Origin of the sequence: Rhodohalobacter sp. (genome assembly GCF_034521535.1) — a bacterium.
GTDB lineage: Bacteria > Bacteroidota > Rhodothermia > Balneolales > Balneolaceae > Rhodohalobacter.
Window position 1 is genome coordinate 865072 of record NZ_JAXHMF010000006.1, and the last position, 115343, is coordinate 980414.

Genomic DNA, 115343 nt, shown 5'->3' on the forward strand with positions numbered 1-115343 from the left:
GCCATCCACATCGGTCCCATATGTTTGAAATCGATCGTCATCGTTTTCATCATAAGTAACCAACAAGTTGTCATTGATACCCTGTGGAACATTACCACCGCCAACGCCACCTGAAATAGAGAGGTCCGTTGAGTAGTATTCCGTGAATCCACTGCCTGTACCCTGGCCGCCCGATTTGTACTGAATCTCAAAAACAGACTCAATATTGTTTTCGTTTAACGGCCCCCAGATATCCAAGTAGTTGGGAACAAGGTCATACTCCTGAGAATTGACAACCCGGCGCAATGCTGCCTCTGCCTGCCCACTGTTACCGTTTGTCAGATGAACCAAGCCAAGGAGAGTAGCGGCTGCACCGCTGGTAGCACGTCCAACATCAGCACCTGAATAAGAAGCAGGCAACAGATTTTCAGCAGTTCCCAGATCTGTAATGATCTGGTCGTATATCACCTCTGCCGATACTTGGTTAATCTCCACATTTGGAGAAGTTACCTCTTCCAGCTGAATCGGAATATTTCCAAAGGTTACAGCCAGATTGTAATAAACAAGTGATCTGATGAAGAGTGCTTCACCTTTTATGCGATCGGCCAAAGATGGATTGTCAAAATCAACATTATCAATTCTGCTGAGAATTGTGTTGACGCTTGCAATCACTTTGTAACCGCCGGCCCAGGTATTTTCCAACTCTGTGGATCCGGGCAACTCATCAAAACGAGTAATTCGCTGTAGCGATTCAGCCAGACCGGTTGCTCCACCACCATTAAAGGTGTTATCTGATCTCATCTCGTGCAGCAACATCAGGTTTCGTCCATAAAGGTCGTTACCGGCAAGACCGGCATATGCACCGTTAATAGCCACTCGAAAATCAGTATCCGATTGATAGAAATTCTCAACATTACGTTCCGATTGCGGAGCGAGAATGGTAAAATCATCTCCGCACGAAACTACCAGAATCAATGCCGGCAGAACCAGCAATAGTGTTTTTAATCTATTCATTTTATTCACCATAGTTTCTTTTTGTAATTAAAAGGAGATGTCGATACCAAACTGAAAGGCTCTAGACAGTGGATAAGCTCCATAGTCTTCGCCCGGTGTCAAACCACTTCCGGGTTGCAGATTCACTTCAGGGTTAAATCCGATATAATCAGTCGATATCGCAACATTTGTCACAGAACCGTAGAGTCTGACGCTCTGTGCAAAGTCGGATATGAGCGACTGAGGAAGATTATAGCCTAAAGTGATGTTCTTCAGTTTGATGTATGAACCGTCCTCAACCTGGTAAGACGAAGGCCGGTTATTGTTACCGCCTGAGGCTCTTTCAGCTTTTGGATGTAACCCATTTCCGGGATCTTGCTGAGATCTCCATCGATCGTTTAACACCGCGTAGCTTCCAAAATTGGCCTCACCGTTTTTGAGGTGACGAGCAGTAAGATTGAGCACTTCTCTGCCCTCCACACCTTGCAAAAAGAAACTGAAGTCAAAGTTTTTCCAGTTAAAGCGATTGGTCAATCCCCACGTATAATCAGGATGATAGCTGCCAAGGATTGTGCGGTCATCGGCATCAATAAAACCATCGCCATTTACATCCCTGAATTGAAAGTCTCCCGGTGTGGGATTTCCTTCAAGGTCAACAGGTGCATTGTCAATCTCAGATTGAGTTTGGAAAATACCCACAACTTCGTATCCATAGTAGCTACCGATGGCATCACCTTCCCTGGTGATGTGTCGAACTCCGGCAGCTCCGGGTACGAGAATAGGATCTCCTTCATTCCCTAGTTTTTTAACCTCATTTGTGTTCGTAGAGAAGTTAAAATCTGTTGACCACTGGAAATTACCAACCAAATTTCTTGAAGTAATCTGAACTTCAAATCCTTTGTTTTCAACTTCACCGATATTGGTCAATGCTCGCGTGAAACCTGTAACAGCGGGAATATTCACTTCAAGCAAGAGATCTTCCGTGTTACTGACGTAATAGTCGAACGAACCGTAAATCCGATCGGCCATCAGAGCGTAGTCGAGTCCTACATTAAACTGCTTTGTGGTCTCCCATGTAAGTTCTGAGTTACCCAGAGTTGACGGGATAGTACCGGAGACGGTTTGATCACTTAATACATAATTCGCAGGCCCGAGCAATCCGATTGAACCATAGTTTGGAATGAGGAAGTTACCCGTAACTCCGTAACTAACTCTTGGCTTTATTTCGCTAAACAGATCCTGATCGGCCAAAAATGGTTCACGAGTCATTCTCCAGCCTACAGAAGCAGAAGGGAAGACACCGGTTTGATTATTTGCGCCAAACCGTGACGACCTGTCTGAACGTATGGTACCTGTAAAAAGATATCGATCCTTAAACACATAGTTTACACGAGCCAGGTAAGATACAAGCGACCACTCTTCGATAAATTGCGAGCCATTTGTAACCTGGCCTCCATTTACCGTCTGAATCTGATCATCAGGAAAGTTCTGAGCTTCTACAGAGTTTCTTTCATCACGCTGTTTTTGAACCGTGTAACCGGCAACGGCATCTAAACGGTGATCTTCCCCAAAAGCTGTCTGGTAGGTGATTGTATTTTCCCACAACCAGTTAAAACTTTGAGCTGATGAAGATTGTCCGAATGGTCTTGGATCTCCGCCCCTATAATAGAGTTGTGTTCCCTGGTAGAATGACCGCTGATAGTTATCGAGGTCATATCCAACCATCGATTTGAATTGTAAATTATCCAGAATTTCATATCTCGCATTCAGATTACCATAAATTCTGTTATTTGCAATTCGTTCGTCAATATAATCTCGAACGGCAAGCGGATGGTTGGTTGTAGTCATCGCCCCGCCAAGTTCATTGTGACTACCTTCAAGCTGTCTGTACGTACCGTCTTCATTGTATGGACTTACAACCGGAGATTGTGTCATTGCGGAATAGATTATTCCCGGAGGCGTACCAAAGTAAGGCGCACCGGCTGGTTTTCTATCATGCTCAGTAAAGGCTCCGTTCATGGAAAGGCCAACCTGCATTTTTTCAGACAAATCCGCATTCAAACTAGCATTTAACGAGTATCGATTAAAGGCGGAGCCCTCAACAATACCTGTTTGATCCATATAGCCACCACCTAAGAAGTAAGTAACACTCGATGAACCACCACTGACAGACATATCATAATTCTGCAGTACAGATTGATCAAGTACCAGATCAAGCCAGTCCGTATCTGTACCGTCCCAGTTTACATATGCTTCCGGAATCAGGTGATTCCCTGTAGCGCCGGATGCCTCACGGCCTGCATTTGTTTCTGGGTTATACTGAGGATTATAAAATGGACTGGAAGGATTTGTAGGATCCTGCTCCCTCAGATATGTGTTATTTCTGGCATCCATTGTGTAGTCAATTACCTCTTCAGCATTCATCAGTTCCGGAACATTGAACGGAGTTTGAACACCCATATAGGAACTGAATCTCACCTGTGGCGGTGTATCCTTTCTACCCTGTTTCGTTGTAATCAATACAACACCATTCGAACCTCTTGACCCATAAATAGCTGCTGATGAAGCATCTTTCAGTACTTCAATAGATTCTATATCATTTGGGTTAAGTGTTGACAGTGGATTAGCTCTTGGAGGCTGAAAAGATGATCGCTGTGAACCGATAGATCCCTGCTGGTTATAGTTTTGAGAAAGAGGAACTCCATCAATCACATAAAGGGGATCGTTACCTGCAGAAATGGAACCCGTACCACGGATAACAACCTGAGGAGCAGCTCCGGGCTCACCCGTCGATTCTGCCACATTTACTCCGGCAAGACGACCCTGAAGAGCACTTTCAAAACTGGAAACGGGATTATTCTGAATGGTTTCAGCGTTAATTGAAGAAACAGAACCTGTAACCTCTGTTCTCTGCTGAACACCATAACCTACAACAACTACATCATCGAGCATGGCTACATCAGATGTCATTTCAATAAAGAATTCTGTTTCATCCTCAATGGGAACTTCTTGTCTCACGTATCCCACGTAGGAAAATGCCAAAACTTCACCTCCATCCGGAACGGTTAATGTAAAGCGTCCCTCTGCATCAGTAGTTGTACCGGTCTGAGTTCCGACAACAAAAACCGTAACGCCAAATAGTGGCTCACCGGTTTCGGCATCAACAACCTGGCCTTCTACATCCACCATCAACTCCTCTTCTTCAATCTCTTCAACTACTCTTTCGCGAAGAATGATTTGTCGACTTGAAGTTATGACGGCTTCATACCCTGTATCTTTCAAAATATATTCAAGGGTTTCACCAACACCGATCCTGCTATTTTCCAAAGTCACAAGATCATCATCACTAAATACTCCCGAGTCGAATGCTATTTCCAGATCTGCTTTTTCTGCTACCTGAAAAAGCGCTTCCACAATCGGGATATTTTTAAAGTCTACTGCGATTGGTGATTTCAACACCTGCAGCTGATTACTGTAATCCTTAACGGAAAAGTAAACCAACTGTGGTAACTCCGTTTCCGGAGACTGTACTTGGGTAGATGCCTTTAGTGGCACTAAAGATGATAACATCACCATTAATGCCAGTATAGGCAATCCTTTTAACAACGTAACGGTCTTCATACGCGTGGGTTTTTGGTTTGTGTTATGGTTTTAACGTTTTGTAAAAAATCATTTAATAGATGATCACACGATCTTCATCCACTTCAAATTCAATATCCATGGCCATTTTTATCACATCCATGACTTCTTTTACGGATCTGGTTTTCAGATCAGCAGAAAATTCTTTTTCAAGTAAGGTTTCGTCCGATCCGGTGTAGATAATTTCTATATCGTAGATTCGTTCAATATGCCGGAAAACCTTATGTAATGGATCTTTCTTAAACACAAGTCGTCCGTCCATCCAGGCAAAATAGCTGTCGAGATCTTCTGTCCATACCAAATTCAACTTGTTCTCAGCTACCAGAATGGATCCCTTATAACCTTCGTTTACAATCAATTTCTGGGAGGGATCTGATTCCTGACTTACCTCTACAGTTCCTTCTCTCACAACAACTTCGATAACATCTTCGTCACTATATGATCGCACATCAAACGATGTTCCTACCACTTCAATCAATCCTGACCGGGTTTGAATACGAAATGGACGATTTTTGTCTGATTCAATATCAAAGAATGCCTGACCATGCAGCTCAACTTCTCGCGAGCTTTGACTGAACGTTTCCGGCATAATCAATTTACTTGCCGCATTCAGAGTCACCCTTGAACCATCTCCAAGCTCAACCCTTGCACGCTCAGCAGCACTTGTTTGAATCTCGTTAAATACAGACTGGTGAACCTTTTGCTGCTGTCCGGGTGCATACTGAAGCGTTAAATAACCGGATGCAACGGCCACTAAAACAAGAGCTGCTACTTTCATCAGGTTTGAGAAAAATTGTTGTCGTTTTCTGAGACGCTTAAACTTTAATACACGTGCATTTTTCTCTTTCACATCCGATTGAGAAATATGATCTGAAATTCTCTCCCAATCCTCTTCAAGGTTCAATTCCTCAATAAGAGCGTTTTGTAACCTCTCTTCAGAAGCTTTCCAGATCTGACTCACCGAATGAAGCACACGGCGGTTTTCACTGTTTTCCGCAAGCCACTCTTCTAATTTTTTTGAGTCGGAATCGTCCACAATACCATCAAGATATCGGACAATTACCGGCCATATTTCTTCTTTATCTGACATATTTTTACTTATTTGTTACAGATTAGACAGAGAATAATCTCCGTACCCCCATTCAGAATAATTATTTTTTTAACTGCTACAGATCCAGCCGTTCTCTCAAGAATTGCAACGACTTACCCATCTGGTTTTCCACAGTTTTTCGTGTTATACCCATTACCTCAGCAATCTCTTTGTAGGATAGTCCGTGCTTACGGTAGAGAATAAAGATCGTTTTTCGCCTTTCGGGCAGTTCCTCAACCATTTTCCAAATTTTTTGGGTGAGCTCTTCGGTATTAAAATCATCCAGAGCTCTCTCCTGCAACATATCTCTCTGCTCTTTTAAGCTCTCTTTCAACCTGATCTTCTGCTTATTTTTTTCAAGATGGTTCAGTGATTGATTGCGAACCGCCTGATATAAATAGGCTTTTAAAGAGTGTTTGATATCAAACTCCTCCCTGTTGTCCCAAATCTTAATAAAGACTTCCTGAACAACATCCCGCGACAGATCCAGCGACTTTAAATAACTGTTCGAAAAAACACACAACCTGCTGTAATGGAGATGAAACAATTTTTCAAAAGCACACTGATCCCCTGAACGTATTTGTTCCACAAGTTTATGATGAGTTTTATCAACATCATCCATTAGAGTGTGCTCCGGTTTTTTTAATAGCAGATAGGAATCTTCTTTGAAAGTACAACAATCACAATGAGCATTAAAAGAGAAATGATATATCTAAACCAAAAGTGCATTACATAACACACTATCACCTTGAACCATCAACTGTTTATAGATAGATTATTTACATCTGAAATACAAGACCTTATTAACCGTAATATTTATTCAAGAGAGTTTATAGCGGGTAAAACCTTCAATCGAATCATATTCAGCAAGCCCGAGCTGATCATAAAGCCTGGCTGTTTTCATCGTTCGTTCGTCTGCAATCATCCAGAACTCTCGGCTCTCGGCTCCGGGATATTTAGGCTGGTCTTTTTGAGATGCGTGTTTAAAAATGGCCCGCCGTTTTTTCAATCTTTCATCCGGGCTTAAGGGGACCGCCATGTCAATATCACTGATATCCCAATCTTGCCACACACCTTTATAGAGCCAAACAAAACAGTCTTGCATCCACTCTTCATCTTTGAAATTTCCAAGGGCAGTTCGAATCGCATCCCAGCAAATTCTGTGAGTACCGTGTGGATCTGACAAATCACCGGCTGCATAAATCTGATGCGGCTTCACCTTCTCCATAACATCCTGGATTTTACTGATATCTTTTTCCGAAAGATGATCCTTTTTAGCCCGCCCTGTTTCGTAGAAAGGTAGATTTAGAAAGTTAATATTCTCTTCCGGCAGACCTGAATACCGGCAAGCGGCCCGCGCTTCAGCCTGCCGTATCTTCGTTTTAATTTCCAACATTACCTCAGAATCTGTATCACCGGGAATTTTCTCCTCAACAGATTTCTTTAAATTTTCAAACAGTTTCTGCTCATTTTTGTTTGAACTGTACTGCGAGATAAAATCAGCATACCGAAGTGCTTCATTGTCATACACCGAGATATTACCCGAGGTTTGATAGGCAATGTGCACTTCATGACCGTGGTCGACCAAACGCATCAATGTGCCGCCCATCGAAATCACGTCATCATCGGGATGCGGTGAAAAAATCAACACTCTTTTCGGAAATGGTTCAGCCCGTTCCGGCCGATTCGAATCATCCGCTTTGGGTTTTCCACCCGGCCAACCGGTAATGGTGTGCTGAACCTGATTAAAAACGCGAATATTCACATTGTAGGCGGGACCGTAATCGGTCACAACATCACTCATTCCATGCTGATTATAATCCTCGTCCGTGAGTTTCAGAATAGGCTTTCCGATTTGTAAACTCAGCCATGTGACAGCTTTTCGAATTCGGCGATCGTCCCACTTGCATGGTCCAACCAACCAAGGAGTTTTCCGTCTGGTCAATTCAGAGGCAGCCGCTTCATCCAGTATTATTTTTGTGTTTTCGTGATTCTGAAGAAAAGTGGCCGGAACCTGCGCCGATATTTCACCTTCTACAGATCTTTGAATGATGGACGCTTTTGATTCACCCCAAGCCATCAGGTAGATTTTCTTTGCCTTCAGGATAGTGCCCACACCCATTGTGATGGCTCTTCGAGGCACGTGTTCTTCGCCAAAAAATGAAGCGGCAGCATCTGCCCTTGTAAGCTCATCAAGTGTTACAAGCCGGGTTCGTGTTTTTTCGAGTGATCCCGGTTCATTAAATCCAATATGTCCGGTCCGGCCGATTCCCAAAATCTGTACGTCTAGTCCACCAACCTGCTCAATTTTCTGCTCGTACTCTTTACAATACTGATAGACATCTTCCCGCTCCAAAGTGCCGTCAGGAATGTGTACGTTCTCCTTTTTGATATCGATATGATCAAAAAGATACTCATTCATAAATCTTACGTAGCTCTGCAGCTCTTCCGGCCGGATTGGATAATATTCATCCAGATTGAATGTAACCACGCGCTCAAAACTCAAATCCTCTTCCTTGTGCAACCGAACCAGCTCGCCATAAACCTGAATAGGTGTGGAACCGGTGGCCAAACCAAGTACCGTATTTTGTCCGATTTGATTTCGGGCACGAATTAAACCGGCGATCTCTTTCGCAACAACATGCGAGGCCTCTCTTGCATCAGAAAAGATGTTCGTATCAATCTTTTCAAATATTTTCTGGCCCAGGTGATCGGTTAATTCCATAATTAATGGTACTTATAGTTTAATAGATACTTATCAGATAAAGAATTCTTTCGGATGACAGCTTGCCCCTTTTGATCAGAATTTAGCCGGATGTAAGCCATTACTATAGCTTACACCCAGAAAACCTTTCTTCTTTTTGATCTCCAGAGACTGCAACTCCGATTAAGCTGCAGTTACCAATGGATTAATTCTGGATATCGCGGGACATATCTTCCAGTGTACGCCCTTTCGTTTCAACTATAAAACGCTTCACAAAGAAGAACGCGATGACACCGAATCCTGCATATATACCGTATGATAATCCGAGACCAATAGACGCCAGCAGTACGGGGAAAGTCATTGTAATTGTGAAGTTTGACAACCAGTGAATCAAACCACAGACTGCGAGAGCAGCACCCCGGAACTGATTAGGAAACATTTCACCCAGCATAACCCACATAATCGGGCCCCAAGTGAAAGCAAAAAACGCAATATATCCATTGGCTGAAAGCAGGGCGTACAAACCCATATTCCCCTCAAGCTGCAGTGAACCTCCGTCGGCTACAGCCGCCGTGCCAAATATTAATGCCAGTATTCCCAGCATCACTGCCTGTCCCAGCGCACCGATCATTAAAAGCGGCTTCCGCCCTACTTTATCAACCAGGGCAATGGCCACAAATGTAAAGAGCACGTTTACGGATCCACTGATTACATTCTGAAGAAGTGCATTCTCTTCCGTAAAACCGGCTGCCTGCCAGAGTGTTGCGCCGTAGTAAAAAACCACGTTAATGCCTGTAAACTGCTGCAGTGTTGTTAAACCCAACCCTACCCAAATGATCGGCTGAATTTTCCCGGTATGCTTGGAAATAATATCTGAAAGCTTTGGCTTTCGATTTTTCTCAAGGGTTGACTGAATATCCTTAATCTTTTCATTTGCGGTATCTTCGTAAGAAAGACTGTTTAAAACCGCTTTAGCTTTTTCCAGTTTTCCTGCCGCAACCAAATATCTTGGGGATTCAGGAATAAATAGAAGTCCTAAAAAGAAAAATCCGGCAGGTATCATTTCAACCCAGAACATCCATTGCCAGGCGTCAAAACCACCCCAGAAAGGTTCCGTGGCACCGCCGGCACTTCCCGCAATATTGTAGTTACTGATAAAAGCGATAAACAGACCGATTACAATCATCAGCTGCATTAAAGTGGTTAAAGCACCCCGAACCTTAGGTGGAGCAATTTCACTAATGTAAGCCGGCACCAATACGCTGGCAGCCCCCACAGCAAACCCTCCTAATATTCTGGCCATAACAAATATTAAAGACGAACCGGCTGCACCGGAGCCATATGCGCTAATAATAAATGCAACGGCAGTAATCAGTAAAATGGGTTTTCGACCAAATTTGTCAGCCAGGTTTCCACCAAAAAAAGCTCCAAGTGCACATCCCAGCAACATCGAGGCGACATTGAAGCCCGTCCCGACAGCATCGGAATTAAATGCCTCCTGTAACGCCCCCACCGTACCGTTGATCACACCGCTATCAAATCCAAAAAGAAACCCTCCGATAGCCGCAATAGTTGACAGGAAGATCACTCTTCCCATATTGTCAGTTCTTACTTTATTCGTATCGCTTTTATTTTCCATACCTTAATTATGTTTTAAATATAGCCGTCGATTAAAGATCCAATACATAGAGCGAATAAATCATAGTGAAGACAGATTAAAAAATTGTAGCCCCCACTCCAATCTTAAATTCGATGGAATCTATAAAAATTTTATCGAAATCAAATTTTCTATTTTTAATCTCTTCTTAAAATCTAATCTGATATCTCATTTTATATCTGTCCAAAACAATTTCCCCATTCTACAGGAGAGCTGATCAACATGAACAAACTCTTATCAGGGGAAAGCTGTTTGCTATTTTTTTAGCATGAAGATGTCTCGACTACGTACCGACAAAAGCCTCGGAACTTTGCTACCAATGACAGATTGGAAGCAAAAACATTTTAAAGGCTTCGAAATCCCCTCTCGAGAGGGGACAGAATCACAAAACAGCGCGAAGCGTTGGTTTTGTGATTCAGGGGTGTGTTCGAATAAGGGCGTGAAAGGTAAAACCAGTTCTTCACCAGATCAACGTATGCAACACACCCCTCGCTAAACTCACCCGGCTTCGCCGTTTCGTTTACGCTTTTCCCCTCTCAAGAGGGGATTATACAGACTGTCACCGGTAGCGACTAATTTTGCCCAAAAAGCGGGGCAACACTATTTCAGAAGTGACAGAATAAATCTCCCCTTGAGGGGAGTACGGCTTTAGCCGGGAGGGGTGTTTGATGCGCAATTAGAAGCTTTTCCTAATCTGTCACCGATAGCAGAATGCAGGTAGTTGGTTTCAAATCGTTGGCAAAACCCATTCAGATTCAATCAATAATAATGATTCATCCCACTTTTCAAAATGTTTGGTACAGCTGTGCCCTCATTTAAATAAATAATCTTTCATTCAATTTCTTATTGCAAAGAGAGGTGAAAGCTCCCTATATTTAGAATCTATCAACGACACGAAATGCCCGAGTGGCGGAATTGGTAGACGCGTGCGCTTCAGGTGCGTATGTCCTCACGGACGTGAAGGTTCAAGTCCTTTCTCGGGTACAAATATAAGCCTGTCAGCTTTGCTGGCGGGCTTTTTTTTTCTGTAAACTTCTTTTCAATTTATAAATCCGAGCGTTGTTGTTGCGAAGCAGTGCTTCGCGGTTCAAGTCCTCTCTCGGGTACAAATATAAGCCTGTCAAGCTTTGCATGCAGGCTTTTTTCTGTAAACTTGCTATTCGGCTTTTATCTGACTTGTTGTTGAAAGCAGTAGCTGAAACAGGTTACGAGTCACTCTCTCGGGTACACTTAAAAATATAAAGCCATGCAAATTAATAACTTGCATGGCTTTTTTGTTTTAAGTGAAACATTAGTGAAACAAATAGTGGGTAATTAACCCAAATGTTGCACGCTTTAAAGCAGATACAGAGTGCGCTCCCGTCAATAAAAGGTCAAGTCAAAAGCTGTAAATATCCTTATTCCGTGATCTGCCTCCGAATTTCTATCCGGTTTAGCCCACTAATCGTTTATGATGCAGTGAAGTCCCATTGGCCTCAACCTTTTACCGGATATCGGATACTTCTCGCTGGTTTTTTGCCAAATAGATTTTTTATGATCTTCGAACCAATATCCTTAGTCGGATGATGATCCAGATCAGGTATTTGTTCAGAAATTTTTTGATTTAAATTCCACAGAAGTGCACTTTCGCTGTTTTGTAAAATAATTTTCCCACCCGACTCATATACATTTTTCGCGCCTGCAATCCCATCCACCCCGCCGCCTGACAAGAAAATAGTAAGTATTTTATTTCCATAAGCCTGTGTAGCAGACCGAAGTGTCACATCAATAGAGGGCCGGTTTTTATTCTCCCTTGGTCCTTTATGTATTCCAAGCACTTTACGATAGCCGTCACTTTTTATAATCGTGTGATATCCTCCCGGTGCCAGATATATTTGACCCGGTATAAGCGGACTATCATTTTGCGCCTCTCTAACGTTCATTTCTGTGATTCTATCCAGTTCTGAAGCAAATTTCCTCGAATAAATTTTAGGCATATGCTGTACGATTACAACCGGTGTGGGAAGTCCCGTTGGCAATTCAGAAACAAGTTGAAACAGCTCTTTCACTCCTCCGGTACATCCCGCGATGACTACTAACTCAACACTCGATGAAAGTTTTTGAGGCTTTTGATCCAAGACCTTTTCAACATCCGGAATGGTTAAATCTGATGATTGGATAACTGATAGCAAGTTCGTATTCAACTCTCCAATCACCCGGATAAGCGGAACGACTCTTTTACGGAAATGGCGTTTAGAAAGGGTAATCCCGCTGTTCCTATCCGGTTTTGTAATAAATTCTACTGCACCCAATTTTAGAGCTTTCAATGTTATAGATGCCCCTTTTTTACTCAATGGAGCCATAATAACGACAGGCAGACCCGGCCGGTTTTTCCGAATCGACTCTACCAGTTGTATCTCATCCTTCGTGTCAGCGTCTAACCCCAAAAAAAGCACATCCGGCTGAATCCGATCTATTTCATTCTCAATTTCCTGCACACTTTTTAAATCCAGAGAGACCGTAGATTGCACCTCATCCATCTCCTTGAAAATAGATACCAGGATTTGACGAATTAGCACGTGTGAATCGACCACGAGTACTTTAAATGATTTTTTAATCTCTCCGGACATCATCACTTTATTTTAAGTTTTCGAGATAATGTTGAAAAGAGTTGCTTTCTCCGGCATAACCGTCTATCTAAAATGATATTCAGTTTAAAACCAAGTTCTCTCGATAAATGAGCAACAGAGCATGTCAAACTTTCTCAACAATTCTTATTAAATGTAACGTATCAAGGATTGGAGCTAGTACATTAATCAGAGCTAATATCTTGTTGTAATATTTTCTTAGAACTCTTTGTAATCCGGGTTAAACTTTTTCTTCTATTACACTGTAGATCCTCAATTCAACCTGATGAGTTTTGCCGTCTTTCACCATTTTAATCTTGGTCACCTTACCGTTTGACGTAATCTTTTCTCCATCCATTTTTCCGGCTAATTTGCCGGTCTCAACACCATCCGGATTTTCAACTTTTATGATATACCCGGTTCCATTCTCATCAGGTTTGTAACGGATTGTATATTCTTTCCAGGATTTCGAAATAGCCGGACTGAGAATGATGTAATCTCCTTCTACCTTGAACCCTAAAACAGACTCCAGCATCACACGATACATCCATCCGCCGGAACCTGTATACCAGGTCCAGCCTCCCATGCCGGTCAATGGCGGTTCACCGTAAACATCGGCGGCGACTACATACGGTTCAACTCTATACTGTAGACATTTATCTAATGTTGATGCGTGATTAATCGGGTTCACCATGTTCAGGTAGTTCACTGCTTTTTCTCCCTTGCCGAGTTCCGCCATGGCCTTGATCAGCCAAAGTGCACCGTGCGTATACTGCCCGCCATTTTCTCGAACTCCCGGAATATACCCTTTGATGTAGCCCGGATTTTTTTCGGTTTTATCGAACGGCGGATTGAGCAATCGAATAATACCGTCTGACTCAGAAATAAGATGTTTTTCTGCCGACTGCAGTGCCTTATGGGCACGCTCATCCGTTGCCACACCGGAGATCACAGCCCATGCCTGAGAGATCGCGTCAATTTTACACTCTTCATTCTGTATCGAACCGAGCGGAGTTCCATCATCATAAAACGCCCGCAAATACCACTCTCCATCCCAGCCTTCCCTGTTCAGTCGCAACTCCAGATCCGATGCCGTTTTCTTATATCTATCAACCCGGTCAGCATCCCCCATTTTTTCACAAATTGGAATAAAGCGCTGCAGAGTATCATAGATGAAGAAACCCAGCCAGACACTCTCACCTCTTCCCTCTTCGCCCACACGGTTCATCCCGTCATTCCAGTCACCCGCACCTATTAGCGGAAGTCCGTGCTGACCGAACTGAAGCGAAATATCAATTGCTCTGCAGCAGTGTTCGTAGAGAGAACCGGTTTTCTCGGTAACCTGTGGAGTGAGATATACTTCATGCTCATCATCTTCCAGTGAACGGGCATTGATGTAGGAAACCTCTTCATTCAGAATATCTGCATCACCGGTTACCCGTAAATAGTGATCCGTTACGTAAGGCAGCCAGAGTCGGTCGTCCGTGATTTTTGATCGAATTCCTCTTCCTGTTGGCGGATGCCACCAGTGCAGTACATCCCCCTCTTCAAACTGTTTCGAAGCATGAAGCAAAATCTGTTTTCTGGTCAGATCCGGATCTACGTAAAGCAGTGCCATGGAATCCTGTAGCTGATCCCGAAATCCAAAGGCTCCTCCGGCTTGATAGTAGGCTGTCCTTCCCCACATTCGGCTGGATAAATTTTGATAGGTCAGCCATCCGTTTACCATCAGATCTATCGACTTGTCCGGTGTTTCAACCTGTACTTTTCCATTTTTCTCTGACCAGTAATTCTTTACATCATTGAGAGCTGACTCTGCCTCTTCACTGTCTCTGTATTTTAACAGGATTTCCTTCGCATCTTTTTCACTTTTAGCTTCACCGTCAATAAAATAGACAACTCTTTTTTCACCTTTCTGTATTTCCAGATTGAGCTGAAGAGCTGCACATGGGTCTGAGCCAATGTTAATCTGATTTTCGAGGTTTTGAGATTTACAAATAGATAAAGGATTGCTTAAAGATCGGTTCCGACCAATAAAATTCTCTCTTTCTGTAGTGTAAAAGACCTCCTGTTCATTTTCGGACATGTAAACTCCTGAAAACGCAACCCTGCCGGCAAACTCATTATTGTAGAAGTTTTTGGAGATCAGCGTGTTCATTTCATCCACAAAATTGGAGATAATATATCTCGATGAGCTATTCCGGCTCACTCCCAATACCCGGTCTGAATATCTGAAAAGTGAAAGAGAACGTACGCTGTTATCCAAATTCTCAATCACCAGACGGCTGATTTTTACAGATTCATTCAGCGGTACATAGTGGGTCAACTCCTGACTCAGTCCTGCGCTTATGTGATAAAATGTAGTGGTTCCGAATCCATGAGCAACCTCGTAGTTTCCATTTCCCGGAACAGGGCCCGGCGCCGGAGACCAAAATATTCTGTTTTCATTATCGCGGATATAAAATGCTTCTGAGTGCGGATCTAAAACCGGATCGTTGGACCAGGTGGTCATTTTATTTTCACGGCTGTTTTCACTCCAGGTATAGCCTGCACCGCTTTCGGTTATCAAAGAGCCGAAATCCGGGTTTGAAAGCACATTCACCCAGGGAGCCGGCGGAAAAACGTGGCGATTGGTTTCCGGATCAATTTTTATCTGAATCCGATACTCTTTTCCATCTTTACTGAACCCTCCAAACCCGTTGAAATAGAGTAAATTTTCTTCGCTTTGAACAGGCACCGAATCATCATCAAACTCCACAGATACAGGTTCAAAATCTTCTTCAGTATCAAGACTCAACCAGGATTTTGTCTCCATTCCTTTCTGAATCAGATCCTCTTTTGCAGGAAGTTTACGTCTGAACTGCGCATGCGCTACGCTGTTAACCAAAGCCAGATCCTCCGGTGGCATTTTATCCGTTCGGTGTAGAAAAATCCCCCCAAATTTATTCATGAATCCTCTCTCAGATGATGATTCAATCAGCTGAATAATGGCTTCATGAACTTCATCAGCGTAACTCGGAGCGTGATCATTCAGGATCAGAAGCTCTGTCTGCAACCCTTTTAATCTCCAGAAAGCGTGTGCCTTCAACATTTTCTTCAGATGTTTAATCTGATCTGTCTGATCCATCTTAAATATTACCAATGGCAGATCGCCGGAAATTCCATAAACCCAAAGATCCTGCTGTTTCTTTCTGTTTTCAGTCAGCATTGATGGATCTCCCCGGTATTTCAAATTGGAGTAGATCACGTACGAAGCCAGCTCCTGGAAATAGTGCGCTTCTTTTGAATTGATTTCTACATGATTCAGCTCAACGGAACTGTATACATCGGCCAGGTCGAAGGCTCTGAATACAGCTAATGAATTGTCGTACATATCAGCCATCTGAACGGCTTCCTGTTCCGATTTGGCATAACCCAGTCCGAAAGAAAAAATAACTTTCTCACCCGGCCCTAGCTTTATTTTTTTCCGGAGGCTCATAATCGGATCCGATACATTCCCAAGCGAATACTCCAATCTTGATTCCCTGTCCATCGCTTTGGGATGATTGAGTGTTCTTCCTCTCCCGATAAATTTAGATCGCTCCGTTTCGAACTGAAGCGGTTCGGTTAAATTTTCTTTCTCTTCTCCGGCAAATGTGTGCACCATCCACATGGGGGACTCTTTATCACTCCGGGGCCGTCGTTTTGCCAGCAGCGCGTGATGTTCAGCCAGGTAGTCTGTTTGAATAAACAGCTTGGAAAATGCCGGGTGCGAGTTGTGATCCTTTCTCTGATTCAGCACAACCTCTGCGTAACTCGTCACCTCAAGCTCTCTCTCTTTATCAGAATAGTTGGTCAGCGTGATTTTCCGGAGTTCGATTGGATAGTCGGGTGACACACAAACCTCAGTTGTTGTCTCAATCCACTCATCGACTCTGGAAGTAACCACTTTTCCGTTGTGAAACCAGCTGTCATACCGGTCCGGCTTACGTTTTACAGGCTGATGACCTGCAGACCAGAATTCATCGGTTTTTAAATCCTTGATGTACACAAAAACTCCCAGCGGATCGGTCGTCGGATCAGGATTCCAGCCATTAAGCGTAACTCCGTTATACTGGGCATTGCCTGTACCGGAGTGAGTCAGCAAACTTGAAAAACTGCCGTTCGACAGCAGACGCAATCTTGGCGGACTGATGTCCAGTTCCCCCATACCCGCATGCTCTACAATATTTTGAATGGTTTCCTGCTCTCCCGGTTCCAGTTCCACCTCAATCGGATGAGGTTCTTTAATCGGCACGCCTCTCGGTACCCGCTCTTGCAGGATTAATTCACAACCCTGAATTCTTGGATCAGCATGGAAATAATCCTGAATCACATTGTCATTCAAAAAATTCTCCAACGCAATAAGTCCCATTCCGTGATGGTGAACCATGTACGATTTTACCACCTTGAATGATTCCCCGCTGTTTAGTCTGGAGGGTGTAAAGTCAATAGCATCAAAAAATCCATGCAGCCCTGATCCACCCTTTTTCTCTATTCGCTTCAGGTTTTTTATGGATGAGGCGGGATCTACGGAAAGTGACAATAGTGATGCATACGGAGCTACAACATACTCCTCAGCAAGTCCGCGCTTTAGTCCCAAACCGGGTGCTCCGAATGCCCGGTACTGGTAGTGCATATTCAGATTTAAATTGTAGTAGGCACTTTCTGAAAATCCCCATGGCTTACTATTTTCTTTTACCATACTCCTGTTGCCACTTCACAACATTTTCGTAGGTATGATCCATCAAAGTTTCAGGGATACTCTTCATGAATAAAAGCGGCATCAAATATTCAAACATGGTACCTCCCCAGGAGAGCAGTATTTCATTCCGGTTCAAACTTGTAAGCCTTCTGCTCAATCTGAACCAATGCTCCACCGGAATATCACCTTTGGCGATGGCAATGTACGATGCAATTCTGGCTTCGCTTGCCAACAGATCGTATGTGCTTTTATCAAGCTGAGACCGATCTACATTAAACCCGATGCTAAAAAGCCCTCGCTTCTTCAGATATAGAAATGTAAAGTTCATCTCTTCGATCAATTTTTCACAAATCGAAATAATTTGATCTGTCTGACTTTTCCACTGTTTCAACAGAAGCACACACTGTGAATTTTCACTTTTATCCTTCATCATATCATCCAGCATTTCAGGAGAGTATTCAGACAGATCCATCGATGAATCTTCGCACAAACATTTCCATTCAGCGATCGATTTTTCCAGCTGGCGAAGCGGACTTTCCACCCAATAGCGCAAATCCTGCATGTATTGGTCATCGTAGTGACTGCCTAATGGCAACAAGTCAACTGCGCTCAAGTGGGTGGCATCTTCTTTAATTTCCCGGAGCAATTCTAACCCTGATTTTTTACTTCGGTCCACTTTATCCAGAATGGTTGCTGTAATTGATTGAATATCCCGAAAGCAGGGATTGCTACCGGGGCAATCATCTTCAAGCTCTAAAAAAATATTCTGAACCGCTCTGACGGTATCTTTTAAACCCTCCCAAAATTCAGAATTCAAGGGTTGTTTTTTCGAAGCAGCTTTAATTCCCTCTTTCGCCGTAATCAGGCCTGCAGCCAAATTTCCCGAGTCAACGGTAGAAATATATCTGGGATTTAATACATGCCCCATTGTGGTTTGATACCAGTTAAAGAAATGCCCTTTATATCGCTCCAATCTTTCAAGTGAAAGAAGCGTGTTTTCCATTCTATCCAGCAGCTCACTATACGTGATGTATCCCCTGTTATAGGCTACAAGATTTGCAACCAAAGCCAGGCCAATGTTGGTCGGTGATGTTCTGTCGGCCGGGGGCAACGGGGGATCAACCTGATAATTATCCGGCGGCAGCCACGACTGCTGTTCCGTAACCCACCGTTCAAAAAAGAACCAGGTTCGCCTGCTGTATTCTCTAAGCAATAAATAATCTGACTCATCAGCTTCGGCTTTTTTAGACTTGACAGGTTGACTTATATACCAAACGTATAACGGGGCACCGGTCCAAAACACAAAAAAAGGAACCATTGTCCACAAATAACCGGGATTTATAAAAAGCGCGCCGGCTATTATAGATACACCCAGTACAGTGGGTATGATCATCATTCTCAAATAGGCCGGTAAAGAATTCGGACTGCTCGATTCTGTTTGAGAGGCCGTAGTCCACTCCAGTAAATTTCTCCTTGAGAAATTTAGACGATAAAGCGTGCGGAAGATTGCATCCAGTTGTACTACAGCCTGATGGGGCAAAATTATAACCACAAACAGTGCCTGAACGGTGTTGATCCTCAGGTTGGCGCGTACTTTTTCCAGGTAGAGACGCCATCGTACCCTTGCCGGCCGGTTGATAATATCGGTTGACAAACTTACATATATCGGAAATGCCAGAATTCCGAATGCGAAAAGTGTCCAGAGCCATGCAGAGCCCGGAAGAAAAAACCAGCCTGATATAAAAAAGAGCGTCAGGAAAAATGGATTCAACGATCTACGGAGATTGTCAAAAATCTTCCACTTCGAAAGAATGTTGATCCGGTTTTTCTCCTCTCCCTGTTGTGTAGGTACATTTTTAAAAAGCCAGGAAGCAATTTGCCAGTCTCCGCGTGTCCAGCGATGATTTCTATTGCTGTAGCTCGCGTACGTCAGCGGATAATCATCGTACAATTCAATGTCCGATGCGAGCCCCGTTCTTAAGTAAGTGCTTTCGATCAGATCATGCGATAGAATCCGGTTTTCCGGAAAACAACCACTCATTACTTCATGAAATGCCGTGACGTCATAAATTCCCTTACCCGTAAAAACCGCTTCCCCCGTCAAATCCTGATAAATATCGGATACCGCTGTCGAGTAGGGATCAAGCCCGACATTTCCCGAAAATATCTTTGAAAACCACGTTTTTCGAGCTGATGCCGGCGGAATGGATATTCTGGGCTGAATGATGGCATAACCGGAAGTAATCCTCTTCTTCTCCTGATTGTAAAAGGCACGGTTCAGAGGATGAGCAATCGTTCTGATCAGGTTGATGGCACTGTCGGGCGGCAGTTTTGTATCCGAATCCAGCGTAATTATATAGTTCACTTTATCACGCTGAAGCGACTCCATCAAATTTCCTGCAATAAATGAATACGTCGTTTTCGCATTGGGATCAGACAAAAGCATGTTGAACTCTTCCAGCTTTCCCCGTTTTCGCTCCCAACCCATCCAAACTCCTTCAGATTCATTCCAGATTCGATCTCTGTGCAGTACGAAAAACTTATCACCGTAAGCTGAAGAATATTTTTCATTCAACTCAGAAATGGCTTGTTTGGCAGCATCCAGGATTTCCTGATCGACCGGTTCTGTTTCATTCAATGAATCATGAAAATCCGAAAGAAGCGCAAACTGTAATCCCGGATGCGGATTTGCCAGAGATCTGATTTCAAGCCGATTGATTTGGTCTCTCACATCTTCGACCGATGAAAACATAGTTGGAACCACAACCAATGTTCTGAACGCGTCAGGAATGCTGTCCCTGAAATCCATTTTATTTAATTTTCTGGGCGGGAGTAGAAATGCAAAAAAGCGGTTGACGGCAGATACAGACAGATCGAGTGCCGGGAATAGTGAAACCAGTAAAACCGATATCGCAACAAATGGTGATTCACTGATTGCGTCCGTAACCAACCACAAGATCACCATCAGAACAATTGTGTGGAAAATAATTGTGGCAATATACCAAAATGGCTTTTTTTCAAACCACTTCTGAAATCTCTCCCGGAACGGCATTCGATATCCCAAATCTGATGCAAAATTCCTGTAGCCTTTACCCACCAGGTAATAACCGATATGCTCTTTTACTGCAGACCGGTTGTAGAGTGAATCCAAATCACCTTCACCCTGCTCATTTAATCGGCCCTGATCTTCTGCTAAAATGAGCACCTTTTCAGCCACATCCGTTTCAGAATTCCCTGAATGGCGGCTTATTCGTTCAACAACCCTCCGGTAGTGATCCCGCGTTTCAAAATCCATATTTGAGTAGGCACCATACGGATCAAGTCGCAGAATCTGATCCACAATGGAACACTCTTCTACAAAGTCTGACCAATTTGTTTCTGAAGATTCACGAAGCGTAATAACCGCATTTTGAATACTGACCTGCAGCCGGGACTGGCGCTGTGCATCAATGCGCATCGCATCATCAATTGATAGATCCAGCTTTTTAAATCTGTAATTAAACCAGCGTTTTTGTTCTTCCTGTAACAGTCCGGCCTGCAATAACTGGTTATAGAGTTCAATCAGAGCAAGAACGTTCTCATCTGTATTCCTATATTTTTCAATCCAATCAGATAGTGAACTAATCAGTTTACCGGGTTCATTAATATCATTTTCATTTTTTTTGCTAATCAGTTCATTTACTTCCTTCCAAATCTCTTTTCGGTCTATAATCCTGGAGGCTTTTTCAGAAAGATTCTGAATGAGTAACAATCGAATCATAATTGGGATGGCCCAAATCTCACCCAATTTGAGCGTTTCAAACTGCTGATAGTGCTGTATATAATGGATCAAAACCTCTTCATCTACAAGATTGTCTGAATGTAAGAGATAGTTCATGATAAGCTCATAAACCCTGGGCAACCCTTCATATTCCCCGTTTGCAAGCGCTGGAATATTTCTTTGAAATTCGCGGGGAAAATCCTCACTCACCTGGACAATCTGTTCCTGAATGATGTAAAAATTGTCGATCAGCCACTCAGCTGCAGGAGAAAGATCTTTATTTTGCTTGGCCATGCCCGACAATATCCGATAGGCATTAACCAATATCTTTTTTGAATTTTCAAGAATGGGCTTAACCGGACGTATTTTTTTTGAGGAATCAGAAACGGAATGCAACTCTGCCAGATTTGTCGCACTCTCTTTTAAATAGTTAATATTGTAAGATATCTTGGATTCCTGATCCATTTCACTCTCTATGGTCATGTTTCAGAATTGAGTTTCTCTCATATCAATATCCGCTTCTTATCTCACAGACGGATAAGGAATTCTTGAATCTGTTTGAAAGTATTTCTCATTCCTAACGTAGGAATTGCCCCAATTCCCATTCTCATTCAACCCAGTCGTTCTCTGTCTCCAGCGGACGATACTTATTCCAGATCTGCTGAATTGCTTTTGGCATTTGTCCGCGAATATCATCCATCTCTCCGGGTGTAGTTCTATCGTATAACAATTCTATTACAACCCGGAATGCTTCATCTGCAGAGATAGGGTTGGCATTACCAAGATCTTTTTTGATTCTGGACATAAACTCCTCGGCATTCAGTTTATCAGGTTTCCCTGACGGCTTATATCCTTCAAAAAAGATGCCTCGTATTAAAACCGGAAGCTGCGCAGAGAGTTGAAAAACCTCTTCTATGGTTGTACGATCTCTTAGTGTATGCAGCACCGCTCTTAGGCAACCGTAAGACCAATCAGTCCGGTCCGGGAAACCTGCTCGATCACCAATTTCCAACAGCCACTCATTTGCCTCTTTGCTGTGTTTATCAAAATTTACTTGAATGCTCATTTTATTCTCCTTTGATTCATTTTTTATGTGGTACCTCTTTATATAAAGTGAGCAGATTATCTTACAATCTACACTGTAAAAGACACTCTCCTTTGTAGTACAGATGTGAATCTCTTTGTACTATTATATAGTAAGACTGAATTAGGAACACCCCTACAGTACAGAGCAAAAACGGATTGAAGGGATACAACCCAACAAAATCCCTGTACAACTGACATATCATTCGTTTTTGGGACGAGGAAGTGGTTGATGATATCGACAATGTAATTCAGGCAAACGAAATCACCGTCCTCAACTAGCAAGAAAAGCTCAGTCTCTAAAATCCACTCTTGAGAAGGGAAATGCGTAGGCGAGTGAGCGAAGCTAGTCGAGTCAAGCGAGGGGTAGACATGCTCGCAAAGAAGTGCAAGTGTTTAAGGCTGAATAAAATAATTATTCTTGGAATACACTTTTTTTCAAGCCATTACCCAAACATCAAGTAAAACCACAGAAGAGAATATCAGGATAGTTTATTGGCCAATCACCACTCAAACACTCCAAAATTATCATCTTGCAGCATCTCGTTAACTTCATCTAGGTCAAAATATTCCGGATCGTACTGCCCTCCAATCCACTCTTTATACATTTCATGCTCCGGATGAGAGGGATTATTCAACGCTTTTTTAAACTCCTGAAATCCCCAGATGCCGCCGACGTCCTCGGGCGGACAGTTCATGGCTCCGTCTGTACAAACAGGAAGTGGTTCCTCACAGTTTTCAATTATTTCTTCGAGAGTGATAATGTGCTCCCAGCCATCACCGAAATCGTATTCGTAGCGAATCTTATCACTCTTCTCCTCCAAAAGCCTGTCGATAGTATATCCGGTGTAATCGATACCTGCAGAATCCAGGAAGTCGTCGTCTATTGGAGGTTCCAGGAAAACTCTTCCCTTAATAAACTGGTGTAGATGAGAATTAGTCCAGCCCATGGCCGTCTGGATTACTTTATGGAGATCACTTAGCAGGATATCGGCGGGAATGATCAATTTCCGCCAGATTTTGGGTTTTGAGCCTGCAAGTTCGAGTTTAATTTGGTAAGCGGATTTCTTCATGTTTTGCACACTATTTTTAGAGTTTATAAGAGAATTATCTTTAGTCTTTCAAAGATGCGTTTTTGCCTTATACAATCTACTGATTGGAGGTAGTAGTTCACAGAATAAACGTAAAACACACTTATCACAAATCCGAACATAACTAATCTGTACGCAGGTAAACAGTTATTGAGTCTTGAAACTAAAATGAACTATAGAATTCCCACTGCTAACACTCTTCCTCTCAAACAGTTCTTGTTTAAAATATCGCACATTAAACAAACTCCAATAACCTGACAGGAGGCTATGGAGATAATACTACACGCAGTTAACTGCAATTCTTACATAGCATTACCACCTAAGTATTTATACTACTATTGAGTTCTTTGAGCTATTGAGAGTAAACGGATTAAGGGCACAATTTAATCTGCTACTACGGTGCAGGTTGAATCTATCAGAAAATTGTCCGCTGATAAATCAAGGTATCTTCAACAAAAGGAGTGCCTGATTGTGCCCCGGTCTGAATTTGTGGTTAATGTTGAGCAAACGAGAGGTTCAAAATCAGCCGGAGAGAAAAAAGAGAGAGGTTCGGTTAAGAAACTCGAAGTCAACAGTTAGGGGTGTCTTGAATCCATCAAGGCTGAGAATATACCCTTTGAACTTGAAATCCGATCATACGGGACGTAAGGAAATTGTTGACTTCGATCCAATTAAGAGAGGAAGTAGCCCCGTAATCAGAAATCTGATTACGGGGCTTTTTTTTGAATTATTATATATGGGGTATAACTATGGAGTTTAAATCAATTTTTGATGCTACAAAACCATTTTAGATGCTTAGATGCTCTGAATTTAAGTTCGATTCAGCTCCAAAGGAGTGCCGGTCAGTAACATCGTGCAGCGCGCGATGATAACAAGTCAAAAGGTTCAAAAGCCCCAACGCGGGCGTAAGCTTAACAGTTTAATCCCAAACATATCGTTCATCAAAATCAACTCCGTAGTTTTTTAAGAACTTCCTATACTCATCCTTAAATGTTATCTTTTGATGGTGTTCGTGCTGATTCTTTATGTATTCAATTACAGTGTCTACATGTTTTGGGGATACTGAGAAAATCCCATAACCATCCTGCCAATAGAAATTAGAATAGGGTTTACCCATTGTTTTGATCCATTTTGATGATCCCTGCTTGATTTGTTGAACCAAAGCCATCTGGGCGACTTTTCTAGAAAGAAGGCATAAAAGATGAATGTGATTTTTGTGTCCTCCTACCTGAACGGGATTACATTCTAACTCTTTACAAATCCCCCCAACATAATTGTAAAGATCATTTTCAATCAGGTCGTCAATCAGATTTTTTCTGTGCTTTGTGCTGAAAATTATATGCGTATAAACCTTGGAAAGTGATTGAGGCATAAGCAACGTTTTGACGGATTTACGCCCTTACAGGGCTTTCTTTTTTGGTCGGCGCTTTGGCATAGTGCTCTGCACTATGTTATTGACTTTGCCCCTTTAGGGCAAGCAAGTCCATTGATGTAAATAAATCAACCATTTGTTGTACACAAACAAACCAAGAACTAGCAGTTTTGGTACTATTTCCAATACCCACACTTGCTATTACGCCAAAAATGATATTCGAATTAAATGAAACTCCCTCTTTACCAATAATGATTGCCATTGAAAGCCCCACAATCAAGCCAACGGATATGTACCAATAAATTAGTGTACCGGTTAATCCAGTCATTATTACCTTCCCAATACGTTTATTATGTGGATGATCCAGCCGGTTTTGTGCCATTTTTTTCGCTTTCGCGATTATCGGGTCTGCACCCTAAACCGACCGGTCATCCAAATCTACTTTCACGCCTTTTGATCTTCCAGAACAAATGTAATTTTCGCATTCACCCTGAATTTGACCACTTTATTATTCTCTACAATTCCCTTGATGTTTTCACAATAAACACTTCGGATATTATGAACTGTTTTTGATGCTTCTTTTACCGCATTTGTTACAGCTCCCTCCATTGTACTTCCTTCGGCAATCACTTCAATTACTTTTGCTAAAGACATGACTCCTCCTTTTTAATCTTCTCTTGTTTATTATTTCAAATCCCTTGTTAAAGATCTCAATTTCTTCTGCTTTTGATTGTCCCTCATCTGTAAGGCACTTGTAAAGTAATCACTGCTATAAGTGTCAGCAATTCTCAAACTTGAACAGATCAGTGATGGTAATTTACGCTGTCAAGGTTTTCCTACACCCGGCTCGGTTTTTCCATGAGTCCATCTCCATCATTCTGCCGATACAGCATCTGCGAAGTAATGATTAACATTATAAACAGAGATAAAACTCTCTGTAAAATATTTGATCAACTTTAGTCCGGAGAGATTATGAAATCATATGAAAAGAGAATCAGGATTGTCCTGGACGTTCCCAAAGCGACTACTGCATACCATAAACTGATGGAGCAGTGGGAAAATGAAGGGGGAGCAATCACGGTAAAACACGACAGTGAACCAATACCTGAGGCAAAGCTTCCATTCCGTGAAGGTGAAGCATTCCAGGTTGTACGAGGAACCATCGATTTTGTTGAAGATGAGGTTTATTACTTAGTGGATGTAATGAAAGTAGATATCGAATAATACATTTAACGTGAATTTCATATTCAATCAAAAGATAGGTGTACATCATGAAGCTGATGATTGTTTACGGTTCCACTGAGGGACAAACTCGCAGAATTAGTGAGTTTCTCCGGGATGAATCTGAAATAGCCGGACATGTTCCCACTCTGTTTGACGCGATGGTTACTCCGCCTGCACCTGATCCTTCTGAATTTGATGCTGTATTGATAGCCGCATCACTGCACGGTGGGAAATATCAAGTAACTGTAAAAGATTTTGTTCAGAAATATCATGGCAACCTCAATCAAATGAATTCATGTTTTCTTTCCGTGAGTCTTACGGCTGCTACCGATGAGCCTGAGTCGTGGAAAGAGCTCAAACAACATACCGAAGATTTTCTACTGGAAACCGGATGGAAACCCAAATTTATTGAACAAATTGCCGGGGCACTCCTCTACACTCAGTACGACTATTTCAAACGTTTTATCATGCGTATGATCAGTCGCCGGTCCGGTGGCGATACCGATACAACCCAGGATCATGAATATACTGACTGGGATCAGGTTCGTGGTGTAATTCGCAAAATTGAAAAACTGCCGTAAGCTTTTTACTGAAAATCTACAGGCTGATTCAAAGAAATATTACACACGTTTTTACCTAACCCTTACGTCAAAAAAGTTTGGCGTTTTTTATACTGCAGTAGAGTTTATTGACATACTGAAGGGAATTAAGAGCACAGAGTAATTCTTATGCTACGGCAGGGAGTCATTTAGTCCGGAAAAATCATCCGCCGGCTCTTTTTAAGTCTATCAAACGATTAGAAAAGTGTGCTCCGGTTAACTAATTTTCAAGCTGTGATAATTAATAATCCAGACAACTAAAAAATTGTCGGGGTCTTGACGGGAGTGTCTTGATTCGTTCGAGACTGAGATTATATCCTTAAAACTTGAAGCAGTTAATGCTGACGAAAGGAGATTGAGACTCCGATCATTTTCAATCAAACAGAAAACCCCGTTGTGATTCAATTCACAACGGGGTTTTTTATTTACTGCCCGATTTAGAAATCAATTTACTTTAATGGATTTTGGTTTAACGGTTTCCGTTTTCGGAACCACCAGCTTCAAAACTCCATCCTTAAATGTGGCCTGAATCTCCTCATCTTTAATGGAATCGGTTAGAGTAAAAGACCGGTAAAAACTTCCGCGATATCGCTCCTGGCGAATGTAATCTTTCTTCTCCTCTTTCGATTCGGTTTTTCTTTCACCCGTAACCGTAAGTCGTCCATCCTGGTAATTTACTTTGATATCTTTTTTATCCATTCCGGGAATATCCATTTTTATGAGATACTCATTATCGTCTTCCGAAATGTCAACGCTTGGCGACCACATTCTCAAATCAGATCCGCCATTCTCTTTTTTCCAGGAAAATGGAACAAGATCATCAAAAAAATGATCCATCTCTTTCCTGAGCATATCTATGGCTCTCGGTTCTTCTCGCTTAATCATTTTCATTTGAACACCTCTCACTATTTTATTTCAGTATTTAACACATGGAAATAATCATCCATACATAATAGTATGTTTAATTTCTTAACGAACGTTAGCGGAGGGTATGAATAGTGGTGTAAGAAATTATTGAGAAGGAGGATATGGGAATTTCTTACAACCTGAACTCGAATCTTATTTATTTCTCAAAGTTCATCAAGAGTCCCCCTCTGCCCCCCAGTGTCACTTCACTACATTTTTCAATGAGGGGATTAAGGATGAATTATCCATAGCATTAAATCTCAGTGAAGTAGGTGTACTGATTGCATTAAGTTAATACGTTCATTTTTTGAAATGAGTGCAAACAGGATCCCAATAGTAACTCATTTTTATTTAAAAAAAGCGAAAGAACCCTCCGGCCTTGATTGGTGAAGGGGTGGCATAGTTTGCATCAAAGCGCGGGAGACATCACAATATCGGCTCCCTCGGGAGCAATCGATGTTGTGTAACCGCGCGGGCAAACCGTGCCCGGAAGCAATCACAGTCGGGAGTTTTTGGTGACTTTTGGCGGTCCAAAAGTCACAAGGAATACATCTTTAATGATTATAATATTATATAGATTAATTTGGAAGACTAAGGAGGAGAACTAAATTCATTGATTTTTAGATTCGAACTGAGTTTTACACGCTTCAGGTTGCATTAAATCAAGCTTAGTTTCTCATAGTTTGTGTTCACTTTCCACCCATTTTACCGCATGGAAAATCATTTCTGTTGAATTTTTAAAGTCCATCTTCTCTTTAATTCTCGAGCGGTATGTCTCTACGGTTTTGGAGGCGAGGTGAAGCTGCTCGGCAATCTCGCTGCTGCTTTTACCTTTCCCCATCAACTCAAACACTTCCAGTTCACGGTCACTCAGTATATCGATAGATGAAACCGAACCCTCTTTTTTTCCATGCATCGCATTCATCAGTAATTTCTCATTCAGTGAGTCACTCACATAAATTCCACCTTTGAGAACTTTCCGCACTGCTTTTATCAATGTTTCACTCGATTCAAACTTCATAATATATCCCTTAGCCCCGGCCCGCAGTGCCCGTTCACCATATAGTGATTCTTCATGTCGCGATACAACCAATATTTTCATATCGGAATCCTGAAAAATAATATTTTTGACCAGTTCTATACCGTTCATCCCCGGCAGTGAAACATCAACCAGTAACAGATCAGGTTTATCATTTTCCAGAATTTTTAATACATCTTCAGCTTTTTCACACTGATGAATCACTTCTAAATCCGGTTCCATCTCGAGCGTATTAGCCAGGCCTTTCCGCATCATTGGGTGATCGTCTACGATTAATATTCTCTTCTTGAATGAATTACTCATAACTTCCTCTCTGTTATTCGAAATGTTGCATATTATTTGGAATGACGCAACGAATCTGCGTCAACTCATCCGTTGTTCTGGTGATTTCAAATACACCACCCATCACCCGGGCACGGTATTTCATGATTTCAATTCCCGAACCTTCCCTGGTTTTTACGTCATCCGAAAATCCAATTCCATCATCTACAACGGAAAGCGCTGTATGGTGTTCATTATTCGAAAGTCTCACTTTTACGCTGCCCGGTTTTCCATGCCTGATGGCGTTATTAATAGCTTCCTGTGCAATTCTATAAAGATGTAAGGCCAGATTGTGGTCATAAACTTCAGCATCTTCAAAATCGTAAAATTCACAGGATACACCGGTTAATTTTTTTGTTCGCTCACACAGTTCCTGAAGTGCAACACTCAACCCTTTTTTTTCAATATCTACCTGAACCAGTCCACGAGCCAGTGTTCTTGCAAATTCATCCGCTTCCCGAATCATCATTGCAATTTCTTCCACATCTTCAGCAGCTTTCGAGCCGTCCATTTTCAATTTTTTTGCCAGATTTTCAGCGAGCATTCGGGTTCCGGTCAGCATTTGTCCCAACCCATCATGCATGTCTCTTCCAATTTTGCGTCTCTCTTCCTGTCCCGATTCAATAATCCGCCGTTCAAGATTTCTGCGTGCAGTTAAATTTCGAATAATACCGGTATATATTTCCTTATCTCTCCAGGCAACTCTGCTTACCGTAATTTCGATCGGCAAGAGCTCACCCTTATTATTTATTCCCCGCATCTCTTTGCTTTGTCCCGTCATATTTTTATCGAAAGACAGATCTAAACCGAGTAGTTTACTTTCAAAATCTTCATTGAATTGCGGTTGCAATAGAAAATTAAGAGGACGTCCCTCAAGATCTGTTTTTTCGAGTCCAAACAGACGTCTTACAGACCTATTGGAACTCAAAATCTTACCGTTTTTGTCGAATGTAATTATTGCATCGGTTGAGCATTCAAAAACATTTTGAGAAAGAGCCTTTACTTCTTTTAGCTTTTCTTCTGTTTGGATTAGCCTTTCGATCTCGACAACTGAAATAACACAAACCGGAAAATCCTTATCATTCTCTACCATCTTCGCGCGCACATCCAGCCAAACCTTCTCTCCGTCATTTTTTATGCCGTGCCATTTGCCCCGAACAGATTCACCCCGAATGCAAGCTTTTACTACATTTTTAAACGGAGTAATATCCTCATCTCCATACAAATCCCGAACGTATTTCCCTATGAGCTGATTACATTTGAAGTCAAATATTTTATCCGCAGCTGAGTTTGAATAGCTGATACGGCCTTTTAAGTCCGTGATGATCACCCCATGCTGTATGCATTCAATGATTTTTTTACTTTCCGTTATAGTTGGGAATGACATGTAAATTACTCCATTATCTAGAGCGCTACTCAGTTTATATGCTAAAATTAACCGCTTGATCTCCACTCAATATTGAGTGATCGCATCTCTTATTCTATTATCATAGTCAAAATATTTACAAGATGAATCATTAAAACCCCTGCATCCAGGTAAGGGATAACCTTACAAAACATTTCTTTGGATCAATTTTATACGTATCTGTCCACAGGCAACCTTATGTGTATCAACATCAAGGGTATATCGCAATTATTTTTTATCTGTCATTGCACTCCAAGTTATTTTCTATAGGGTTATTCTACGTGACTTTCGTATGCAGATATTTCCGGCATCTTTAAGTCATTCCATCAGCAAAATTCCTTTAAAAAATAATTTCACTACAAATCAAGATATTTTACCCGATTTTAACCATTCAGGAGATACAAGACTACAACGTAGACGACATATAAAATCAACAGGAACGCTCCCTCTTTGCGATCTATAATTTTTTCTGTAATGAAAATAGGTAAACAGAATAGCGCAACCACTCCCATCACCGGAAGATCAAAATAGAAAAGTGAACTGCTGATGTTGAGTCCGTCCGGCAGCATAAATGCCGTAAATCCGAGAACTCCAAGCAGGTTGAAAACATTACTCCCCACCACATTTCCAACGGCAATATCCCTCTCACCCCGAAATGCCGCAATTACAGAAGTGAACACCTCCGGCAGTGACGTTCCGGCTGCGACAATGGTTAATCCAATAATCAACTCACTGACTCCCAATATCCGGGCAGCAGTAATTGCGCCGTCCACAAACCAGCCCGATCCATAAATCAACATGGTCAGCCCTACTGCAATAAATGCCAGATCCCTGAAAAGATCTTTAAAAGACATCTTATTTATTCCACCATCTACAGAGACCTCAAATCCATTTGATACATTTTTCTTCTTTCTTCCAAAATAGATCAGCAGAATGATGTAGAAAATCAGTAAGGAAAATAGGAAGAGCCCCTCAAACCGGCCAACAACAAGATTATAAGAGAACAGCCAGACCAGTCCGGAGAGTACAATCATAAACGGTACATCGTATCGAACCAGTTTTTCCTGCACATTTAAAGGAGTGATAAAAGCCGAAAGGCCAAGTATGAAGAGGATATTAAAAATATTACTTCCGATAACGTTGCCGGCCGCCACATCAGCCTGTCCCGAAAGAACGGTTTTCAGGCTTACAGAGAATTCCGGTGAGCTGGTTCCAAAGGCTACAATTGTTAATCCAATCACTAACGGGGATAGTCCCAGGGCTGCAGCCAGTTTTGAAGCGCCTCTTACCAGAAGCTCGGCTCCGCCAAGCAGAAGAATGAGACCCAGAATAAATAGAATTGCAGTCAAGTTATAAGGGAGTTTTAATTCAGTTAAATAGCCAAGTCATGATTATGATAATCGTTGTATATAAAAAAATTTACTGATAAAATTTCAAATCCCTACTCTCTCACTTTAACTAACCGATAAAACTTTTCCGCCATCGATTAACAATCTTATCAATCTCTCCCCCAATGATGACCAGTGATCCAATTCCAATTATAACCATCCACTGTTCAGCATCAAGAGGTACGGTTCTGAAGACGGTTTGCAGAAATCCTACATGAAGTACTGCCAGATGTGCCAAAAGGGCCGCCGACATACTCGCAAACAGAAATTTGTTAGAGAAAAAGTTAACCTTAAAAATACTTCGATCGAGTGAACGGCAGTTTACCACATGGAAAAATTGAAATACCACCATTTGTGTCATTGCAACCGTTCTGGCAACATCCAGGTCACCACCGGTTTGGTTCATAGCCCACCAGAAACTTCCAATCGTGCCCACAGCCAATACGATACCCACACCTCCCAGACGTTCTATTAACCGCCCGTTTAAAATGCCCTCTTTTACGGGTCGTGGTTTTCGTTTAGCGATCCCCGGTTCACCCGGTTCAAAGGCAAGCGCCACATCCTGCAATCCATTGGTTACTAAATTGATCCACAATATTTGAACAGCAACAAACGGCAGCGGCCAGTTCATAATAACAGCCGCCAGAATAACGATCACTTCACCCACGGCTGTGGAGAGAAGGAAAAATGTAACTTTCCGGATATTTGAAAATACGATCCGACCTTCCTCAATCGCGGCCGTGATTGTGGAGAAGTTGTCGTCTGACAGAACCATGTCGGATGCCTCTCTTGCAACATCGGTCCCCGATTTACCCATGGCTACACCTAAATGAGCGGCCCGAAGCGCGGGTGCGTCGTTCACGCCATCACCCGTAACCGCCACGATGTGACCAAACTCCTTGAGTCTCTCCACAATTCGATGCTTATGCTGCGGGGTGACTCGGGCATAGATATTCACATCCTTCAGCTTTAAATCCAACTCCTCATCCGACAACTGATCGAGCATTTTGCCTTCCAACGCTCCGTGCTCCTCCGGATCCATTCCCAGTTGCCGACCGATTGCAACAGCCGTATCGATGTGGTCTCCTGTAATCATCACCACCCGAATTCCGGCCTCCTGCGCTACTTTCACGGCTTCCAGTGCTTCAGGTCGAATGGGGTCTTCCATCCCCTGTAAACCGGTAAAAATTAGTCCCGACTCAAGATGCTCCTTCCTTTTCACTTTTGTCTCTCCCGTTAAGCGATATGCCATCGCCAAAACCCGCAGTCCCTCAACAGCCATCTCTTTTGCAGCTTCCTTAGCTTTTTCCCTGTCAAGCGCCACTACTTCACCATCTGACAGCTGATGTGAACATCTGTCCAGAACAACTTCGGGAGAACCTTTCATGAAAATGATATTTCCATCTTCCATCCGGTTTAGCGTGGCCATAAACTGCTGCTCCGGCTCAAACGGAATCAGGTCCAGTTCCTTTGCATTTTCCTCTTTATTCCGGAGACTGACTCCTCCTTTAAAAGCCGAAACATGCAGGGCAATTTCGGTAGGATCACCGTGCGGTACACCATCGGCCAGGGAAACTGCATTGGCTTCGTTGGATAGGGTCCCCGCTAACAAGGTTTGATAGAGAGCTGAATTTTTAGTTATTGTTTGCTGATTCCCGTGTTTCTCAATTCTGCCATCCAGCTTATATCCGGTTTCGGTAGTTTCGAAAATCTGATGATCTGCCCAGATTTTACGTACCGTCATCTCATTTTTGGTCAGCGTGCCGGTTTTATCCGACCCGATCACGGTGGTACTGCCAAGTGTTTCAACCGCAGGCAAGGACCTGATAATTGCCTGTCGATTGGCCATTCTTCGTACGCCAATTGCAAGGGTAACCGTCAATACAACAGGCAGACCTTCAGGAATTGCGGATACGGCCATCGCTACAACCGTAATAAATATTTCGGCCGGTGCCATCTGATGAACCAAACCGATAACGGCAATCAGTATGGCAAATCCGACGATCACATAGCCGATCATATGCCCCAGTTTATCAACCTTTATCTGAAGCGGTGTTTTGGTAATCCCAATTTCTTTTACGGATGAGGCTATTTTTCCGAGCTCAGTGGATTTCCCGGTTCTTACTACCAACGCCCTGGCTCTCCCCTGGGCAACAATCGTCCCGGCAAACACCATATTTTTCTGATCACCGGGTACCGGATTTTCATCGTCCAGCACGTCCTCATGCTTTCTTACCACCATCGACTCGCCGGTCAGGGCCGATTCATTCACCTCCAGTCCGTTTGAGTGTAAAATCCTCATGTCCGCTGCCACCCTTCCGCCGGAGGTAAGAAGAACAATATCACCCGGAACCAGATCCTGGCCGGGAATTTCGATTTCATGTCCGTCGCGAATGACCATTACTTTTGGAGCCGCCAACTTGGAAAGAGCTTCAATGGCACTTTGGGCTTTCGATTCCTGAAAATATCCGATCACCGCATTGAGCAATACAACCACCATGATGACAGCTGAATCGGTATAGTCCTGAAGGATCAGGGTTACAAATGCTGCTGCAAGGAGAATATAGATCAGCGGATCCTTGAACTGATGGAGCAGAATTTGCCATTTGGTTAACCCTTGTTGAGTTTCGATCTCGTTGGGTCCATAATAAGCCAGCCGGCGTTGTGCTTCATCAGCCGATAATCCTTTACCATATGAGCTCTCAAGATTTTTGACAGCACTCTCTGCATCGAGGTTGAACCACGGTTTCTCGACGATCTCAGACTCCATTGATTCCGTTTTATTCTGCTCCATATCACTCCTGAATGATTACCCGGAACACCTGCTTTCTATCCTATTAACTAATAATATCTAAATTCGTGCACTTTAGCTGTAAGTTATATTATTAACCTTCAATAGTGGATAACCTGATATCATCCTCGAATAAAATTGAAATCTTATACATTTTCTTTTTCAAGCCATATGGAGTTCATCAGGTCAAGTATTACATTGTCTGAATGAAAAAGAAAACACTTAAAGCATTTAACAAGCTGGAGATACAAAGAGAAGAATTTTTAAATCTTTTCCACAGTCACAGTGAAAATCAGCTTCAATTCCGGCAGGAAGCAAATTCCTGGAATATGCTTCAGGTGATGCGCCATCTGGTGACAGCCGAATCTATGTCTCTCACCTACATTAAAAGAAAGGTGAATAATGCTGATAAGCTTCAAAAGGCTGACTTCATGGCCAAGCTTCGGGCACTCTTACTGAAAATAGCCCTGGCTCTCCCGATTAAATTCAAGGCTCCGAAAATTGCAGAGGTGAAGGAAGAAAACCCTGATTTCGAGTCCACTGTAGAAGAATGGAACAATGTGCGGGAAGAGTTACATGAGCTATTAGAGAATACTGATGAAGCGATCTTTTCAAAAACGATCTATAAACACCCGCGGGCAGGATATCTGACTCTTAAACAGACACTTGAGTTCATGGAAGATCATATCAATCATCATCGTAAACAGATTGGTCGAATTATGAATCACCCACAGTTTCCCGATGAGTGAACGGTGATTTTTTAACTTGTATACAAAATAAAGTCCTTGAATTTGGCAACAAGAGAAGTCCCCTCATTTCCAAGGAGGGGCTCCGAGCGCAGCGATTCCCACGAAGTGATTTAGGGGTGGTTGATTTAGGTTGAGGAGTTAATTTCTTAATTTTTAATTCTCATCGAAATCTGCCCCCATCCCCTGACATTAACCATATATTCCTTAAATCATTTAAAATGATATAAAGTACCTCCACAGATTAAACTGTTTCCCTTATTCCTTTTGGGCCGCCAAAAGGAATCAAAAACTCCCGGGCGGTGATTGCTTCCGGGCCTGGTTTGCCCGCGCGGTTACACAACATCGATTGCTCCCGAGGGGAGCCGATATTGTGATGTCTCCCGCGCTTTGATGCAAACCATGCTATTCCTCCACCAATCAAGGCCGGCGGCTTTTTCGCACTGTTATAAAAAGATTGAGTTAATAATAATTGCCGATTTTTAACTATCCCAAAAACAAAACCTTAATTATATTTGAACTCATTTCGAATAGCGTTCAAATTTGAGTTCGATTTTAAAATTATGATAAAAGATTCTGAGGCTGTCCAATAAGATAATGTACTTCGATAACCGCTTAAATCATTTAGGTTGTTCTTTTAGACTCACCCTAAATCCCTCTCTAACTAATAGAGAGGGATTTATCGTTTAAATGATTTAAGCTCGATTCCTTTTTCTTTTACTTTTAGGACGGCCTCTTGGAGCATTTCAATAAGGATTAAGTATCGAACTCAGGTTTCAAATTTGTTTACTTCCAAATCCGTGATTTCCAGATGAAGCCAGGTAAAATCGCCCTCCGGCAGTTTCCAGGTAACACTTAGTTTAGTGGGAATGCGGTACCCATCGAGTGTGCTGTGTTCTGTTGCCTCAACCACCCATCTTTGCAGTTTTGCTTCCTCACCGCCTCCGTAGTACCGTTCGGCTTCAAATGATGTAAAGTCTCCCTCTTCGCTGAACCGAAAGATTCCCGAAACCTCCTCCCCATTAACAGCCAGCGTGGCTTTTGCGGACAACTCATCGATTTCCTCCCATGAGATATACTCATTCAATGCAGCCGCCGGAAACCAGCAAATTTCGCCCAGGTACCGGATCATGGTCCCACTGTTTATCTTCTCATTATTCTTTTCATTCACAACATTGAAGAGCGATAACAATTTAATGATCATCTCCCCCTGCCCGTCTGTCAGCTTATCCCTTCCGGCCAGATGAACCAATGGCATCATCTGAACCTCTGTTGACCAGTTAAACGCAGGACGCTTCGTATCGAAATACTGCACCGCACTAAACTCCATCCATTTGCCATCCGGTGTGGTCTTCATTTCCCCGGTCTGTTTCAGCCGTACAAACGTCACATCCGGTTTTCCGGGGACTCCGGAATTCTTCAGCCAGGTTTGTACAATAGGTGGTAATTGATCCAAATCTTCACTGGCTATAACTGTGCCTGAAGGACGGGTAACCTGTTCCAGAAACACTGTCTGTTCATGTTCAACCATATTGCTGAACATAAAATGACCGATGGCCGGTATTGCCGCCAGCAATACTATGATATTGGCGATTGTGCCGAATTTAGCATCACCCCAAACGGTGAATATTAAAACCTGGGAAACGATGACAGCAATCATGGCAAGGAAAGGCCATACGCTGTAATTCAATAAATAAGTCAAAGCAGTCATCAGGAATAATACAGTGGCAATCAGCCAGATAATCCCCACCGGTTTGGAGATTGCAGCGGTTAATTGATTTACATCTCCGATATCAAAAGCTTTGAAAAAACCCAGCAGATGAATCAGGCCGTGAATCAGAATAATGAGTGAGAATATTGATTTAACCATAGCTGTTTTGAATTAATCCTCCTGAAATTGAATGGTAATGTATTAACTGCAAAATTCGCTAAGCACGCAAAGTATTTATAATCAATTCATTGAGGATTATAAATACTTTACTAACAGAAAACTCTTGCCAGTGTGAATGGCAAAAAACTCATGTAAAGTCAAAATCCTCGTAGTGTATAGCAGCTTTCGGAACTCCGTTCTTTTTCAGCTGCGGTACCAGCGCTTCCCTCATTGTCTTCGGCCCGCAGATAAAAATTTCTTTCGCTTGAACACCGGATATATCATGTACGGAAAGCAAGCCCTCCACATCCTCGCGGACCAGGTGGACATGAAAATCCTTCATCTTATCTTCTACTTCTTTAAACAGGCGCAGATGGATCGCTTCACTTTCGGTCTTTACACAATAGTAGAGATCTATGTTGTAGTCCGGATATTCTTGTTGCTCCAGGTCGTGTGCCCAGCTTAAAAACGGAGCGATCCCCACACCGCCGCCAATCCACACCTGCTTCGGTTTTCCCTTTCGGTAATCAAACCGTCCATACGGACCCTCGAGCAGTGCAACCGCACCCGGTTTCAGGTTCCGGTAGAGCTGTTTTGTATAATCACCCAGCACTTTTACCATGATTTTGATATGGCCGTCGTCTGATTTGTCACAAACGGTGAATGGATGCGACTCTCTTGAGAGGTCTGAGTCCTGAAAACTGAAAAAGAAGTACTGTCCGGGAATAAACCGGACTCTTTCATTTTCAGGAGTCATGGTAATTTCAATCACTTCCTCATTCAGGGAATCTGCTTTTTCAACCCTGTATCGAGGTTTTTCTATGACCCAATCGAAAAGAACCGATTTATAAACCCAAGCTGTAACACCAATAACAGACAAGGCTGCAAGATAGATAGCCAGTGCCGGGTTGGCTGAAACAGAAAGATCCAGAAAATAGATGTGAAGAATCCCAAGGATAAAAAAGACCCCCATGAATTTGTGAGTGATCTTCCACTTGTCATACGGCAGTTTGATGACAATGGTAACGAGCATCAGGAGGATCAAACCCCATAGCGCCCAGCTTCCGAAGTCAATTTCAACTTTGCGATGTACGGGAAGCAGATACCAGAAAACTTTGTCGAGTTCGCCGGGAATGAACCGCGAAGCCAGGAGGATTGGGTGAATCAGCAACAAAACCAGAGCTGTTCGGGCCATGGTGTGATGCAGGTGGTACATTTTGTCCAGTCCACCAAAGTAATCCTCCATCCACTTCCATCGGGCTGACAGCACAAACGTCAGTGCAAACATTGAAAATCCGGTCAGGGCTGTGATCTGACTGCTGTAAACAAGAAATGGATTCAGGTTGTTGCGAACAGTCGTTTCCGGAAATGAGATTAACCAAAGGGGAATAACCAACAGAGCCACTCCCCAAAATACCAGACTTCCGGAATCACTTTTTTCCATTTCTTTTACCCGTTAAAGATATGACCGGTTCGATACCAAACTAATTCAAGACCTCAACACATGCTATTTCAGCAAGCTAATCAGTCAAATCTCACAATATCCGCTCTTACAGTTACTTTCACCTTTGTATATAAAACCAGGTTCAGGATGTCAGAATCGTACCTGACATTTGTCAGTGCCAATTTCTGACCTTCAATCTCTTCTCCTGACAATTCAAAATTAGTCCAAAGATTTTCGAGTGCTTCAGCATACAGCATTCCAGTTCCTTCAACTCTTGCAATAGCCAAAGTTGTTGCAGATAAACCTGTGGAATAGCTCAATCCAAGCACAAAAGCAGACTCAGATTCACCCATCACATTTGTTGCTGCAATCGTATAGTTTCCATCTTCCAGATTTACGATGGTTTGATTGGCTGCTAAAAAAGCACCTGAACTTGTACATCCAACCAGCATTATTGTTGACAGCAGTAGTAATAGAACTTGATTTTTCATTTCCCCACCTCTTTGAATGATTGATTACTTACCAAATTAGTCTAATTTTAACAGACAAGACATAGGGGAAATACTGATTTATATAGGTTTAGATTAGAATTCTAAGTCTACAAAACCATCTTTATGAACTGCCTTTGTCAATTGGCAAAATGCATCTTCATCAGATCAAAGCTTAGCCTGTCAATTTTATCCGCCTCCGAATGACCGGCCGAAATATTGCTCAAAACAACCACACCTGTTTTCTGTTCCGGATCCATCACAACGGATGACCGATAACCGCCGGTGCCTCCGTTATGCCAATACCATCGGTCACCGCTATCCCGGTTCAGAATAAACCAACCCATCGCTATATCCATACTATCATTCACTTGAAAGGTGGAATCCCGCTGCAGTGACAAAACAGGGTCATCCGGATTGAAGTTAGCCTGAATAAACCGGGATAGATCTTCTGCTGTTGACAAAACTCCACCCGCACCGGCCAAATCTGCCATATCCCAGTTTTTTGCAGAACTTCCTCTTTTAGTCAAACCCGTGACAAGATAATCTTTAATCACCTCCCGGTCGGTTGTGGAACGGCTCATATCCATCGGTTCAAAAATTTTCTTCTGAAGCAAATTCTCGTAACTGCTGTTCTCCAGTTCACTTAGAAAAAGTCCCAGCAAGCCCGCACCCAAATTGGAGTATCGATGAGTCTCCCCGGGATCTCTGGGCATTATAAGATCATCTTTCAGATAAGTTTTTAATTCCTGCGCATCAAAATTTTTGTAGGGATTATTCATATTCCACAAGAAATTCAACGTATATCCACCGGGTAATCTTGGCAAACCGGACGTATGATTGGCGAGCTGCAGAAAAGTAAACTCGGGGTCCCCGGCCATCTCAATATCCAGCGCACTTCTTACCGTCTGATCCTCTCTGATAATTGAATCGTGAATGGCATGGGCCAGCAGCGTGGATGTTAATACTTTGGAGATGGATCCGATCTCAAAAACACGATCATGATTGTCGGTGTTTTTCAAATCATCATCTATGCGATGAGCGCCGTAAAATGAGACGGCAGTATCAGATATAAAAGCGATGGAAAACTGAGTCCCGTTTGGAAATAGACTTAGCGTTGATGCTATTGAATCTACTTCCACTTCAGTTAGCGAATTCGAAACCTGCAACTCATTAACTGCGCTTTCAGGTTCGCTAACACTGCTGCACGAAACAATCAGAATGAGTAATAAAACAAATGGACTGAGAAGTTTGAAGGTCTTCATTTCTATTTATCTTGTTAGGTGTTGAGTTGGAATGAAATTCAAATTCCGGAAACTCATATATATCATTCACGTTTAAAGCTATCCGAATTTTATTAATTTTGTCGTTAACTTGTAATTAATTCTTAACATACCTAATAATACTCAGCCCTTGTCTTCAACCAATCACAGACAGATTACCCTTAACCGGGAGGCGAACGAACATACGCGCCGTCTCAAACGCAGTCTCAACCGAGTAAAGTGGTCGAGCGCGCTCATGCAGATCTTCTGGACGGGCGGACCCGTGACGAGCATCGCTTTAATCGGTGGATATTACATCGGTTACGGCACGATGCCATCAACTGAGTTGCTCATCTATTTTGTGATGTTTAGCGTGCTTTCAGGTTTGGTAGGTCTGGTTGCAAAAGTTGTGAAAGACGGTACTCATGGTCACCTGGAAGAGAGACGCCAGCGGGATATTCTAAACGTGACGGATAAACTGAGCGATTTAATTCTGATTGCCCGAGATAAAATCACTGAAACGTATGAAGGTGAAGCCCGAAGACGGGAAGCAGCACTCCAGCTCCTTCGCCGTGTAGACCTGACACCATTTGGCGTTACTGTTGCATTTTCTGATCTGACCGGCGATAAAAAAGTAGGTGAGGCAATGGGCCAAATTTATACATACCGACGAATTGGACTGCAAACCCGTGTACGAGAGCTTTGTAATGAACATCACGATCTGATTTCGATAAAAATTGAAGAGCTTAAAGAGAACTCCCCTCAAGCAAGTTCTGAATTGAGAAGATGGTTTATCGGCAATCGATCCGGCAAACTGAAATACGGTGTGCCTCGTGAAAAACAGTTTTTACAGAGAATTATGTCGGCCATTGAACTTAATAATCCGCACGTAATGGCCTTCAGAGACGTGGAAGAGATGCTGATCCTTGCCTTTGAACTTATCAACGGCCGCGAAATTCCAACTATTACATTCAGCTATACGGGAAAATGGAAATATGCCAGTGTTCTGGATGAACTTGAGAAAAGCCGGAGTAAGTTCCGTGTTGCCCAAGCAAAGGCAGGCAACCGAATGAGAGCACTCTCCTCCTACCTCATCGAAACCGGACACGCCGATCCCGAACAGATGCCGGAAGGAATCGACATTTCCGAGTTGATTGAAAAAATCACTGCTACTATCGACTCGATGACGCATAAATCTGAGTCCTTGAGTAAAGACGAACTCAGCAAGTCTGAACTTCAAGCTTTTGAAAAAGATCTCGAAACAGCCATCGAATTTTACAGCATGGCTCATGAGGGATCCAAAGAGAGCCTGAAACGTTTTAAGGAGTTAAAAAAGACCTCTGCTGAATGGAAAAAAATGACGACCAAACTGGAGGCTTCCTCAACCGGACTGAAAATTGAATCGGGCCGACGAGGTATTCACATCAATGAAAATGTAATTTCCCTGAATGATGATGCTATTCTGGAAGTGTGTCGCCATCTGACATGGTTTTTCAAAAAAGAGGATGTTCAAAGTAAAAGCGACGCAATTTTTTCATCTCTCAATTATAAAGAGGCTATGACGGCAAGACGTCTTGCTATTGAAATTGCTGTTGCTCTTGAGCCACACATTGGTCTTTCAAAACCGGAAATCCAGCGAAATATCAATGCTACCAAAGCGATCTATCTTGGAAGCATTTCACCTGAAATGAGTGCTGAACAGAAGAAAGAGCTTGCGGAAAAAATGGCCCGTGAAGTCGATAACGGGTTGAACATCGCTGCGGTAAGACTGGCAGAAACCCTGGTAAAACAGTACCACGTAGAACTCACTGAAGGGGCGATCGATTTCTTTGTTCAAAACTATAATGCTTCTCGAAAAACTCTGGAAAACCTGGCCAAAAGTGGCACAAGACGTGACACCGATTCCACTTTTTTGAATCAGCTTCCACCTGCCGTACAGGCTCCTAAACCGGTTTGGAAAAAACAACTTCAGCAGCTGCACAGGCAAGTCCAAAAACTGAGCTAATTTTTTAAAACTGAGATTGTATAGGGATGCATTATTTTTAAAGCTATTACTTCAGTTAAAGCAAAAGAAAAGGCGCACATTTTAATGGGTGAAAGCTGGATCCAATGAATAACTCATGCTTTATTTAAAAAGGAAAAGAACCCTCCGGCATTGATTGGTGAAGGAGTGGCATAGTTTGCATCAAAGCGCGGGAGACATCACAATATCGGCTCCCCCGGAAATCATTCGTGTAACCGCGCGGGAAATGGGTCCGGAAGCAATCACGACGGGAGCTTTTGATTACTTTTGGCGGCCCAAAAGTAATATAGAAAACATGAGCAGATGGATGTTTATAGTAAGATATTTAATTATCCCAAGATCACATGTTAATGTATGTATCGGGCTCATCCATACAAAATGGACCCCAATACTTAGGTTATTTCCCAAATTCTTATCATGAACTCACGCTAGTTATCCTCCCCATACACGAGCTTCAAAAATTCCGCCTTTTCAACATCTCCAAAATACTCCTTAACATCGATTCCGTTTAGGGCTATTTCAATGTCTGACGGTTCATACCGAACATCTTTCAGCATCTCTTCAATCTCATCAACCGGTTCTTTGCCGAAGAAATCACCATAGATTTTCAGGTTCTGTATGTGCCCTTTCTCCACGTCCAATCGCAGATCAATCTCGCCAACCGGAAAACGTTTGGTTCTCTGAATATTGAAATCAGGAGACCGGCCAAAATTCCAGTCCCAGTTACCGTATTTCTCATCTTTCAATTCGTGAACGGCTTCCCATTCGTCATCCGTCAGATGATACGTTTCAAAATTATCCCGCTCGCGGTAGAGTCCGTCAAGCAGATTTTGCCTGAATTCTGAAACAGTCATCTCCTCGTTTAAAAACTCGCAGATATTGGCCACCCGGCTCCGAACTGACTTATGCCCTTTCGACTCAATCTTGCTCATCTTCACATCCAGCGCCCGGGTAACTTCCTCCAGGTCGCTGTTAAAGAGTAGCGTGCCGTGACTGAACATCCTCTTCCCGGTTGAAAATTGAGCATTTCCGGAGATTTTTCGACCCTCAGCGAGAATATCGTTGCGACCGCTCATTTCAGCATTCACACCCATCTCCTTCAGAACCTGAATTACGGGCTTTGTGAACTTCTTGAAGTTGTGGAGGTTCTCTTTTTTGTAGTTGGTGATGAAACTGAAGTTCAGATTTCCTTCATCATGATAGACAGCTCCACCACCCGACATCCTTCGAACAACATGAATTCCGTTCTCCCGAACATATTCATCGTTGATCTCCTCCAATGTGTTCTGATTTCGCCCGATGATGATGGACGGGCCGTTGATATAAAAAAGCAGGTAATCCTCGCTCTCACCGAAATTACGAAGCGCATACTCTTCAAGGGCAAGGTTGATACGGGGATCGGTAATCCCTTCATTTTCAATAAAAATCATATTAATTAATCGACTACACTTTGCTTAAAATTTTGATGAATAATAACCCTGCGATATTCAACGAATATGAAGTGTAAACCATTCTTTTATGAGATTTTTGCATCTGGGGTGTAATAAATTCAAAAAAATTGGGACTAATAGGGTGAAGGCCATTATTGATCAAACCACATTAGGATATGTATTTCAAAAAAATTACTTCATTCAAAGCTCTTTACTTAATTATTGGAACTATTTTCATCATCTTCAGCCCTTTTGAAAAGAGTTTCGGACAGTCCAATTTTGATTTCAAAGTGGAAATAAGTGGAGAGGGTGAGCCCATTCTATTTATCCCGGGTTTAATTAGCAGCGGGGAAGTCTGGGCTAAAACGGTATCAGTGCTATCTGACCGATATGAATGTCATGTTCTCACAATGCCCGGTTACGCAGGCGTTCCGGCTCAGAGTAATCCCCCTTATCTCAAAACGTGGAAAAGTGAAATTATCAGGTATATTAAAGAGAGCAAATTAGATCAGGTGACGCTGATCGGTCATAGCTTGGGAGGGTTTCTGAGTATGTGGATAGCTGCTGAGAATATCCCGGAAGTGAAACAGATTATTTTGGTGGATGCTCTTCCCTTCTTTGCCGGTACGATGAACCCCAATGCCGAGACCGGATTTAATGAAAACCGCGCAAAACAGTACATGAACTCGTTGTCCGGTTTAGAACACGACCAACTCTACGCCACTCGTATGATGTTGGCTCGGGGAATGACCAGCGATTCAACACGATGGGAGATGTTGACAGAATGGGCGATGAATTCCGATCTAAAAACAGAAGCCTACTCCGCTACAGAGATGATGGGGATCGACCTAAGGGAAAAAATTGCAGGTATAAACGTTCCGGTTTTGGTACTCGGTGCTTTTGAGGAAAATCCTCAGTTCCCCGGTTTTACTCGTGAGCGAATGGAACAGACCTATCTCTCACAGTATCAGAATGTTAAAAATTTACGGTTCGAAGTTGCCGATGGGTCTAAACATTTTATTATGTACGATAAACCTGAATGGATGATTGAACAAATGAATGATTTTATGGCCGAAAATAGGAATCTCCAGCCATGAAAAAAGCTGAAAAAGAGCAGATGTTTGAAGATTTGATCCAACAGAATGAAGATCGGATCTATCGAATCTGCCGCTCTTACTTACGTAACAAGGAGGATATTCCCGACCTCTATCAAGAGATCCTTATTCAAATCTGGAAGTCGATAGACCGGTTCCGAAATGAATCAACCTGGAGCACCTATATCTATCGAATTACGATCAACACAGCTATAAAATTCAAACGTAAATTAGAGAACAAAAAAGAGTATGCCCGTGGAAACCTGGAGGTAGCGGATCAGCCCAAATTTGAAGAAAAAGAAACCAAAAGAGAACGATTAGACGCTATGCACAGCTGCATTCAGGAGCTCAACGACGGAGATAAACTATTAATTGGGCTTATACTTGAAGACCTGTCATACAAGGAGATAGCTGAGATATTGGACAGCAATACAAACTCAATTGGAGTACGAATAAATCGAGCTAAAAAACGAATAGTGAAATTGATGGAGAAGCATTATGGAACCGTTTGATAATCTGAAACAGCAGTGGAAGTCCCAAAAGCTTGACAAAAGTATCGATATTGACAAACTGAAAATGAATGTAGTAAACAGTCTGATTAACGATCAAAAGAAAATGATTTTTACGAATCTGATTCTCTCAGTCGCTTTTGCTGCAGTATTTATGGTTTTGGCCTGGATATGGACTTCGCACCCCGATCGATCGATCTACTTCTATGCAAGCTTAACCGGCATGGGTGTACTGCTAACTGTAACATTGGCTGGATTTTGGACCGGTGTTCAATACAAAAACGAACACACGTACAAAAGCACTGTTGAATTTATAACCGCGAATATTCAAAAATTGAATATTAGAAAATTTATGCTTCAAAAATTTGTACCGGCCTACCTTATTTTGCTCCTGCTCTGTCTATATTTTTACTTTGCAGACATTCTAAGGGGTTCAGAGCCGATGGCAAAAGTACTGGCTTATGGGCTCACAACCATTTATGTAGCAGGTGTTTTCTACTTTTCCAGAGGAAAGCGAGCCCGTCAGATTAAACATACAGAGGATTTACGGCTTGATCTTGAAGATCTAAAAGAGCAGTTAGAATAGATCAAAATTTTCCGCTATCCACGTCTTTTAGAAATTTCACAACTCCGTTTATGTAGGTTTTTTGATCATCGTATTGCGAAAGGTGACTCCCATTCGGGCAGTGTAGATATCTTCCGTTTTGAACTTCACCGGCCATCCACTCCATATGTTTGGGATCCATCGTATCGTGAGTGCCACCGATAGTCAGGGTTGGAACCTTAATTTTGGGAAGATCTTCTGACCGGTTCCAATCGTTCAGTGTGGCTTTCTCAATAATTCCAAATTCGCTTGGTCCCTGCATATATACATACACTTCAGGATTCAGGTGATCGAATGTACGGGTGATGGAGTTTGGCCATTTTTCAAGCGGCATCCGGAGCACATGATCTGTGTAGTGATGCTTCATCAAGAGCTCTTCGTACCGTGGATTTTCAAAGTCTTCTTTCTCTTCCATTTCCAACACTTCTTTCAATACCTCTTCCGGCATTTGCGGACCCAAAACCTCTTTCGCATATTGGTTATACGCTTTTACGTCCGACATCATATTGGATATGATCAGGCCTTTAAGATTCTCCTGATGAGCAAAAGCGTACTCCAATCCCAGAATTCCGCCCCACGACTGTCCCATCAAATAGAAATTATCACTGTTCAGATCCAACGCCTTCCTCACCTGTTCAACCTCATCTACAAACCGCTCGATGGTCCACAAGTCGTTATCGCTTGGCTGATCACTGTAGTACGATCCCAGCTGATCGTAGTAGATATATTCAATTCCCTCGTAGGGAAGATATCCGTCGAAACATTCGTACAGTTCGTGAGTGGCTCCGGGGCCGCCATGCAGCAGCAATACCTTGATCTTGGGATTATTCCCAACGCGTTTCGTCCAAACGTTGAATTCCCCTTTTGGTGTGGAAATCGGAATCATGCGGATTCCGCCGGTGAATTGATCATCGGATCCTGAGTAATCGAGATAGCTGTTTTTTGTTGTCATGGCTTTTTTGATGGTGTTGATATTGGAGTTCTGTTATGTACATCAATTAACCATAAATTGAATTAAGATTCACGTTTATAATGATTTCCGAAAATTTAATCCGGAGTGTTATCGCCTCTGTTGTATTTCAAACTCTAAATTAATCTCTCTGTTCGGCGATTATATATTTCGCACTTTCAACCCCCTGCGCTACCGCACAACCTGTCCCGATGTTTTTGATCGGGAGGGCTATTCTCTGCTAATCCCTTCGGGATTTTAAATTATCCGGCATATTTAGTTCAACTATGATCGTTCGTGAAACAGATAATAAAAATCGCAGTTCGTTATTCGTCCATAGGTCATTCGCAGTACAATAATCCCGTCCATTAGATCGCCCGGCACGTTAGATTATTAAATCTCCTTTTTTTATATGTACAATCAAAAACTATCAGTTTCGAACTTACTGTTATTTTGTTATTTATACGTCGAGATATAAATCTGAATACTGTACAATGAACTCAACCTTTAAAGTACTTCTTTCCATATTTTTACTGTTTCCAGCTTTTAATTGGCTGTTCTGCTTTTACGGAAGAATCTTCAAATAACGTATTTGTTTCCATATCCAGTTCAGAGGGAGCACAAATTCCTCTCTACGGTGTTCAGGTGATAGACGTTAACGGCGAGTGGTTGGCTGCTCCTGAACAATCTGTGGCCGCTAAAGATGGAAATCCTGTAGAGATGGAGCTATCGAATAGTAAACCATACATTCTTAAATTTGTAGCGCCGGGGCATCGGCCGGTTTACACGTTCCTAAATGCCGGTTTTAAAGCTGCTGAATTTAATGTGCAGTTGAGTCCATCAACGCCCACACAGGAGCTAAATCCAACGCTAAGAGGAAATTTCAACAACTTTGACGGGCGTTCAGCAATAGAGATGGAACAGACCCCTGATGGTCTTTGGGAGGCAACCATTGAAACAGATCTCGATACGATTCAATATGTGGTCAATGGTGTGCATCTTCTTGAGAGAGTACCGGGAACAGAAGACCGGATTGTAATTAATGAATCAGCTGGAGGTTTTCATCGGAATTTCATTTCAGAAATCATCAAACCCTCCGAAGAAAATAGAATTACTATAACATTTGATCCTTCAGAGTACAGTGCTGAACCCGGTGAATACTCACTCGCCTTGTCCGGTGACAAGGAATTGGAAGGTGTTGCAAAACTATATTCACGAAGCATTGATGAACATTTAGATAGATTGAAAAGCAATCAGCTGAAATACGCTGCAGGAAATACACCTCCATTTGAACACGATTATTCAGACTATCTAAGTGATATTCAGGAAATTGAACAGCAGTATAGTGACAGTTCCCCCGTAATATCACTCGCTGCAGAGCTCGTTAAATATCGATTCAGAAGAGAATTAAGTTCATCTGACTTCAAAAATATAAATCTGTTTAAGGAATTGGCCCCGGACTCTCCTCTTTGGATGCTAAGCTACGGGTCCGTAACAGCCATGAGCAACAAATATTCATTTGAAGAAACAGAAGCATATCTGAAATCAATTGCAGAAAAGAGTCCGTTTGAACTTCTCAAAGGTGAAGCCCTTTTCAACCTAATCAGAAACTACCGCGATTTGGAAGATGAGGAGAATTGGCACGCTGCATTTTTTGAACTGGTATCAAAATATCCTGACCATTACACCGTAAAACACGCATATCAAAATTATGCTCCGGAGCAGCCCATTTCTGAAGGACGTCCGCTTCCCTTCGAAGAGTTTAATCGATTAGATGGAACTGGTACATTTAACATCAATGATCTTGAAGAAGATTACGTGCTTCTCGATTTTTGGGCCACATGGTGTGGACCCTGCATCGCATCAATGCCAAAGCTACATGAGTTGCATGATAAATATTCTGATAAAGGCTTTTCAATCGTAAGCATTTCGTTAGATGACGAAGCAGATTTAGTGCATTCTTTTCGTAATGAGTGGGAAATGCCTTGGGTTCACGGTATTGAGTCAATTAACAGTTCCAAAATTAGGGAAATGGGTGTAGCAGGAGTTCCATACTATATTCTGCTCGGTCCCGATCGGAACGTTCTGAACTACAATCAGGATGAACTGAGATCAGAGAAACTCACTGACATTATTGGGAGTTATCTGGAGTAATCATCTGTGCAATAGATCGCCTGACCCGTTGAATGATTTTATAAAATACCGAGTAATACCGCCTCTACTCCACTACGCTCTCCAAACCAGTCTCTCTGTTCGGCGACAAATTTTAGGCAAATCCTTTACCCCGGGTTCCGTTTCACTCCACCCGAGGCTATTGTTGTGCCACCCCTTCAGGGTGTTCGTTTCAATAATAGCGCTGGTTATTATAGTATAAAGAGTTGATAAAACGATTGACCAAATTCACAGTTCGTTATTCGTCAATCGGTCATTCGCAGTTCAATCACCATCGTACAACGGGTCGCCTGACCCGTTGAATGGATTTATAAAAATTCCGGTGTGTTACCGCCTCTATTCTATTACGAGCTCCAATCCAATCTCTCTGTTTGGCGGATAATTTTTTACGCGATTCTTTTTCTATAAACAGGCCACCCCGCCGGGGTGATCTCCAATTCACAGATCGTTATTCGTCCATCGGTCGTTCGCAGTTCAATCACCATCGTACAACGGGTCGCCTGACCCGTTGAATGGTTTTATAAAATTTCGGTGTGTTATCGCCTCGAATTAATTACCGGCTCCGACCCAACCTCTCTGATCGGCGATCATTTTTCCCGTACATCTATCCCTGTGCTACCGCACAACCTGTCCCGATGTTTTTGATCGGGAAGGCTACTCCCTGCTCATCCCTTCGGGATTTTTTAATTATCCAGCATATTTAGATCATCTTTGATAGTTCGGGAAACAGATAATAAAAATCGCAGTTCGTTATTCGTACATCGATCATTCGCAGTTCAATCATCATCGTAAAATGAATCGCCTGACTCGCTGAATGGTTTTATAGAAATACCGAGTATTACCGCCTCTATTCTGTCCGACGTTTCAAACCATGCACTCTTTTCGGCGGATAATTTTTTACGCGATTCTTTTTCTATAAACAGGCCACCCCGCCGGGGTGATCTCCAATTCACAGATCGTTGTTCGTCCATCGGTCGTTCGCAGTTCATTGGCCCTCGTATAATAGGTTGCCTAACCCGTTGAATAGTTTTAGTCCTTGATACCGCATAACATGTCTCGATGTCTTTAATTGGAAGGCTACTCCCTGCTCATCTCTCGAGGACTAACCATACATATTCAATTCTTCCTTTTTTAGTCAGTCAAGCTTGTTGTGAGACTCCCCTCCATGACAAGTCCGAAAGGACGCTGTTAGGGAGGGGACGGGGGTGGGTCGGAATAGCGAGAAGCGGATTTCCCTTACGCTTCCTTTGCCTGCATTTTCCAATCCAGCGACCAAAACCCTGATCCTGTGATGAACAGAAAAACACATCCAAAAAACATGGCGAAGTCAATTCTGGAGATATGAGCCATCATCCAAAATCCCTCTTCGAATAGGATTGGGAACTTGCCGATCAGCACCGTAAAGCTAATCGTCAACAGCAGAGGAATTACGGCAATTCTAGTAAAGAGTCCCGCAATAATCATAAGCCCGCATATGATCTCTATTAATGAAATGACAGATACTATCGCGCCGGCTGAAATAAATCCAAGATTCTGGAAAAATCCGGTGTCCTGTAACTCCGGATAGGATAGCTTTATAACACCTCCGGCCAGAAAGTAAAACCCGACCATAAAACGAATCAGCAACGTTGTTTTTTGAGGTTCTGTGGAAAGAATACTGTTTTTCATAGTTAATGTTTTTTATTCACATTAATGCAACCTCTCTCAAAGAATATTACAGAAAAACAGATTGATTACCGCATTAATTACTCATGTAGAATACTTTTTAACAATTGATATAAAAAGTACTGAAGGATTTTTAAGAGCAAAATACCTCTCACAAACACAGAAGAGGACTGAAATAGTGAGCCAAAAAAATACCGGAAGAGTTTCCTCCCCGGCATGCAATATCCTTCAACTTTCCAGATTTGAAATCAGTCTTCTCTGCGCTTTTTATAATGGGTATCAGGCAGAGACTTGATCAGGTCTGCACTCGCTTTAGGAGTGATGTCACGCTGCTGATTTCCAAGCATTTCATACCCCACACGGAATTTTTTAACCGTCGCCGATCGCAGCAGTGGCGGATAGAAGTGCATGTGAAAATGCCATTCGGGATGTTCCTTCCCATCGGTTGGTGCCGGGTGAAATCCCGCTGAATAGGGAAAGGATATCTCAAATATATTGTCGTACTTCACGGTGATCTGTTTGATGATGTCTGCCAGACCTTCCTTCTCATCATCCGTCATATCCGTGAATCGGGCAAACGGCCTCCGGCTGATTACCATCGTTTCAAACGGCCAGAATGCCCAAAACGGAACCACTACTGCGAAATGATCATTTTGAGCCACAATACGCTCATCTTCCTGAATCTCCAATTCGAGATAATCGCTCAACAGCGTGCGTCCGTGCTTTGAATAATAATCCTTCTGCTGGATCAACTCTTTTTTCGGCTCTTCGGGAATCGTCTGTTGTGCCCAAATCTGTCCATGCGGGTGAGGATTGCTGCATCCCATAATCTCCCCTTTGTTCTCAAAAATCTGCACATAGTTGATATAGTCACGGGAACCAAGCTCTTCATACTCTTTCACCCAAAGATCCACCACATCCCTTATTTGAGAATGTTCCATTTCAGGCAGTGTGAGATCGTGCCGCGGTGTAAAACAGATCACACGGCAAATTCCCTTCTCCCCTTTGGCAATCAGCAGGTCATTTTTGTTGAACTCTTCATTTGGAGTATCAGGCAGCAGGGCGCTAAAATCATTATCGAACACGTAGGTTGATTCGTACTCCTCATTCTGAGCATCTCCCGCCCTGGAGTTGCCCGGGCAGAGATAACATTTTGGATCATACTGTGGTTTTTCATCTTCAGAAACGCGCTCCTGCTTCCCCTGCCAGGGACGCTTGGTACGGTGTGGCGATACCTGTACCCACTCACCGGTTAACGGATTATATCTTCGATGCGGATGATCTGACAGATCTAATTTCATGATTTCCTGATTATAATTTGTATGAATATAAGTTCAACGATTGAATGATGAATAATACTCTCCCCTCCTGTGTAAGGAGGGGTTAGGGGTGGTAGCCGGACTATTTAACTTTTTTTATGATTCTGGTACCATCCGAAATAGTCGTTTCATATATCACCACATCTATTCCGGTCTGTCCGGAATACTCTTCTGAAACTTTCTTCTTAAAGGACTCGACAGAATCTGTTCGCACCAGATTGATCGTACATCCGCCAAAACCACCGCCCATCATTCGTGCTCCGATCACACCATCAACGTCCCTGGCAATATCAACAAGAATGTCCAGTTCCTTGCAGCTTACCTCATATTTGTGCTGCAATCCATGATGCGAGCCATACATCTTCTCACCGAATGCATCGATATCATCATCTTCCAGATCTTTACATGCGGCAAGCACCCGATTGTTCTCCTCAATCACAAACTCACATCGATCGAATACCACCGGATCCATTTCTTCACGATGGTTCTCCAGCATTTCGAGTGTAACATCCCTCAGTTTAACTACATCAGGATGCGTTTTTTGAATGATGGTTACTCCCTTTTCACACTGCTCACGCCGGATGTTATATTCCGATCCCGCCAGCTCCCGGCGAACTCCGGTATCGCACAGCACGATCTTAAAGTCAGGATCACGAAACGGAACTTTTTCATACTCCAGGGTACGGCAGTCCAGTTTCAGGGCATGTGCTTCTTTTCCATTCAGACTCGCAAATTGATCCATTATTCCACACTGAACGCCCACAAATTCATTCTCTGCTTTTTGAGCAATCTGAGCCATCTTCATTGGAGAAATTTTCCAATTATTAAGTTCAGCCAGTCCGAAAAGCACCCCGCCTTCGAGGGCGGCTGAGGATGACAGTCCGGCTCCTATCGGCACATTTCCACCGAACACACAATCAAATCCAACAGTGTTGCATACCGTGCTTTCTTAGCTGATCCACAACCCCTAAAATATAATCAGGCCAGCCCTTTCCGGATTTCTTCAGATTCGCTGACAGCTCAACATCAAACTCCTCATCCATATCAATAGAAACCAAGCGGATGCGTCCCGTCTTATTCAGACCTATTGCCAGCCAAATCGCTTTATCGATTGCAGCCGGCAAAACGAAACCGTCGTTATAATCGGTATGTTCGCCAATCAGATTAACGCGACCGGGAGCTTCTACAACCACAAAGTCGTTTCCAAAACGGTCTCTGAATTCGGAACTAATTTCATCAATTAAATTTCTCATCATAAATACGTTCAGTAATCACAAAATAATTTTACCAGAACACGGCATACAGAACCGCTACAATAATCAGAATTGCATACGCTCCGATATTGAAAGCAGGTCCGGTCTTAAACATTTCAGATGTGGTATGAATCGCTTTCGGATCTTCATCGTATGGATTCGTTGTTAAACTGACCCCTGCAATAATTACGATCGTGATTAGCAGCGTATACAACATCTGATCGAGGAATGGCATCTCAAGCGCCGGTAATTTTAGCAGCAATGCAATCACGATTGATGATAAGACACCATAAATTGCGCCTTTCGTGGTTGTTTTCTTCCAGAAAAGTCCCATGATAAACACAGCCAGAATACCGGGGCTCACCAGTCCTGTATACTCCTGAATGTACTGAAACACCTGCGGGACATTGGCCAGTTGAGGTGCCATAAGTATGGCGATCAGAAGTGCTACTGCAGCCGTAATTCGTCCGGTGTTTACGGTCTGCTTATCGGTGGCATTTTTGTTGAAATACGGGCGATAGATATCCATTGTAAAGATCGTGGCAATGGAGTTGAGCATCGAGGCCAGCGAAGAGACAATCGCCGCCGCAAGTGCCGCTACAACCAAGCCTTTAAAGCCCGGTGTTAAAAATACGCGGATTAACCACGGATAGGCATTATCATAAACGATACTTCCATCGGGATTGGTAAATACATCCGCTATACCCGGTATGATTGTGGTTCCCTCCGGTTGTACATAGAGAACGTATACGATAATTCCGGGAATGACCACAATCACAGGAATGATGAGCTTCAAAAATCCCGCAAATATAATTCCTCTCTGAGCCTCCTGTAACGACTTAGCAGCCAGTGTTCGCTGGATGATGTATTGGTTAAAGCCCCAGTAGTAGAGATTGGCGACCCATAAACCGCCTATCAAAACACCCACTCCCGGAAGATTGGAATATTCGGGATTCGACTTATCCAGAATCATGTTGAATTTCTCGCCCGCTACATCGTAGATGTGAACCATGCCGTTCAAAATTCCACCGTCGGGAGTTACATGATTCAGGGCGGCAATGGTTGTCACCGTACCGCCGATAATCAACAGGATCACCTGCAGAACATCTGTCCAGGCCACGGCAGATAATCCTCCGTACAGTGAGTAAGCCGCGGCTATAAAAGCCAATCCAATTAAAGCGGGAATTAGCAGACTTCCATCACCGGTTCCCATAATGGTATCCAGTGCACGGGCCCCCAGGTACATCACCGTTGTTAAATTCACAAATATGAAAAGCGCGATCCAGAAGACCGCCAGAATTGTCTTAAGAGTGGTATTAAACCGGTACTCGATAAACTCCGGAATGGTAAAAAGCTCTTTTTTGATGAAGATCGGCAGAAAATATTTACCGACAATAATCAGCGTAACAGCGGCCATCCATTCGTAGGATGCGATGGCAAGTCCCACCGCAAAACCTGATCCCGACATCCCAATAATCTGTTCAGCAGAGATATTGGCCGCGATCAGCGATGCGCCAATTGCCCACCAGGGAAGCGATTTACCGGCAAGGAAATAATCTTCCGCATTTTTTTGATAACCTTCTTTCTCACGCGACACCCACAAGCCCAGCCCCACAATGGCCAAAGCGTATGCCACAAAAACGATTGTATCTATTAAGGCGAATTCCATATGATCAATTTGTTGGTTTCTAAATTTTAGATTTTCCGTCTTCGATTGTGATTTTCATTGACCACTCTCGCATTCCTGATGGTTCAATATCCATGTTCTCACCCCACTCCATCGCCTTCCTTAAGCTATCCGGACGACCAATGCACGGCTCCAAAGCGACCGTCAGATCTTTTATCGCTGACTCTTCCGGCCAGCCTCCATAGCAGAGCCAAATTCCCAGATATGGGATCTCAGCCGTATCAAACTGAAAGAGCAGAGATTCATCAGTCTGCTTCCGATAGATTCCGGCCATACCGGTTTGAAGTTTTTCTGAGAAGAACTTACCTGCAAACCCGGTCTCCACAGGCTGTACAACTGAAGGATCAAACGGGAGCGTACCGGATTTTAAATCGCTCCATGACAACCGGTCTCCAAATTGCCCTATCTCCTCTTCCGTCATCCCATCCACCAAAACTTCATTCATCTCAGGTGGTAAAATCAGTTCATCTTCCGGATCAACATTTAGCAGCGGGTGTGATGACCAGATAAAGGGTATGGTGGTATCGCTTAAATTCTCTACACGATAAGTTATGACTAACGATTCGTCTTCAAGACGTAACCACTTTGTGAAACGATAGCTCATTTTTGTTCCGTAAGTGGTGAATTTTATTCCGGGGCCGGGCAGTTCAACCTCCCATTTTGATGTCCAGAGTTCTCCATGATCGGGAAGATCAATGATCTCACCTTTTTTAGAAATCGAGCAGGGAGAAACAGTCGGAAAACAGTCATCAAAACCGGCGGCATAAGGTGGCAGAAATTCCTGCCCGTAATTGGGAAGTTGAGTCTCTGTTAATTCCTGATCCGGCTGTTTTAAAAACTCAGTTCCGGAACTTTTACGAATAATATTTGTGATCTTCCCACCCATTTCCGGTAAGATATAAACAAGGAGCCGGCCATTAATGACCAACTCCCTGTTTTGAGAACCAGCAACAACACGATGTTCTTTGTCTGTTTTTTCGAGCATAATGATCTGTTAAACTGCTAATCCGGCATCCCTTCGTTATCCAGCCGACCCAAACGATATTTATCAAACACATTGATTACAGGCAGTGCATTGCCGTCGTCATCAAAAAAGCCGCGGGATCGCAGGCCGCCCATTACGGCCGGTTCCCACCACATAATCCCTTTTATCTTCGGACTGTTAATACTGAGAAGTGTCTCATTGACTGATTCCAGGAAATCCACCTGGCCTTCAGGCGTTTCAGGATAGGGTGGCCGCGCATTTTCATATTCACTCGGGCGCCAGTTATAGGCGGTCTCCACCAGCATGATATCTTTATCGAAATGCCGGTCTAGCGAAATCAGATTAGCTCTGAACTCCAGCAGATTTCCATGCCACCATGGATAGTACGACAACCCAATCATATCGTAAGGGATATTGTACGACTCAAACTTTTCGTAAAATGCACGGGCTCCGTCTTTGTCGGCCCCCTGATCGTAATGAATCATGATGATGGGCCGCGCTTCCTGCCCACGCCCTGCATCCACTCCATCAATTCCGGCTTTGGAAAGTTTAGCGTAATTGTCCCAGTTTTCGGGCAGTTTTCCGGTTGGCCAGAGCATCCCGTTTCGGGTCTCATTCCCGATCTGAACCATCTCCGGCATCACGCCTGCTTCGCGAAATGCAGTAATCGTGTTTTTGGTGTACTCATATACGGAATCAGCAAGTACATCTACCGAAAGTCCCTCCCATGCAGCTGGAATCGGCTGTTTTCCCGGATCGGCCCAGCTGTCGGCGTAGTGGTAGTCTAAAAGAAATTTAAATCCGTACTCTTGCGCTTCCCGAGCCAGTTCGATCGTGTATTCCAGATCATTCGGCAGTTCATCCGGAGTATGAAATAGTCTGAGACGAATCCAGTTGTACCCGTGATCTGAAAATATTTCCAGGCCCGGTTTTACAACACCGGCATCCATAAACTCGACTCCCTGCTCTTCAGCCTGTTTCAAAAATGAAAGATCGGCTCCAATGGCATAGGTGATATCCACCTGCTGTTTCATCTCCTGTGTTTCCTGAGAGAATCCGGATTTCCCGATTAACAAGAATATGACCAGAGACAATAGTCCGCTTTTAATCATCATTACTTTCATCACTCCTCCAATTTTTCTACTTAACTAATATTTGATATTCATCTGATCTCAATCCGTCTGAAAGAGCACGCAGCGTAATCTCTCCATGGCTCTCTCCTACCTTCAGCAGTATGGTTGCAATACCGGCTTCAGCTTCAATCGGGTTGTATCCGATCAGTTCGGCATCCCCTTCTACTTCAAAGAAAACCTCGGGATTAGCATCCGGAACCACGGTGCCATTTTCATCCAGAATTGACGCGTATACAAACAGCACGTCATTCTGTCCTGATTCGGGTTCCCGGCCACTTTTGTCGATACTCAACTGTACAGCTCTCGCTTCGCCCGGCGTGATTCTCTCTGTTTCCACAACGACTTCCCCGTCAAGATAACCGACAGCCTTCAGCCTACCCGGCTCGAACTCATCCAATTCAAATGTAAACGGTGGATGGTTGAGATGCGTCGACACACGATCGCTGTCCGGAGATCGGCGCTCAATGAGTTCATCATTCAAATACAGTTCAACCTCATCGGTATTGCTGTAAACCTTGACGGTTTTGAAATCAGGATCAGACCAGAAGTTGGCAATGTAGATCATCGGCTTGTTGAATTCTGCCTCAGAATCCAGGTTCGGTCCGCCCTGACTCTTGTAAAAGTAGTTTGCAAACTTGGGCAGCCTGAAAATATCCCGTATTCCGGACGCCTCCAGGTCCACATCGTAACCGCGATTGTAATCATACATTACCCAGTTGGCATCGCCAAACGCCCAGCCCTGCAGGTTGCTGTTGTGCGCCTCCTGGAAATTAAGCGCCTGCTGAGCCAGCCGAACCTGACCATCGCCACGAAGCTGACGTGAAGTTCGCTCCTCTTCCTGCAGATCTTCATAGGCATCCTGATTGAATCCTGCATTGTGAGCGTAATATTCCCAATCGCCATACTCCGCGATAAAGAGTGGCTTCTCCTTTGGATAGCTTGCCCAATATTCAGGAGGTGAGGCGTGCTGACGCGCCGGTATAAAGATATCGTACGCGTGATCGATCCAGCCACTGGTGTATGTATTTTCAAAAGGAAGCTCTTCGTGAACAATCTCATGGGCCTGCTCCATAAAGGATTCAGGCATATCAGATTCGTTCAGCGAGGCTTCCCAGATCACAATACTCGGGTGATTGCGATCGCGACGAATCATCTCCCTGATATCCCGAAAGGCCAGCTCCTGAAACTCCTCGTCCCCGAAAAACTGCCAGCCTGGAATCGCGTTCATAAACAGCAGCCCCAGCTCGTCAGCAGCTTCCAGAAATGCTGTGGACGGCGGATAGTGGGCTGTCCTGATAAAATTAAAACCGGCATCCTTGATCTTATAGGCATCCCGGAATTGAGCATTTTCCGAGAGTGCGTATCCGATATACGGATAAGATTGATGCCGGTTGGTGCCGCGCAACTGAAGCGGCTCTCCATTCAAAACAAACTGATGGTCTTCGTTAAAAGAGATCGTTCTGATTCCAATTCGCTTTTGCCAAAAATCGATCGCTTCCCCATCCTGAAGCAACTCTACCGTCAGCGTGTAGAGATAGGGGGAATCCGGCGACCATAACTCCGGCTGATCAACCTCTATCTGCTGATCAAAAAGGTGGTAGCTGTTGGGTTCTATATTTTCCGGATCGCTGATCTGTTCAGAAATAACACGCCCGGTGCTGTCTTTCAGAACGGTTTTAACGGAAACAGTTCCGTCAGTCACGTCAAAATTTTCTACATCGGTCTGAATATTTACGGTGGCGGATTCATCGGATACATCCGTAAAATTTACGAGTACACCGCCGGCTGAGACACGATCTGCCGCAATGGGATCAGAGATGTGAATCTTCGGATCAACCAACAAATCCACATTTCGATAAAGTCCGCTGAACCAGTTGAAATCCAGCGTTTCAATCGGTTTGCCGGGCGGAATAGTAGGGTTGTTCTCATTATTCAATTTCACCAGCAGCGTATTTTCACCCTCAAAATTCACTTTGTCAGTGATGTCTACTACAAATGGAAGATATCCGCCTTTATGCTTCCGGATCATCTCTCCATTGAGCCAGACATCCGCTTCATGCATGGCTCCATGAAATCTCAATGCAATATGTTTGTCCTTGTCTTCAGGTTTCAACTCAAAAAACTTGCGATAGAACGCATCGCCCTGCCACTGCTGATCGGATATCACAAGCGGTTCGATATGTGCGGTGTGAGGAAGAGACACACTTTCCCACTCCAATGAGCTGTTTCGATCAAATAGGCTTTCGGTTACTTCCGGATCGATATCTTTTACAAACTCCCACTCCTTATTGAAATTCAAGGTTGTGGGATCTTGAAATTCTGTTTTGTCCGGAGTCTGATTACACCCGATAGACACAATTAGGAGAGCAAGCAATAGACTTAAATATCTCATATTGAAGTGGTTTACAGTTCGTAATCGGTTGTCATAAAATCAATACCCCGGTTCAAGCTCTCCATTAAAATCGAAGAAGGCGTTGTTCTCCCAGGATGAACCGGTTCCCCAGAGATCTTTCATGTTCGATGTGATCCAGGCCGGCTCCCAAACCATCACTCCGCTTCCGCCGCCATCTATCACCGCCCGCGTTAGGTCAGTTAAATACTCAAGCTGGCCATTATTTGTGGCCGGATAGTTCGGCTCAACAGAATTCTCTCCAAAAATATTTGTGTAGTTATCGGCATTTTCCAGCGTCCATGGATAGGCCGTCTCTACAATCATCACTTCTTTCTCAAATGTAGTTCGAAACGACTGAATATAGCTGCTCAGTCCGCTGAGTGGAGTATCCGAAAACTGGCTGTAGTAGGATAATCCTATGATATCAAAATCGGATACTCCGCCATCCGCTGTGATATTCTCAAACCACCACTCTGCATTTTCAGGCTGAGCGATGTGGAGTATGATTTTCGTTTCCGTTTCTGAATTCGCACTTATTTCCCGAACTGCCTGTATACCGCTGTTGATCACAGCACCCAGATTTTCCCAATTGCCATTACACCCGTTCAGAGATGGAAAATTTTCCGGAGCGTTGGTAAACATCATCCCGCAGTTGGTCTCATTTCCAATCTGCACAAATTCAGGCATCAAACCTTCATCGTTTAGCTTTTCGAGCGTTTGGTAGGTATAGTTGTAAACCGAGTCTTTCAACACTTCAATATCCGTAATCTCCATCCAGGCTGCCGGTACATCCTGATGCGAGGGATCAGCCCATATATCTGAATAGTGAAAATCCAGATTGACCGCCATCCCCTGCGTTTTAGACTCTTCAATACCCTTTTTTACATCCTCAAAACCGCTGTAAAGTGGTTTTTCCGGATCTTCATAAACCTCATCCTGAACCCACTGCGGATTATGCCAAAGCCTGAGACGAACCACATTTGTTCCGTGATCGGCAAATATTTTATACGGATTCTCAACCTCTCCATCTACCGAGTAAGTACCGCCATGATCCAGAATTTGATTTACATAAGAGAGATCCGCTCCCATTACAAACTGATCCGTTGAATAGTAGACAGGATCAGATTCTGTGGGCTGCTCATTTCCGTCATTTATGGTAGGCCCAATCGAAGAATCAGAGGAGCAGGCTGTAGATAACAGCATTACGATAATAAAACTGTATAAGTGACTCATATCTTTGAACTTAAAGAATTTTCAGTATCAGCAGATATTAAAATGTTATCGTTAACATTTATTATCAATATAGAATAATTTCAAAAGAATTCAACTGTATCCAATCACATTTTAATGATCAGCTTTGCAACCGCAGGATTGTCGAATCTTGATTACGGCCTGAATCTCAATATCTTCAGGTTGTTCATTTTCATTGTCAATCAGCTTCAAAAGCTTTTCAGCCGACCGGCGTCCAACTTCATAGGCGGGCTGATAAACGGTTGTCAGCGGAACTTCAACAAGCGGTGCCCGGATTTCGTCCGAAAATCCGGTGATTGCAAAATCGTCCGGTATCGATCTTCCGGCCTCTTTGATAGCTTCCATGGCACCAAATGCAACCGGATCGTTCACGCATACAATTGCCCTGGGTTGATCCGATTGAGGGAGGTCCAGAATTTTTTTCATTGCATTATACCCTCCTTCCTCTTTGAAACCGGCCTCTATAACCCACTCACTTTTTTGAGGAAGGTTGCTTTTTTCCAGTGCATTTTGATATCCGATATATCGTTCACGGCCAATCGTTACTTCTCTCGGTCCGCTTAAATGAGCAATTTTTTTATACTGATGTTGCTCAATTAAATGACGTGTTATCGCCTCCGAACTCTCTCTGTCGTTTACGTGCACGCTGCTGGCCCCGATTCCCTGAATACAGCGGTCAAAAAAAACCAGATGGGTATCCGATTCCAAAATCTCCTTGTAAAATGAGTAGTCCTCCACCGTTTGAGAGGATGAGATCAAAATACCGTCCACCTGTTGAGATCGAAGAGTGTTTACGGCGTGCTGTTCCCGTTCAAACTGTTCATTGGCGTTCGTCAAAATCAGCTGATAATCCAATCGGTAGGTCACCTCTTCAATGCCCCGTACTACTTCCGGAAAAAAGGAGTGTGTAATCTCGGGTATCACCACTCCGATTGTTTGTGTTTTTCTGGAGACGAGGCTTTTTGCCACACGATTTGGAGTGTACCCCATGCTTTTTGCTTTCTGGACGATTCTCTCCTTTGTCTTTTTATCGACGTTGGATTTATCGTTCAACGCCCGGGAGACAGTCATAACCGAGACATCCAGAACTTCAGCAATATTCTTCAACGTAACTTTTTTTCTCAAAGCGAATAGATTTAGACAATAATTCCTATATACTTTTTACAATAATCTCTACGGATAATGCGAATAATTCACTTAAAATTAAATTGCTCAGCGCAAACAACACTCAAATTTCTCTGTTCTGAAATGTCCATCCATACTGAATTGTTGCTACACTGCCCGATAATCGCTTTATTCTATCCATACTCTAACTGACCAATACCGTATGAAAACAACATTGCTCTTTTACTCAACACTCATTTTTCTTTTTGTTTCGGCATGTTCTCAATCAGGAAATGATTCGCTATTTGAACTTTTAGAACTAGAAGAGATTACAGTTGACCAACTTCAGGAAAGATACGAGAATGGAAATCTAACAGCCTCTCAGGTTACCCGGGCTTATCTGGACAGAATAGAAGACATTGACAGAAATGGTCCCGCTTTAAATGCAATCCTTACCGTAAACCCCAATGCGCTGGAAATTGCCGACGCACTGGATCGTGAACGACGCGACGGCAATGTTCGAGGGCCTCTGCACGGTGTGCCCATTATTTTAAAAGACAACATTGATACTTTTGACATGCCTACCACGGCCGGTTCACGGTTCATGGAGGGATCTGTCCCGCCTGAAGACGCATTTATTGTCAAGAAACTTCGTGAAGCAGGAGCCATCATTCTGGCTAAAGGAAACTTAAGTGAGTGGGCTAACTTCCACAGCAGTTTTTCTTCCAGCGGATGGAGCGGTCTGGGAGGTCAGGTAAATAATCCCTACGATATTACACGAAATCCCTGCGGTTCCAGTTCCGGACCGGGAGTTGCCGCATCCGCAAATCTCACTGCTTTGGCAATCGGCACGGAAACTAACGGCTCAATTGTATGTCCATCAAACGCAAATGGAATAGTTGGTTTCAAACCGACAATAGGATTGTGGAGCCGTAGCGGAATTATTCCGATATCCTATACGACTGATAGCGCCGGCCCTATGGTTCGAACCGTTCGCGATGCCGCTATTCTTTTGAGTGCCGCAACCGGCGTGGATCCGGATGATGACAAAACCTCTGAAAGTGAACAACACATCCACGAAGATTATACACAGTTCCTGAATGAAAACGGATTGGAAGGCAAGCGCATAGGATTTTTTACGCAGCCCATGGGCAATCACTTTCGGGTGGATACCCTGATGCACGAAACGGTTCGCAAGCTTGAAGAACTGGGTGCTGAGGTAATCGAAATTGACCAGATTTCCGAAACCAACATTGGCGGTGACGCCTTTCAGGTTCTACTCTATGAGTTTAAAGACGGCCTGAATAAGTACTTCGAATCACTCGGTGATGACGCACCTCTATCCAGTATTGAGGAGCTTGCTGAGCTCACACGAAACACCCCTGAAGAAACTGAGAAGTTTGACAGAAATCTCATTCTTATGGCTGCTGAAAAAGGTGATTTGGAATCAGAAGAGTACAGGGAAGCACTTGAAAATATGCTCCTTCACAGCCGGGACGAGGGAATTGACAGAGTAATGGATGAAAACAATCTGGATGCATTTGTATCTCCAACCGGCTCACCCGCATGGAAAACGGATTTAACTCTTGGAGATAATTTTTCACTCTCCTCCAGTTCACCTTCTGCGCGTGCAGGGTATCCGATTATCACCCTGCCGATGGGGCAACTGGACGGACTGCCGGTGGGTGTTTCATTCTTTGGACGAGCATGGAGCGAACCTGTTCTTTTGGAAATTGCTTACGCATACGAACAGGCGACTCAACATCGAATCATCCCGGAATTCAAGAACTAAAATATACTCAGAACAACCTGAAAGATGAGCTCTACCCCACTGCTCGAAGGCAAAAATATTCATTTCCAATACGGTGATGAGGTAATTTTTGACAACTTCAATTTTAGAATTGACAAGGGTGATCGGGTTGTCCTGAAGGGAGATTCGGGCAGCGGTAAAACCACACTCTTTCGGTTAATTCTTGGTTTTGAATCCCTTCAACAGGGTGAAATTTTATATCAGGGTAATTCGCTGAAGGAACCGGAAACTATTCGAAACCTGAGGAAGAGCTCTTCATGGCTGCCTCAGGATCTGAATATCGGGACCGGTTTGGTGAAAGACGTTATTCTCTTTCCATTCACGTTTCAGGCTCACAAAAAAAATGAGCCTGATCAATCCAAAATTGAATCTACTCTTCATGATTTTGGCTTAAATCCGGATGAAATTCTACAAAAGTCATACTCTGATTTATCAACCGGACAGCGACAACGTGTTGGTCTGGCCATTTGCGTGATGCTCAATCAGTCTTTCATTTTATTGGATGAGCCCACTTCAGCTCTGGATCACGACTCTAAGGCGAAAGCTGCCGATTTACTGCTCAACCAAAACAGCAGAACAGTTCTTTCCACTTCTCATGATTCTTTTTGGGTGGAGCGTTGTGAAAAAGTTATAGACCTAAACCAATAGAGGAACCATTATGGATATCATTCAACTCAGCTGGTTTCAACTCTCGATCGCGTTTATCAGTCTCCTGATTCCTGCAGCTATTCTGGGTTATTACAAAACCGGACTCAACAGTAAAATGCTCATCGCCACCGTACGAATGACGCTGCAGCTTATTTTTGTCGGATACTATCTCGAATACCTTTTTGAGCTCAACAACGCATGGATAAACCTCGCCTGGATTATGGTGATGGTAATTGTAGCTGACTTCGCCACCATTGACCGGAGTGAGCTGAGCCGAAAAAAAGAGCTGCTCATACCCGTTTTTGCCGCAACATTCTTTGGCATTGTGCTGATTAACTTTTTCTTTCTCGAACTGGTGATTCAGCTGCCTGAACTGCTAGAGGCACAGTACGCCATTCCCATTACCGGAATGGTGCTCGGCAACTGTCTGCGAAGCAACGTAATCGGTATCAACGACTTTTACTATAGCCTGAAAGAGAATCGAGAGAGGTTTCAGTTCTTCCTCTCCTGCGGTGCCAGCCGAAGTGAAGCTCTCTACCCATTTTTTCAAACGGCTCTTAAAAAATCGGCGAATCCCACGCTCGCATCCATGGCAACCATAGGGCTGGTTTCTCTTCCCGGTATGATGACCGGACAAATCCTGAGCGGCAGCTCTCCTATGACTGCCATACAGTATCAGATCATGATTATGCTTGCCATCTTCTCAGGTACCATTCTATCCGTTTACCTCGCCATCAAACTTTGTAATCGAACGGTTTTCTTTGAAAATGACATGCTGGATGAGTCGATCCTTAAGAATTAGAAAACCTGGAATACCAATGCTGAGCTATATCACTTCTATTCTCTTCAGATTTTGCCTTTCCTCCAATCCCGCGGCGTTGAACCGAAAGTAAGCCCTCCCGATCATAAACATCTGGATAGGTTATTTCGCGGCTTAGAATCAAACCATTCAAAGGGGGCAGGCAACCCGTTGCAAATGGGTAAATGAACTACGATTTACCGATTGACGAACAACGAACTGCGATTTTGCTCACACATTTTGTAACTCTAGACGCAATAACAGCAATTTGAACTCTTGAAATGAACACCCTGAAAGGGTGGCATATAAATAGCCTCGGGTGGAGTGAAACGTAACCCGGGGCAAAGGATTTGCCTAAAATTTGTCGCCGATCAGAGAGATCGGTTTGGAGCGCGTAATAGAGTAGAGGCGATAACACATCGGAATTGTTTTATCTATCCATTCAATGAGTCAGACGACCCCATTGCACAGGATGATTATTCAGATAACTCTCAATAATCTTACGAGGCAGACAATCTAATGGACGGGATTATTGAACTGCGAATCACCGATGGACGAATAACGAACTGTGATTTTGGTCAATCATTTTATCTACTCTTCACTATAAAACCCATCGCAATTATTGAAACGAACACCCTGAAGGGGTGGCACAACAATAGCCTCGGGTGGAGTGAAACGTAACCCGGGGCAATGGATTTGCCTAAAATTTGTCGCCGATCAGAGAGATCGGTTTGGAGCGCACAGTTGAGTAGAGGCGATAACACATCGGAATTGTTTTATCTATCCATTCAATGAGTCAGACGACCCCATTGCACAGGATGATTATTCAGACAACTCTCAATAATCTTACGAGGCAGACAATCTAATGGACGGGATTATTGAACTGCGAATCACCGATGGACGAACAACGAACTGCGATTTTTATTAGCTGTTTCACAAGCTTTCATATTTGAACTAAATTTGCTGTATAATTTAAAAATCCCGCAGGGATGAACCGAGAGTAGCCTTCCCGATCAAAAACATCGGGACAGGCTGTGCGTCAGCGCGGGGAAGAATTAACGAAGATTCCATTCTCCGCCGATCAGAGAGAATCATCTTAACCGCATAATATTACAGAGGCGGAACACGCAGATTTATTTCTCCAATCAACATATCTCAACAATCCAATGATATCGATACCCAGACGCTGTCAGGATTTGCTCCGCAAAACGCTGGCAGGTTTTGAGTCTTTAAGAAACATTTCACCCGGTACAAAGTTTATGATAAATTGAACGCAATCACATAATCATTTAGCTACGTTCTTCGCTTTGAAAAAAAAGAGTCACGCATCCTTTCCGTTTTGGAAAAAAGTTCTCTCAGCAGTTCTCCTCACACCTGTTGCAATCTTTCTCCTCATCTTTTTGCTGACTCTTACCGGTATTTTCGGTCCTGTTCCCGGTACCAAAGAACTCAGCAAACTTGATCTGGACAATGCTACCGTGATGATCTCATCCGATGGGATTCAAATGGGAAGCTTAGGGGATCAAAACCGGTCCTACGTGTCACTGGATGAAATCAACCCAAAAATGGTGGATGCTCTCCTGGCGATTGAAGATATTCGGTTCAGATCGCACAGTGGCATAGATTACAGAGCCCTGGCCCGAGTTTTTATTAAAACCATACTGATGGGACAAAATGCCGGCGGAGGCAGCACGATTACACAACAGCTTGCAAAAAATCTCTATCCGCGGGAAGGAAACGGCGGACTTCTGCTCGTCACTGATAAGCTGCGCGAAATGATCATCGCAACCAGAATTGAATCGGTCTACTCAAAAGATGAAATATTGGAGCTCTATCTCAACAACGTCTCATTCGGGGAGGATACGTTCGGTATTGAGATGGCCTCCTATCGCTTTTTTAGTAAATCATCTTCTGATTTAAACCTGGATGAAGCGGCAACTTTAGCCGGAGTATTAAAGGCAACCACCTACTACAATCCACATCGAAATCCGGAGCGGGCCAAGACCCGGAGAAACCTGGTACTGCTTCAGATGGAAAAGTATGGGTTGATTGAGCAGGATCAATTGACGGAACAGATCAATAACGAGCTCTCAACTGCCTACGATCGATCGGCCGGAATACAGAATATCGCACCCTACTACAAAGTTCAGATTCAAAAAGAGCTGGAATCCATACTGGACACCCTCAAAACACAACCTGAACTTGGCCAGGACCCGGCAAACAGCGGACTGACTATTCACACCACTCTTGATACCCGGCTGCAGCGGGCAGCAGAAGATGCCGTGAAAAATCAGATGAAACAGCTTCAGGCAATATTTGACAGGGAAATAGAAAACCGCCCGATTTTTGGTGAAGAGGATCCTGAAGTACTTCGTGTATGGCATCAAAGCGAGTCGTACAAACGACTCAAAGCGGAGGGAATTTCAGAAGATGAAATTGAAGAAATTCTTCATGAGCCGGTTCCATCACTCCTTTACACCTGGAATGGCTACCGTGAAATGGAGGTCTCTCCTTACGATGAAATCCGGCACTATCTCACTTTTTTAAACGCCGGTTTTTACGCCATTCATCCCGAAACCGGATATGTGTTGGCGTGGGTGGGCGGAATCGACTTTCGCCACTTTCCATATGATCAGGTACTCGCATCGCGTCAGCCCGGATCCGCATTTAAACCAGTGCTCTACGCGGCTGCGATAGAATCGGGCAGAACACCATGCGATTATCAGAGAAATATTCTGGCACAGTATGCCGAGTATGATAACTGGACTCCCCAAAACAACAATCAGGAATATGGCGGTCGGTACTCGCTTCAGGCGGCATTGGCTCAATCGGTCAATACGGTAGCCGTTCAGCTGGCCACCGAGACCGGCATTGAACCGATCAGAAAAACTGCCCGGAATATGGGAATCAACGCCTCATTACACGATGGCCCTTCGGTAGCTCTGGGTACCGCCGAGATGTCTCTGATGGAGTTGACTACAGCATACACTTCTTTTTTAAACGATGGCGATCCGGTAGAACCTATTTTTATCACCAAAATCTACGCGGATAACGGTATGCTTATTTACGAAGCAGATGACGCATCAAAAAGCGATTTTATAGAATTACCTGTATCCGGCGGCCTTGAGATTGAAACACCATTTTCTACTCAACCACCAAGCGGAATCAAAAATGAAACCGCCGCTACAATGGTTGCTATGCTCGAAAAAACTGTGAATGAAGGGACCGGAGCACCGCTGCGCTCTCGTTTTCAAATTAGTCATGCACTGGGCGGTAAAACCGGAACCACTCAGAATTTTACCGACGGATGGTTTATCGGATTCACGCCTGATCTCGTGTTTGGAACCCGCGTTGGCGGATGGAATAATCGAGTAAGATTTCGCGAATACCCTGCCTACGCATCTCAGACTGCGCTGCCTATTGCCGGAATCTTTTTACAAAATTTGAACCAGCAAGATAATCTGCCCGCACAATCATCTAACTTTCGACCTGAGCAGGTTGACACTCCCTACTCACTTGCGTGCAGTGACACCCGGAATGATCGCATTAAAGACAGAATTCGTGATTTTTTCACCGGACAAAGCAGCGATGAACCGCGTGTGATCGGCGAAAAGGATGACGATGATGAGAGAAAGGGAAATATTTTCAAAAGAATTGGCAGAAAATTAGGACTCACCAAGGAAAAGGATAAAGAAAACTAAAGGACAGATTCGGTGTTCTGAGTTTTTTACACGAAGTAAGGAGGGGTATTGTTGCTTGGGAGGGATTTGTTTGAAGCAACTCCTAATAATATACTATGAACCCGCCCACTCAGCCAAATCTATTTCAGAACATACATGTAATGTTAGTTAACATACACTTATTGTATATTTAAATAGTTTTAAAGTTTGGTTTTATAGTATGAAAAGTAACCCGGTGCTTTCATTGATAAATCCCCATTTTCAAAACTACTGTGTGAATTGATCTCAATCTCAATTTGTTCTACTCATAAACCAATTCATCTTGTTTTTATTTATGGAACAACTCCCTGTTGTAATTACCGATTTTACAAACCTTGCAAATCAAAAATGGCGTATTGTCAATGATGATGTGATGGGTGGATTATCTGAAAGTCACTTTCAAATCAACTCTGACGGACATGCCGTATTTCTGGGAGAGATATCGCTAAAAAATAACGGAGGGTTTGCTTCGGTGAGAAATCAGGAACCTCTCAATCTATTCGGTTTTGAGGCAGTACGGCTTAAGGTTAAGGGAGATGGGAGTCGGTATAGTTTCAGACTAAAACCTAATCCGGACAGTTCAAATCCGGCGTACTGGTACGAGCACCGATTTGAAACAGAGAAAGATGAATGGTCAGAAATTGTCCTGCCATTTAGCTCTTTTAAACCTACTTACAGAGGCAGCACACCGAAAGATGCTCCGCAGCTTGACCTGAAGAACATCTCTCATTTCGGTTTTCTAATCAGTGACAAACAGAGTGGAAAGTTTCGGCTGGAAGTCAACAAAATAGAAGCCATACCGTAAACTCATCTCACTATGCCAATTCTTAGTAGAGATTAAAACGAAGAGTAGAAAGCAGCATTAACCGATCTACGCTTCTTGAAGCATTTTCGGATCGAGTTGTAAATGTTGGCGGCTCGTCCGGTAGAGTTGAGTAGTCGTAATCCGCGTAGTCATATACAGATGACACTTCATCCCAGTACTTGTATTGCATCGCCAGTTCAAGCTGGATATTGTCATTTACGGAAATACCTGTTCCGAAAGAAAATATACTGCGATCATCGGTACCGTTTTCAAACTTACTCGGTAGAAAACCGTAGCCTCCCCGAAGGATAAATCCTTCATTAACCTTAAACTCTACTCCTCCCCTTAAATTCCAAACTGGCCTGAAATTACTCTCAATAAATTCATTTTCTGCAATTTCGTCCTCAAAAAGAGACCCGTCATTAAAATCTATTCGTGTTCCGGCATAGTCTACGTACTCGGCCGATGCGGAGATAGAAATACTATTCACATCATTCAGAGCAAACCCAATTGATGCACGGGAAGGCATCTCAACATAGTAGGTAAACTCACTGTTCAACTCGTCCTCAAACGTAACGCTATTATCAAAGGTGGTTTGAATATTCGCATCAAACTTCTCTTCAATCTGCATTCGGGTACCCAGTGTATAACTTGCACCAATATTAAATACTTCAGCCAATTTGTAAATAAGACCTGCTCGAAGTTTAATTCCGGTATACGTGCTGCGAATCTGATCCTGCAGCAAAATATTATCTATATCGGTGTCTCCGGTGCCGTCATCGTTTGAATCAATAAAGTCGCTGCTGTATATATTGAAATTATCCACTTCCTGGAATAGGCGATCGTACTTGTACTGTCCGTTTAACACGCCCAGGCTTACTCCAATCATCAAATTTTCCTGAAATTCGGTAGCCGCAAAAAAGCTGTACTCTCCTCCATAACCACTCTCAAAAATCTCTCCCTGCTGTTGAACACCGAGATAATCACCAAAATCATCGAAACCAATTCGAAATATGGATTCGTCCCAATCCTGAAACTCATCGCCGTAATCTATGGCAAACGTGTTAAATGCAATATCCGCATAGGTTGATCCGGGAGTTTTAAACTGATCGGTGATGGTTGTCTGCTCATTTCTTCCACTGAAACGAAGAGCTCTGTTAAAAACAGTATGCTGATTGTATCCTGCCCCCACTACCAAACTCCCCTGAGATGTAGGGAAAGAGTAAATAAATCCTGCATTTGAAAGATTAAACTGACTGTCATCTAATAACGGTGAACTGTTCGCAAACTGCACTGACTCTTCAACATTGGTATATGCCAATCCAAACTGACCGTAACTTTGATTAACGAGAGCTGCTGAGGCAGGGTTATCCAGAAATGATCCAAACCCTCCGGCGTATGCGGTACCCGGCATTACAATCGACACCGGATCCATTGCACTTCCTTGAGAACTAAACATGTTTGCCTGGTTACTATAGAGCAGTGAATTTAACGGATTGGCATTCTGTGCCGATGACTGGCTTAACCCCACAATAAAAAGTAAACCAAGTGTAAGAGCCGAAACTATAGCATTTTTAAACATACTTCTCCTGTAGATTTGGAAGAACGGTGAAAATTAAAAGCCGAGTGGTATTACACTCGGCTGAATTTAATTAATTTCTGTTGTTGGATGATGACGATGAGCGTTTCCTGGACGAACTTCCGCTGCTGGATCTGTTATTAGATGATGATCGTTTTACAGATCCGCTGCTTGAGCGATTATTACTTGATGACCGATTTACGGTTGACCGGGAAGAACTGTTACTGCTTCTTGTTCTATTAACACCGGATGAGGACGATCTGCTGCTGTTGGTTATTCCTTCTAAAGCGGCATTTCCTAAAGCGCGTCCCAGTGATCTTAAGAAACCGGACGATCGATTTTGCCGACTATTCGTATTTCCTATCCGGTTTGGAACTTTAGCATTTATTGTTCTTCTGTTGACTGCAGATTGATTAACTGATCGATTAAAGGTAACTGATCTTCGATTAATTGTGATGTTATTGCCAACATTGATTCTATTTCCCTCAGACCTTGGCGCAACATAGGTTGATGTGCGGCTTGAGGTTGAACCAATAGAAGCCTGTTGACGGTTGTCATTATTGTTAGACCGGCTACGATTGGTGCTGGCTCCGCTCGATCGGCTTGAAGAGTTACTCCTATTTACGGTTCCACGGCTTCGATTATTCGAACTTGATCGATTTCTATTTACAGAGCCACTGCTCTTATTATTTGACCGAGATCGGTTTACAGTACCCGATGAACGGTTGGTATTTGTTCTTGACCGATTAACAGTAGATCTGCTATTGGTTCTGGATCTTGCGTCGGAGCGTATAGCACTCGATGATCTGGTTCTGTTAACTGCGCTCCTGCTTCTGTTGACCTGAGTAGATCTAGCATTGCTTCGAATAGCGCTTCTGCTACTTTGTACGGTTGCAGTTCTATTTCGCACAACATTACCTCTTGTAGCCAATCCTGTACTTCGTGGACCATAATCTCTCTGCACGGTTCTGGTGTTATAAACAATTACCGGGCGGCCGTAATAGCCACTGTTATATCCCCAGTATCCACTGTAATAACTGCCATAGTAAGAGTAAGGATCATAATAAAATCGGTATGGATCGTGATAACCCCATCCAAATCCTATGCTAAAATGTGGCTGGTAAAACCGAACGGCAAAATAACTGTGCCCGTAATAAGCCGGACCGTAATATCTGTAAAACGGCGGTGTATACCACGAACTGAAATGATAAGGATAGTAGTAATGATGCTGTACAGAACTGTATGATCTTCGCACATATCTGTCGTGCGCCAAATCAATACCATGATTCATGTACCACTCCTTCGCTTCATAATCTTTAAAGTAGTACTCTTCGGAGTCGTCCCAGCCGTCCTCATAGCCCAATACATAATCATCTTCGTTAACTATCTGGCCTTCTCTCTGTTCAACCGGTGCACGGCGATCCGGTGCAGGTTGAGTGGAAGCAGGATAGTAGCCTCGATCTGAATGGACAGTCTTTACCTGTGTGTAGCAACCGGATAAAAATAGTCCTGATGCAATTAAAATCGCGAGATGTTGTAGTTTGAATTTCATATCGGTCTCCGGCTTATTAACAGTTCTGTACCTTCAACAGTAAAAATACACAACAGGTTTCTAACATTGTATCACATATCCATGCTAGTAAATGTAAAAATCTTCAAATTAGTATGGTTTTTTAATTTCTTAATCCATGCTAAATCATGAACTCCACTCTCTTTATAACGTAGAATGGCATACAGTGTTGCAGGTAAAAATAAATGGGTAAGCCTAAATAACAGACTATAGATAATCTTGCATTATAATCACCATCGATCTAAAATTAGAGCTAATGTCTGACCTTTTGAAACTGTAGTGCCAAAAAGTCTAAATTTCGCCTCTTAACGATTTGGCGATTACTTCCGCCTTTGAATTTACATGCAGCTTTTTATAGATATTCCGAATATGGGCTCTCACCGTATCAATCGAGATATCATATCTGTCGGCAATCATTTTATAGCTGAGTCCGTCAACCAATCCGTTTACAATATCCTGCTCACGAGCTGTGAGATCTGATTCAGGTTTCTTTTTAACCTGGTTTGTATTGAAATATTGAATCACCTTGCGTGCAATCTGAGGCGACATCGGCGCCCCGCCTTTTGCCAAATCCTCTACCGCGTCCTTAATTTCAGGCAGTGAAGTATGTTTAAGCAGATATCCTGAGGCGCCAGCTTTCAGTGAATCGAAAATTTTATGCGAATCATGATAAATGGTAAGCATGATAATATCGATTTCGGGATAATCCTGTTTGATAATCCCTATTCCCTCAATTCCCGACATGCCGGGCAGTTGGATATCCATCAGCAGAATATCCGGCAGTTCTTTCTCTTTTAAATAGTCCAGCATCTCCTCTACCGAATCGACGGCTACACTGCAGCTTATTCCATCCTGCATATCGAGATAGCGTTGTATCAGATTCCTGATTTTTACATTGTCTTCTACAATTCCAACTTTAATCATAACTGCTCCGCTTTTGGTGGTTCATCAGGATACACGGCCTGATGCCGTTATTGAAAATCCCTGGCCGTTTTGAATGCTTAGATCCGCTCCGATCCGGTCAGCCCTTAACTGCATATTTCTGAGGCCCTGCCCCGACTTTTTAACCTTATTTGCAGTATTTCCATTGTCTTCCACATTTAGCTTAAAATTATTTCCATCAAAGGAAAATCGGATTTGAGCCCGAGTGGCATTTGAGTGTTTGACAATATTGTTCACTGCCTCCTTGAATATCAAGTAAATATTTTCTTTTGCCTGAACCGGTAGTTTTTCATCCATTTTCAGGTCATCAAAATGATAGATAACCTCGCATTGATTATTGCTGAACACCTGATTTACATAGTCCTGCATTCGGTCGGTCAGGTCACCTGCTGTATCATTTCGGGCATCAATCGACCACACAATATCGTCCAGACTGGTTACAATTTTTCGGCTTTGCTCTCCCAGCTGACTTAGAGTGTCGCGCATCTCATTACTGATCTCTCCTGCCTGCAAAAAATCGGTTTGAAGAGCGAGCTCCGTCAGCGATGAGCCCACATCGTCATGTAGATCGCTGGCTATCTGAACCCTCATTTTTTCAATTTCCACCTGCTTACTCACCCTGTTATAGTGAATAATAAAAAGTATCAGGCCTAAAAATAGAGCTGTGGCCAAAAGAATAAACCACCACTGGAAGTAGAAAGGAGGCAGTATCGAAAATTTAAATTCCGAAATATTTTCACTCCGTGCTCCATCTGCATTATAAGCTCTAACCTGTAATGCATAGTCGTCCGGCGGCAGTCCCGGATAACGAATTTCATTTTCCCGGGTTATCGTCCATTCATCATCAAGTCCCTCGAGTCGATGTTGATAGATGATCTGGTCAGGCGCCTCGAAAGTTAGTCCGGTTACTGTAGCCTGTAAAAAGTTATTATCGTGAGTTAGACGGTACTCCCTTCCGGGGTCTACATCGCGTCCGCTAATGGATAGGGATTCAAATTCGAGTCCCGGAGCCGTATTATTATTCTCAATTCTGTCGGGAAAAAATCGGCTCAGTCCTTCCACAGTTCCCAGCCAAATCGTGCCGTCTGAAGCCAGTAATGAACCGCCCGCATTCAGCTCATTGGCAATCAACCCCTGGCTGTTGGTAAATGTCCGGTAGGAGAGCATCCGCTCAAGTTCATTTTCTGAATCATAAAATTCATCTTTTCGAAACAGGTAGAGTCCCCTGTTGGTACCGATCCAATACCTGTTCTCACGATCCTGAACTGTAAAGTAGAAGATGGTTTCAACCTGGTTTGATCGGATAAGTCTTTCTACGCTACCATTTCGGTAGCGGGCCGGACCGTTGAATGTTGAAAACCATTTCTCTCCCAGATGATCTATAAAAATATGAATAACCCCGTTACTCGGAAGCCCATCAGCAATAGTAATAGTCTCAAATTCCCCGTCCTGATGCTTCACCACCCCTCCGTAAGTAGCCAGCCATATCGTACCGTCTGCATCCTGTTTGATGTCCATTACGGTATTGTTGGGCAGCACATTGGAAGTGTTGTAATGATCATACCCGTCACTACGCAGACGATAAACTCCGTCGTTATAAGTCGCAATCCAGAACTCACTTTTACTTGTATCTTCGTGAATACTCCTCACCGATTGGAAGTTGATATCAAAGGCTTCAAAATCTGTAAATCTCCCCTCTTCGTATATTGAAATACCTTCACGGGTACCAACCCATAATTGATTTCGGCTGTCTTCCAAAAATGTATAAACTTTGTTGTCCTGCAGTCCGTCCGTTTCATCAAATACCTGAAGATTTTCTCCGTCGAATCGGACTACTCCGCCTCCATAGGTAGCAATCCAGATATTTCCATTTCGATCTTCAGTAAATCCGGTTACCACATTGTTGGGTAAACCGGTATCAATATTGTAACTATGAAACAGCTCACCCGAGTAGTGTGTGATACCTCCTCCCAGTGTTCCCAGCCAAAGATTTCCCTCCCTGTCAATAATACTTGAGTAGATGGTAGTTGCGGGCAATCCGTTTTCCCGGTTGTAATTTGTAAAAGACCGGCCATTGAAAAGTGAGAGTCCGTTTTCGGTCCCAACCCAGATTCGGTCGTAAGCCTGCACGGTAATGGTAAGTACCTGATTATTATTCAGCCCTTGCTGCTGGTTGAATAGCTGAAATTCGCCATCCCTGAAGAGCACAAGACCTTCACGGGATGCAATCCAAAGGCGATTGTATTGATCAACAACAACACTCTGCACCCTAACTTCAGGCAGGCCTTCTTCATCCCCAAAATGATCACATTTTCCATCTTCCAGCCGGAAAAGTCCCTCATTAGAAGCCACCCAAATAACACCATCTTCAGTTTGAGCTAAATCATTTGCCGTAATGATTCCAAGATCGTTTTCTTCGCTATAGTGAACTAGACTATTATCACTGTTCAGCCTCCATAACCCATTATCGGCAGTACCTATCCAGATAGTGCCCAAAAAATCTTCGAAAAATGATAGTACCGCTATATCAGATAGCTCTGATAAATATTCGGGAGTGTGGAGAGAATCCTCTTTAATGACGGTAATACCGTTTTCGGTACCCACCCAAATATTTTCATCTGAGTCTTCAAAAAGAGTGTGTACCCTGTTGTTTGATAGGCCATTCTCTTCGTAGTACTGACGAAAGCTTTTACCGTCAAACCGGTTGAGCCCATATCCGGTGCCCACCCAGATGTAACCCTTTGAATCCTGGATCAGATCGTGCGCCACCGACTCACTCAGCCCGAACTCGATAGAGTAGTTGCGGAACGGAAGGATCTGGGCGGTGGCCAATTCCTGAACGAAAAAGATCGTTAGAAATAATACCGCTATTTTTTTGCTAAGAGTCATCAAAATAAGCTAACAACTTCCGCCAAAGGAGCAAATCACATATTCATGCGGTTTTTAGTTTATCCGGTTAAGACATTAAATGTAAATCCGGACAAATTCAGAAAATCAATCAAGCAAAATTATCGATCTGCTAATCCCTCCCAAAAACAGAAAAAGCCCCAAAATGGAGCTTTTTCAAATCTTATAAGAAAAAATAATTGTTAGCCGAGATAAGCTCTGAGGGCAGCACTTCGGTTGTGATGGCGAAGTTTTCGCAGTGCTTTTTCTTTAATCTGACGAACTCGTTCACGTGTAAGATCAAAACGTTCTCCGATCTCTTCCAGAGTTAACGAGTGTTCACGGCCAATACCAAAGTAGAGCCTGATCACTTCAGCTTCTCTTTTAGTGAGCTTAGAAAGTGCTCTTTCAATCTCCACTTTCAGAGACTCGCCCATCAATTCATTATCGGGATTTGGAATCTCTTCATTCTCAAGAACATCCAGCAATCGGTTGTCTTCACCCTGGGCAAACGGCGCATCCATAGAGAGGTGACGACCGGAAATTTTCAGTGTATCAGCTACTTCAGATACGGTCATTTCCAAACTTTCAGCAAGTTCAGCTGCAGAAGGTACACGTTCGTACTCCTGCTCCAGCTTTGAAAGTTCTTTACCAATTTTGTTTAAGGCTCCAACACGGTTCAAGGGCAGACGTACAATACGACTCTGCTCGGCCAGTGCCTGTAAAATTGATTGACGAATCCACCAAACAGCGTAGGAGATAAACTTAAATCCACGGGTTTCGTCAAATCGTTTGGCTGCTTTAATCAAGCCAAGATTACCTTCGTTAATTAGGTCTCCGAGAGATAAACCTTGATTCTGATACTGTTTTGCAACTGAAACGACAAAACGGAGGTTAGCTTTAGTTAACTCTTCGAGTGCTCTCTGTGATCCTTTTTGAATCTCTTTGGCCAAACGAACTTCATCGTCGGGAGTAATGAGCTTCTCTTTTCCAATTTCGTGTAGGTATCGATCTAAAGATTCAGATTCGCGGGTAGAAATTCCTGAACTTTTTGCCACGTTATAAAAAGATTTCTTTAAAGTTGTGCTTGCGCCTGTATGATCTGCTACTGAAACGAGCCGTGATGAATAATGTTGTAGAACATCCCAAACTCGAACTGTCTAAGATACGAACAAAATGCGTTCTTTTGAAATTCGATTTACATTCGCAGGCAAATGGTTCATCTATTTAACTTTATCAAGAAAAGAAGTTCCCGGCAGCGAATTCTCTATGCCGAAATACTCCAGTGCTGTTGCCGATACGTCCGAAAATGTACTTCTAATACCCAGATCTTTCCCGGGTTTTTGTGAACCGTTTACTGCTATCAAAGGGACAAACTCTCTTGTGTGGTCTGTACTGTCATCTGTGGGATCATTTCCGTGATCACCTAAAAAGATCAGTAAATCCCCTTCATCCAGTTTACTGATCATAGCAGGCAATGCACGATCAATTTCCTGAAGAGCTTCCCCAAATCCTTGTGGGTCCTGCCTGTGGCCATATTTTTGATCCGTGTCGATCAGGTTCACAAATACAAAACTGTTGTCAACTTTCGCGCTCATCAGACTCAATGTTTGCGACAACCCCTCCGCATTGCTTTTTGTACGCCTGTATTGGTCGAAACCTTCACCTGCAAAAAGATCTATCACTTTACCGATCGTGTAGGTTTTTGCACCGTTTTCCTGCAGAAGAGAAAGCAGGTTTGGCTTTGGCGGTGTCATAGAGTAGTCATGCCTGTCATCTGATAACCTTTCAAAGTTTCCGGGCTCACCATGAAAAGGACGGGCAATCACGCGACCAACCGCATGGTCTCCAACCATCACTTCATTTCTGGCATACTCGCACCACTCATATAATTTCTCCAGCGAAACCACATCTACGTGGCAGGCTACCTGAAAAACACTGTCAGCCGACGTATACACAATCGGCTTGCCTGATTTTATATGCTCTTCGCCATAATCGCGAATCACATCCGTTCCTGAGTAGGGAAGGTTTGCCAGAACGCCATCCGTTTTTGTTTTCTCACAAAACTTCCGGATTACTTCCTCAGGAAATCCTTTAGGATAGGTTGGAAACGGTTGATCCAGATGAATACCGGCAATTTCCCAGTGTCCGGTTGTTGAATCCTTACCGGCGGATACTTCACGCATCTTTCCATAACTGCCCAGCGGCTGATTACATTTATCCACGGTTTTAAGTGGTTCTATGTTTCCAAGGCCGAGCCGTTCAAAATTGGGAAGTTTCACACCGGTCTCCTTCAAAACATGACCCAATGTATTTGTTCCCTCGTCTCCATATTCGGCGGCATCTTCTTGTGCACCAATACCCAATCCGTCAATAACTACTACAAAAAATCTTGACATCAACTCACATTCTTAATTTAAAAATTACTAGCAGAACGGGCCTGATTCCCATTCATGGCATCTGAAAGCTTTCTTTTAGCCAGTCTTATCTGCTCAAACTGGTCACCGCTGTTCGGTTCAACCTCTATCATCCCGTATGTAAGAGAGAGCTTGATTTTCTGTCCGCCCAAAATTTGTACAGGCTCTTCCAATTTTGAGTCAACGGCTGACATCCACTTCTCACATGCCCGGTCATCATTACCGGTAATAATTGCGGCATAAATATAGTCCGAGTTAAATCCAATAAGGCCCGAATAGCCATTCCTGCCCGGATTGAGAATATTCACGACAGATCGCTGAAGTCTTTTTAAATCTTCAAGCCTGAATCTGGATCGCAACTCCTGGAGATTATTTATGGTTACAAAACCAAACCAGGTCTTTTCTTCTGATTTTCCCGCCCTTTTTATTTGAGTGGAAAGAGTTCGCTCCCAAACTTCCGGGATAAAGTTACCGTATTCACTGGTTAATATATCTTTGTCTACGTCAACTTTTCCCTGGCTAATCTGAATGGCCAGTGATGCAATCCGAACCAGATTTTTTAGCTTATGTTTTACGGAATCTTTAAATGTTAAGGGGTTATTATCATAAACGATCACCACTGCGTGGCGCCGGTCATGAATCATAATCGGAATGGCATACGTAGCGCCGTCAGTATTTGTCTCCGCCCCGGAGATGCGTTTTGGATTTTGATTAAAATGAATCGCAAAAACATCCCTTCCTTTTTGAAGAGCATCATATGCCACACTTTTCTCCTCCATCAGCAGGCCCAGCTTTGGATAGTCGGGTGATTTAGAGGATCTCAGAACACTGCACCAGCTATCCATTCCACGAGCAACAACTGACACACCGCCGGAGCGCAAATATTTTTGTATCTCCGCTGCCATCACCTCAAGCACCTCAGCTTTATGCAACTTCGGTGTGATAGTTTCTAACGACTCATCATATTTCGCCCACTCTTTTTCGTTCTCATAGAGGTCTGTGAGTTCAAGATAGGTATTCAGCAAGTTCAGCAACGCATTTCTGTACGCCGATATCACATCTTCATAGTCGGTTAAGTTGATCTGAAATTCAGTCTCAACAACCGTCAAGGCAACTGTTTCACCATTATTGATGAATGGAATAAGAGTAATAAATCTAACCGGTACATGATCGTGATAGTGGCTTAAATCTGTAACCGAAAAATCCTCTTCTACTTTCAGCTGTATTACATTTTCGATCTCTTTGAAGTTATCCAGATAGTACTCATCAAAAGCGATCCGGTCTTTGAACATCACGTTTGGCAGAATAGTAGAACTGGTCTCCAGAACAAACTGCTGTCGGGTACGGTTAACCCAGTACATATACACCGTATCCGCTTCCGTAGATTTACGCAACAGCTGCATAATATCTTCCACGGCGTGTTTAAATTCGAACAGTGCTTTTTCTTCTCGCTTGTTGTCCATCAAAATCTGTTTAATTAGAGACTTTCTGCCAGTTCTTCCGCCTGATCGATCATGGACTCAAACAGGTCGAGACCACGGTTCCAAAAGCCGGCATCACGAATATCGATATCCATTTTACCAACAATGTTGTGTGGCCAATCGGATCCACCCGCTTCAAGAAGCTCAATATACCGATCTGAAAACCCATTTTTTTGGTTTTTATACGCGTCATAAAGTGCCAGAACGAGCAGCTCTCCAAACGCGTAAGCGTACACATATCCCGGAGTGTGCAGAAAGTGAGGAATATAGCACCACCACAATTTATACTCATCGGTAATGGTGACCGAATCACCGTAAAGATCGTTTTGTGTCTCTACCCAGTGTTTGGAAAAATCCTCTGTAGTTAATTCGCCTTCCTCACGTCGGGCAGTGTGTATCCGGTCTTCAAAACGATTCATTGAAATCTGCCGGAAAACCGTCGCAATGGTGTCGTCAATTTTGCTTACCAACAGAGCCAACTTCTCTTTTGGATCCTCTATGTTTTCCATCAGCTTATTAAATACAAGCATCTCACCAAAAACAGAGGCTGTTTCTGCTGTGGTAAGCGGTGTGGAAGATTGCAGCTCTCCCTGCTTTCTGGACAGATATTGATGAACTCCGTGTCCCAGCTCGTGTGCCAGGGTTTGTACATCCCTGAGCTGACCGTCAAAATTCATAAATACATACGGATGAACATTTGTCACCGTGCTTGCTGAGTATGCTCCTCCCCTTTTTCCCGGACGAATGGCAGCATCAATCCACTTTTTATCAAAAAATTCTGTGGCAATAGATTTCATACGCGGATGAAAATCACCATAAGCTTCCAGAACCATCGACTTTGCCCGATCCCACTTTATCGTTTCCCTGTTTTTGGCGATAGGTGCATATCGATCGTAATCAAACATCTCATCAACACCCAGAAGATTTTTCTTGAGCTTGTAGTACCGCTGAACCAACTCGTATCGACCTGTAACAGCCGTTATCAGTGCATCTACCGTTTCGCTATCGGTTTGATTGGAAAGATTTCTGGATGAGATCCAGCTCTCGTAACCTCTAAGTTTATCATTTGTATGTTTATCAGCCAGCAGGGTATTAAAAATAAAAGTGAGCGATCGTGATAGTTCAGTAAATGTCTCAGTTAAAGATTCGTGTGCCCTTTTCCTTAAATCCCTGTCTGGACTGTGCAGTTTACTCAACACCTGCTGCTCGGTCATCTCTTCGCCATCCAGCTCGAAACGGGCAGCGCCAAGTGTTTCATCAAAATACCGGTTCCATGCAGACCGGCCGGTTACAGACTTCGCGCTCATCACCTGTTCTGCATCTTCCGTCAGTGTATGATCTTTATACATTCTTGACACCCGCAGATAGTGTTTCCATGGGAAAAGCTCTTTCGAATTGATCAGCTCCTCTGCGCGTTCATCATCAACTTTCATCCACTCTACATCAAAAAACACGAGTTTCTGACTGAGTTCGGATCCAAGCTCGTTGGCCTCCTGCAGCAGTTTACCGAGTTTGGGATCTTCAGTATTAGTAGACCAGATCAAATGTGAATAGGATCCGATTTTTCCTGCACGCTGAATCAGAGATTCATACGCTCTCAGCGCATCTGAAAACTCAGAGGCCGATAGTGCGGATATTCTTCCATGGTATTTATCCGCAAATTCGTCTGCCTCTTCCAGTAAGTTCTTTTTATCCTCCAGTAGTTTTGGGTCTTCCGGTGATTTGTAAAGATCCGAAAGATCCCATGCTACGTTCTCAGCCCCTGTTTCAGTTTTGTTTTTACTGCTCATAATTCACGCGCGCCGTTAAATGATTGGTTATTTATATAAACTGAATATAACGAATGAAATGACTATGATGAACCCGGAATTGAGGCCAAATTAACGCCTTAAAACTAAGCGATATTCATCGTATTTTAATTGTTAAATGGTTAATTTAACCACTTATTAAAAATTTTAAGCTCAAAGCATTTGAAATAATCTCCGATACTTGATCATAGATTAGGTACACGATTATTTTTAGCTATTAAGAAGTTATGAGCGAAGAATCTGCCATACACATTTTTAAACTCAACAAAAGACACACTCGCTGTTTTGAAATCACTTGAATCTGTATTTGGACCCAATTCAGCTCTAGTAGAAGAGCTTTACGAACAATATCAGGCCGATCCAGACTCTGTTCCCAATCACTGGCGTAAATACTTCGACCAAATTGAGGGCAATGAAATTCCTGCCCCTGAACAGACTGCCGAAAAACCTGCAAAATCTGAGAGAAAAGTAGAGCCTGAGGCAAAGAAAAAACCGGCGAAGGAGAAGAAGGAAAAAAAGGAGAAAAAGCCCGCTGCTGAACCGTCTATTCCTGAGGGAGCCGAACTTGAGAAAATTAAAGGTGTGGCTTCCAAAATTGTGGACAACATGGATGAGAGCGTGGAAGTACCTACAGCCACCTCACTGCGTGTTCTCCCCGTTAAAATGCTTAACGAAGACCGTTCTATTGTAAATACGCATTTGCTTAAGCGCGGTGAACCGAAAGCCTCTTTCACCCATTTTATAGCGTGGGCTGTTATCAGGGCCTTGAAAGATTACCCAAACATAAATGCGTACTACTCACAGCAGGATGACACGCATTACAAAGTCCATCCGGGCCAGGTAAATCTTGGTATTGCTATCGACCTTGAAAGCAGAGACGGATCCAGAAACTTGGTGGTACCGAATATCAAAGGTGTGGACAAGATGAACTTCAAGGAGTTTCTCTACGCCTATGCAGAGTTGATTGAGAAAGCAAGAAACGGAAATCTGGAGGTTTCAGACTTTCAGAATACGACCATCAGTGTTACAAATCCCGGAACGATCGGTACTGTTTCGTCAGTACCTCGCCTGATGAAAGGACAAGGTGCAATTATTGCAACGGGTGCCATCAACTACCCGGCTGAATTTCAGTCAATGGCACAGGATGTACTCAACCAGCTGGGTGTGAGTAAAGTGATGACCATGACCTGTACGTACGATCACAGGATCATACAGGGAGCTGAATCAGGTATGTTCCTTCAAAAGGTTCATCAGCTGCTAAACGGCGAAGAAGATTTTTATGATACCATTTTCCGTGATTTAGAGATTCCTTATCAGCCGCTTCCTTATGGAGAAGACAAATATGAAGGACAACTAAGCGGTAAGGCAAATACCCTGGAGCAGGATCGACGGGCTATTGCAGTTTGGAGACTCATCAATATGTACCGCATGCGCGGACACGTTCTTTCAGACCTTGATCCATTGGGATCAGGCCCGGGCCAAAGTCCTGAGCTGGATCTTGAATACTATAGCCTGACTCTTTGGGACTTAGACCGTGAATTTTTCTGTGATGGACTGGGTGGCAAGAAGATCGCAAAACTGAGAGATATCATCCAGCTCCTCAGAAATACGTACTGTGGTAAGATCGGAGCCGAATACAAGCACCTTCTCGATTTGAACGAGCGCAGATTTTTGCGTGAGACAATGGAATCGACCACCAACAGTCCAAACTTATCCAAAGAACAGAAAGAGGATATTCTTCATAAGCTGAATCAGGCGATGGCTTTTGAGCAGTTTCTGCACAAAAAATACATTGGCCATAAACGTTTCTCGCTTGAAGGAGCTGAGACTCTGATTCCGATGATGCATTTTCTGATGGAAAAAGCGGGCGAGAAAGATATTGAGAAATTTTTCCTGGGCATGGCTCACCGCGGTCGTTTAAATATTCTTGTGAATATTATGAACAAACCGTACCGCAAGGTGTTTGCCGATTTTGAAGGAAATATCGACCCTGACACCATCCAGGGATCCGGTGATGTGAAGTATCACCTGGGCTCCAAGGGAAAATATGAAACCAAAAATGGAAAGGGCATTGAGCTTGAGCTTCTGCCAAATCCTAGTCACCTCGAAGCCGTAAATCCCGTTGTTGAGGGTGCAACCCGCGCAAGTCAGGATCATTATGAAGGAGACGACGACCCCAAAAAGAAGATAGTTCCGGTACTGATGCACGGAGACGCCGCTTTTGCGGGTCAAGGTGTCGTTGCCGAAACGTTAAACATGTCGCAGCTGAGAGGCTACGAAACCGGGGGCACAATCCATGTAATCATCAACAATCAGATTGGATTTACCACCCTGCCCGAAGATGCCCGATCTACCGAGTATGCATCTGACCTGGCTAAAATGATTTTGGCGCCTATTTTTCACGTCAACGGAGACGATCCCGAGGCTGCCGTTCACGCCATGAATCTGGCGATTGAGTATCGGCAAAAATTTGGCAAGGATGTGGTTATCGACCTGATCTGCTACCGTAAGCACGGTCACAATGAAGGTGATGAACCTGCATTTACGCAACCCGGAATGTACAAAGAGATTGATAATCATGATCCGGTTCGCGACATCTATGTAAAAGAATTACTTCGGAAAGGTGAATTCAGCGAAGAGGAGATTCAGGCAATATTCGATGAGTTTGAAGAGTTGCTGAATGAAGCATTTGAGGATGCGAAAAGTTCACCCGCTCTTGAGGTGACAGATAAAATGCTTGACAGAACCGAAGAACCTCAAAAAGAGCGCGACGAATTTCCGGACACTACATACTCTGTTGACGAGTTGAAGGAAATTGCTGTTAAGCTGAATACCGTACCTAAGAACTTTGACGCGAATCCAAAGCTTTTGCGTCAGTTGGCCAAGCGGGCTGATGCAGCTCAGAACAATGAGAAGAAAATTGACTGGGGATTTGCAGAAGCTCTCGCATTTGGTTCACTGCTTAAAAGCGGACGAACCATACGTTTGACCGGTCAGGATGTGGAGCGGGGTACGTTCTCGCATCGGCATGTTGTACTGCACGGTACAAACACTGCACAGCGATTTATTCCGCTGAATAACCTTTCTGAAGAACAGGGACCATTTTACCCCTTCAACAGTTTACTGAGTGAGTTTTCCGCTCTCGGCTTTGAGTTCGGTTACTCAGCAGCCAAACTTGACGCATTGGTCATTTGGGAAGCTCAATTCGGAGATTTCGTAAACGGTGCTCAAGTTGTAATTGATCAGTTTATCTCTGCGTCTGAAGCGAAGTGGGGACAAAAATCCGCATTGGTTATGACGCTCCCTCACGGTTATGAGGGACAGGGACCTGAGCACTCCTCCGCCAGATTGGAGCGATTTTTACAGCTCTGTGCTGAAGATAACATGCAGGTTGCGAATCTTACCACGCCTACTCAGTACTTCCATGCACTGCGTAAGCAAACTTTGCAGGAGAATAAAAAACCGCTGATTATCATGTCTCCAAAAAGTTTACTTAGACATCCGCTTGCGGTTTGCAGTGTTGAAGAACTTGCTACCGGAAAGTTTATGCCGTTTATAAAAGATGAATCCATAGAGGACTCAGAAGCTATAGATAGAATTGTAATCTGTTCAGGCAAGGTCTACTACGACCTGTACAAGGAAAGGGATGAACGAGGACTTGGAAATGTAGCACTGTCAAGACTTGAGCAGTTTTATCCATTCCCCGACAAAGATATCGCAAGCTATTTAGATGATCTGAGTGACGTGAAAGAAGTTGTATGGTGCCAGGAAGAACCTCAAAATATGGGCGCCTGGAACTATGTTGCTCCGCGGCTGATGGAAATTCTAAATGATGGACAAAAACTTACTTATGCAGGACGTCAGGCATCAGCCTCTCCTGCTGCAGGTCAGAAAAAAGTTCATGAGGTTGAGCAAAAAAATCTGATAGAAAAAGCGCTCAATATCTAAAAGCTTCTTAAGTGGCTTATTACAATAAAAAAGACGATTGACTTCTCAATCGTCTTTTTTTTGTTTGGGGAATAGCCGAATAAACACCTATCATTATTCAAATCAAAAATCGTTCTCGACGGGCTCGAACGATTTTCATTCTATACGTCACTTCGAGCGGAGTCGAGAAGTCGAACTGACGTGAAGTGAACACGTACTACAAACTTATGGGCAGCTGCCTGAAGCTTGAAAAAAGACATTATCTCAATCCGTTAGGAACGCCTTTGCAGATTCGGCTTACGGCATCGTGACTGTGCAGGCTTTCTAAATGAGCACATCGAACTACAAAGTCATTTCTTCAATTCGATTATTCAGGCAAAACCATAAACTGATCTGAATAGTTAAATAGATATCGTTTAATAGACTTCTTTGTCACTACTGCATACAGCATTCAGCGCTTCCATATCTTCTACAGTCAGGGTTAGTTCCTCTGGATCTTGCTCGCCGAAGCGATAATACATAATGGATTTCCTATTTTGCACATGAGGCAAACCCAGCGCATGGCCTAGTTCATGAGCAAGAACAAGCTGAAGCTCGTATAGATCATCAAATTGATAGATATTGATTTTAGGCCTATCTGCAACATTCAGATAAACTCCTTTTCTAAATGTCGTCCATATGCCCAATGCTCGATTTTGTCTATATATATATTCATTGATTCGATCAGCAAGTGAGTTGAGATCGTCGGCTAGTTGCATCAATATCTCCTCTTCTCTTTTCAGTTCCCGTTTAGCTGTTACGATTTCGGACTCTAACCTATCCACATGCCGTTTGATGCTTTTTAGTCGATCCTGTTCACGAGCGGTTCGTGCACCTGCAACGGCTACTCTGGACAGCGCCTCATGATAATCTTCAATCATCCCATTATATTTATTCAAAAGATCACGATGCCGATTCTTATAGTTTTGATAAATCCGGACCTGATGATTGTAGGAGATCTGCTTGGGGTAAAATATTTGCCTTAAGGTCATGATTGAATCAGCGATTGCCGTCTCAGAATCAAATCTTTGCTGGTCCTGACTGTAGATGAGGTGAATTGTTAGAGAGGAATCAGACCTTGAATCATCTTTTCTGAATAATTCCTTGGAAATCGCATCTGACCAAAGAGCAGTTGTTTTTTCCAAAATAGAGACAAGTTCTGATTCTGAAATGCCAAACTGAGTATCAATAGTACCGACCGACCAGAGAATTGGATTCTCATATTCTGCGGTTCCTGACTGTTTAGATAATAACTTCCCTTCAGATATCAGAGTGACAGCCAATATAAGAATGGCCATACGGTATATCTGATATCGAAGCATGACATGTATTTTTTAGCATAAGAATATATAGATATGATAAGAGAGTCCTCCATATCTTTCAAATTTTTTATGGAGACTCTTATTTTTTCATTCTCATGAAGGCAATACGGTCTGTTTTGAAGCAATAGGGATGCAGGTACTCTATCTCAGTCCGTTTGGAACGCCTTTACAAATTCGGCTCACAGCATCGTGGCTGTGCAGGCTTTCTAAATGAGCACATCGAACTACAAAGTCCCGAATTCGCTCATCAGTGTATAGTTCGTCATAGAGCAATCGTGCCGCATCTTCCACAAATTTTTGATAAGCACCATTCAGTTCGGCAAAAGCCTGTTCATCTTCTCGCTTCACCATAACCTGAGTTTCGGTTTTAAGTGCTTCACGACAAGCCATCACCAAGTCGTCAATCATCATTTCACTGTTGAGCTGAACGGTAATGTTAGCCACGCTTCTTTGGCTATGCGGTATTGTTGCCACATCACGGGTTTCACGGGCGTGTTCGGCCAGCTCAAACGAACATGGGCAAGCGCTGCTGTATTCAAAATCGAGATGTACAAAACGGGTGAATACCCCATTTTCATCCAGTTTTCCTTCTATAGCAACATTATAATACTGATAGCCACTCAAACCGGATCGTAAACTCTCCTGAAGCATCGGGTAGCTGAAAGAGAGCTTTAAAAATGCGGATCGGCTTTCCAGGTCTTCCTGATACTGTTTAAGGATACTCCTCAATTTATCGGGATGAAAAACTTCATCTTTAAATTTATAGAAAGTCCGCATGATCCGGCTCATATTAATCCCCTTCTTACCGGCATCGAGGCCAACATAACCGTCTACCGATGTTTCAAGAGTCAGAAGTTCTCCGGATGGTGTCGGATACTTTAGCGGAAGTTTAAAATTGGAAATACCTACCTGCTGAATAGGAACGTTCGCTCCTTCAATCAGTGAAGCCGGACCATTTTGTAAATCAGGTAAACTCTCTTTGTATTGTTCTGTAACCACAAAAGTGGGGTCGTAAAATCGTTTCAGATTTGTTGAAATCATAATTCGGTCTTTTTCAAAATTTTATACTGCCCGTTTAGGACAATATTCAGCAATATTTCGTTCAGTTTCGTAAAGTTTTACGGAGTAAAGAGTAGAGCTTCCGTGAGCTGCATCATTCACATCATCTTCAAGTTGTTCAAAAAAAGCTTTTACCAGATTCTCCGATGTTGGAATTACTCCTTCAAGAAACTGCACTTCGAGATTTAGGTTTTTGTGATCACACGGTTCCAGTATTCGATCGTTGATAATTGATTTTAGTCTTCCCAAATCAATTACATAACCGGTTTCAGGATTTGGCTCGCCGGCAACAGTAACTTCAATCACGTAATTGTGGCCATGCCAATTTGGATTATTACATTTACCAAAAGTATCATGGTTCCACTGCTCCGACTTATCCGGATTGTGTAACCTATGAGAGGCATTAAAATGAGCTTTTCGGGTTACGTAAATCAATGAGTCCTCTTAAATTATTAGTTTGAATCTCACAACACACCTGTAGCTTATACGGTTCCCGTTATTCGAGTTCCTGGAAATTTTGTCTGTTCAAGTAGAACTTTGAGGAAATAAAAAAGCCACACATTGGCTCATCTAACTGATGCACCAATGTGTGGCAGTGGTAAAATTTATAAGAAATTTAACCGATTATCAGAAGGAGTACTTGATACCGAGGCTGAACGAACGGCCGGGATTTAAGCTGCTGAAGGTTTGATTCTTCAGCTCTGAATGCCTTGTAAACCTCATCAATAGAGTCATTGAGAATATTTGACACGCTCAAATTAACCGATGCTTTATCTCCCAGTTTCTTGTTGAGATTAAACCGCAAGTTGTGATAAGGATCGGAATATACATCCGGAAACAGCCCCCCACCTACAACTACAAGGGTTTCACCATTCACATTGTAGAAGAAACCGGCATCCAGTCCGATTTCGGGATTATCATACTGCAAGCCGGCATTAATGATGTATGGGGCCTGACCCGCCATTTGCCGTGAATCAGTCACGGTTTCACCTGTTTTTTCCCGGCTCTTTCTTGCATTAAATTCCTGCTCAGTCAAATCAATCTCCGAAAGCACATAGGTAAAGTTACCATTAAAACTAAACCAGCGAAATGCAGTACCGAGAAAATCTAAATTTTTCCTGAACTCAAGCTCTGCACCAAATACTTCTCCATCACCCACATTACGTGGCTGAAATTCACTGGATGTAACTTGAACTTGAATTCGGACCACTTCAATCGGTCGGTCAAATGTTTTATAAAATCCACTCAGCGATAACAGTTGTCCGTTGTTTCCGAATCGCTCCCAACGTATATCGAAGTTATCAATACGTGTTTCGGTGAGATTACCGTCCCATTCGCCAATTGAAAAAAGACCACCGTTGAAAATCCGATCAGATACCGGGTCCAATATCTGGGCAAATGAAAGCTCTTTAAAAGTAGGTCTTGCTATAGTTCGCGAGTAAGAGGTTCTTAAGCTCATATTGTCGGTCATGTCGTAAGTGAAGTTCACTGATGGAAAGAAATCAGTAGAATCCAATACCTTAGCATTATCGAGGTTATTCCCTGATGTTCCGCTTTGAGCAAACAAAGCGTCGCGACCGGTATGCCTCTGGACATAATTCTCAACTCGCAGTCCAAGATAGGTTCTCAGTTTGGGCGTCAGTACAAATTCATTTGAAATATATGCTGAAGCATAATTTACATTTGAAGTATACTGATTAGGATTTGGATCAGGATTTCCGGACTGATAGTATACGTTTCCATTCGGATATATATTATCCTCTCTCAACACCTCATCAGGATCACCTGTAAGAGCAGGCCATGACCCAAAGCTTTGAAGATCGAATGCAAAAATTTCAAAATCTCTCTCTTTGTATGAGTAGCTGGCTCCCAATCTTACCTTTGCATCTCCAGAAAACAGAGTATAGTCTTTGTTCAAATCCAGTCTGCCACTGTAGTTAACCTCATCCATATTTCTCCAAAGTCTGCTAGGGTTACCACCTGCTCCGGCACTAAATTTCGGTGGGTTGTCTGCTAAGGAAAGTGTGTATGCGGTTTTTCTAATATCGGGATCATTAATAGATGAAAAAGTAGGAGCAATTCTCCAGTCAATTTCAAGTCTTGCCTCCTCTAAATAGTGTAAACCTCCTATAAAGAAGTTGGTAATGCTCCTCTCTGAATAGTCCAAATTGTATGAATCAGCGGTATATCCCGACTGCCCGGGTGCATCAGGACTATTGTCAATAAAGAAATTGCCAGCGCTGCTTTCACCATTTTGAAGGTGCATAGCTGTTAGTCGATATTTTGACTTGTCAGTCTTAAAAGCAATACCTGCCAAGCCACTTACTAGAATATTTCGACTTGATAAAACTCCATCCTGGGTCGTGGCATAAACAAGTTCATAATTTTCTGCCCCAACCTGTGTCTGATATTCACCGTATTGTATATCAGAATAGTGGTTATTTGAATTTTTATAAGAACCAGTAAATATGTATCCAAGCTTTTTATTCCCAAAGACATCAAATTGGTTACCCATAGTTACACTTAGACTATAATCCATGAGATTGGTCTCTTGTGTGGGGCCCAATGTCTGGTTAAAGCTGTTTACAAAGTTGTTAACCTGTTCAGGGCTGTCTCCACTTACCGGGGTCGGTATAGTCGAACTTCGTGCACCTTCAGGCAGGGATCGCGTTCCATCATCAAATCCAAGAAAGTCGGTGCCACTTCCTCCGTAGTCGAGAAATTGGTTGTTAAAGTGCATGGATGGATTGTACCCGACACTGACTGATACATCCATAATTGGAACATTTGGAAAATCTTTTGTCTCAATATTCACAATTCCGCCGGTAAAATCTGCCGGCATGTGGGCCACAGCGCTTTTTGAAATCACCATATTATCAATCAGATTGGTCGGAAAAATGTCAATTTGTATACTGTTTTTATCGGGATCAAGACTGGGTATATCAACCTTATTCATCATTGTTTTGGTGTAACGGTCACCCAGTCCGCGTACATATACGTATTTACCTCCCTCTACAGAGACTCCGGTAACCCGCTTCAGAGCTTCGGCTGCGTCTGAATCACCGATCTCATTAAATCTTTGAGCTGTAATCCCGTCCATTACATTTGGCGATTTTCTCTTCATGGAGATCATCGCTAATTCTGAATTGTTAATCCTATCTGCGGATACTACTAATTCATCCATTTCTTTTACAGAACTGCTTATCAAAATATCACCAAGTGATGTTACTTCACCCTCTTTTACTTCAACTCCTTCAACAAGTAAAGGTGAATAGGAGACATATGTAAACTTTATGTTATACACACCCGGTTCAATACGAATGTCAAATTTCCCATCAAGATCAGTACTTGTACCATCAGAGGTTTCTTCTATAAATACGGTAACTCCAAAAATTGGTTCTCCACTGTTTTTATCGAGTACTGTTCCCCTAATCGTGCCTCTGTCATCTTCAATTCCTGATCCGGGGTTCATTGCTTCCTGAGCTGTTACTTTTGTAGTAAAACTCAAACCTATGGCCAGCATTATAATTATAACGGTATTAATTTTTTTCATTTTTACGATTTTGTTGTTTTAACAAAAGTTTAAAGAATATGAAAAAACCCGCGATCGGCACATATGCCGAAAGCAGGTTTTTTATAGGGTGTATATATATTATTCAAGCCCGATTGAACCGAGTGCACCAGACTGGCTGGCCCATGTCCATCCGAATACAGAAGCATCCGCGCCTACAGTAGCTGCATCCAGGTCGGCAACTTCCACAACATCTCCATCTGCGATTACATCAGCCGGGAAATAATCAGAAAGTGCAGTACCGTCCGGAACAATTGCTTCCAAATTTGACACGCCATACCCTTCTGTATTTTGTGCAAAATCAGACCAGTCTGAAGAGAATGTACCACCATCCTCAAACCCAAAGATGAGCACGTTATTCAGAAATACATCAGTGTTTTCATCCACATCAACGGTAATCTCAGAGTTGTTGCCTCTCTGATATACAGTGACGTTTTGTATTGTGTGGCCTGTACTTGTGAACGAACCATCAGGACCGTCTAGCTCAAAGGCTGAGCCTTCGGGGCTTACAATTACAACATTACTCACTGTACCTGACCACGCCTGGTCGGTGTCAAGTCCATCATCAAAAGAGTTCCATATCATAACGTTGTTCACATCGACCGTACCACCAAACCATTCGATTCCGTCATCCTGGTTGGCAACCACTTCGATATTTTCAACAACTGTGTTAGAACCGATTCCGCCCAGTGAAAGGCCGTTAATCTCATTGCCCTCACCGATGTTGGCACCGCCGTGACGGATGGAAATATAGGTGATAGATCCTGAGCTGTCGTCCGGATCATTACCACCATACAGGCCATTTGTATCAGAGGCCGGAATACCTTCAACTTGCGTTTCGGTTACATCACCGCCTTCACTTGAAGCGGAGATCGGAGCATTACCAAGTACGATTACACCACCCCAGAGTCCGTTGATGTTAGGGTCCAGGTTTGGGCTTGCAAAATCTCCCGCAGCCACCTGCTCGGGCGTGATCTCATCAGCAACAGATGTGAAGATGATCGGCAGGGTGGCTTCACCATTGGCATTCAGGGTGCCGTCGCGTGCAACCAGCAAAGCCGTTGCATTAGATTGCGAGCCGGCTTCACCTTTAACTACAACTCCCGGTTCAATGGTCAAGGTTGCGCCCGCAAGCACGGTAATTCTGCCACCGAGAATATAGGTATTACCGGTTTCCCATCTTACGTCTCCGTCTATATTTTCTGTAACCAGAAATTCAGTTTGCTCCGCAACCACGGAAATTACAGCCGTTGCTTCATCATCCTGTCCGTCATTATCGGTAACAGTAAGAGTAACAGAAGCTGCCCCGGTGTTAGATGAGGTAAAATCTACAACAACTGAACCGCTTGTGGATCCACTTGAGGGCTCAGATGAAATAGTAGCTGTACCATTTTCCGCAGAGACATTTGAAGATGCATAACCGCCCGGAACGTTTACTGAAAATGAAACTTCAGCGGTATTATCCACAACAACGTTCTGTGATGAAGGAGCTGTTACAGTGGGTGGTGCTGTTTCTGTAGAAACAGGATCGTCATCACATGAAGTGATAAACACCAATATCAGTGTCGACATCAGTATTATATTTAGTAGGTTTTTCAATTTCATAATTGGTTTAAGTGAGTTTAGTTTTGGATTCGTTTAACCAATCAAAAACTAAGCTTACACCATTATGAATGAGTTACTTCAATGTTATGAAATTGATAAGAAGTAAAATCTCTCTTGAACCTATATTTAAAACAAAAAGAGCCACTCATTATTGAGCAGCTCTTCAATAAAATTAACTTAAGATCAATATAAACTCATTGAATTCGGCAACATGAAAAGTCTGACCAAAAGGTGAAAACAACACAGAACCAAGCTTAAATAATTTAGACTTTATATCCCTCTCTATTAGTTAGAGAGGGATATAGGGTGAGTCTGAAGGAGAAAACTAAATTATTTAAGCGCTTTAGACTCAGGAACTCTTTTTTTCTTCTTTTTCTGAGGAATCGGTGGTAGCCTCTGATTCCTCAACTTCAGCCTCTTCAGCTTGATCCGAACCAGCATCAGATTTTAGCTCGTCATCAGTGGAAGATGATCCGTTGGTGATCGCTTTTTTACTCTCTTTAACCTCAAAGATGCCCTCCGGATAGTTACCGCTTGGTCTGTCACCCAGCATCTCTCGAAGTTCAATATGATTGAGCACCTCTTTTTCAAGAAGGGTTTCTGCCATCTCTTTTAGCTTATCTTTATGCTTGCTGAGCAGATCTACAGTTCTCTGATAGTTCTTTTGAATGATGTTACGTATTGCATCATCTATTTTTTGCGCAGTATTTTCAGAATACTTTTTATTAAATCCGTAGCTATCGTTCGGGCTATTGGAATCTTTGAGTGATATATATCCAAGCTCTTCACTCATACCATACTCTGCAACCATGGCAAAAGCCATATTGGTAATTCGCTCAAGGTCATTTTGTGCCCCCGTAGAAATTTTACCAAAAGTTAACTCCTCGGCTACACGGCCTCCAAGAAGGGCACAGATCTTATCTTCAAGCTCTTCGGTTGTCATCAAGAAACGATCTTCGAGCGGCGTTTGTAGCGTGTAACCAAGTGCGGCAAACCCTCGAGGTACAATGCTTACTTTTAATACGGGATCGGTATGTTCCAAAAACCAACCTACTATGGCGTGGCCCGCCTCGTGGTATGCCACAATTTTACGCTCATCCTTGCTAATCAGTTTATTCTTCTTCTCCAAACCGGCTACAACACGTTCAATGGCATCCTGAAAGTCGATCATTTCAACCTGTTTCTTATCTCTTCGGGCAGCCATCAAAGCAGCTTCATTACAAAGGTTGGCAAGATCCGCTCCGGCAAATCCGGGAGTTTGAGACGCCAGGACTTTCAGATCAATTTGCTCCGACAGTTTCAACTTTTGAGAGTGTACGTCCAGAATCTGCATTCTTCCGTTCAGATCGGGTTTATCAATCATAATCTGCCGGTCAAAACGTCCCGGTCTCAACAGTGCGGAGTCCAATATATCGGGACGGTTTGTCGCAGCCATGATAATTACACCTTTATCACTGTTAAATCCGTCCATCTCACTCAGCAGCTGGTTCAATGTATTCTCACGCTCATCATTTGAACTCATCTGCATGCCGCGTCCACGGGTTCGGCCAATGGAATCAATCTCATCAATAAATACGATACAGGGTGCTTTCTCTTTCGCCTGCTTGAAAAGGTCACGGACACGGGCTGCACCCACTCCAACAAACATCTCCACAAAATCAGAACCACTCAGGGAAAAGAACGGTACATCCGCCTCACCCGCTGTTGCTTTGGCAAGCAGCGTTTTTCCGGTTCCGGGAGGCCCCACCAACAGTACACCTTTGGGAAGAGTACCGCCAAGATTCGTGAATTTTTTCGGATTGCTTAGAAATTCTACAACCTCTTCAACTTCCGCTTTTGCTTCCTGAAGTCCGGCTACATCTTTAAACGAAACTTTACTTTCGGTCTGCTTGTCGTACAGATTGGCTTTATTTTTACCAATATTCAGAACTTGCTGGCCCGGATTCATTCTCTTGAAAATAAATACCCAAAAAGCAATGATAAGCGCGATCGGTATGAGCCAGATCAGAATTCCACTAAACCAATTCTCCTCTACCCTTACGTCATAGACCACCTCATATTCATCCAGAGTAGATCGAATATCATCACCCTCAAGCATGGTCGTTGTAAATTTTCCGGTACCTGAGTCAGATCTGTCCCATCGATTTTCTGACGGTGTAGGACGTTCGGCTATTCCCTCTTCAAAAGCTTTTTCAGAATAGTCTCCCTGTATATTGGTGGAATTTGTAATAAGGATTTCATCAACATAGCCCTCCTGTACGTACTCTAAAAATTCACTGTACTTTATCCTCTCTGAGCTTTCTCCGGGGATGAAGTAAAAGTTAAAAGCGATGAGAACCAAAAAGAGAACTAAATATATCCAGTTAGGAAATTTTGGAGCTTTCTTTGAATCCTTAGAATCGGTCTCTGAAGTACCTTTTTTTAATTTTTTTTTCTTTGCCATTAAATCTGATTTGGTAAAACTAGAAGAGCATTAAATATAACTCTTTTTCTGCAAAATTAATCAGGACTCTTTACTTAGTATAGCCTGATGTATTTCCTATTTGAGAACGAACGACAACCTGATTTCATACACTCCGTTATAAATCAATTTGATAATTGTGCTCCTCACCGGTATTAACCGTAAGCTGTTTATCTGCTTCCGTAATTTTTCCGATTACGATAAAATCATCAAAATCAGCCTTAAACTTTTCTACAAGCGGTTCGGGAAGAGTAAATAACATTTCGAAGTCTTCGCCACCATAAAAAGCATATTTATCAACATCCTCATTCATTTCGTCAGCCACGTTACGGGCTTCCAAACTAATGGGAACAGCAGGTGAATAGATCTCTGCACCTACTCCCGATTGCTTCAGAACTTCTGAGAGATCTGCAACCAAGCCTTGTGTAAGATCAATCAAACAGTGCGGTTTCACGTCCGAATTCATTAGTGATTGAAAGAAGTCTATTCTTGCTTTCGGTAAAAGTTGCCGTTGTACTACGTGCTCGTAAGAGCTAAGATCAGGCTGGAACTGTTGTTCAGGATTTTCCTGCCATGATTTCTTTTCTCTTAACAAGATTCTTAAACCCGCAATTGCGCTTCCGAGTTCACCGGTTACACAAATGATATCATCTTTTTTAGCACCATCTCTGTAAATCACACTATCTTTTTCAGCATTTCCGATGCATGTTACAGAAATAGCCAGTATTTGATGGGAAGCCGTAGTGTCACCACCCGATACATTTACATTATAGTCATTAGCCGCTGCGTCAATACCCTGATATAGCTGTTCAATCATTTGAACCGAGTATTTATTGGGAATGGCTATGTCAACAAGGATTTGTTCAGGTTCGGCATTCATAGCCAAAATATCACTTACAGCCGCTGTAACAACTTTATAACCTAAGTGCTGAAAAGGTGTATAGGTTAAATCAAAATGCACTCCTTCCATAAATATTTCAGAACTCGTGCATGTGAGTTTCCCTGCATTCTGTTTAGATACAGAAGCATCATCGCCAATACCTTTTATAATATTCTCCCTGGAAGCTCCCGTATACTTCTTGAAAGATTCAATTAGAGATTTGAATCCTATATCCTGAACCTGTTTAAAATCGTTTTTTGCCATAACTTTAAAATAAAAAAGGCAGTTACTCCATTAAGGAATAAATGCCTTCAAATAAGATGATTTATGTTAACTAATTAAATTTCTCGTTTTGTAGAGTAATTAATTCTTAACGTTCCTGCGTGACGTAATTCCTGCTGAACATCGGTTATAATACCAAATTCAGAGTCTTCATCTACTCTAAGAGATACAATTAGTCTGGGTTCTTCCATCAGTTTATCGTACATGATGTTTCTGATGGCTCCTATATCATCAACCAAAGCATCATCAATCTGGACCTTAGTCTCACCTACCCGGTTTCCTGATAATCTCTCAGGGCCGATATAGATGTAACTCACCAGTCGTTTCTGCTCAATTTTTTCGATGTTTTCAGCACCGGCGTAACTAACCTGAACCTGCAATTCAACTTCCCTCAATACAGTTGTCACCATAAAGAAGATGAGAAGCATAAATACAACGTCAGGCATGGCCGCAGTTGGTACACCCTGGCTTGTTGCTGCTTGTTTCTTTTTAAAATGTGCCATATCTGTTACCCCTCATCCGGTTCTGCAATTGAGATTTTCTTAGGATACATTTCCTGTATCTCTGCTTTTCTTTCGCTGTTATCTTCCAGAGAAGGATACGGAACACCAAATCTTTCCATTGATGCCTGATTACGGAGTTCGGCGTATGCCCCCATCACTTCATCAAGCATATCTATATAGACATTGTAAGGTGTTCTTCTGTCCGTCTTGATTGATACAATCGCATCATCAGGTGATTCTGAGAGATTTGGATCGACACCATTGTTATCAACAAAGCGTTTGATTCGATCACGTACTTCACCGATAGAAGCAGGCTCCTCATTAATTAGAACCATACCCTGAGCATTCACCAAAATTTTCATAAGGTTTCGCTCACGTACCGGTGGCGGCTCAGTAGTTTCGTCGGGAATGGGAGGCAGAACCAAGCCAATACCCGTATCCACATCAATTGTAGTTACAACAAGAAAGAAAATGAGCAAAAGAAAGGCGATATCCGCAAGGGATGAACCGTCAATCTCACCGCTTTCTCTGCTTCGCTTTTTATTAAGCATACATTTAAATTTTAAATGTTCCGCGGGTTCCTGTTAATACGATACCGATAATCATTAGGCCAAGTAGAAACAACATAGTTGCAACACCCGCCTGGTTAGCAGTACCCAGTACAGCATAAGAGATTCCAAAAATGACAACGGGTACTCCCATAATTGCCACTCGTTTGAGATCTGATTTTCCGTTAATCACATTTTTGACACCGGAAACCAGAATTCCAATAACTGCTATACCAATCAGGCCTAAAACTAACCCTATAGCTAAATTATCAATCATAATATTATCCGTTGATTGTTTGGGTTATAGTTTTACTTAGGCTTCGTCTGAGTCGTTTTCAGGAACAATTTGCTTTCCTTCTTTCAGAAGAATGATAGAATCGATCAGGGTAATGGAACCTTCTTCCATATCTGTAATAATTCTGTCAATTTTGGATACACAGTAGTTATACCCGATTTGGAGTATAATACCTACCAACAGACCACCTGCAGTTGTAAGAAGCGCAATTTTAATACCACGCGCTACAAGAGATGGAGAGATATCGGCTGCGGCTTCAATCGCATCAAACGCCTCAATCATACCGACAACGGTACCGAGGAATCCGAGAAGCGGACCAATAGAGATAAAGAGAGAAAGCCATACAAGACCTCTTTCAAGGAAGCTCATTTCAATAGAGCCATATGTTGTAATTGCTTTTTCAGCAGCTTCTACGCCTTCATCAGCACGCATTAAACCGGCTTGAAAAACAGACGCTACAGGTCCGCGTGTTTGTGCACAAAGTTCTTGTGCAGCAGGGATGCCGCCTTCTTGCAGTGCTTCCTGTACTTCAAGAATAAATTTTCTGGTGTTAATGTCAGCTAGATTAAGTGTGATGATGCGCTCCAGGAAGATAGCCAATCCGAGAATCAGGGCTATCAATACAGGCCACATGAATTCACCACCTTCGTTAAATTTTTCGACGATTACGTTAAAAAAGCCAGCATCAGCTCCAGCTTGAAGAAAAATGAGAGCTAAAGATGAAGTCATACTATTACTCCGCGTTAAGTTTTGGTTAAGAGCTAAAATTGAAGAAAAATGATAGATCATTTGATCTTCAATGTCAAAGGCAGATCTTTAATTTAATAATATTAAAAAGGGAAAAATCTGCAATCGACTATGTTTGATGTTCGTGTCGTGGAATATATTAGATCATATCCCCAACTACCAAACAGTTTTCTGATTTATTTTTCAAAAACTGTCATTATCTCGTTTTTTTTGTAAAAAATCGTTTAATGTAAGTGAAATAATTCAGTATGCCTTCCCAACTCGGGTATTTAGAAACCAAATCAGGAGCGAACTTGTCGGTATCGCTCCAACCCTCGATTTAAAAACTGCTCAAATTCCGAGGCTCTTGTAAAGCCAATCAGTTGATCGAGAACCTGACCTGAGTGTGGATCGATGATAACATAGGTGGGCAGAGCAAGTGTACCGGTAATATCAAACTGCAGCTGCTGATTTTCCTCAGCTTTGTTACCGCCATCTGTGTAGAGTTTCACCTGTTCCATTTGCGTAAATTTCTCCTGAATATTATCTAATGGAAAAACCGTTGCTTCCATTGCACGGCAGTTGGTACAGGTGTAACCGGTGAAATCGACAAAGACAGGTACATTATCGGCTATAGCTTTTTCCAGAGATTCCTCATAGTTATCAGACCACTGAGACTCTACTGCTGCTCCGCCTCCCGAGGCACTGATAGAACGAACTACACTCACATCCGTAGTTTTCGAAGCCGGAAGCCAGGCATCCCAAATTCCCAAAGATGCTCCCATCAAGCCGGGTATTAAATAAAAGCTGAATAAAAAGAATGGAATGGCCAGCAGTAACCTGCCGGTTGTGATAGATTTTGGTTTTTCTTCTCCATGAAGAGCAAAAAATCCAAGAAGGTAGAGACCGGCAATAAAAAAGAAGGAAATCCATGCAGCTATACCCAACGGACGTGTAATCACACCCCATTCGAAGATGATATCTGCATTTGCCAAAAATTTGATGGATGCAGCCAATATGATAAAGCCTAAAATCACTTTTATAACATTCATCCAGGAGCCGCTCTTTGGAAGAGATTCCAGATATCGGGGAAACAGTGCCAGTAGCACAAATGGCGCAGCAAACGCTGTAGAAAAGGCCAGCATACCTACAATCGGATAGAACCACTCTCCTCCGGCTGTTGCAGCCAGTATTGCCCCTACGAAAGGCGCTGTGCATGAAAATGATACAGCACTGATTGTGAAGCCCATAAACAGTGTGCCCGTAACTCCGCCGCTTTCATTGCTCTTCCGGTTCAACCAGTTCGTTAACTGATAAGGCAGGCGAAGCTCAAAGAGGCCCAAAAGGCTCACTCCGAAGAAGATAAAGAGCAAACCTATGAATAAATTCACCCAGGGGTTTGAAGCAAATTGGCTCACACCGCTAACACCCAGTATTACAGAAAGAATAGCGCCAAGACCCGTAAAAATAAGTATGATAGAGAGACCGAATATTAAAGCCTGCCCCCAATTTGTTTTCTTCTTCTCTCCTCCACCCTGATTTGAGAAGTAGGATACGGTCAATGGAATTAATGGAAATACGCAAGGAGTAAGGAGTGCGGCAAGGCCGGCAGTTAATGCTAACCAGATATAGGTCCAGAGATCATCCAGCGGTACTCCTGCAGAGCTCGTCATTTCAAACTCGACTTCAGCCTGAGAGACCTCTTCAAAATCTTCGTACGGCGAATCTGCTACACCCTCTAGATTAACAACGGATTCTATCTGTTTGGTTTTCGGAGGAAGGCAGGAAACATCATCACAAACCTGATAGAGTACTTCCAGCTGGATGGTTTGCTCTCCCTGAAGTTCCGACCGAAAAGCGACCGGTATGGTAAATTCAGCACTTTTTGAGTGCCAGCCAAGTTCGGTTTCAAAGTTTGGATCAAAAGCGATAACCGCTTCACTCTCTTCTACATCTCCGGCAACCGCCATTTGATTTACTGCAGATGAAAATGTTGTCGGATACGGCCCGGCATCAGGATCATTCAGAACAGAGTAGAGATGCCAGTCGCCATCGATTGTGGCTTCAACCGTTACATTGAATACTTCACCGGCCGCAACCGTTTCAGGATGATCCGTTATTTGGTAATCAACAGGATCGAGGAGTTGTCCATATACAAAAAATGGGGATAACGCCATATAGACGATCCCCATCAAAAATCCAATTTTATTCATTATCGAATAATTATTAAGAGTTTATACTCTCAAAGAGTATTAGTCTTCTTTTACAACCCAAACCTTAACTTGAGGCTTCAGATCTCCAAGAACATCAACGGTTGCAGTGTACTCGCCCAAAGACTTGATATCCTGGTCAAGAGTAATCTTACGTCTGTCAACTAAAATATCTCTTTCTTCAAGAGCATCAGCTACCTGGATATTGGTAACTGTACCATGAATTTTGTCATCTTCACCTACAGTTACAGGAATTGTAACGGAGGTTGTTTCCAGTTGTTGCGCCAGTTCTTTGGCAGCTTCAACAGAAAGCTCAGCACGCAGGGCGGCTTCACGTTTCAGATGTTCAAACTGTCTGACTGCGCCGGGAGTTGCCAATACAGCTTTTCCCTGTGGAATCAGAAAATTTCGTCCGTAACCGGGTTTTACGTCAACAAGATCACCGGCTGAACCTAATTTTTCTACGTCATCTTTTAAAATAAGCTTCATAATCTAATCTGTGTCTTATCGCATGTTTTCGGTTACGTAAGGAATAAGAGCTAAAAATCGTGCTCTTTTAACTGCTCTTGATAGCATTCTTTGATGCCGAGCACTTGTACCGGTTACTCTTCTTGGAAGAATTTTACCTTGATCGTTCATAAACCGCTCTAGCAGCTCAGTTTGTTTGTAGTCGATATATTCTACACCTGCTTTCGTAAATTTACAGTCTTTACTTTTAAGGTGTCCTTTCTTCGGATGCGATGGATTGTTAATCATAACTTTTACCTAATTTGATTTAATCTTCGTCGTTATCTTCGTTCTCTTCTTCTACATCTTCAAAAACTACAGGCAGATCACCTTTCTTTCTGAGTTCGTAGTAACGAAGCATTTTCGGATCGTACTTCATGGTCAGGTATCGCATGATATCGTCGTTGATCCTCATGTTACGTTCAACCACTTCAATCGCATTAGCGGGTGCATTAAAGTACATGTTCACATAGTAACCTGTACTTTTCTTGTCTATATCGTAGGCGAGTTTGCGAACACCCCATTCATCTACATCAACGACTTCTCCGCCGTTGTCTTCAATTAGTTTGTTCACTAAACTTACGAGTTCTGAAAATTTCTCGTCATCGAGAACCGGATTCAGAATGTAAGTCAATTCATAGAAATCTTTCTTCATTCTTTATATATGTTTTCTTTGGTTGTTTTCTGTTTGTGAAAACAGTCGTCGTACGTTACGCCGACAACAGAGCCTGTAAAGATACGTATTGATTTTGATTTCCACAATCAAAACGGCCCTTAAATTCCATCTCGCGTCAGAGCAAATCAAAGCAAATAAAAAAGGCGCCGGATAGCGCCTTTAATTTACTATATCGTAAAATCTGCAGATCTAAGCGTAGCTGAAAGAAGAGAGAAGCTCAAAAAGTCCTGTTCCCGGCAGTATCGGTTCTATTCCATAGTAGATGGTCAGAAATGCCAGCAAGATCAACACAAGCTTAAACAGAGTTCCCGGCGATGTAAGACTATACTCCCGATGTGCCTCTTTGAAATACATAAAAACCATTACACGCAGATAGTAGTAGACACTGGCAGCACTTGCCAATACGCCTACAATAGCCAGCATGATCAGGTCTGCTTGTACCGCCGCTGCGAATACGTAGTATTTTCCGATGAACCCTACAAACGGTGGGATTCCTGCTAGTGAAAATAGAAAGATGGAGAGCATCACTCCCATTGCCGGAACTTTAAATCCCAGACCGGCATAGCTGTCAATCTCAGTAAAATCCATCTCTTTTGAACGCTCGTAAAATGCGATCACGCCAAATGCACCAATATTCATGACGGTGTAGGCAAACAGGTAGTAGAATACTCCACTGTACCCCGCAGCTGTGCCGGCTGCCAAACCAACCATTAGATAACCCGCGTGGGCAATACTTGAGTAAGCAAGCATTCTTTTCACGTTATCCTGCGCAAGGGCAATCAAGTTACCCACTACCATTGTGAGAATTGCGATAACCTGAATAACCTGAGTCCAGTCACCGGTTTCGGAGCCGGAAAGCATTCGGGATAGCACGAAAACAAAAGCGATAAACGCAGCAGATTTACTTGCAGTAGCCATAAAACCGGTCAACGTAGTAGGTGTTCCCTGGTAAACATCCGGAGTCCACATATGAAACGGTACTGCAGATATCTTGAAAAAGATACCGACCAGCAAAAGAGCAACCCCGGCTAAGAATAGCGGCGTAGCTTGAGCTGCAGCCGCAATTTCAATCAGGTTGGTGTGTCCCGTTGCTCCGTAAATCAAAGCAATGCCGTAGAGTAAAAAGCCTGTTGAAAAAGCTCCTAACAGAAAGTATTTCAAAGCTGCTTCGGCACCGGTTTTTCTATAGTACCACAGGCCCGCAATTACATACAAACAAACGGACATGGTTTCCAAACTGACAAACAAGCTAATGAGATCATTCGAAACAGCTAAACCCATCATTCCGGTCGTGGCAAAAAGCAACATACCGTAGACTTCGCCTGTCTCCAATTCAAAGGACTGCAAATATTCACGGGATAATATGACAGACAGCAGTGAGCCCAGTAATACCACTACCGAACCAAACGCAGCGGGACCGCCATAGACAATCATACCGGAGAATGCAGTGCCGGTGTCACCGAAAAGTGACTGTATTGCTAATGCCAGCGCTACAACCAAACCGGCAACAGATACAAAGTAAACCGATTTTGTCCCTTTTTTAAATGCTGTTATCAATATAGCCGCCAATCCGGTTACGGCTACAACAATACCGGGCAAAAAGGATTGAATATCGTGCAAATAGTCCATTTCAGTTATTTTTGTAAATCTTATCTATCGCCTTGGCGAGTTGAATATCTTTATCTGTTACCTTGTTATCCGCATCGTGAGTATTGAGCTGAACTGACACAGAATTGTAAACATTACTCCAGTTTGGATGATGTCCCAAATCTTCAGCCTCAAAGCCTACTTTTACCATAAATGCCAGAGCCTCTTTAAAATTGGTGAAACTGAAATCTTTTTTGATTTGATCGTTCTCGAAAGTCCAATTATCCAACTCTTTCAATTGCGACTCAACTTCTTCTGATGTGAGAGGCTTCATAATATTAGTCCTTTTTATTTGCGATGAGTTGTGAATCTAACTGATGCTCTTCTACGTTGTAAACTTTTGCTGTCCAGTTCGGGAGTTCATTCAAATTGGCCTGATCCAGAACAGCAACACTTTTCTCTTCTGAATTTGTGATGTAAGTATTTACCCATCCTTCTGAATATTGTGTAAAGTCTATCGGACGAACTCCAATCCAGACCATAAAGAGTACCAGCGGGACCAGCAAGCCGATCTCACGCATGTTCAAATCTACAAGTTTTTTATTCTCTTCATTTGTGATTGGCCCAAACAGAACCCGCTGAAACATCCAAAGCATGTAAACAGCAGCCAAAATCACACCGGTTGCACCCAGTATAGCATAGGTTTTATTGGCATAGAGTTCTGAACTGAACGATCCATTCAAAATCAAAAACTCACCTATAAATCCGTTAAGACCCGGAAGTCCGATCGACGCCAGAGTGGATATCATAAACATAACAGCAAATACCGGAACAACTTTCGCGATACCACCGTAGTCAGAAATCATTCTTGTATGCCGGCGATCGTAAATCATACCAACAATAAGGAAGAGTGCACCGGTAGCAAGACCGTGATTAATCATCTGAATGATTGCACCCTGCATGGCTATGTCGTTCAAGGCAAAAATACCCAGTACTACAAAACCCATGTGACTCACAGAGGAGTAGGCAACCAATTTCTTTACATCTTTTTGAACCATCGCAACAAGAGCACCATAAATAATTCCGATCACAGCAAGTATCGCCATGTACGGCGCGAACTCCATAAATGCATTTGGAAATGCAGGCAGTACAACTCGAATCAAACCGTATGTACCCATTTTCAACATAATAGCAGCCAGTACTACGGAACCTGCAGTTGGTGCCTCAGTGTGAGCGTACGGCAACCAGGTATGGAATGGAAAAAGCGGCACTTTGATACAGAAGGCAAGTGCAAATCCCAGGAATAACCAGGTCTGCTCAACCAATCCAATGGTATATTCCGGACTGGAAATAAATCTCCAGTCGGCTGTGAAATCGACGCCTCCCATTGCTGCACCGGCGTTATAACCGAGATAGAGAAGCGCAACAAGCATGATCAATGAACCGACCAGCGTGTAGACAAAAAACTTAATAGTGGCACGAATCTTATCGCTTCCTCCCCAAATTCCAATCAGGAAGTACATCGGGATTAACGAAAGCTCAAAAAATACATAGAATACAACCAAATCAAGGGCAGAAAAAACACCCAATGATGCCGTTTGAAGAAGCAGCAACATGGCATAGTACCCTTTTAAACTCTTTGTCACTGAGTTCCAGGAAGACAGGATTACGATCGGGCCCATCAGTGTTGTAAGCATAAACAGCAGCAGGCTCAAGCCGTCCAGGCCAACCAGGTACTTCACATCCATACCTGAAAATATCGCTGAACCTTCACTGAGATACTGAGGTGTGGCCGATAGCGCTGCATCAAAGTTAAAAAGCAGGGGCAATGAGAGTACGAATGTTGCAGTTGTAGCAATCAAGCTACCCCATTTAACTGCTGCATCGCTTTTCATTAGCATAATCGCTGCTATACCCAGAAGCGGCAAATAGATTGTAATATTGAGTAGGATGTCCATATTTAACTAATCTTCAAATCCTTTAAAATAGTATCATTGAAAGAACCAAAATCACACCCAATACCATCATTAATGCATAGTTGGATGTAATTCCTGTTTGAATGTATCGGATTAAGCTTCCCGTCAGCCGTACAATACCTGCAACGGCGTTGACAAACCCATCAACAATTTTCATATCGAAAACAGCCAGAACCTTATCTGAAAATCGTACCGTTGGGCGAACAATTACCCCCTCGTACGCTTCATCAAGATTATACTTCTGCTTCCATATTTCGTAGAGAGAACCGAATCGTGCAGCAATTTTTGCGTCAGACTCTTCCTGCTGATCGTTTCCGTACATTCTAAATGCCAGAAGCACAGAACCAACAGCAACAGCTATGGCAAAGATCATCAGAACCCATTCAGCGGTAATTGAAAGCGTAAGCGGTATATCTGCCGCGATTGGCATCATCCAATCATGCAGCCAGTTGATATGTCCGTCTCCTCCAAAAGTCTTGGATATAAAATTCGGAATACCAATAAATCCACCCACAATTGAAAGTCCGGCAAGTGCCCAAAGCGGAATTGTCATTGTAGCGGGACTCTCATGCAGATACTCCTCAGATCCTTCAGCTCCCTGAACTTTTTGAGGCAGTTTGAACGATCCGTGAAATGTAGTCAGCGTTAAACGGAACATATAAAAAGCAGTCAGGAATGCTGTAATTGTTGCGACACCCCAAAGAATGAAGTACATGGCGCCGGCAAATTCACCAAAGCCCATATTAAAAGCGTGCATTACAATTTCATCCTTTGAGAAAAATCCTGCCAGTGGAGGAATACCGGCTATTGCTACGGTAGCAATCAAAAAGGTTTTGTATGTGGAAGGCATGAACTTTTTAAGTCCACCCATGAACCGAATATCCTGTGGATCAAAATCCACATGTTTTCCGGCATCGTGCAGTTTATGTTTCACATGATCCATTGTGTGAATAACTGATCCTGAACCGAGGAAGAGACATGCTTTGAAAAACGCGTGAGTCACCACATGAAACAGTGCTGCTGTAAACGCGCCGGAACCCAGGGCCAGGAACATAAATCCAAGCTGAGATACCGTTGAGTATGCCAGAACTCCTTTAATATCGTTTTGTGTGATCGCAATGGTTGCCGCGACAATTGCAGTGAGTGCTCCAATAACCGCCACGATCATCATTACCTCCGGGCTCATCACATACATCGGAGAGAGCCGGGTAATCAAATAGATACCGGATGTTACCATGGTAGCTGCGTGAATCAGGGCAGATACGGAAGTTGGACCCGCCATCGCGTCCGGCAACCAAACAAAGAGTGGAATCTGAGCACTTTTACCGGTAGCCCCGATAAACATCAAAAACGGAACCCAGAAAGTCCAGCTTGCTGAAAATGCATCCAGGTTGGCAAGGATAACATCGAATTTTAAACTGCCTACCGCTTCAAAAATGGCAAATATCGCAATCAGAAAAGCGAAGTCACCGACTCTGTTATAAAGGAATGCCTTTATTGCAGCATCAGATTTGGCCATGTCTGTATACCAAAATCCGATCAACAGATAGGAACAAAGCCCTACACCTTCCCATCCCAGGAAAAGAAGCAACAGGTTATCGGCCATTACCAGATTCAGCATGGCAAATATAAACAGGTTCAGAAAAGCAAAAAACTTCCAATAGCCCGGATCGTGAGCCATATACCCGATAGAATAGAAGTGGATCAGAGAACCTACGCCGGTTACAACCAGCATCATAATTAGGGAAAGCTGATCAATCTGATAAGCAATATCCACGCTAAAGCTCCCGGCTTCGATCCAGGTGAATAGCTTAGCCTGAACGGCTCCGGCTTCCGGATTAAAATTGAAGAAAAAATAGAGGGTTATTAGAAAAGGAATAAAGACTGCAAAATTTGACAGTGCCCCTATTATACTTTTTTTGCTACGATACGAATCTGATGAAAGGCCCAGAATCCCGTTAACTAAAAAACCGAGAAGCGGTAAACCAACAATAAGACTTACAAGCGCTGTAGGTGATTCCATTCAAACAGGTTAATTAAAATGTTGCGCATTTAATGATCTATAAACACTGCATTCTTTGCAGGCTTGTTTTCAGGTGGCAAAGATACAAAAATCTGTCCCAAGATAAACCTCCGAAGGAGGAAAAGTAACAATCCCCATTAAATACTTTTTCAATTTTCAGTCTCAAATTTAAGAAACATTTCAGTGAAGGCTATAATGAATCTTTACTTTTTTGAAATTTGTAAACAATTCCAAAACAGACCGATTTTTATTGCGGTTAATATCACTTTTTTGATAGTTTATAGGCTTAATTCTGAGACGTCATCAATTTACTGTGAACCAATGAATAAGCTATCGCTCTACAGTTTATCGCTCTCATTTATCTCACTCATGCTGTTTTGGGTTGTGATGAGCGGTTTTTTTGATGCCGTTCACCTAACGTTTGGGGTTCTCTCTGTTGCAGGTGTAATGGCTGTCAATTACAAACTTAAGGTGCACCGGTTTTTCAGTGATGATATGAATGACCTTAAAGATATCCGGTTTTTCAGGGCTGTTTTCTATTTTTTCTGGATGATTTATCAAATAATTTTAGCCGGCTTCCATGTAATAAAGGTGATTTTCAGCCCGAGCTTGCCAACGAAATTGAGTATTGTACGATTCAAGGTTGATTTACCCAGCGCTCATGCTAAAGTTATTTTAGGTAACTCCATTACGCTTACTCCGGGAACACTTACTGTAGACATCGAAGGTGACAACTTTCTTGTACACGCCCTCGATGAGTCATCCTATAAGGGGATTATTTCTGACGAGATGCCCAGAGAGGTTCTCAAGCTCTTCCAAAAAGAGTCGCGTCCTGTAGTTAGTGAGATTGAAATCACGACAAAAAATTAATCGATAATGGAAAACTTTTTTCTCTACAGTGCGGTCGTTCTCACAATTATTATCGCTATTCCACTAGTCAGAGTTGTGAAAGGACCAACCATTTTTGACCGGCTCCTGGCAACCAACGCTATTGCTACCAAAACCATCGTATTAATTTGTTTGATCGGTTTCCTTTACGGCCGTATCGATATGTTTATCGATATCACCCTGGCCTATGCCATTCTTGGATTTATTGGGGTTCTGGCAATCGCGAAATATTTTTCATCACCTAAAGTAAGACGCAATGCTTGAAGTACAATCTATAATCAGCATCTTGTTTGTTACTCTTGGCATTGTCTTTATGCTGATGGGCAGCATCGGTATTTTAAGGTTACCCGATTTTTACTCTCGCACCGCATGCTGTAAGTAAAAGTGATACACTCGGTGTATTTTTTGTAATCATAGGTCTGATTGTCTACGAAGGATTTACGCTCAGCAGCGGCAAGCTCTTTTTGATTGTACTGTTTATAGCACTTTCCAATCCAATCGGAACGCACGCCCTGGCGCGAGCCGCTTTCAAAAAAGGTCTAAAGCCACTTCTTCATGACGATAAGAAAGGAGGACAGTCTTAATGAACTGGGAATTAGAACTTGTGATTTACATCTTTCTGTTGCTTTCAGCTATCGTTGCGCTTGAGGTTAAAGATTTACTGGTAGCTGTTGTGATGACCACCGTATTTAGTTTTTTAGTCGCACTCCTCTTCGTAACGATGGGCGCCATTGATGTAGGATTTACCGAGGCTGTAATTGGCGCCGGCGTGTCCGGAATTCTATATGTTGTTGTAATCTATCAAACCACAAGACATTCAAAAGATTGAAAGCACTAAAAATCATCATACTGGTTTTATTTGCCTCCGTTATGATATACGCGGCCAGCGACCTGCCCTATCGCGGCGATCCTGACAACCTGATGCATGCAGAAGAAAGTATCACCGGTACGGAAGTAGTTGGCAGCTATGTTATTCAGGAAGCTTATCATGACGCAAAAACTCCAAACATCGTAACCGTAATTCTTGGCGATTACAGAAGCGTGGATACGTTTGGCGAACAGGTGGTAGTTTTTACTGCCGGACTCATCACAATCTTAATTCTGCGTAGTCGGAGGAGGCAGGTATGAGGCGACAAGAAGAAAGTCCGATTGTTCTGCTCGGTTCCAGGTTGTTGAGTCCATACATTATGCTGTTTGGGTTGTACGTCATCTTTTTTGGCCACTACAGTCCCGGTGGTGGGTTTCAGGGCGGCACGCTGCTTGCTGCGTCCATACTATTAATACGTCTTTCCGGTGGAAGGCGCGTTTCCCGGCTTCAGATTCAGGAGTTTGCCACTACGCCGCTGGCTATCTTTGGAGTCGTCATCTACTTTACCACGGGGTTGGTGGCTATGATAATGGGCGGATACTTTCTTGATTACGAAATGCTGCCATTCACAGGTATGGAACCTGCTATGGTTCGGTACTGGGGTATACTCATCATTGAAGTGGGAATTGGTTTGGCGGTAATGGCCATCCTGGTAATGATTTATGATAATATGGTAAAAGGGGAAGATTATGCTTGATTTTTTTCTGGGTCACTATGCGTACTGGTTTGTTGTGATACTACTGTGCGTAGGACTATATGGAATACTTTTTAAAAAGAATCTGGTCAAAAAAACAATTGGGCTGGCCATCTTTCAGGTCTCTGTTGTTCTCTATTTTGTCTCAATTGCATCCAAATGGGATGCAACCGTTCCGGTTAAAGATTCAAACATTCCGGTTGAGCAGGTCGCGAACTATCTCAATCCTCTTCCACACACACTAATGCTGACCGCCATTGTAGTTGGCGTGGCAACCCTGGGAGTTGCCTTTACCCTGATTATGGCTATCTACAATCGATACGGTACCCTTGATGAACAGGAACTGCTAGAAAAAATTCAATGATCGATTCGCATTTACCTGCATTAATCGCACTTACATTTGTACTATTTTCCATACTGATTTCGATGTTTGGGCTATGGAAACCAAAGTCTGCACAACCTCTTGCGGTTTTGGGCTCAGGCATAGCATCCATACTGTCTCTCTATGCATTTGCAACCTACCTGCAATCGGGCAGTATCCGATACTTTTTTGGCGGATGGGAACCACCGATAGGAATTGAATTTGTTTATGACGGACTGTCCGGATTCTTTGTACTTGTTATTAATACGGTAGCATTTTTTGTTCTTATCCACTCAAGACAAGTAGCCCGAACGGAGTATCCCGGTAAAGAGATGCCCTACTTTGCCCTGGCAATGCTCGCACTTCTCGGTTTCAACGGGATGATACTGACCGGTGATCTGTTTAATCTCTACGTTTTTCTTGAAATTTCCTCTTTGGCCAGCTATGGATTAATTGCCATCGGCTCGCGTCCCGCACCGTTCGCCGCATTCAGATATCTGATTATCGGAACAGCCGGCGGTACACTCTATTTATTGGGTGTCGGATTTTTGTATACCGTAACAGGAACACTCAATATTATAGACATGGCAGCCATGCTGCCCACATTTGCTGCGAACACATCTGTTGTGGCAGCACTGGTGTTAATGGTGGTCGGTATCGGTGTAAAAGCGGCTCTTTTTCCACTGCATGGCTGGCTGCCCGACGCGTATACCTACGCTTCATCCAGTTCCACAGCACTCATTGCCCCGATCGGGACAAAAGTAGGAGCGTACATTCTTTTCCGTATTGTGTTCTTCTTATTCGGGGTTGAACTGGCCGATGCCGTTGCGCCCATAACTACTGTGATTGGTGTTCTGGCTGCGATTGGAATACTCTATGGATCAATTATGGCAATTGCCCAAACTGAAATGAAGCGTATGCTGGCATACAGCAGTATATCACAGATTGGATACATCATCATGGGGCTTAGTTTAGCCAATCCGCTTGGTTTTGCAGGTGCCTTGCTGCATGTATTAAATCATGCTGTAATGAAAGCCTGTCTGTTTCTTGTTGCCGGAAATCTTCGAATGAAAGAAGGCCATTCAGACATCAGCAAATTTGACGATACTTATAGAAAAAAATATCCGTGGACCATGGCCTCATTTAGTGTTGCCGCCATATCCATGGTTGGTTTGCCTCCATTGGCAGGTTTCTTCAGTAAATGGTATCTGGCGCTTGGAACAATCGATAACGAAAACTGGATTTTTCTGGCGGTCATATTAATCAGTTCGTTGCTGAATGCTGTCTACTTCTTCAGAATTCTTGAAAAAGTTTATATGATGAATCCGAAGAAAGATCAGGAAGCGGCAGCAGATGCCGAGCGGAATGAAGTCGGTTTCAGCATGATGTTTCCAACGTCGGTTCTTGCTATCGCACTGTTTGTAATCGGTTTTGCAAACGCAGCAATCGTTGGATTTCTGTTTAATATTTTCCCGATGTAATTAAAAATCAATTCAAAAATTTGTCACTGCCAATTTCTGACTCAGTTTTTAGAAGACTTTAAATACATATAAAGATAGATGGATCTTACGCTTGTACCTTTATTAGCTATTTTAACATCGCTTGCAGCGGTCCCGCTCATTCTATGGAGTTCATCCAAACCGAATTTACGGGAAACGTGGACCATCCTTGCCGCACTTGTAAAATTCGGGCTGGTTCTGACGCTTCTACCCTCTGCACTTAAAGGTGAGAGCGTTACCCTGCATCTGTTTGATCTGGCTCCCGGCCTGCCGTTTGCGCTTAATGCCGATCCGCTCGGTGTCTATTTTGCGGTGATTGCTTCAGGCTTATGGATTTTTACTTCTTTCTATTCCATTGGGTACATGCGCGGAGCCGGCGAAGATAAACAGACTCGTTATTTTGCAAGCTTTGCTGTTTGCTTATCTGCTACAATCGGTATTGCTTTTTCAGCAAATCTTCTAACGTTCATTCTTTTTTACGAAATATTAACACTTGCCACCTACCCGCTGGTAATTCATAAAGAGACTGAAAAAGCGATACGTGCCGGACGCAAATATCTGGCATTTACGCTCACCGCAGGGCTTTTGCTTATTGCTGCTGCCGGTATGGTTTACACGTATACAGGAACACTTGAATTTACCCCGAGTGGAGTTTTCACAGATGTAGATCTGCCACATAATGTAATATTGGTAATCTTTATTCTTTTCATGGGCGGGGTTGGAGTTAAGGCAGGTATAATGCCATTACACGGCTGGCTCCCCTCAGCAATGGCGGCACCAACTCCGGTAAGTGCTTTATTACATGCTGTTGCTGTTGTTAAATCGGGTGTATTCGCTGTTATCAGGGTTGTTGGTTTTGTTTTTGGTACTGATGTTATGGCTGAATACGGATTGAATGACATTCTAATTATTTTGGCAGGTACTACCATTATTGTCGCTTCGCTTCTTGCATTCGCCCAAGATAATCTCAAGCGTCGTCTTGCTTATTCAACAGTTGGCCATCTCTCCTATATTGTATTGGGAGTTGCACTTTTAACCCCTCTCGGCATGCAGGGTGGAATTATGCATATTGCTGCACACGCAACCATGAAGATCACATTGTTCTTTTGTGCTGGCGCAATCTATGTAAATTTACACCGCGAAAATATCAGTAATCTTAATGGCATAGCAAAAGCGATGCCATGGACAATGGCTGCTTTTACGATCGGTTCTATGGGGCTTGCGGGTATTCCGCCACTAAACGGCTTTGTTAGTAAGTGGTATTTAGCCCTTGGTTCACTCGAAGGTGATATGGTACTACCATTGGTAATACTAATTATCAGTGGATTGCTGAATGTGGGTTACTTTTTCCCAATTATTCAACGGGCTTATTTCAGAAAAGGTGAAGGACTGGAGAACTATGGAGAGGCATCGCCATTTATGGTCGTACCTCTATTTATTACAGCCTCTCTATCGATTTTATTTGGCATGTTTCCCAACCTGTTTTTTAGCTTTTTTGATCTTGCGAGTTCCATCGCCAAAACGTTATTTACTGGAGTTTAAAATGAATAAAATAAAAAAACGATAGAATTATGAAAGCTTGGCACTGGATAACTTTGGGAGTTCTATGTGTGATCAGTTTGATTCTGGAGTTCACAATGTTAGCAGACTATGATTCCCACTGGTGGAATGCCATACCGGGATTTTACATCATTTGGGGATTTCTCAGTTGTGTTGTAATCATTTATGTTTCAAAGTGGTTAGGCAAACTTTTCATCTTCAGAAGTGAGCAGTATTATGATCATTGATTTTTTACTAATACCGGCTGTCATAGTTATTCTTGGCGGATTTTTACTGCCACTAATACCAAAAAATGTTCGGTCCTCGGCTTTCCTGATATTTCCATTACTTGCATTGGCCGTTCTTTGGCAGTTACCCGAAAACTATACGTTAACTCTCCCATTTGGAGATTACGAACTTGTTCCGGTTTATGCTGATTCGCTAAGCAAGATTTTCGGGACCATTTTCGCGATGATAGCTATTATTGGCGGTATTTATGCATTCCACATTAAAGACCTCGGGCAACAATCCTCAGCGTTGGTTTATGCTGGCGGGGCCCTGGGTGTAACTTTTGCCGGAGACTATTTTACGCTATATATTTTCTGGGAACTTATGGCTGTCAGTTCTGCATACCTGATTTGGGCACGAAGAACAGAAGAAACTGATAAAGCCGGCTTAAGGTACCTATTAGTTCATATTTTTGGAGGTGGTTTACTTTTGGGGGGTATTTTGTGGCATACCACAGAAACTGGTTCTATCCTTATTGAAAGTTTACCAAATGTATATTCCTTTTCATCCGTACTGATTTTACTGGGTGTTGCCGTTAATTCTGCCATCCCTCCCCTTCATGCCTGGCTGGCTGATGCTTACCCAAAAGCCACAATTACGGGTGCAGTCTTCATGAGTGCATTCACCACAAAGTCTGCGGTTTATGTTTTAATAAGAATCTTTCCCGGCTGGGAGATATTAATTTGGTTTGGCGTAGCAATGGCCCTCTATGGCGTAGTTTATGCGGTTCTGGCAAATGATATTCGTCAAATTTTGGCCTACCACATTATTTCTCAGGTAGGATATATGGTAGCC

88 protein-coding genes, 1 tRNA gene, 1 pseudogene and 2 riboswitches (2 of these 92 only partly in view) are annotated in these 115343 nt (G+C 43.0%); of the genes and pseudogenes, 26 read left to right on the forward strand and 64 right to left on the reverse strand.

The annotated features are described in order from the left end of the window. The 6 genes from U5K35_RS16110 to U5K35_RS16135 all read right to left on the reverse strand — a co-directional run. Positions 1 to 993 carry the 5' portion of a RagB/SusD family nutrient uptake outer membrane protein gene (locus U5K35_RS16110; RefSeq protein WP_322572527.1) on the reverse strand. It extends 414 nt beyond the left edge of the window, so the window shows 993 of its 1407 coding nt (coding positions 1-993); the start codon lies at positions 991 to 993; its stop codon lies beyond the left edge, outside the window. 27 nt (positions 994 to 1020) lie between these two features. Further along, a complete protein-coding gene (locus tag U5K35_RS16115; protein ID WP_322572528.1) occupies positions 1021 to 4593 on the reverse strand; it encodes a TonB-dependent receptor in 3573 nt (1190 codons plus the stop codon). Positions 4594 to 4645: 52 nt separating this feature from the next. Continuing rightward, the gene (locus U5K35_RS16120) at positions 4646 to 5701 is read right to left on the reverse strand and encodes a FecR family protein (RefSeq protein WP_322572529.1); all 1056 of its coding nucleotides are present in this window, start codon (positions 5699 to 5701) and stop codon (positions 4646 to 4648) included. 76 nt (positions 5702 to 5777) lie between these two features. Further along, positions 5778 to 6323, reverse strand: coding sequence for an RNA polymerase sigma-70 factor (locus U5K35_RS16125; RefSeq protein ID WP_322572530.1), 546 nt, complete (start codon positions 6321 to 6323; stop codon positions 5778 to 5780). A 198-nt stretch (positions 6324 to 6521) separates the two neighbouring features. Beyond that, positions 6522 to 8426, reverse strand: a complete 1905-nt coding sequence (gene nagB / locus U5K35_RS16130; RefSeq protein WP_322572531.1) for a glucosamine-6-phosphate deaminase — start codon at positions 8424 to 8426, stop codon at positions 6522 to 6524. 184 nt (positions 8427 to 8610) lie between these two features. Further along, positions 8611 to 10044, reverse strand: coding sequence for a sugar porter family MFS transporter (locus U5K35_RS16135; RefSeq protein ID WP_322572532.1), 1434 nt, complete (start codon positions 10042 to 10044; stop codon positions 8611 to 8613). A 918-nt stretch (positions 10045 to 10962) separates the two neighbouring features. Here U5K35_RS16135 and U5K35_RS16140 point away from each other — a divergent pair. Continuing rightward, positions 10963 to 11046, forward strand: a tRNA-Leu gene (locus tag U5K35_RS16140). A 491-nt stretch (positions 11047 to 11537) separates the two neighbouring features. Here the strand turns inward: U5K35_RS16140 and U5K35_RS16145 are convergent. The 8 genes from U5K35_RS16145 to U5K35_RS16180 form a co-directional block, all read right to left on the reverse strand. After that, the gene (locus tag U5K35_RS16145) at positions 11538 to 12674 is read right to left on the reverse strand and encodes a chemotaxis protein CheB (RefSeq protein WP_322572533.1); all 1137 of its coding nucleotides are present in this window, start codon (positions 12672 to 12674) and stop codon (positions 11538 to 11540) included. Between the two features lie 235 nt (positions 12675 to 12909). Then, a complete protein-coding gene (locus U5K35_RS16150; protein WP_322572534.1) occupies positions 12910 to 17391 on the reverse strand; it encodes a GH36-type glycosyl hydrolase domain-containing protein in 4482 nt (1493 codons plus the stop codon). Then, positions 17375 to 21634 carry a glycosyltransferase family 2 protein gene (locus tag U5K35_RS16155; protein WP_322572535.1) on the reverse strand — a complete coding sequence of 1420 codons (4260 nt, stop codon included), beginning with the start codon at positions 21632 to 21634 and terminating at the stop codon, positions 17375 to 17377. Before U5K35_RS16155 ends, U5K35_RS16150 begins: the two co-directional genes overlap by 17 nt. Positions 21635 to 21758: 124 nt before the next feature. Continuing rightward, on the reverse strand, positions 21759 to 22217 hold the full coding sequence (locus tag U5K35_RS16160; protein ID WP_322572536.1) for a DUF2267 domain-containing protein: 459 nt from the start codon (positions 22215 to 22217) through the stop codon (positions 21759 to 21761). 520 nt (positions 22218 to 22737) lie between these two features. Continuing rightward, positions 22738 to 23307 (reverse strand): plasmid pRiA4b ORF-3 family protein, encoded by a 570-nt coding sequence (locus U5K35_RS16165; RefSeq protein WP_322572537.1) that lies wholly within the window; start codon positions 23305 to 23307, stop codon positions 22738 to 22740. A 585-nt stretch (positions 23308 to 23892) separates the two neighbouring features. Further along, positions 23893 to 23993, forward strand: a riboswitch (TPP riboswitch). A gap of 251 nt (positions 23994 to 24244) precedes the next feature. Then, entirely contained in the window at positions 24245 to 24697 is a 453-nt protein-coding gene (gene tnpA / locus U5K35_RS16170; RefSeq protein ID WP_322572538.1) for an IS200/IS605 family transposase, read from the reverse strand. A gap of 79 nt (positions 24698 to 24776) precedes the next feature. Next, the gene (locus U5K35_RS16175; RefSeq protein ID WP_322572539.1) at positions 24777 to 25079 is read right to left on the reverse strand and encodes a hypothetical protein; all 303 of its coding nucleotides are present in this window, start codon (positions 25077 to 25079) and stop codon (positions 24777 to 24779) included. A 62-nt stretch (positions 25080 to 25141) separates the two neighbouring features. Beyond that, a complete protein-coding gene (locus tag U5K35_RS16180) occupies positions 25142 to 25351 on the reverse strand; it encodes a dodecin family protein (protein WP_322572540.1) in 210 nt (69 codons plus the stop codon). A 318-nt stretch (positions 25352 to 25669) separates the two neighbouring features. Between U5K35_RS16180 and U5K35_RS16185 the strand changes: the two genes are divergently transcribed. Further along, complete coding sequence (locus U5K35_RS16185; RefSeq protein ID WP_322572541.1) at positions 25670 to 25921, forward strand: hypothetical protein; 252 nt, start codon at positions 25670 to 25672, stop codon at positions 25919 to 25921. Between the two features lie 47 nt (positions 25922 to 25968). Further along, the gene (locus U5K35_RS16190; protein WP_322572542.1) at positions 25969 to 26502 is read left to right on the forward strand and encodes a flavodoxin domain-containing protein; all 534 of its coding nucleotides are present in this window, start codon (positions 25969 to 25971) and stop codon (positions 26500 to 26502) included. A gap of 289 nt (positions 26503 to 26791) precedes the next feature. Beyond that, positions 26792 to 26890, forward strand: a riboswitch (TPP riboswitch). 74 nt (positions 26891 to 26964) lie between these two features. On the opposite strand, the gene U5K35_RS16195 is transcribed toward U5K35_RS16190, so the two are convergent. The 5 genes from U5K35_RS16195 to U5K35_RS16215 all read right to left on the reverse strand — a co-directional run bounded on the left by U5K35_RS16195 (position 26965) and on the right by U5K35_RS16215 (position 34373). Beyond that, complete coding sequence (locus tag U5K35_RS16195) at positions 26965 to 27405, reverse strand: Hsp20/alpha crystallin family protein (protein ID WP_322572543.1); 441 nt, start codon at positions 27403 to 27405, stop codon at positions 26965 to 26967. A gap of 697 nt (positions 27406 to 28102) precedes the next feature. Continuing rightward, positions 28103 to 28768, reverse strand: a complete 666-nt coding sequence (locus tag U5K35_RS16200; protein ID WP_322572544.1) for a response regulator transcription factor — start codon at positions 28766 to 28768, stop codon at positions 28103 to 28105. A 13-nt stretch (positions 28769 to 28781) separates the two neighbouring features. Then, a complete protein-coding gene (locus tag U5K35_RS16205) occupies positions 28782 to 30173 on the reverse strand; it encodes a PAS domain S-box protein (protein WP_322572545.1) in 1392 nt (463 codons plus the stop codon). A 401-nt stretch (positions 30174 to 30574) separates the two neighbouring features. Continuing rightward, positions 30575 to 31540, reverse strand: coding sequence for a calcium/sodium antiporter (locus U5K35_RS16210; protein ID WP_322572546.1), 966 nt, complete (start codon positions 31538 to 31540; stop codon positions 30575 to 30577). A gap of 109 nt (positions 31541 to 31649) precedes the next feature. Then, the gene (locus tag U5K35_RS16215) at positions 31650 to 34373 is read right to left on the reverse strand and encodes an HAD-IC family P-type ATPase (protein WP_322572547.1); all 2724 of its coding nucleotides are present in this window, start codon (positions 34371 to 34373) and stop codon (positions 31650 to 31652) included. Positions 34374 to 34576: 203 nt separating this feature from the next. Between U5K35_RS16215 and U5K35_RS16220 the strand changes: the two genes are divergently transcribed. Then, positions 34577 to 35119: a DinB family protein gene (locus U5K35_RS16220; protein ID WP_322572548.1), complete on the forward strand. Its 543-nt coding sequence runs from the start codon at positions 34577 to 34579 to the stop codon at positions 35117 to 35119. 766 nt (positions 35120 to 35885) lie between these two features. On the opposite strand, the gene U5K35_RS16225 is transcribed toward U5K35_RS16220, so the two are convergent. The 4 genes from U5K35_RS16225 to U5K35_RS16240 form a co-directional block, all read right to left on the reverse strand. Further along, positions 35886 to 36986: a DUF6544 family protein gene (locus U5K35_RS16225; protein ID WP_322572549.1), complete on the reverse strand. Its 1101-nt coding sequence runs from the start codon at positions 36984 to 36986 to the stop codon at positions 35886 to 35888. Positions 36987 to 37134: 148 nt separating this feature from the next. Continuing rightward, on the reverse strand, positions 37135 to 38430 hold the full coding sequence (locus tag U5K35_RS16230; RefSeq protein ID WP_322572550.1) for a ferric reductase-like transmembrane domain-containing protein: 1296 nt from the start codon (positions 38428 to 38430) through the stop codon (positions 37135 to 37137). Positions 38431 to 38510: 80 nt separating this feature from the next. Beyond that, complete coding sequence (locus U5K35_RS16235) at positions 38511 to 38921, reverse strand: DUF6567 family protein (protein WP_322572551.1); 411 nt, start codon at positions 38919 to 38921, stop codon at positions 38511 to 38513. A gap of 137 nt (positions 38922 to 39058) precedes the next feature. Beyond that, positions 39059 to 40183, reverse strand: coding sequence for a serine hydrolase domain-containing protein (locus U5K35_RS16240; protein ID WP_322572552.1), 1125 nt, complete (start codon positions 40181 to 40183; stop codon positions 39059 to 39061). A 148-nt stretch (positions 40184 to 40331) separates the two neighbouring features. Between U5K35_RS16240 and U5K35_RS16245 the strand changes: the two genes are divergently transcribed. Then, complete coding sequence (locus U5K35_RS16245) at positions 40332 to 42185, forward strand: hypothetical protein (protein ID WP_322572553.1); 1854 nt, start codon at positions 40332 to 40334, stop codon at positions 42183 to 42185. A 446-nt stretch (positions 42186 to 42631) separates the two neighbouring features. Here the strand turns inward: U5K35_RS16245 and U5K35_RS16250 are convergent, their stop codons facing one another. Further along, a complete protein-coding gene (locus U5K35_RS16250) occupies positions 42632 to 43633 on the reverse strand; it encodes a lipoate--protein ligase (protein WP_322572554.1) in 1002 nt (333 codons plus the stop codon). Between the two features lie 176 nt (positions 43634 to 43809). Here U5K35_RS16250 and U5K35_RS16255 point away from each other — a divergent pair, with 176 nt between their 5' ends. The 3 genes from U5K35_RS16255 to U5K35_RS16265 are packed head-to-tail and all read left to right on the forward strand — an operon-like array spanning position 43810 to position 45822. Further along, positions 43810 to 44730 carry an alpha/beta hydrolase gene (locus U5K35_RS16255; protein ID WP_322572555.1) on the forward strand — a complete coding sequence of 307 codons (921 nt, stop codon included), beginning with the start codon at positions 43810 to 43812 and terminating at the stop codon, positions 44728 to 44730. Then, positions 44727 to 45239, forward strand: coding sequence for an RNA polymerase sigma factor (locus U5K35_RS16260; RefSeq protein WP_322572556.1), 513 nt, complete (start codon positions 44727 to 44729; stop codon positions 45237 to 45239). The genes U5K35_RS16255 and U5K35_RS16260 overlap by 4 nt, the downstream gene beginning before the upstream one ends. Next, positions 45226 to 45822, forward strand: coding sequence for a hypothetical protein (locus U5K35_RS16265; protein WP_322572557.1), 597 nt, complete (start codon positions 45226 to 45228; stop codon positions 45820 to 45822). The genes U5K35_RS16260 and U5K35_RS16265 overlap by 14 nt, the downstream gene beginning before the upstream one ends. A 1-nt stretch (position 45823) precedes the next feature. On the opposite strand, the gene U5K35_RS16270 is transcribed toward U5K35_RS16265, so the two are convergent. Continuing rightward, complete coding sequence (locus U5K35_RS16270; RefSeq protein ID WP_416221656.1) at positions 45824 to 46813, reverse strand: proline iminopeptidase-family hydrolase; 990 nt, start codon at positions 46811 to 46813, stop codon at positions 45824 to 45826. Between the two features lie 621 nt (positions 46814 to 47434). Here U5K35_RS16270 and U5K35_RS16275 point away from each other — a divergent pair. Further along, complete coding sequence (locus U5K35_RS16275; RefSeq protein ID WP_322572559.1) at positions 47435 to 48943, forward strand: TlpA disulfide reductase family protein; 1509 nt, start codon at positions 47435 to 47437, stop codon at positions 48941 to 48943. A 794-nt stretch (positions 48944 to 49737) separates the two neighbouring features. Here U5K35_RS16275 and U5K35_RS16280 read toward each other — a convergent pair. The 11 genes from U5K35_RS16280 to U5K35_RS16330 form a co-directional block, all read right to left on the reverse strand. After that, positions 49738 to 49950 carry a hypothetical protein gene (locus tag U5K35_RS16280; RefSeq protein ID WP_322572560.1) on the reverse strand — a complete coding sequence of 71 codons (213 nt, stop codon included), beginning with the start codon at positions 49948 to 49950 and terminating at the stop codon, positions 49738 to 49740. Positions 49951 to 50197: 247 nt separating this feature from the next. Then, positions 50198 to 50629, reverse strand: coding sequence for a DoxX family protein (locus U5K35_RS16285; RefSeq protein WP_322572561.1), 432 nt, complete (start codon positions 50627 to 50629; stop codon positions 50198 to 50200). A gap of 245 nt (positions 50630 to 50874) precedes the next feature. Continuing rightward, positions 50875 to 51927 carry a UDP-glucose--hexose-1-phosphate uridylyltransferase gene (locus U5K35_RS16290; RefSeq protein ID WP_322572562.1) on the reverse strand — a complete coding sequence of 351 codons (1053 nt, stop codon included), beginning with the start codon at positions 51925 to 51927 and terminating at the stop codon, positions 50875 to 50877. A 100-nt stretch (positions 51928 to 52027) separates the two neighbouring features. Further along, entirely contained in the window at positions 52028 to 52858 is an 831-nt protein-coding gene (gene galK, locus U5K35_RS16295) for a galactokinase (RefSeq protein WP_322572563.1), read from the reverse strand. A gap of 4 nt (positions 52859 to 52862) precedes the next feature. Beyond that, complete coding sequence (locus U5K35_RS16300; RefSeq protein WP_322572564.1) at positions 52863 to 53201, reverse strand: galactokinase family protein; 339 nt, start codon at positions 53199 to 53201, stop codon at positions 52863 to 52865. A gap of 28 nt (positions 53202 to 53229) precedes the next feature. After that, positions 53230 to 54867, reverse strand: a complete 1638-nt coding sequence (locus U5K35_RS16305) for a sodium/sugar symporter (RefSeq protein ID WP_322572565.1) — start codon at positions 54865 to 54867, stop codon at positions 53230 to 53232. 19 nt (positions 54868 to 54886) lie between these two features. Further along, positions 54887 to 55870, reverse strand: coding sequence for a hypothetical protein (locus tag U5K35_RS16310; protein ID WP_322572566.1), 984 nt, complete (start codon positions 55868 to 55870; stop codon positions 54887 to 54889). A 17-nt stretch (positions 55871 to 55887) separates the two neighbouring features. Next, a complete protein-coding gene (locus tag U5K35_RS16315) occupies positions 55888 to 56994 on the reverse strand; it encodes a glycoside hydrolase family 53 protein (RefSeq protein ID WP_322572567.1) in 1107 nt (368 codons plus the stop codon). 16 nt (positions 56995 to 57010) lie between these two features. Continuing rightward, positions 57011 to 59395, reverse strand: a complete 2385-nt coding sequence (locus U5K35_RS16320) for a glycoside hydrolase family 2 protein (RefSeq protein ID WP_322572568.1) — start codon at positions 59393 to 59395, stop codon at positions 57011 to 57013. Positions 59396 to 59434: 39 nt separating this feature from the next. Further along, on the reverse strand, positions 59435 to 60628 hold the full coding sequence (locus tag U5K35_RS16325; RefSeq protein ID WP_322572569.1) for a glycoside hydrolase family 53 protein: 1194 nt from the start codon (positions 60626 to 60628) through the stop codon (positions 59435 to 59437). A 111-nt stretch (positions 60629 to 60739) separates the two neighbouring features. Further along, positions 60740 to 61771, reverse strand: coding sequence for a LacI family DNA-binding transcriptional regulator (locus tag U5K35_RS16330; RefSeq protein ID WP_322572570.1), 1032 nt, complete (start codon positions 61769 to 61771; stop codon positions 60740 to 60742). Between the two features lie 202 nt (positions 61772 to 61973). Here U5K35_RS16330 and U5K35_RS16335 point away from each other — a divergent pair, with 202 nt between their 5' ends. The 5 genes from U5K35_RS16335 to U5K35_RS16355 all read left to right on the forward strand — a co-directional run bounded on the left by U5K35_RS16335 (position 61974) and on the right by U5K35_RS16355 (position 69531). After that, on the forward strand, positions 61974 to 63542 hold the full coding sequence (locus tag U5K35_RS16335; RefSeq protein ID WP_322572571.1) for an amidase: 1569 nt from the start codon (positions 61974 to 61976) through the stop codon (positions 63540 to 63542). 24 nt (positions 63543 to 63566) lie between these two features. Beyond that, positions 63567 to 64208 carry an ABC transporter ATP-binding protein gene (locus tag U5K35_RS16340; RefSeq protein WP_322572572.1) on the forward strand — a complete coding sequence of 214 codons (642 nt, stop codon included), beginning with the start codon at positions 63567 to 63569 and terminating at the stop codon, positions 64206 to 64208. 10 nt (positions 64209 to 64218) lie between these two features. Next, positions 64219 to 65010: an ABC transporter permease gene (locus U5K35_RS16345; RefSeq protein ID WP_322572573.1), complete on the forward strand. Its 792-nt coding sequence runs from the start codon at positions 64219 to 64221 to the stop codon at positions 65008 to 65010. 1304 nt (positions 65011 to 66314) lie between these two features. Continuing rightward, a complete protein-coding gene (locus U5K35_RS16350) occupies positions 66315 to 68708 on the forward strand; it encodes a transglycosylase domain-containing protein (RefSeq protein WP_322572574.1) in 2394 nt (797 codons plus the stop codon). A 313-nt stretch (positions 68709 to 69021) separates the two neighbouring features. Next, a complete protein-coding gene (locus U5K35_RS16355; RefSeq protein ID WP_322572575.1) occupies positions 69022 to 69531 on the forward strand; it encodes a CIA30 family protein in 510 nt (169 codons plus the stop codon). 22 nt (positions 69532 to 69553) lie between these two features. On the opposite strand, the gene U5K35_RS16360 is transcribed toward U5K35_RS16355, so the two are convergent. From U5K35_RS16360 to U5K35_RS16395, 8 genes are all read right to left on the reverse strand, one after another. Further along, positions 69554 to 71113 carry an outer membrane protein transport protein gene (locus U5K35_RS16360; protein ID WP_322572576.1) on the reverse strand — a complete coding sequence of 520 codons (1560 nt, stop codon included), beginning with the start codon at positions 71111 to 71113 and terminating at the stop codon, positions 69554 to 69556. A gap of 70 nt (positions 71114 to 71183) precedes the next feature. Next, positions 71184 to 72662 carry a hypothetical protein gene (locus U5K35_RS16365; protein WP_322572577.1) on the reverse strand — a complete coding sequence of 493 codons (1479 nt, stop codon included), beginning with the start codon at positions 72660 to 72662 and terminating at the stop codon, positions 71184 to 71186. A gap of 309 nt (positions 72663 to 72971) precedes the next feature. Beyond that, positions 72972 to 73604, reverse strand: coding sequence for a response regulator transcription factor (locus tag U5K35_RS16370; protein ID WP_322572578.1), 633 nt, complete (start codon positions 73602 to 73604; stop codon positions 72972 to 72974). 24 nt (positions 73605 to 73628) lie between these two features. Then, entirely contained in the window at positions 73629 to 76511 is a 2883-nt protein-coding gene (locus U5K35_RS16375) for a ligand-binding sensor domain-containing protein (protein WP_322572579.1), read from the reverse strand. A gap of 200 nt (positions 76512 to 76711) precedes the next feature. Continuing rightward, positions 76712 to 77566: an RNA polymerase sigma factor RpoD/SigA gene (locus U5K35_RS16380; protein ID WP_322572580.1), complete on the reverse strand. Its 855-nt coding sequence runs from the start codon at positions 77564 to 77566 to the stop codon at positions 76712 to 76714. Between the two features lie 165 nt (positions 77567 to 77731). Continuing rightward, the gene (locus U5K35_RS16385) at positions 77732 to 78910 is read right to left on the reverse strand and encodes a phosphopentomutase (protein WP_416221646.1); all 1179 of its coding nucleotides are present in this window, start codon (positions 78908 to 78910) and stop codon (positions 77732 to 77734) included. 14 nt (positions 78911 to 78924) lie between these two features. Further along, positions 78925 to 80388 (reverse strand): GAF domain-containing protein, encoded by a 1464-nt coding sequence (locus U5K35_RS16390; RefSeq protein ID WP_322572582.1) that lies wholly within the window; start codon positions 80386 to 80388, stop codon positions 78925 to 78927. A 14-nt stretch (positions 80389 to 80402) separates the two neighbouring features. Then, positions 80403 to 82196, reverse strand: coding sequence for a M3 family oligoendopeptidase (locus tag U5K35_RS16395; RefSeq protein WP_322572583.1), 1794 nt, complete (start codon positions 82194 to 82196; stop codon positions 80403 to 80405). Positions 82197 to 82499: 303 nt separating this feature from the next. Here U5K35_RS16395 and U5K35_RS16400 point away from each other — a divergent pair, with 303 nt between their 5' ends. Continuing rightward, positions 82500 to 86162, forward strand: coding sequence for a multifunctional oxoglutarate decarboxylase/oxoglutarate dehydrogenase thiamine pyrophosphate-binding subunit/dihydrolipoyllysine-residue succinyltransferase subunit (locus U5K35_RS16400; protein WP_322572584.1), 3663 nt, complete (start codon positions 82500 to 82502; stop codon positions 86160 to 86162). A gap of 238 nt (positions 86163 to 86400) precedes the next feature. Here U5K35_RS16400 and U5K35_RS19815 read toward each other — a convergent pair. From U5K35_RS19815 to nuoL, 20 genes and pseudogenes are all read right to left on the reverse strand, one after another. Further along, positions 86401 to 86493 (reverse strand): annotated as a pseudogene (locus U5K35_RS19815) (GTP cyclohydrolase I FolE2); the annotation flags it as partial. 64 nt (positions 86494 to 86557) lie between these two features. Further along, a complete protein-coding gene (locus tag U5K35_RS16405) occupies positions 86558 to 87478 on the reverse strand; it encodes a matrixin family metalloprotease (RefSeq protein ID WP_322572585.1) in 921 nt (306 codons plus the stop codon). Between the two features lie 165 nt (positions 87479 to 87643). Beyond that, complete coding sequence (gene folE2 / locus U5K35_RS16410) at positions 87644 to 88543, reverse strand: GTP cyclohydrolase FolE2 (RefSeq protein WP_322572586.1); 900 nt, start codon at positions 88541 to 88543, stop codon at positions 87644 to 87646. Positions 88544 to 88564: 21 nt separating this feature from the next. Then, positions 88565 to 88996, reverse strand: coding sequence for a 6-carboxytetrahydropterin synthase (locus U5K35_RS16415; protein ID WP_322572587.1), 432 nt, complete (start codon positions 88994 to 88996; stop codon positions 88565 to 88567). Between the two features lie 181 nt (positions 88997 to 89177). After that, the gene (locus U5K35_RS16420) at positions 89178 to 92114 is read right to left on the reverse strand and encodes a TonB-dependent receptor (protein ID WP_322572588.1); all 2937 of its coding nucleotides are present in this window, start codon (positions 92112 to 92114) and stop codon (positions 89178 to 89180) included. Positions 92115 to 92213: 99 nt separating this feature from the next. Then, positions 92214 to 93731: a hypothetical protein gene (locus U5K35_RS16425; protein WP_322572589.1), complete on the reverse strand. Its 1518-nt coding sequence runs from the start codon at positions 93729 to 93731 to the stop codon at positions 92214 to 92216. A 355-nt stretch (positions 93732 to 94086) separates the two neighbouring features. Next, on the reverse strand, positions 94087 to 96180 hold the full coding sequence (ftsH, locus tag U5K35_RS16430) for an ATP-dependent zinc metalloprotease FtsH (protein ID WP_322572590.1): 2094 nt from the start codon (positions 96178 to 96180) through the stop codon (positions 94087 to 94089). A gap of 136 nt (positions 96181 to 96316) precedes the next feature. Further along, positions 96317 to 97342, reverse strand: coding sequence for a thiamine-phosphate kinase (thiL, locus tag U5K35_RS16435; protein ID WP_322572591.1), 1026 nt, complete (start codon positions 97340 to 97342; stop codon positions 96317 to 96319). Positions 97343 to 97416: 74 nt separating this feature from the next. Beyond that, positions 97417 to 97863: a biopolymer transporter ExbD gene (locus U5K35_RS16440; protein ID WP_322572592.1), complete on the reverse strand. Its 447-nt coding sequence runs from the start codon at positions 97861 to 97863 to the stop codon at positions 97417 to 97419. 5 nt (positions 97864 to 97868) lie between these two features. After that, positions 97869 to 98414, reverse strand: coding sequence for a biopolymer transporter ExbD (locus U5K35_RS16445; protein ID WP_322572593.1), 546 nt, complete (start codon positions 98412 to 98414; stop codon positions 97869 to 97871). A gap of 4 nt (positions 98415 to 98418) precedes the next feature. Continuing rightward, the gene (locus U5K35_RS16450; RefSeq protein ID WP_322572594.1) at positions 98419 to 98688 is read right to left on the reverse strand and encodes a hypothetical protein; all 270 of its coding nucleotides are present in this window, start codon (positions 98686 to 98688) and stop codon (positions 98419 to 98421) included. Positions 98689 to 98724: 36 nt separating this feature from the next. Further along, positions 98725 to 99435 (reverse strand): MotA/TolQ/ExbB proton channel family protein, encoded by a 711-nt coding sequence (locus U5K35_RS16455; protein WP_322572595.1) that lies wholly within the window; start codon positions 99433 to 99435, stop codon positions 98725 to 98727. 299 nt (positions 99436 to 99734) lie between these two features. Further along, the gene (locus U5K35_RS16460) at positions 99735 to 101645 is read right to left on the reverse strand and encodes a protein-disulfide reductase DsbD family protein (RefSeq protein ID WP_322572596.1); all 1911 of its coding nucleotides are present in this window, start codon (positions 101643 to 101645) and stop codon (positions 99735 to 99737) included. A gap of 39 nt (positions 101646 to 101684) precedes the next feature. Further along, positions 101685 to 102131, reverse strand: a complete 447-nt coding sequence (gene rplI, locus U5K35_RS16465; protein ID WP_322572597.1) for a 50S ribosomal protein L9 — start codon at positions 102129 to 102131, stop codon at positions 101685 to 101687. Positions 102132 to 102146: 15 nt separating this feature from the next. After that, positions 102147 to 102398, reverse strand: coding sequence for a 30S ribosomal protein S18 (gene rpsR / locus U5K35_RS16470; protein ID WP_322572598.1), 252 nt, complete (start codon positions 102396 to 102398; stop codon positions 102147 to 102149). A gap of 19 nt (positions 102399 to 102417) precedes the next feature. Further along, entirely contained in the window at positions 102418 to 102804 is a 387-nt protein-coding gene (gene rpsF, locus U5K35_RS16475) for a 30S ribosomal protein S6 (RefSeq protein ID WP_322572599.1), read from the reverse strand. A 210-nt stretch (positions 102805 to 103014) separates the two neighbouring features. Beyond that, entirely contained in the window at positions 103015 to 104454 is a 1440-nt protein-coding gene (locus U5K35_RS16480) for an NADH-quinone oxidoreductase subunit N (RefSeq protein WP_322572600.1), read from the reverse strand. A gap of 1 nt (position 104455) precedes the next feature. Then, entirely contained in the window at positions 104456 to 104746 is a 291-nt protein-coding gene (locus tag U5K35_RS16485; RefSeq protein WP_322572601.1) for a 4a-hydroxytetrahydrobiopterin dehydratase, read from the reverse strand. 4 nt (positions 104747 to 104750) lie between these two features. Continuing rightward, positions 104751 to 106370 carry an NADH-quinone oxidoreductase subunit M gene (locus U5K35_RS16490; protein ID WP_322572602.1) on the reverse strand — a complete coding sequence of 540 codons (1620 nt, stop codon included), beginning with the start codon at positions 106368 to 106370 and terminating at the stop codon, positions 104751 to 104753. 22 nt (positions 106371 to 106392) lie between these two features. Then, positions 106393 to 108411 carry an NADH-quinone oxidoreductase subunit L gene (gene nuoL, locus U5K35_RS16495; RefSeq protein ID WP_322572603.1) on the reverse strand — a complete coding sequence of 673 codons (2019 nt, stop codon included), beginning with the start codon at positions 108409 to 108411 and terminating at the stop codon, positions 106393 to 106395. Between the two features lie 321 nt (positions 108412 to 108732). Here nuoL and U5K35_RS16500 point away from each other — a divergent pair, with 321 nt between their 5' ends. The 11 genes from U5K35_RS16500 to U5K35_RS16540 all read left to right on the forward strand — a co-directional run. Continuing rightward, complete coding sequence (locus U5K35_RS16500; RefSeq protein WP_322572604.1) at positions 108733 to 109281, forward strand: Na+/H+ antiporter subunit E; 549 nt, start codon at positions 108733 to 108735, stop codon at positions 109279 to 109281. A 6-nt stretch (positions 109282 to 109287) separates the two neighbouring features. Further along, on the forward strand, positions 109288 to 109563 hold the full coding sequence (locus U5K35_RS16505; protein WP_322572605.1) for a monovalent cation/H+ antiporter complex subunit F: 276 nt from the start codon (positions 109288 to 109290) through the stop codon (positions 109561 to 109563). A 55-nt stretch (positions 109564 to 109618) separates the two neighbouring features. Next, positions 109619 to 109681 carry a hypothetical protein gene (locus U5K35_RS19820; RefSeq protein WP_416221657.1) on the forward strand — a complete coding sequence of 21 codons (63 nt, stop codon included), beginning with the start codon at positions 109619 to 109621 and terminating at the stop codon, positions 109679 to 109681. 40 nt (positions 109682 to 109721) lie between these two features. After that, complete coding sequence (locus U5K35_RS19825; RefSeq protein ID WP_416221658.1) at positions 109722 to 109883, forward strand: monovalent cation/H(+) antiporter subunit G; 162 nt, start codon at positions 109722 to 109724, stop codon at positions 109881 to 109883. Further along, on the forward strand, positions 109883 to 110128 hold the full coding sequence (locus U5K35_RS16510) for a Na(+)/H(+) antiporter subunit B (protein ID WP_322572606.1): 246 nt from the start codon (positions 109883 to 109885) through the stop codon (positions 110126 to 110128). The genes U5K35_RS19825 and U5K35_RS16510 overlap by 1 nt, the downstream gene beginning before the upstream one ends. After that, entirely contained in the window at positions 110125 to 110427 is a 303-nt protein-coding gene (mbhE, locus tag U5K35_RS16515) for a hydrogen gas-evolving membrane-bound hydrogenase subunit E (RefSeq protein WP_322572607.1), read from the forward strand. The genes U5K35_RS16510 and mbhE overlap by 4 nt, the downstream gene beginning before the upstream one ends. Then, positions 110424 to 110864 carry an MnhB domain-containing protein gene (locus U5K35_RS16520; RefSeq protein ID WP_322572608.1) on the forward strand — a complete coding sequence of 147 codons (441 nt, stop codon included), beginning with the start codon at positions 110424 to 110426 and terminating at the stop codon, positions 110862 to 110864. The genes mbhE and U5K35_RS16520 overlap by 4 nt, the downstream gene beginning before the upstream one ends. After that, positions 110857 to 111225: a cation:proton antiporter subunit C gene (locus tag U5K35_RS16525; RefSeq protein WP_322572609.1), complete on the forward strand. Its 369-nt coding sequence runs from the start codon at positions 110857 to 110859 to the stop codon at positions 111223 to 111225. The genes U5K35_RS16520 and U5K35_RS16525 overlap by 8 nt, the downstream gene beginning before the upstream one ends. Continuing rightward, positions 111222 to 112703: a monovalent cation/H+ antiporter subunit D family protein gene (locus U5K35_RS16530; RefSeq protein WP_322572610.1), complete on the forward strand. Its 1482-nt coding sequence runs from the start codon at positions 111222 to 111224 to the stop codon at positions 112701 to 112703. Before U5K35_RS16525 ends, U5K35_RS16530 begins: the two co-directional genes overlap by 4 nt. 78 nt (positions 112704 to 112781) lie before the next feature. Next, the gene (locus tag U5K35_RS16535; protein ID WP_322572611.1) at positions 112782 to 114263 is read left to right on the forward strand and encodes a monovalent cation/H+ antiporter subunit D family protein; all 1482 of its coding nucleotides are present in this window, start codon (positions 112782 to 112784) and stop codon (positions 114261 to 114263) included. Between the two features lie 234 nt (positions 114264 to 114497). Then, positions 114498 to 115343 carry the 5' end (the start) of a Na(+)/H(+) antiporter subunit D gene (locus U5K35_RS16540; RefSeq protein ID WP_322572612.1) on the forward strand. It continues 873 nt past the right edge of the window, so the window shows 846 of its 1719 coding nt (coding positions 1-846); the start codon lies at positions 114498 to 114500; its stop codon lies beyond the right edge, outside the window.

Coding starts and splice junctions, on each gene's coding strand:
- U5K35_RS16360 (WP_322572576.1), bottom strand. CDS start 71,113: ATGTTTAAAAATGCTATAGTTTCGGCTCTTACACTTGGTTTACTTTTT.
- U5K35_RS16290 (WP_322572562.1), bottom strand. CDS start 51,927: ATGAAATTAGATCTGTCAGATCATCCGCATCGAAGATATAATCCGTTA.
- U5K35_RS16225 (WP_322572549.1), bottom strand. CDS start 36,986: ATGGTTAAATCAATATTCTCACTCATTATTCTGATTCACGGCCTGATT.
- U5K35_RS16500 (WP_322572604.1), top strand. CDS start 108,733: ATGAATAAGCTATCGCTCTACAGTTTATCGCTCTCATTTATCTCACTC.
- U5K35_RS16485 (WP_322572601.1), bottom strand. CDS start 104,746: ATGAAGCCTCTCACATCAGAAGAAGTTGAGTCGCAATTGAAAGAGTTG.
- U5K35_RS16455 (WP_322572595.1), bottom strand. CDS start 99,435: ATGACTTCATCTTTAGCTCTCATTTTTCTTCAAGCTGGAGCTGATGCT.
- U5K35_RS16390 (WP_322572582.1), bottom strand. CDS start 80,388: ATGGACAACAAGCGAGAAGAAAAAGCACTGTTCGAATTTAAACACGCC.
- U5K35_RS16445 (WP_322572593.1), bottom strand. CDS start 98,414: ATGCTTAATAAAAAGCGAAGCAGAGAAAGCGGTGAGATTGACGGTTCA.
- U5K35_RS16205 (WP_322572545.1), bottom strand. CDS start 30,173: ATGTCATTCCCAACTATAACGGAAAGTAAAAAAATCATTGAATGCATA.
- U5K35_RS16450 (WP_322572594.1), bottom strand. CDS start 98,688: ATGATTGATAATTTAGCTATAGGGTTAGTTTTAGGCCTGATTGGTATA.
- U5K35_RS16315 (WP_322572567.1), bottom strand. CDS start 56,994: ATGAAAGTAATGATGATTAAAAGCGGACTATTGTCTCTGGTCATATTC.
- U5K35_RS16135 (WP_322572532.1), bottom strand. CDS start 10,044: ATGGAAAATAAAAGCGATACGAATAAAGTAAGAACTGACAATATGGGA.
- U5K35_RS16120 (WP_322572529.1), bottom strand. CDS start 5,701: ATGTCAGATAAAGAAGAAATATGGCCGGTAATTGTCCGATATCTTGAT.
- U5K35_RS16365 (WP_322572577.1), bottom strand. CDS start 72,662: ATGAAATTCAAACTACAACATCTCGCGATTTTAATTGCATCAGGACTA.
- U5K35_RS16510 (WP_322572606.1), top strand. CDS start 109,883: ATGAACTGGGAATTAGAACTTGTGATTTACATCTTTCTGTTGCTTTCA.
- U5K35_RS16125 (WP_322572530.1), bottom strand. CDS start 6,323: ATGGATGATGTTGATAAAACTCATCATAAACTTGTGGAACAAATACGT.
- U5K35_RS16215 (WP_322572547.1), bottom strand. CDS start 34,373: ATGGAGCAGAATAAAACGGAATCAATGGAGTCTGAGATCGTCGAGAAA.
- U5K35_RS16355 (WP_322572575.1), top strand. CDS start 69,022: ATGGAACAACTCCCTGTTGTAATTACCGATTTTACAAACCTTGCAAAT.
- U5K35_RS16325 (WP_322572569.1), bottom strand. CDS start 60,628: ATGAGTCACTTATACAGTTTTATTATCGTAATGCTGTTATCTACAGCC.
- U5K35_RS16305 (WP_322572565.1), bottom strand. CDS start 54,867: ATGGAATTCGCCTTAATAGATACAATCGTTTTTGTGGCATACGCTTTG.
- U5K35_RS16200 (WP_322572544.1), bottom strand. CDS start 28,768: ATGAGTAATTCATTCAAGAAGAGAATATTAATCGTAGACGATCACCCA.
- rpsR (WP_322572598.1), bottom strand. CDS start 102,398: ATGATTAACAATCCATCGCATCCGAAGAAAGGACACCTTAAAAGTAAA.
- U5K35_RS16340 (WP_322572572.1), top strand. CDS start 63,567: ATGAGCTCTACCCCACTGCTCGAAGGCAAAAATATTCATTTCCAATAC.
- U5K35_RS16230 (WP_322572550.1), bottom strand. CDS start 38,430: ATGGAAAAAAGTGATTCCGGAAGTCTGGTATTTTGGGGAGTGGCTCTG.
- U5K35_RS16180 (WP_322572540.1), bottom strand. CDS start 25,351: ATGTCTTTAGCAAAAGTAATTGAAGTGATTGCCGAAGGAAGTACAATG.
- U5K35_RS16335 (WP_322572571.1), top strand. CDS start 61,974: ATGAAAACAACATTGCTCTTTTACTCAACACTCATTTTTCTTTTTGTT.
- U5K35_RS16440 (WP_322572592.1), bottom strand. CDS start 97,863: ATGGCACATTTTAAAAAGAAACAAGCAGCAACAAGCCAGGGTGTACCA.
- U5K35_RS16250 (WP_322572554.1), bottom strand. CDS start 43,633: ATGATTTTTATTGAAAATGAAGGGATTACCGATCCCCGTATCAACCTT.
- U5K35_RS16145 (WP_322572533.1), bottom strand. CDS start 12,674: ATGATGTCCGGAGAGATTAAAAAATCATTTAAAGTACTCGTGGTCGAT.
- folE2 (WP_322572586.1), bottom strand. CDS start 88,543: ATGATTTCAACAAATCTGAAACGATTTTACGACCCCACTTTTGTGGTT.
- U5K35_RS16375 (WP_322572579.1), bottom strand. CDS start 76,511: ATGACTCTTAGCAAAAAAATAGCGGTATTATTTCTAACGATCTTTTTC.
- U5K35_RS16115 (WP_322572528.1), bottom strand. CDS start 4,593: ATGAAGACCGTTACGTTGTTAAAAGGATTGCCTATACTGGCATTAATG.
- U5K35_RS16265 (WP_322572557.1), top strand. CDS start 45,226: ATGGAACCGTTTGATAATCTGAAACAGCAGTGGAAGTCCCAAAAGCTT.
- U5K35_RS16345 (WP_322572573.1), top strand. CDS start 64,219: ATGGATATCATTCAACTCAGCTGGTTTCAACTCTCGATCGCGTTTATC.
- U5K35_RS16195 (WP_322572543.1), bottom strand. CDS start 27,405: ATGATTAAGCGAGAAGAACCGAGAGCCATAGATATGCTCAGGAAAGAG.
- U5K35_RS16370 (WP_322572578.1), bottom strand. CDS start 73,604: ATGATTAAAGTTGGAATTGTAGAAGACAATGTAAAAATCAGGAATCTG.
- U5K35_RS16220 (WP_322572548.1), top strand. CDS start 34,577: ATGAAAAAGAAAACACTTAAAGCATTTAACAAGCTGGAGATACAAAGA.
- U5K35_RS16185 (WP_322572541.1), top strand. CDS start 25,670: ATGAAATCATATGAAAAGAGAATCAGGATTGTCCTGGACGTTCCCAAA.
- U5K35_RS16310 (WP_322572566.1), bottom strand. CDS start 55,870: ATGCTCGAAAAAACAGACAAAGAACATCGTGTTGTTGCTGGTTCTCAA.
- U5K35_RS16520 (WP_322572608.1), top strand. CDS start 110,424: ATGAGGCGACAAGAAGAAAGTCCGATTGTTCTGCTCGGTTCCAGGTTG.
- U5K35_RS16320 (WP_322572568.1), bottom strand. CDS start 59,395: ATGAGATATTTAAGTCTATTGCTTGCTCTCCTAATTGTGTCTATCGGG.
- U5K35_RS16175 (WP_322572539.1), bottom strand. CDS start 25,079: ATGGCACAAAACCGGCTGGATCATCCACATAATAAACGTATTGGGAAG.
- U5K35_RS16405 (WP_322572585.1), bottom strand. CDS start 87,478: ATGGCCATTCTTATATTGGCTGTCACTCTGATATCTGAAGGGAAGTTA.
- U5K35_RS16235 (WP_322572551.1), bottom strand. CDS start 38,921: ATGAAAAATCAAGTTCTATTACTACTGCTGTCAACAATAATGCTGGTT.
- U5K35_RS16260 (WP_322572556.1), top strand. CDS start 44,727: ATGAAAAAAGCTGAAAAAGAGCAGATGTTTGAAGATTTGATCCAACAG.
- rpsF (WP_322572599.1), bottom strand. CDS start 102,804: ATGAAGAAAGATTTCTATGAATTGACTTACATTCTGAATCCGGTTCTC.
- U5K35_RS16535 (WP_322572611.1), top strand. CDS start 112,782: ATGGATCTTACGCTTGTACCTTTATTAGCTATTTTAACATCGCTTGCA.
- U5K35_RS16525 (WP_322572609.1), top strand. CDS start 110,857: ATGCTTGATTTTTTTCTGGGTCACTATGCGTACTGGTTTGTTGTGATA.
- rplI (WP_322572597.1), bottom strand. CDS start 102,131: ATGAAGCTTATTTTAAAAGATGACGTAGAAAAATTAGGTTCAGCCGGT.
- U5K35_RS16190 (WP_322572542.1), top strand. CDS start 25,969: ATGAAGCTGATGATTGTTTACGGTTCCACTGAGGGACAAACTCGCAGA.
- U5K35_RS16395 (WP_322572583.1), bottom strand. CDS start 82,196: ATGAGCAGTAAAAACAAAACTGAAACAGGGGCTGAGAACGTAGCATGG.
- U5K35_RS16530 (WP_322572610.1), top strand. CDS start 111,222: ATGATCGATTCGCATTTACCTGCATTAATCGCACTTACATTTGTACTA.
- U5K35_RS16240 (WP_322572552.1), bottom strand. CDS start 40,183: ATGAAGACCTTCAAACTTCTCAGTCCATTTGTTTTATTACTCATTCTG.
- U5K35_RS16505 (WP_322572605.1), top strand. CDS start 109,288: ATGGAAAACTTTTTTCTCTACAGTGCGGTCGTTCTCACAATTATTATC.
- tnpA (WP_322572538.1), bottom strand. CDS start 24,697: ATGCCTCAATCACTTTCCAAGGTTTATACGCATATAATTTTCAGCACA.
- U5K35_RS16300 (WP_322572564.1), bottom strand. CDS start 53,201: ATGATGAGAAATTTAATTGATGAAATTAGTTCCGAATTCAGAGACCGT.
- U5K35_RS16150 (WP_322572534.1), bottom strand. CDS start 17,391: ATGGTAAAAGAAAATAGTAAGCCATGGGGATTTTCAGAAAGTGCCTAC.
- nagB (WP_322572531.1), bottom strand. CDS start 8,426: ATGGAATTAACCGATCACCTGGGCCAGAAAATATTTGAAAAGATTGAT.
- U5K35_RS16280 (WP_322572560.1), bottom strand. CDS start 49,950: ATGAACTGCGAACGACCGATGGACGAACAACGATCTGTGAATTGGAGA.
- U5K35_RS16285 (WP_322572561.1), bottom strand. CDS start 50,629: ATGAAAAACAGTATTCTTTCCACAGAACCTCAAAAAACAACGTTGCTG.
- nuoL (WP_322572603.1), bottom strand. CDS start 108,411: ATGGAATCACCTACAGCGCTTGTAAGTCTTATTGTTGGTTTACCGCTT.
- U5K35_RS16160 (WP_322572536.1), bottom strand. CDS start 22,217: ATGAGCATTCAAGTAAATTTTGATAAACACAGCAAAGAGGCAAATGAG.
- U5K35_RS16460 (WP_322572596.1), bottom strand. CDS start 101,645: ATGAATAAAATTGGATTTTTGATGGGGATCGTCTATATGGCGTTATCC.
- U5K35_RS16480 (WP_322572600.1), bottom strand. CDS start 104,454: ATGGACTATTTGCACGATATTCAATCCTTTTTGCCCGGTATTGTTGTA.
- U5K35_RS16420 (WP_322572588.1), bottom strand. CDS start 92,114: ATGAAAAAAATTAATACCGTTATAATTATAATGCTGGCCATAGGTTTG.
- U5K35_RS16255 (WP_322572555.1), top strand. CDS start 43,810: ATGTATTTCAAAAAAATTACTTCATTCAAAGCTCTTTACTTAATTATT.
- ftsH (WP_322572590.1), bottom strand. CDS start 96,180: ATGGCAAAGAAAAAAAAATTAAAAAAAGGTACTTCAGAGACCGATTCT.
- thiL (WP_322572591.1), bottom strand. CDS start 97,342: ATGGCAAAAAACGATTTTAAACAGGTTCAGGATATAGGATTCAAATCT.
- U5K35_RS16490 (WP_322572602.1), bottom strand. CDS start 106,370: ATGGACATCCTACTCAATATTACAATCTATTTGCCGCTTCTGGGTATA.
- U5K35_RS16155 (WP_322572535.1), bottom strand. CDS start 21,634: ATGACCATAGAGAGTGAAATGGATCAGGAATCCAAGATATCTTACAAT.
- U5K35_RS16165 (WP_322572537.1), bottom strand. CDS start 23,307: ATGAAGAAATCCGCTTACCAAATTAAACTCGAACTTGCAGGCTCAAAA.